Raw genomic sequence first — 111,803 nt, forward strand, 5'->3', positions numbered from 1 at the left:
CGCCGACGCGCTCGAAGAGGTTTCACCGGCCGCCGTCGACGAGCTTGCAGACGCCGACGTGACACCCGACGACCTCGCGGAGAAGCGTGTCACCTACATGGACCTCGTGGAGGCCGGGGTCGACCAGGAGGTCGCCGGCGAGATCCGCCGGCACTACTCGCTGACGTGGGCGTCCCGCATGGGCGACGGGCTGGACGACCGCGCCGAGGAGATGGGCGGCCTTCAGGCGGGCGAGCGCGACTGGGTCGCCGCGAGCACCGCCGACTGGGAGGACCTCGGCGTCCCCGAGTACGACCCGGTCGAGCGCGAGGCGATAGACATCTGGGCCGAGCACGAGCGACCGACACCGGTCGAGCGCGTCGTGAACGACTGGGTTGCCGACAACCTCGCCGAGGCCGGCATCTCGTCTGTCAGCCAGCTCGCCGGCGTGGACGCACAGGCCCTCGCCGACGCCCTCGACGTGAACGTGATGCAGGCGCGGACGTGGCGATTCGCGGCGCGGGACGCACAGTAAGCCGGAAACCGATTTTCGCCCCGGCGCGCGAGGGACGCGTTCCGGCAGGACACCCGACACGAACAGCCTGCGGAACGTCCCGTGAGCCCGACGAGCACGCCCCACGGGCGGCGATAGATTTTTACTATATCTGTAGTGGTTTTCCCGCGTCTATTTAGACCACTCAAAACAGCTTAGAGACACTATAACGCAGATTTAGGGGATATCTTCTGAACGAAAACCGACCACCACTATTATATAGTCAGTTACGGGTACTTCCAACTGAATGCGCCCCATCGACGACTCTCCCATCGTGCGCGACGGAAAGGTACTGATTCTGGCGATGGACCACGGGCTGGAACACGGACCGGTCGACTTCGAGCCGGTCCCGGAGACGGTCAATCCCGAGACCGTCTTCGACGTAGCGACCCACGACGCAGTGACGGCGTTCGCCGTCCAGAAGGGCGTCGCCGAGACATACTACCCCTCCTACGAGGACGACGTGAACCTCCTGTTGAAGCTCAACGGGACGTCCAACATGTGGATGGGCGAGCCCGATTCTGCAGTGAATTGCTCGGTCGAGTACGCCGCCGAGCTCGGTGCCGACGCACTCGGGTTCACGCTGTACGGCGGCTCGAACCACGAGATAGAGATGGCCGAGGAGTTCCGCGACGCCCAGGAGGCCGGCCGCGAGCACGACCTCCCGATGGTCATGTGGTCGTACCCGCGCGGGCAGGGCCTGAAGAACGACCGCTCGTCCAGCACCATCGCCTACGCGGCCCGACAGGCGCTCGAACTGGGTGCCGACATCGCGAAGGTGAAGTATCCCGGCACGCCCGAGGCGATGCAGTGGGCGGTCGACTCTGCCGGTCGGGTCAAGGTCGTCATGTCCGGCGGCTCGAAGACGTCCGACTACGAGTTCCTCAAGCAGGTCGAGGAGTGCATGAACGCGGGCGGCAAGGGTCTCGCCGTCGGCCGCAACGTCTTCCAGCGTGAGGACCCGGTCGCGATACTCGACGCCCTCGAGAAGGTCATCTACGAGGAGGCATCCGCCGAGGAAGCGCTCGAATGATGCACGCGACCGACCTGCACGCCACGGTCGAGGAGATAATGGACACTGTGGCGACCGCTGCGCCCAAGATTCGTCACGGGCTGGTGGGCCGCCGGACCAAGGTCGACGAGGAGAACCCGAGCGGCGAGGTGCAGGTCGCGGCCGACGTCTGGGCAGACCAGTTGCTCCAGAACGCCATCACGGCCATCGATGGCGTCGGCCAGTACGCGAGCGAGGAGCGCGAGGATATCGTCGAGTGCGGCGAGGGTGTCGCCGTCGCGGTCGACCCGCTCGACGGCTCCTCGAACCTCAAACCCAACGCCGCGATGGGGACCATCGTCGGCGTGTACGAGCAGGACCTGCCCGCGAAGGGCGAGGACCTCCTCGGCGCGGCGTACGTGCTCTACGGACCCATCACCACGATGACCGTCGCGCTCGACGGGACCGTCACCGAGTACGAGATCAGCGACGGGGAGCGGTCGGTCGTCCGGGAGGACCTCACCCTGCCCGAGGACCCGGTCGTGTACGGCTTCGGCGGGCGCGTGCCGGACTGGCCCGCCCAGTTCGAAGCGTATGCGCGAGAGATCGAAGACGAGCTCAAGCTCCGCTACGGCGGTGCGATGATCTCCGACGTGAACCAGGTGATGACCTACGGCGGTGTCTTCGCCTACCCTGCCCTGGAGTCGGCCCCGAACGGGAAGCTTCGGCTCCAGTTCGAGGGGATTCCCATCGGGCACATCGTCGAGACCGCAGGCGGCGCGTCCTCGGACGGGACCCAGTCGCTCCTGTCCGTCGAACCCACCGAACTGCACCAGCGCGTCCCGGTCCACATCGGGAACGAGTCGCTCATCGAACGGCTCGAAGCCGCGCTGGCGTAGGGCCGGCCCACCGGTCGAGTCCACCCGTCTCAGAGCAAGCTCGCACCGGTGAATATCACGGTCAGGTTGTTCGCGAGCAAGAACAGGCCGAGCAGCAACAGCCCCGCGATCCACAGTTCGAACAGGAGCATGAACGACCCACGGAAGCGAGACGGCGTCACTCGAATCGTCTCCAGCAGCATGTGGAACAGCAACACGACGAGGACGACCGCGAGCACGTTCAGGAGGAGCACGACGTGGAGACCCTGTTCGAGCGCCCAGCGCACGAGCGGGTTCGCTTCGCCGTCCGTCCCGACCACTCGGGCCGCGACCAGGGTGGTGCCGAGGTCGAGCGCGACGAGGACGAACAGCACCGCGCCGAGCCAGTGCCAGTACCCGCGAAGGCGGGCGTCGATGTCGTCCCGTGGAGCCGGATACATCAGATTACAGGATAGAAGTGCAGCGGTGATAGCTAATCGCGAACTTAGAAGTAAGGCGGTATCGTAACGGCCGAATTCTGTGCTTACCGTCCCGTTACCTCGGCGGTATCGGAGCCGAACGGTCAGATACTGGTCTCTTCGCCGATGAGTTCATGACGGGACGGCGCGTCGATGGTGAACCCGCCATCGCGGAGCTCGAAGCAGACGCTGTCCAGTTTGGTCCCGAACACCTCGTAGTGGTTGGCGTCCTGGGCGGCGTCACCGGGCTCTTCGCGACCGGAGTGAGTCTGGCTCGTTCGGCCTTCCGGGCGGTCACAAAGCGTCGTGCCGTGGTCTGAGGTTCATAAACAGCCAGGGACGTGGGTCGGTAGCACAGCCCATTCGGTCGGGACCGTGCGGCGGTCGCCCGCGTGACGCTGGTGGCAACATTCGTGCCTACCAGAAAGGGAAACCTTTCTCACTGCACCCTTCGCATGGCGATGCATGAAGGTGCGTATCAACGAGGGGGCGTCCGAAGAGGAAGCCTCCGCCATCGCCGCGGCGCTCGCAGAGCACGTCGGCGACGAGGTCGAGGTGTACGTCGGGCAGGCCGACGACCCCACCGCAGTCGAGGCGGCTCCGGAACCACCCGCCGACGCCGACGCTGGCGGTGGCGGTGGCGATTCGACTCCGGCCGACGACGACCTCGGCCCGACCGAGCGCGAGGAGGACCTCATCGCGGAGATCGAGGAGATACTCAAGGGCGGCCCTGAGAAGTACAAAGAGCGGCTCCCGGACCAGGGCAAGCTGTTCGTCCGTGACCGCATCGACCTCTGGTTCGGCGACGATGGGCTGCTGTTCGAGGACGGCAAGTTCGCCGAGTTCGACAACGAGGACCAGATTCCGGCGGACGGGCTCATCACGGGGGCGGCCGAGTTCGAGGGCCGCGACGTGCACTTCATGGCGAACGACTTCACCGTCAAGGCGGGGTCGATGGCCGCGAAGGGCGTCGAGAAGTTCCTCCGGATGCAAGAGCGCGCCCTGAAGACGGCGAAACCGGTGCTGTACCTGATGGACTCCTCTGGCGGGCGCATCGACCAGCAGACCGGCTTCTTCGCCAACCGCGAGGGCATCGGGAAGTACTACTACAACCACTCGATGCTCTCCGGGCGCGTCCCGCAGATCTGTGTGCTGTACGGGCCGTGTATCGCCGGCGCGGCGTACACGCCCGTCTTCGCCGACTTCACCATCATGGTCGAGGAGATGTCCGCGATGGCCATCGCCTCCCCGCGCATGGTCCAGATGGTCACCGGCGAGGACATCTCCATGCAGGACCTCGGCGGCGCGCACGTCCACGCCGAGGAGTCCGGCAGCGCCGACCTCGTCGCCGAGGACGAGGAGCACGCCCGCGAACTCGTCGACCAGCTCATCACCTACCTGCCGAACAACTCCGACGAGAAGCCGCCGCGCGCCGACCCGGTCGCGCCCGCGAAGTCGCCGGAGGGCATCGACGGCATCATCCCGCAGGAGCCGAACCGCGGCTACGACATGACCGACGTCATCGACCGCATCGTGGACGAGGGCTCGTACTTCGAGCTCCGGCCGGACTACGGCAAGGAGATAATCACGGCGTACGCCCGCATCGACGGTCGCCCGGTCGGTATCGTCGCGAACCAGCCGGCCCACCGCGCCGGGGCCATCTTCCCCGACGCCGCCGAGAAGGCCGCGGAGTTCATCTGGAAGTCGGACGCGTTCAACATCCCGCTGCTGTACCTCGCCGACACCCCCGGCTTCATGGCCGGCTCGCAGGTCGAGAAGGACGCCATCCTGGAGAAGGGCAAGAAGATGATCTACGCCACCTCCAGCGCGACCGTCCCCAAGCAGTGCGTCGTCGTCCGCAAGGCGTACGGGGCCGGTATCTACGCGATGTCCGGGCCGGCGTACGACCCGGAGAGCACCATCGGGCTGCCCTCGGGCGAGATCGCCATCATGGGCCCCGAAGCCGCCATCAACGCGGTGTACGCGAACAAGCTCAACGCCATCGACGACCCCGACGAGCGCGCCGAACGCGAGGCCGAACTCCGCGAGGAGTACCGCGAGGACATCGACATCCACCGCATGGCCAGCGAGGTCGTCATCGACGAGATCGTCCCGCCGTCGTCGCTGCGCACGGAACTCGAGAACCGCTTCCGGTTCTACGAGACCGTCGAGAAGGAACTGCCGGACAAGAAGCACGGCACCGTCCTCTGAGACCGGTTCGTCCGGTCTCCTGTCAGTTTCGCCGGCTGGTATGGTGCCGATATTCTCCGACGCGTGCTGTCGCGAGGGGGGATACCGTCGTTCGTCGAAACCGAGAGACTGAGCGGGCACCTAAGCAGTTCTTCGGGATGGGTAGTCTGTCACTACTCTGCCCGAGCAGGTGGTTCAGTCCGTAGTCGCCATCGGTAACGTTGCCCTTCTTTCACCGAACGTATACTTCGTAACGTCGTAGTGAGGGCATACATTTGGTTGAAGACTGCCTCTCTACAGGTGCCCACGGCGACAGTGAGAATCGTCATGGCCGAGACAACTCGGTCAGGCATGGGGGAGACGACGATTCAATCGGCTCACACTGCCGACCCCGAGTCACTGCCAAGGGGGATTGGTGACTCGGGCACAGCACGATAGCTGCCGGCCGCCGGTTCCCGGCGGCTGGTTCAAGGGTTTCAAACACACTGTCGCACCGGGGGGAGCGCCAGTCTGTAATCACCGCTCGCCGTGGGATTTCGTGACTTCGTACCGTTCGACTGCATTCCTGAGCCGACGCACCTCGTCGCGCACGGCGCGCCACTGGTCGAGGCTGCCCGGGATGTCCGTCGTCGATTCGTACCGCTGTTTCTGTGAGAGCACGATCCGCTGGACGCTGGCGGGGTCCTCGACGTTCCAGAACGCCAGTTCCGTCCCGCCGCCACCGGCCGTGTCTATCTCGACGGTCCCGTAGCCGAACAGGTTCCCGACCGCGGACTGCTCGTACGAGGAGTTCTGGACGCTCTCGAAGTCCGCGCTCAGGACGGTCCGGGAGAGCCCGCCGGTCTTGCGGTAACACGCCTGGTTCGTCACGAGGTACTCCGTGTTGATGACCTGGAAGTACGCGGCGACGGGTGGGAGAAGGGCGATGACGAGCCCCACCACGACGATGAGGGTTTCGCCGGTGACCACTACGAGGGTCGCAGCACCGGCGAGGACGAACAGGCTCACCAGCAGCGACGGCAGGACCGACTGGATGCGTGGCTTCGCCGTCCACAGCACCTCTTCGCCCTCGTCGGCGGTGAACCACGACTCGGTCATCGGTCGGTGTTCTCCCAGTCGAAGTCGTCGGTACTGCCCGCCTGGTTCGAGTCGGGTGTCTCGCCCTCGATGCGCTCGAAGGACTCGCGGATGGCGCGGAGTTCGACCAGGATGTCGTTGAGCACCTGTTCTTTGTCCTCGTCGCCGTCTTTCTGCGTGCCACGGGCCTGCTTGATGCGCTTGTTGATGAGCTCCTGGACCTGCTTGGGGTCAGAGACGGCCATGAACTGCATCTCGACGCCGGAGCCGCCGGCGGTGGAGATGTCGACGTTCCCGAAACCGAACTGCTTGCCGAGGAAGCTCTCGCTGAAGGAGATGTTCTGGACCTTGTCGAAGTCGATCTTCTGGACGTCTCGCGAGAGGATACCGGTCTTCTTGTAGAGGCCGTCGGTCGTGACGACGTACTCGGTGTTCTCGCGCTGGAGGTACGCCCCCACGACGATGGGGATGCCGATGAGGACGAGACACAGCGGCAACCCGATGATGAGGGCGGGATAGATGCTCTTGGCGTCGGGGATGCCCGACCAGACGATCTCCTCGTCTTCGTCGAGCGTCAACCAATCGTAGGCGGACTCGGTGGAGGCCATACCGGGTGAGTGCGCCCCCGGTCAGCAAAGGTGTTGGGTCATCGACTCGACGAGCAGACGAGAGAACCGTGGCCCTGGTCAGTCCCCGTCAGGGGCCGAAACCCGGGCGAGCCGCATCGCGTTACCCGTGACGGCGGTCGTCATTCCGACGTCCCCGGCGAGCACGACGAGCCAGAGCGGGATTGCGAAGACGGGGATGAGGACCGCGAGGACGGCCTTCACCGCGAGACTGCCCCAGACGTTCTGGCGGATGACGCCGTTGGTCTTCCGGGCGAGGTCGACCAGGTAGGGCAGGCGCGAGAGGTCGTCGGTCAGCAGGGCGATGTCCGCCGTCTCGATGGCGGTGTCGCTGCCGGCCGCGCCCATCGCGATGCCCACGTCGGCGGTCGCGAGCGCGGGTGCGTCGTTGACGCCGTCGCCGACCATCGCGACCGTTCCCTGTTCCTTGAGGGCGGCGACCGCGTCGGTCTTGTCCTCGGGGAGCAGGTCGGCGCGGTACTCGTCGATACCGAGCTGGTCCGCGACGGCGCGAGCCGTGCCCTCGTTGTCGCCGGTGAGCATGACGACCGAGAGCCCCCGGTCCCGGAGCGCGGCGACCGTCTCCCTGGCCCCCTCGCGGACCGTGTCGCTGACCGCGATGACCCCTTCGAGGGCGTCTTCCGTCCCGACGAGGACGACCGTCTTCCCCTCGTTCTGGAGTCGGGGGATGGTGTCCTCGACGAGGTCGAGACAGCCTTCGCGCTCGCACTGCTGGCGCATCTCGGGGCGGGCGACCCCCCCGTCGGTGGTCAGGTGGACGTGGTCGAGGTCGAACCCGAGGTCGGTGAACAGGTCGGGTTTGCCCGCGTAGTGGGGCACGTCCCCGAGCGTGGCCTTCACGCCCTCACCGGTCAGGCTCTCGAAGCCCGACACCTCGTGGTGCTCGACCCCGTTCTGTGCTGCGTGGCTGACGATGGCGTCGCCGATGGGGTGTTCGGACCGGCTCTCCAGCCCGCGAGCGCACCGGAGCACGTCCTCCTCGCTGTTCCCGTTCAGGGGGACGACGTCGGTGACGGCGAGTTCGCCCGTAGTGAGGGTCCCGGTCTTGTCGACGGCGACGATGTCCACGTCGCCCATCGTCTCCAGTCGGTCACCGCCCTTCACGAGGACGGCGCGCTTGGCCGCGCTGGTCACCGCGGAGACGACGCTCACGGGCGTCGAGATGACGAACGCGCACGGGCAGGCGATGACGAGCAGGCCGATGCCGTTGACCGCCCAGTGGACCCAGTCCGCACCGAACAGGAGCGGTGGGACCGCGGCGACGAGAATCGCGACGCTCGTCACCAGCGGGGTGTAGTACTGGGCGAAGCGCTCGACGAACCGCTCGCGCTCGGTCTTGTTCGACTGCGCGTCGGTCACGAGGTCGACGATGCGCGCCAGCGTGGACTCGCTGGCGGGCGCGGTCGTCTCGACCTCGAGGTAGCCCTGCTCGTTGACCGTTCCTGCGAACACCTCGTCGCCGCGGGCCTTGTCGACCGGGACGGACTCGCCCGTGATGGGGGCCTGGTTCACCGCGGACTCGCCGTCACGGACGAGGCCGTCGACCGGAATCTTCTCGCCGGGCTGGACGAGGACGACCTCGCCGACGCGGACGTCCTCGGCGGGAATCTCGACCTGTTCGCCGTCGCGTCGCACCACGGCCGTCTCGGGCGCGAGGTCGAGCAACTCGTCGAGCGACCGGCGGGCACGCTGTACCGAGAACCGTTCGAGCAACTCGGCGACGTTGAAGAGGAACGCCAGCGAGGCGGCCTCGATGAGCAGGTTCTCGCCGGGCACGAAGACGGTGATGCCCGTCGCGGCGAGGATGGCCGCCGTCATCAGGAAGTCGATGTCGAGGCTCAGGTTCTTCGCGGAGTAGTAGCCGTTGCGGAGGATGACCTGCCCGCCCGCGACGACCGCCCCGAGCAACAGGGCGTCGGAGAGCGTGTAGGACTGCTCGAGGGCCGTCGCGAGGACGGGGTTCATCCCGACGACGATGACCGCGAGGGCCAGCGCGACGAAGCTGCCGGAGGCGATGGTCTTCAGCCCGCGCGGGCTGGTCCAGACCGTGTCGTCGCTCTCGTCGTCCTCGTCGCGTACCGCGTAGCCAGCGCCCTCCACCGCGGCCACGATGGCCCCGCGGCCGGTCCGGTCGGGGTCGTACCCGACGACTAGCGTCCCGGTGGTCGGACGCGTGTCGACCGCGAGCACGCCGTCGACGCCGGAGACGCTCCCGTCCACCTTGCTCGCACAGGACGGGCAATCCATGTCGGGCACGTCGAGTCGCGCCGTCGCGGGGGCGTCGGCTACCGAGGCAACGGACCCCGCTTCCTTCGACACCGAATCGGAACAGTCACACGACTCGGTCGTACAATCGTCACTCATTGCCTGACGGTAGTCGTCCGAACGTTATTAAGTCGGCTGCTACGAATCGGGGGTAGGATGGTATTTCTTAACAAAACGAACGAGATTAGTTAACAACGTCGGTGCAGCCTCCGGGCCGCTGGCGCCGCCGACCCGGCAGGGGCACGGCCCCACCGGGTCCCGAAATCCGTGTGTTGGACACTGAAAACTCATATACGATGAAACCCAACGGGACAAGCGATGGCTGTGGCCGACCGACAATCCTGTGACGGCTGCGACCGCCAGTTCTCCCTCGAGCGCCTGGCCACCGTCCGGATGCCCGGCGGCTCACGATCGGTCTGCTGTCCGGACTGTCGAGCGTTCGCCGAGTCCGTCAGCTCCAGGGCGGAGTTCGAACGAGACGAACACGAGTGTGACGGCTGTTCGCGAGCGTTCTCGCTGGCGGACCTGACCACCGTCGAGATGCCCGGCGGCTCACGCTCCGTCTGCTGTCCCGAGTGTCGAGCGTTCGCCGAGTCCGTCAGCACCAAGGCTGAACTCGGCGAGCGTCGCCGGGCCTGTGACGGGTGTTCACGGGAGTTCGCGCTCGACAACCTCGCCGTCGTCGACATGCCGGGTGGGAAGCAATCCATCTGCTGTCCGGAGTGTCGAACGTTCGCCGAGTCCGTCAGTAGCAAGGCAGAACTCGGGGACCGCCGCCGCGAATGTGACGGCTGTACCAGGGAGTTCCCCGTCTCGGACCTCGACGAGATACTGCTCCCGGACGGAACGAGCGTGCTCTGCTGTGCGACGTGCAGCGAACACGCGCCCCAGGAGGAGGAGACCGACGACGTCGACGAGGACCGTCGACAGGACGCCGAACGCGAGACGGCGACCGAACTCGCGAACAAGGAACCCTCGAAGGCGATACAGACCCGCAACCTCTGTTCGCAGTGCAAGGAGTGGTGCTCGGTCGAACTCTACCGTGTCGAGATCAACGACAGGCGGACCGAGAACTTCTGCCCGGACTGTCTGGAACTCGCCCGGAGCCGCGGCATCGTCACGAACGTCCGCATGCGACAGGCCGAAGCCTACGAGACGCTCGGCATCGACGGGGCGTCGGACGCGGAGGAACTGCGTGATGCGTACATCGAGCGCGTGAAGGAGGTCCATCCCGACCGGGCGGGCGGGAGCAGAGCCGCGTTCAAGGCCGTACAGCGGGCGTACGAACGACTCGACGCGGAGTTCTAGTCACTGGGTCGCCGGGCCGGCCGGGTCCTGCCGTTCGACGTAGCCCAGCGTGACCGGGTTGAACAGGTACCGCGAGTTGCACTCGTCACAGGTCGCAAGCAGCGGCTGGTTGTGCTTGTACTGCTGCCAGAGGCCTTTCTGCGTCGCGTCGATGTCCAGAATCACTGGATGGTTACAGCCCTCGAAGTTACACGGGAACCGGACGTACCAGTTCGGCGTCGAGAGCGTGCCGAGTGGCGCGAGTTCGGCACGCAGGCGACAGAGCAGGTTGAACACGGTCACCGGTATCTCGTCACGGTCGAGCTGGACGCCCTCGACGTTCGCGATGTAGCCCGGTCGGTCGACGCCCTCGTCGTACATCGGCAGCACCGGGACGCCCTTGGCGACGGCGAACCCGACCTCCTGGTTCACCCACGGCTCGGTCACGTGGTCGCGAGTGAACAGCGCGATGACGAGGTCGGAGTTCGCGAGCCGCCCCTTGAGGTCTGTGCGGGTTCGGCCCGACTCGATCTCCTCCATGGCGAGATAGAAATCCATAGGGAGGTTCCGCACCGTCCCGAAGAGCTCCTGGGCCAGTTCGAGGTCCTCGGCCGCGTGCGACACGAAGACCTGCGCGTCGGTCATAGGTGCAACTCACCCGAGACGTACAAAACCCTTACTCCGGGTGCACGGTCTCGTGACAGCTAGCGCATACGCTGTCGGGGGAATACGAAAGCGAGGACCACCGTGGTCTGCTCGGTCGGTCTGGATGGCCCGCTTCAGAGCGGGGAGACGAGGTCTTCGAGCGCGGCACGCGGGTCCTCGGCCTTCGCGACACCGGAGGCGAGGAGGACGCCGGTCGACCCGAGTTCGCCGGCGGCTTCGAGGTCGTCACCGGTCGAGATGCCGGCACCACAGAGGACGTCGACGCTCTCGTCGACCGACTCGGCGGCCTCGACCGCGCCGGTGACGATGTCCGGGTCGGCCTGGCTCACGGGCGTCCCGGTCCCGATGAGTTCCGGGGGCTCGACCGCGACCGAGTCCGGCCCCAGCGCGGCGGCCGCACCGATCTGGCGCGGGTTGTTCGCACAGACGATGGTCTCCAGGTCCGCGCGCTCGGCTGCTCGCAAGGAGCCGTCGATGTCGGCGAGCTTCAGCCGGTTCTCGGAGTGGTTCAGGAGCGTGCCGACCGCGCCAGCGTCAGCCGCGGCCTCGGCCAGCGTGCTGCCGGTGTGGCTGCCGTGCTCGACCGGGCTGACGTGCTGGGCCCACGTCTCGACGCCGGTCGCTGCCACGCGCTGCAGGTGCGCGGCCTGTGGTGCCACCGCGATACGGACGCCAGAGTCGTCGCTCACGTTCGCTGCCGCTGTCGCGACCTCGACCGGGTCACACGGGTATGCCTTCAGATTGACGAGTACGAACATGTCGTAACGGCCACGAGCGTCGGTAAAATAGCTACCTGTTCCGCCAGCGCTTGCCTGTTGCGCGCGACGGGGTCGGTGGCGGGACCGTCAGTCGTTACAGCAGCCACTCGCCTCGTCGGCGAAGTCGAGGCCGATGGTCTCCGAAAGCGTGTCGTTGACCGCTTCGAGGCGGGCATCGAGGCGGTTCTGGGCGTCGATGTACTCCGCCATCACGGGGATGTCGTGCAGCTCCTGCTGGGTCTCCTGGAGGTTCTGGAGGTCCTCCTGGGAGGCCTGTCCGGTCTGGCGAGCCAGCATGAACTCCTGGCGGACCTGCTCGAACTCGTCGATCTTCTCCTGGGCCTCCTCGGACTCCTCGACGGCCTGCTGGGCCTCGTGGAAGCGCTCGAACTCCGGCAGGTCGCGGATGGCCTCGCCGAGTTCCTGGGCGCGCTGGTCCACGACGGTCGTCTCTTCGGCCGCGTCGCCGCTCGTTTCGATGCTCATGGACGCGGCTACGGAGTGGACAGGTTTCAACGCTTTGGAAGCAGATTCGCGGCAATTCGCGCGACCCAGCTGGCCGGCTCACCGGATGTCGTTGAGCAGCTTGGCCTCGGCCTTCCGGAGGTGTTCGGTGAACGTCGTCTTCGAGATATCGAGCTCGTCGGCGAGTTCCTGCAGGGACACCTCGCGTGGCCACTGGTAGTAGTTCTCCCGTCGGGCGAGTTCGAACACCTCGCGCTGGCGCTGGGAGAGCAACTGGAGGTACTGGGTGGACCCACCGGAGAGCGACTGGACCGAGGAGATGTGCTGGACATCGATGGTTGCATCCTTCTCCTCGCGGACCGTCTCCAGTCGGTTCTCGAGTTCACCTCGCGGACACTGCGCGACGACCGGCCAGTACTCGTACCCGTCGTAGATGCGGACGGGTCCCTCGTGGATGAACCCGTTCGAGGTGAGCGCGGGCTCGATGCTATCCGCCTCGGAGTACTCGACGAAGATGTCCTGGGTCGCGTTGCCGGGGTCGAACCCATCGGCGTTCATCTTGAGACCGCCCGAGAGTTCGAGGACGGACTGCGTGAGCGGTGAGTCGCGCGTCGCGTCGACCAGCTCGGCCACCTCGTCCCTGGTGTCGCCGAACGCCGTGAACAGCCCCTTGATGTTGCCGTCCGAGAGGGGGAACGCCCCGTGGTTCATCAGCCCGGCGTCGTGCTGGTCGGTGACCTGGAGCGACCAGCAGTCCGGGTGTGCGACCTTGAGTGTGAGGCGGAGGACCTCGTCTTCCTCATCGTCCTGCTGGGTCATCACTGGGGGAAGTACGCCCGGTAGAATAAATCCATCTCACCTCCCGCGCAGCACCCGGGCTGGCGATGTGACGCGGTGGGTGTGCGCATCGTCCGGGTTCGGGTGCGAATCAGATAACCGGCGATTTCTGCAGCGTTAGACTTTTTTGAACGGTCTGAACGATTCATGAACGAGCTCACCACTTGATATACCTATGTTCCATTGTGTAATCTAAGATGGTCGAGCGCCCCCCGACGGTACTCGTCGTCGCCGACGACGAACTGACACGACAGCGTTGTTCGACGTGGCTGGAGAGTGGCACCTACGACATCATCGCGACAGGCATCCTCGACGAAGCGGTCGCGACCGCCAAACAGGCCGCGGTCGTCCTCGTCGCAGGCGGCGTCGGGCGAGCGAGCCACGACGATCTGGTGCGCACCATCAGCCGACACACCAGGGAGTGCGCCATCGTGTCTCTCGCGTCGTCTGCCAGCCACGACCTGCCGTGTGACGAGCGACTCTCCTCGCCCGTGCAACGACAGGAACTCCGCGAGAGCGTCGACCGGCTGGTCACGCGAGCGACCTACGTCGACCGACTCGACGCACTGCTCGCGGCAGCGCGCCGGGCGACCAGCAGCAATCGCGGCCGGCTGTCACGGCTCAGTTCCGAGACCAGGGACCTGCAAGACGCGTTCGAACCGGCTGACTACGAAGCCATGTTCCGGACCATCGACCCGTCGTAACTGACGAACGACAGGCTACGACGGGAGCGATTCGCTCGACGACCGTTCTCCCCGCCACCAGCCCACATAGGGCACAGGCGACCGGATTCGGAACCGCGGAAGTTAACCGTCCGCCCCAGTTAATCGAGGCTAATGAGCAACGAGTCGCTTTCTGACGGGGACCTCCGGAACACAGGGATGTCCCTCAAGCACGACCGCGAGTGGGACTACGAACTCGACCGCATCATCGAGGCGGTCGAGGAGCGCGACGCGACCAAGGTCGGCCTGCAGTTCCCCGAGGGACTGAAACGCCGCGGCCCGAAGGTCGCCGACGACCTCCGCGAACTCCTGCCCGACGAGGTCACCGTCCTCATCTCCGGCCAGCCGTGTTACGGTGCCTGCGACCTCGACACCTTCCTCATGCGCCGGACCGACGTGTTCGTCCACTTCGGCCACTCCCCGATGAAGGAGTCGGACAAGATCATCTACGTCCCGCTGTTCTCCAACGTCGAGGTCGGCCCTATCATGGAGCAGGCCGTCGAGGAGGAGCTCGAAACGGGCGACGTGGGTCTCGTCACGACCGCCCAGCACATGAACCGCTTCGAGGAGATGAAGGAGTGGCTCACGGAGCAGGGCTTCGACGTCCACACTCGCAAGGGCGACGACCGCCTCACCCACGAGGGGCAGGTCCTCGGCTGCAACTACGCCTCCGCGGACATCGACGCCGACCAGATACTCTACGTCGGCGGCGGCAAGTTCCACCCGCTCGGCCTCGCGATGGAACACCCCGACAAGAAGGTCGTCATCGCCGACCCCGTCAACAACGTCGTCACCGTGGCCGACACGGAGAAGTTCATGAAGCAGCGCTACGGCGCGGTCCACCGCGCCATGGACGCCGAGAAGTTCGGCGTCATCTTCTGCACGAAGATCGGGCAGGGGCGCTGGGAGATCGCCGAGGAGATCGTCGACAACAACGACAACGCCTACCTCATCACCATGGACGAGGTCACGCCGGACCGCCTGCGTAACTTCGACATGGACGCGTTCGTCAACACAGGCTGTCCGCGCATCACGACCGACGACGGCCCGCAGTTCCACAAGCCGATGCTCACCCCCCAGGAGTACAAGATAGCCATCGGCGAGGAACCGCTGGAGAACCTGGCGTTCGACACGTTCCACGGGACGTGGTGACCGCGTCCTCGTTCTAGTTTCTCGGATTTACGGTCTTCTGCTTCTCAGACTCGACGAACCGACTGGCGCGCGCTGGGAGCGTGCCGAACGTCAGTGAGGCCGCGAGCTGTAGTTGCGCGAGGGATGAGGACCGCAACGGAGTCGTTCGAAACGGCAGAGCCGTTTCGTGATGACGAGAGAACTCCGTTCTCTCGAACCACGAAGCGGAGTGAGGACCGCAATCGGCTGGGGAGGGTGTGGTTGCGGTGCTGTGCGGTGGTTGGGAGTGAAAGGGGCGACCGTCTCGGCGAACCCCGGCGACGTAAGCACCGCAGGCCTCTGGCCGAGGAGCGCAACGAGCCGCGGGAGTCGAGACGGTCGGGGCTTTCTGGGTGTTGACGTCTCCAAACGTTCCCGAAAACGAAGCGATTCACTGGTTGCTCACAGTCCAGTCCCCGATTCAATCGAGAATGAAGACGACTCATGAAACAGATTCGACGACGACCAGTTCCGAAACCTGTAAACGCCGCCACCGACCACGAAGACACATGGAACTCACCGTCACGGAGAACCTCGAGCAGGAACTCCACGTCGAGATCGCTGGCGAGGACCACACGTTCATGAACGTCCTCAAGGGTGCGCTCCTGGAGACGGAGGGCGTCAGTGCCGCGACGTACGACATGAACCCCGAGCAGTCCGGTGGGCAGACAGAGCCCATCCTCACCGTCAAGACGTACGAGGGGACCGCCCCGCTCGACGCGCTGGAGACGGCCGCAAAGCGCGTGCAGGAGAAGACCGAGGCGTTCCGCACCGCGTTCGAGAACGCGGCCTGATTCTTCGGAGCAGTCTACTCGTCTCGCTCGCTCCGACAGGCAGCGACGCGTCCCGCCAGTTCGCCGGAGTCCTCAGCAGAAGAGGTGCGCGACGTAGATGCGGCCGTCTGGCGCGACGTGCACGTCGACGGCGTAGGTCGTGTTCGCGTCGATGACGGTCTGTCTGGACTGGCCGTCCGAGAGGAGTGAATCCGCGACGCTGTCGGCGAGCGCGTCAGCGCTATCGTAGTCGGTGATGCGTGAACCAGTGGTTTCCTCGATAGACCCGAAGAAGTAGCCACTGGGCTGGCAGCTGGGCGAGAAGTCACCGAGTTGCCCGCGCACCTGGCCGCCGTCGTAGTCCTCTGCGACACGCGCCTGGTTGGCGAACGTCGCCATCGCGGTGACGGTCTCGTCCTGTTCGAGGGTCCCCTCTCCCTGTTCGGCCCGGAAGTCGTTCACCTGCATCTGTACGTCGGCCTCCACCGCGGCGAGGTCGATGCCGTTCGCGGTCGTCGCGTTCCCGGGGGCGTTCGACACGGTCGGTTGCTGGTCGCCCAGCGGAAACGGGATGACACCGGTCACGAACAGCGCGGCGACCAGGAGCATGACGGCGATGACGGGGGCGAACGGTTTCGCGACGGTCAGCCAGCCGACGCCGGCGGCCTCGGTCTCCACGTCCTGGTAGTCGGGTTTCCGCTTCTCCAGACCCATGTTGCCACACCGGACACACGGCGGGTTGTTCCGGGTCGACTGCTTGCCGCACTCGGTGCAGACCCAGACGAAGCCGGTGTACTCGCCGTGTTCGTGGCCGCACTCGTCGCAGGGTGGCGTCGTCGACACCGACCCGCAGTTGTCACACTCCCAGCCCATTCTCTAACCTACAGTACGGTGTCACGTGGAAATACCTGCCGCTCGGCAGGATGGAAAACGGGAGAGAACGCGTTCAGGGTTGCTGATTCGGCGTGGCTTCCGTCGCCTGCTCAGAGCCGGACCGGCACGTCGTGTTCGTCGAGGTACTCCTTCACTTCGCGGATGGTGTACTCGTCGAAGTGGAAGATGGAGGCGGCGAGGGCCGCATCCGCACCGGCGTCCTCGAACACTTCGCGGGCGTGCTCGGGGCCACCACAGCCGGAGGAGGCGATGACGGGCGTATCGACCGCATCACACACCGCCTTCGTGACCGGGATGTCGTAGCCGTCTTTGGTTCCGTCGGTGTCGATGGAGTTCACGAACAGCTCGCCAGCACCGCGTTCTTCGGCCGCTTGCGCCCACTCGACCACGTCGCGGCCGGTGCCCTCGCGGCCGCCCTTGACCGTGCACTCGAACCAGCAGGACTCGCCGTCGACCTCGGCGTAGTACTCGCCCTGCTCGTCGAAGCGACGGCGGGAGTCGACCGAGATGACGATGCACTGGTTCCCGAAGGCGCGAGCGCCCTCGTTGATGAGGTCCGGGTTCTTCAGTGCACCAGAGTTGATAGAGACCTTGTCCGCACCGGCACGAAGCGTCTCCTTGATGTCCTCCTTGGTCCGGATGCCACCCCCGACGGTGAGCGGGATGAACACCTCGTCGGCGACCGCGCTGACCGTGTCGAGCATCGTCTCGCGACCCTCCGCCGAGGCCGTGATGTCGAGGAAGACGAACTCGTCGGCACCGGATTCGTTGTACCGGCGAGCCATCTCGACCGGGTCACCGGTGTACTTCAGGTCCTCGAAGTTCACGCCGGTGTATACGGCGGCGTTGCCGTCCTCGTCCAGGTCCACGTCGATACAGGGGATGATACGCTTCGTGAGGGGCATCTACTACGTGGTGGTTCGGGCGTGTGGTGTTTGACCGTTTCGACCGTGGTCAGTTTCGATACTTTCAGGTAGCCACTGTCGCTACTCGCGAGTATGAGCGACGAGACCGAGGACGTCGAACACGCGGACCACGACCACGACGACCACCACGATCACGGCGACGAGGACGGGCGCGTGACCTCGCCGATGCAAGAGTTCGGCGCGAGCGCGGCGGGAATCGGCTTCGTCACGATGCTCGTCGGTATCCTCCTCACGATGGCCGTCCCGCTGCTGCTGGTCTGAAACCGTCTCTCCCGTTTTCAGCATCTCCATCTCCCCCGCCGAGCGTCCACCGTCTCCGGTGAACCCAAAAGGTTTCAACCTCGGGAGACGCTTCGGTGGCCAATGGATGCGGATTCGGTCCGGGGGGACGACCAGCCGGGAGCAATCGCCGAGTCAGGGCCGGCACTGGTCGAGAAGCCCGAGCAGGTGAGACCCACGGACCGGCGAGTGCTCGCTGGCGTGCTGGGCATGACGATGCTCGCCCTGGTCGCCAGGGTGCTCTGGCTCGGCGAGCGGTCGGCGCACTGGAGCGAGGCCCGGCTCGGGTATGCGGTGATGACCACCGTCGAGACGGGTGTCTGGACGTATCGGCCGGTGATGCACGGGCCGCTCCTCGCGCACGCGAACGAACTACTATTCTCGACCTTCGGGCCCTCGGACGCGATGGCCCGACTCACGGTCGCCGTGGTCGGCGGCCTCCTGCCCCTCGCGACGTGGCTGTTCCGCGAGCGCCTCCGCAACGTCGAGGTACTCGCGCTTGCGGGCTTCCTCGCGATGAATCCCGTGTTGCTGTACTACTCCCGGTTCGCCCGGAGCGACCTGCTCGTCGCCGCCCTCGCCCTGGTCACGCTGGGCTTCCTCGTGCGACTCGCCGACACAGGCTCCCCTCGGTACCTCTACGCCACGGCCCTTTCGGGCGCGCTCGCGGTCGCGGCGAAGGAGAACGCACTGCTATACTTCGCGATGTGGATCGGGGCCGGCGCACTCGTCCTGGACCATCGGGTCCTCGTGCGCCCGCTCGACTACGACCCGGTCGACGACGGCATCGAACTCGTCCCCGAGTGGCTGCTCGGCCGCATCGATGGGGCGGTCGTGCTGGTCGCACTCCTGAACCCGGTCGTGGTCACGCTCTTCGTGGAGTCCCGGTTCGTGACCATCGTGTCGGTGCTCGTCGCGCTCCGGGCGACCCGCTGGGTACTCCCCGAGGGCGGTGACGGGCATCGGCTCTCCACGCTCACCGGTGCGCTGGCGGTGGTCTGGCTGCTCACGGGTATCGGCCCGGTCGCACTGGTCTACACCGTGGCCTGGGCCGTGTTCGGAAGCTTCGTCCTCGGTGAGGTACTCCGTGGCTCGTCGGCAGGGCAGACGCTCACCCTGTGGCGTGCACCGCTGCTGCTCGCGGGGACGATGGTCGCGGTCGTGACTATCGGGTTCTACGCGCCCCGCGGGGAGGCTGGCCTGGGGGCCGCCCTGACGAACCCGGTGCTCCTGCCCGGTGTCGTCGAGGCTGCCCTCTTCGAGAGCTGGGACGACATGACGGCCCTCTACTTCGGGAACGTCCAGACCCTGAGCTTCCTCGACTCGTTCGCCTTCTTCGCGACCGCCCTCTGGGGTGGCGCGTTCGTCCTCCTCCTCTTCGCAGTCGTGGGATTCCTCGCCGACCGATACGGGGCGGGCGAACAGCGCGAGCTCGTCGCGTTCGCAAGCTACTGGGGCTTCGCCAGCGTCCTGGCGTACCCGGTGCTGGTCGCGGTGCAGGGCCAGTGGGCGCTCGTGCACATGGTCGTCCCGCTGGCCATCCCCGCGGCGGTGGGACTCGGGCTGGTCGGGCGCTGGGGCTGGGCTGCAGTCGGGGACCGCCGGACGGTCTCTGCGAGCCTCGCCGTCGCCGTCCTCCTGTTCGCGACCGGCCTCACCGGCGCGACGGCGGTGTCGACGGTGTACGGCAGCCCTGCTGGCGAGGAGAACCCCCTCGTGCAGGCCGGCCAGCCGGGGACCGACCTCGGGCCGGTCGCGACGGCCATCGAGACCGCGGCGAGCCAGAACACGGACGGCCCGGACGTGGTGTACTACGGCGCGTTCTTCGCCATGGACAACGAGAGCGCCGCGGACCGGTTGCCGGTCACCGACGGCGAGGGCTGGCGCAACGGTACCTGGACGGTGTACGCCGAGAACGAGAACTGGTACCACCGGCTCCCGTTGGCGTGGTACGTGGCCCAGGCAGACGCCGAGGCGGCCAGTGCACGCACCATCTCGGGGCTCCAGGTACACCTCGGCAGCCAGCCACCGGTCGTAATCACCCGGGCGACCCACGCCGACCACGTCGGCGAACTGCTCGGTGACGGCTACCAGCGCCACGCGGTGAACCTGACGGTGACCGGGACGGAGACCGTCGTGTTCGTGAACAACTCCGCCCGGTAGTTGGGGGAGACAGTGCACGTCGATGCATAGAGCAAGCGTTAAGCATCGGGCTGTGGAACCGCCGACCATAATGCCCGCGACCCTACCAGGGCCGACACTCGGCGTCGTCGGCGGCGGCCAGCTTGGGCGGATGCTGGCCGAAGCTGCCGCGCCCCTGGGCGTCGACGTGGTGGTCCTCGACCCCACGCCAGACTGCCCGGCCGCGCCGGTCGCCCGCGACCAGCTCGTCGCCGACTTCGACGACCAGTCGGCCATCCGTGACCTGGCCGAACGCGTCGACTACCTCACGTTCGAGATCGAACTCGCCGACCAGGACGCGCTGAACGAGGTCAGCGCCGAGACGGGCGTCCCGTGCCATCCGAAGCCGGCGACGCTCGAACTCATCCACGACAAGCTCCACCAGAAGCAGACGCTCGCCGACGCCGGGATTCCAGTTCCCGAGTTCCGGGCGGTGGAGACCGCCGACGAGCTTCGCGACGCCATCGACGAACTCGGTGCGCCGGCGATGCTCAAGGCCCGAACCGGCGGCTACGACGGCCGTGGGAACGTCCCTGTCGAGCACCGGGACGAGGCAGCGGAGGCCATCGAGGCCGTCGCCGGCCCCGCCATGCTCGAAGCGTTCGTGGACTACGAGCGCGAGGTGAGCGTCATCGCCGTCAAGGGCGACGGCGAGGTGGCGACGTTCCCCGTCGGGGAGAACGTCCACGAGGCGGAGATACTGCGCGAGACGGTCGTCCCCGCCGGCTCCGACGAGGCCGTGCTCGAGGAGGCCGAGGCCGTGGCCCGCGACGTGCTCGAGCTGATGGAGGGCCGTGGCGTCTACGGTATCGAGCTGTTCGAGACCCGCGACGGCGAGATTCTGGTCAACGAGATCGCGCCCCGTCCGCACAACTCCGGGCACTGGACCATCGAGGGTGCGGTCACCTCCCAGTTCGAACAGCACGCCCGCGCGGTGCTCGGCTGGCCCCTCGGCGCGACCAACCTGCGCGCGAACACGGTCTCGAAGAACATCCTCGGGACCGGCGACGAGTCCCGCGAGGCCGAACTCTCGGGCATCGATTCGGTCCTCGACGCACCCGGGGCGTCGCTGCACTGGTACGGCAAGCGCGACGTGCGCCCGCTCCGGAAGATGGGTCACGTCACGAGCGTCGCGACCGACGGCGAATCGACCGACGAACTCCTGACGGGCACTCGCATGCTCGTCGACGACCTCTCGTTCAGATGACCGACGACGTAGACTCCCTCATCGACGACCTGCACGCCGAAGCACAGCGCGACCGACCGGCCGAGGACACCCCCGACATCGGCATCGTCATGGGGTCGGACTCGGACCTCGACGTGATGATGGGCTCGGAGACGGGCCGCGGCGGGGCGTACGACGCTCTCGTCGACGAACTCGGCTTCGCCGAGGTCACGGACTACGACGACCCGCCGGAAGAGCGGTTCACGTTCGAGACGTACGTCACCTCCGCCCACCGCACCCCCGAACTGATGTACGCCTACGCAGAGACCGCTGAGGCCCGCGGCCTCGACGTCATCATCGCCGGGGCGGGCGGTAAGTCCGCCGACCTGCCGAACATGACCGCGTCCATCGCGTACCCGCTCCCCGTCATCGGCGTCCCCGTCCAGGAGAAGTCTGTCGACTCCGTCATCGGGATGCCACAGGGCGCGCCCCTGACCGCCGTGGATGCCGGCAAGTCGTTCAACGCCGCGCTCTCGGCCGCGATGATACTCTCTCGCGAGCACGACGAACTGCGTGAGCGCCTCGTCGACTACCACGAAGGGCTCAAGGGCGACGTGGCACGGACCTCCCGCGATCTCCACGAGCTCGGGACGCCCGGCTTCAAAGAACGCCGCGAGTGACGCCGGTCCCACACTGACGAGGCAGAAAATCTAGAATATCGTGCCAGTTCGGGACTCCGTTTTTCTAAGGGTTCTACACCGTAGAAAACCCGAAAATCGCAAGAATCAACCCTTATATGGGTGCGCTTCAAAGCCCCGGATGTTACGGAGTAAACGGCATGAATCCATGGATAGCCATCGGGGCGCTGGCTCTGGTCGGGCTGCTGATTCCGCTCGGTATGATGTCGGTTTCAGCACTCCTCAGACCCACAGTCCCAGAAGACAGTAAACGCGCCACCTACGAAAGTGGTGAGGTTCCGACCGGCGGGACGCGCATGCGGTTCAACATCCAGTACTACATGGTCGCGCTCCTGTTCGTCGTCTTCGACATCGAGACCGTCCTCATCTTCCCGTGGACGGTTATCTACCGCTCTGCTCTCGAAGGCGGCGTCGGGCTCGTGACGGTGCTGGTTCCGATGCTCGTGTTCATCGGCGTCCTCGTCGTCGGCCTCGCATGGGCATGGCGCAACGGCGCAGTCAAGTGGGCGCGTAGCCCGCGCGCCGAACAAAGAAAGGGAGCACAGGCAGAACGATGAGTAGCGACAACCCCACAGACCGCACGAGTACAGACGCGCTGACCAAGACGCGCGAAGCCCGCATGGGCGAAGGCCTCGACGACCGGTTCAACTCGCGACTCCGCGAGGCGTTCGGCTCCACGCCGTTCATCCTCACGAAGTTCGACAAGTTCATGAACTGGGTCCGTGGCTCTTCGATGTTCATGCTGCAGTTCGGTATCGCATGCTGCAGTATCGAGATGATCCACACCTACGCCATCAAGCACGACCTCGACCGCTTCGGTGCAGGTGTGCCCCGGGCGTCCCCGCGGCAGGCGGACGTCATCATCGTTCCAGGGACCATCGTCTCGAAGTTCGCCCCCCGGATGAAGCGGGTGTACGACCAGATGCCCGAGCCCAAGTTCGTCGTCGGGATGGGCTCGTGTACCATCTCTGGCGGCCCGTTCCAGGAGGGCTACAACGTCATCAAGGGCGCAGAAGAGGTCATCCCGGTCGACATCCACGTCCCGGGTTGCCCGCCGCGCCCCGAGGCGCTCATCTACGGCGTCGCGAAGCTCCAGGAACGCATCGCGAACGGCGAGTCCGCGCCGGTGACGGTGAAGCCGTACGAACTCGAACAGTTCGGCGACATGCCGCGCGACGAGGTCGTCGACAAGCTCGCAGAGCAGATCGACGAAGAGACGCTCGCCATGCGCTACAACTGGGCTGATTCGCCATGAGCCTGGAACGACCGAGTGAACGGATGGTCACCGCCGAGGGCGACGTCGACACCGACGCCATCCTCGACCTGCTCGGCGACAAGGTCCTCGACACCGAGGAACACCTGAACGCCGACCAGTCGGTCGTCGTCCGCCCGGACGAGGTCGAGGAGACGCTCCTCGCCCTGCGTGACGAGGCCGGCTTCGACCACTGTTCCTGCGTGACGGCCCAGGAGTACGAGGACCGCTACGAGTCCATCTACCACCTGAAGAAGTACGACGACCCGACCCAGGAGGTCAGCGTCGTCGTGCCCGCCTCGAAGGACAACCCCGTCAGCCAGTCCGGCAACGCGGCGTACCGCACCGCCGACTGGCACGAGCGCGAGGCGTACGACCTCGTCGGCATCGACTACGAGAACCACCCGGACCTGCGTCGCATCCTCCTGCCCCAGACGTGGCAGGGCCACCCGCTCGGGATGGACTACGACCAGGACCGGCCGCAGATAGTTACCCTCGGCCAGTGGGACAACCCGCTGCAGGAGGACCACATGCACGAGGAGTCGGACACGATGTTCCTCAACATCGGTCCGCACCACCCGGCGACCCACGGCGTCCTGCACGTGAAGACCGTCCTCGACGGCGAGCAGGTCGCCGACGTGGAGCCGGACATCGGCTACCTCCACCGCTGTGAGGAGCAGATGTGCCAGCAGGGGACGTACCGCCACCAGATCATGCCGTACCCGGACCGGTGGGACTACGTCTCCGCCGGCATCCTCAACGAGTGGGCCTACGCACGGGCCGCCGAGGACCTCGCAGACATCGAGGTGCCGGAGTACGCACAGGTCATCCGGACGATGTCCGCCGAGCTGTGCCGCATCGCGGCGCACATGCTCGCGCTCGGGACGTTCGCGCTGGACGTCTACGGCGACTTCACCGCCATCTTCCAGTACGCGTTCCGCGACCGCGAGGTCGTCCAGAACATCCTCGAAGACCTCACCGGCCAGCGGATGATGTTCAACTACTTCCGCCTGGGCGGTGTCGCGTGGGACCTCCCGGAACCGCGCGAGGAGTTCTTCGAGAAGACCCGGGACTTCCTCGAGGAGCTCCCGGGCAAGCTGGAGGAGTACCACGACATGATCACGTCGAACGAGATCTTCCAGCTCCGGTGTGTCGACACCGGCTACCTCGACCCCGAGACGGCCAAGTCCTACGGTGCGACGGGCCCGGTCGCCCGCGGGTCGGGCATCGACTACGACCTCCGTCGCGACGACCCCTACGGCTACTACGACGAGCTCGACTGGGACGTCATCACCGAGGACGGCTGCGACAACTACGCACGCGTCCTCGTTCGCATGCGCGAGGTCGAGGAGTCCGCGAAGATCATCGAACAGTGTGTCGACCTGCTCGAGGAGTGGCCCGAGGACGACCGGACCATCCAGTCCAACGTCCCGCGCACCCTCAAGCCGGACGACGACACCGAGACCTACCGCGCCGTCGAGGGCGCGAAGGGTGAACTCGGCATCTACATCCGCGCAGACGGCACGGACAAGCCGGCTCGCTTCAAGATCCGGAGCCCGTGCTTCTCGAACCTGCAGACGCTGCCCGAGATGACCCAGGGCGAGTACATCCCGGACCTCGTCGCGTCGCTCGGTAGCCTCGACATCGTTCTCGGGGAGGTGGACCGCTGATGGCAGATGCGGTCTTGTTCCCGGAGACCGTCGAGAACGCCCTGGGGCTCGCCCCCTACGGCGTGCTCGGCGACCTCATCGCGTCGTTCATCGCGGCGTTCATCGTCGGCAACGTGATGCTCGCCTACACCGGCGTCGCCGGCCCGTGGGCGAAGCGGAAGATCACCGCCGCGTTCACGGACCGTATCGCGGTGAACCGCATCGGGCCGTTCGGCCTGCTCATCATCGTGGCCGACGCGGTTCGGCTGCTGGCGAAGGAACTCATCATCCCCGAAGACGCGGACCGGCCCGCGTACGACCTCGCACCCATCATCATGGCCGGGTCGGCCATGCTCGGGTTCGCGGTCATCCCGATGGGCTCCATCTTCGGTATCAATCTCCAGCTCGCGGACCCCGATTCCGGTCTCGCCTACGTGTTCGCCGTCGCGTCTATCGCGACGCTCGGCATCGCGATGGGTGGGTACGCCTCCTCGAACAAGTACTCCCTGCTCGGTGGCCTGCGCGCAATCGCGCAGAACATCGCCTACGAGATTCCGCTCGTCATCACCGCGGCGTCGGTCGTGCTCTTCGCACAGACGCTTCGGATGGGCGGCATCGTCGAGGCACAGCAGGCGACGCTCGTGAGCATCGCGGGCATCAACATCCCGTCGTGGTTCGCCTTCGTGAACCCGTTCGCGTTCGTGCTGTTCATGGCCGCGAACCTCGCGGAGGTCGGGCGTAACCCGTTCGACATCCCCGAGGCACCGACCGAGATCGTTGCAGGGTACCAGACCGAGTACTCCTCGGTCTACTTCGTCCTCATGTACTTGGGCGAGTTCCTGCACATCTTCCTCGGTGGCGCAATCGCCGCGACGCTGTTCCTCGGTGGTCCGGCCGGGCCGATTCTGCCCGGCTTCGTCTGGTTCACCATCAAGATCTGGGCCGTGTTCCTGCTCACCCAGTGGTTCCGCTCCGCGATTCCGCGTGTGCGTATCGACCAGATGATCGAGATCGGCTGGAAGGGCATGCTCGTCCTTTCGTTCGCGAACCTGCTGCTGACGGCACTGCTCGTCGGGGTGATTGTATGATTGGACTGCTCAAATCGATGGCGACGACGATGAAACACGCACTGGACAACGAGACCTTCACGGTCGAGTACCCGGAAACCGCACCCGAGGTCTCCCCCCGGTTCCGCGGTGTCCACAAGTTCAGCCAGGAGCGTTGCATCTGGTGTCGCCAGTGCGAGAACGTGTGTCCGAACGACACGATTCACATCGTGACGGACGCACAGCGCCAAGGTGAACAGTACAACCTCCACATCGGGCAGTGCATCTACTGCCGGCTGTGCGAGGAGGTGTGTCCGGTCGACGCGATTCTGCTCACGCAGAACTTCGAGTTCACCGGCGACACGAAAGACGACCTGGTGTACAACAAGGACCAGCTCCGCGCGGTCCCGTGGTACAAGGACATCGACCCCCTCGAATCCCGTGAGCCAGACCGTGGCGCGTGGATCGGCGAGGGTGATGGCGAGGTCGATTACCAGTAATCGAGACGAACGTCTCGAAATGTTCAACAGACATCGAATGGAGAACTCACAACAATGGTAACCGCAGAACTCGTCGCCTTCGCGCTCTTCGCCATCGTCACGGTGGCAAGTAGCATGGGCGTCGTCCTCGTCGAGGACGTGTGGCACTCCGCACTCCTCCTGGGCGTCTCCCTGCTTAGCGTCGCGGTCTTCTACGTGATGGAGGGTGCAGAATTCGTCGCTGCGATGCAGATACTCGTCTACGTGGGCGGGGTCCTCATCCTCATCACGTTCGCCGTGATGCTCGTGCGAACCGAAGGCGAGACGGAGGTGGTAGAGACATGACAACACGACCGAAACTGAAACTGGGCAGCCATCTGGTTCCCGGACTGGTGGCGGTCGCGCTGTTCGTCGTGATGGTGGCCGTGTTCATCAACGCGCCCATCACCGGCGAAGAACAGGGCTTCAACGAAGCGACGGTTGCGCTCGGCCCGGCAGACGAGATCGCCACACAGCAGACGGACAGTGGCGCGTACGCACAGATCAAGGAGACCGGCGGCTCGACCTACGCGGTCGTCGTCGACGGTGACAGCGAGACGAAGAACGTCACGCTGTCGGATACGACGAACGCCTCGGCGTCGCTGTTCACGCGTGACGGGAACGTCTACGCCGCGACGAGCGACGTCGGCGAGGGCATCACGGACGACCTCGGCTATCACCTGTTCGGCCTCGGCAGCACCGCCGAGCCGACGGTGCCCGGGGAGTCGTTCCTCGTCGCCTTCGAGATCATCGACCTGGTGCTCGTCGCAGCCCTCGTCGGTGCCGTGATGCTCGCCCGCCGTGAGGTCGGCGGCGAGATCGTCTCGGCGCTCGGCCTGGGCCTCGGTGACGAGGACTCGGTCGGCAACAGCTCCGCAGCCGGCGTCGCCGCAGACGGCGGCGTCGAGGTTTCCGACGACGGAGGTGAGAACTGATGGCGGTCCCTGTCGAGTACTATCTCGTCCTGTCGGCGGCCATCTTCTGCACCGGCCTCTTCGGAATCCTCACGCGCCGGAACGCGCTGATGTTCCTGATGTCGGTCGAACTGATGCTGAACGCGGCGAACCTCAACCTCGTCGCCTTCAGCCAGTACTGGGGCAACCTCACCGGGCAGACGTTCGCCCTCTTCGGGATGGCGCTGGCCGCGGCGGAGGTCGCCATCGGTATCGGCATCATCCTCGTACTGTATCGTAACTTCGAAGACGTAGACGTGGCCGACGCCACGACGATGAGGTGGTAACGATGGCAGGAGAACTCGCATTCGAACTCGCGCCCGCGATCGCGGCGCTACCGTTCGCGTCGTTCCTGGTCGCACTCGCGCTCGGGAAGTACATGCCGAAGAAGGGAGGCGTCGGAGGCCTGGCGGCCACCGGCGGTTCGCTCGTGCTCTCGCTGTGGCTGGCGATCACCGTCTTCGGTGGCCACACGTACCACACCGAACTGCTGACGTGGGGGCCCACGGAGGCCATCAACCTCCACTTCGGCGTGCTCATCGACCCGCTGTCGTCGATGATGCTCGTCATCGTCTCGCTCATCGCGTTCCTCGTCCACATGTTCAGCCTCGGCTACATGAACGACGAGGGCGAGACGGGGCTTCCCCGGTACTACAGCGAACTCGGGCTGTTCACCTTCTCGATGCTCGCGTTCGTCATGGCGGACAACATCCTCATGGCGTTCATGTTCTTCGAGCTGGTCGGCCTGTGTTCGTACCTGCTCATCGGCTTCTGGTTCCGTCAGGACGGCCCGCCGTCGGCCGCGAAGAAGGCGTTCCTCGTCACCCGCTTCGGTGACTACTTCTTCCTCATCGGCGTGGTCGGTATCATCGCGACGTTCGGGACCGGCCTGTTCGTCAGCACGGAGTCCCAGGCGTCGTTCCCGGAACTCGCCGCGGCCGCCCTCGAGGGTGGCTCGGCCGGTGTGACCACGTACCTCGGGATGGGTCCCGAAGCGTGGTTCCCGGTTCTGGGTCTGCTCGTCCTCGGTGGCGTCATCGGTAAGTCCGCGCAGTTCCCGCTGCACACGTGGCTGCCGGACGCCATGGAGGGTCCGACGCCCGTCTCCGCACTCATCCACGCCGCAACGATGGTCGCCGCAGGTGTGTACCTCGTCGCCCGGATGTACGGCTTCTACGCGCTGCTCCCGACGGTGCTCGCGCTCGTCGCGCTCACCGGTGGGTTCACCGCGCTGTTCGCCGCCACGATGGGCGTCGTCAAGGACGAGATCAAGCAGGTGCTGGCGTACTCCACCATCTCGCAGTACGGGTACATGATGCTCGCGCTGGGTGGCGGTGGCTACGTCGCGGCGACCTTCCACCTCATGACCCACGCCTTCTTCAAGGCGCTGCTGTTCCTCGGTGCTGGTTCGGTCATCATCGCCATGCACCACAACGAGGACATGTGGGACATGGGCGGTCTGAAGGACAAGATGCCCGTGACCTACGCCACGTTCCTCGCCGGGTCGCTGGCGCTCGCGGGCATCGTCCCGTTCGCCGGCTTCTGGTCGAAGGACGAGGTGCTGTTCAAGACGCTCGTTCACGGCCTCGGCACGGACGGCATGCTCGGCACCCTGCTGCTCCTGGCCTACGGAATGGGCCTGCTCTCGGTGCTGTTCACCGGCTTCTACACGTTCCGCATGGTGTTCCTCACCTTCCACGGTGAGGCCCGGTCCGACACGGCGCGTGACCCCCACGGGGTCCGCTGGAACGTGAAGGTCCCGCTCGTCGTCCTCGGCGTGCTCGCGACGTTCGCCGGGTTCGTCAACGCGGTGCCGGTGCTCGGCATCCACGAACTCGAGCACTTCCTGAACATCGGCGCTCACCACGGTGGTGAGGCGTTCGCCAACCTGTCGGTCGAGCACTACCAGACGCTCATCAAGGACAGCGCTGGCATCGGTACCGCCGACTTCAGCATCCTGGCCAGCTCGGCCCTCTCGCTGGGCATCGCGCTGACCGGTGTCGGCCTCGCGTACTTCCTGTACGGTCGTGACGCGACGCCCACCGAACACACGGCCAAGCTCGGCCCCATCAAGACCCTCTGGTACAACAACTACTACCAGGACGAGTACCAGGTCTTCCTGGCCGAGAACGTGACCCTGCCCCTGTCGAAAGCGGCTGATACCTTCGACCAGGGCGTCATCGACGGCGTCGTCAACGGCGTCTCCAGTGTGAGCCTCACCGGCGGGTCGCGCATGAAGAAGATCCAGACGGGTGTGGTGACCAACTACGCTGCCCTGCTCTCGCTGGGGCTGGTCATCCTGCTCGTCATCGTCGGTATCACAGGGGGGTGGTTCGCATGATAAACGGCACGATAGAAGCGCTGATCGCGATTACGTTGGTCGGATCGTTCGTCGTCATGGCCAGCTCTGACCGCTACGCGGCCAAGCTGGCGACGGCCTGGAGCCTGCTGCCGGTCGGTGGCAGCCTGTTCATGTGGGCCAACTTCGACGGAGAGAAGAACGCGCTGCTGGACGACGGCGTGCTGGCGTTCCAGAGCCAGGAGACCTGGCTCTCGCTGGGGCCGCTCCCGGACATCCAGTGGTTCGTCGGTGTCGACGGTATCAGCCTCCCGCTGATCGTCCTCACCACGGTGCTCACGACGCTCGCACTCGTGAGCGCGTGGACGCCCATCGACGAACGGCAGTCCCAGTTCTTCGGACTGGTGCTGTTCCTCGAGGCGGGGCTGCTCGGCGTCTTCACGGCGCTGGACTTCTTCGTCTGGTTCGTCTTCTGGGAGGCCGTCCTCGTCCCGATGTACTTCCTCATCGGTATCTGGGGTGGCCCGCGCCGCAAGTACGCGGCCATCAAGATGTTCGTCTACACGAACGTCGCCTCGCTGGTGATGTTCATCGGCTTCGCCGCGCTCGTGTTCGGCCTGGGCGTCGACTCGTTCGGCCTGCCCGCCGTCACGGAGGCGAGCCTGAGCGCGAACCCCGCCGCCGAGACGTTCTTCGGCGTGAGCGTGGAGACACTCAAGGTCGCCGCGTTCTTCGCGATGTTCGCCGGCTTCGCAGTCAAGGTCCCGGTCGTTCCGGTCCACACCTGGCTGCCGGACGCCCACGTCGAGGCACCGACCCCGGTGTCGGTGCTCCTGGCGGGCGTCCTGCTGAAGATGGGTACGTACGCCCTGCTTCGGTTCAACTTCACGATGATGCCGGAGGTCGCGACCGTCAACGCGCCCATCATCGCGGCGTTCGCGGTCGTCTCCATCATCTACGGCGCGATGCTCGCGCTCGCACAGAGCGACCTCAAGCGCATCGTCGCCTACTCGTCCGTGTCCTCGATGGGCTACGTCATCCTGGGTCTCGTCGCCTACACGCTGTACGGCGTCGGTGGCGCGACCTTCCAGATGATCTCGCACGGCCTCATCTCGGGCCTGATGTTCATGGCCGTCGGTGTCATCTACAACACCACGCACACGCGCATGGTGACCGACATGTCCGGCATGGCCGACAAGATGCCGTACACGGTCGGTATCCTCATCGCCGGTGCGTTCGGCTACATGGGCCTCCCGCTCATGTCCGGCTTCGCCGCCGAGTTCTACGTCTTCCTGGGCTCGTTCCAGGCGACCTGGGGCTCCGGTCTGGTGAGCGCGCAGGTGTTCACCGGCCTGGCGATGTTCGGCATCGTCATCGTCGCTGGCTACCTGCTCTTTGCGATGCAGCGCACGCTGTTCGGGGAGTTCCGCCTCGAGACCGACTACGAGGTCGGCCCGGCACCGCTGCACGACATCGCACCGCTGGCTGCACTGCTCATCATGATCATCGCGCTGGGCGTCGCCCCTGACATCTTCTTCGAGATGATCAAGGACGCGACCGGCCCGGTCGCCGACCTCGTCAGTGGAGGTGGTGCCTGATGTCAGGACACATGGAACTGCAGTGGCTCGCCCCGGCGCTCGTGCTCGGGCTGACGTCGCTGCTGCTGCTCGTCGTCGACAGTATCGACCCGCGAACACAGAACCGCGGCCTGCTCGCCGGCATCTCGACCGCCGGTTCGCTGACCGCACTCGTCACCGCGGTCGCACTGCTCGGCACGTACGGTGACCTCGCGAACGCGCCTGCGATGCCGCTCGGTGAGGCACTCGTCGTCGACCAGATGGCGCTGCTGTTCGCCATCATCGTCGCGAGCGTCACCGCCATGGTGAGCCTCGCGAGCTACAACTACATCGAGGACCACAGCTACCAGGCCGAGTACTACGCGCTCGTCCTGCTGGCTGCGACCGGCATGACGCTCATGGCGTCGGCGAACTCGCTGGCGACCGTGTTCGTCAGCCTCGAACTCGCCTCGCTGCCCTCCTACGCGCTCGTCGCGTTCCTGAAGAAGAACAAGGGCAGCGTCGAAGCCGGTCTGAAGTACTTCCTCATCGGCGCGCTGTCGAGTGCCGTCTTCGCGTACGGTATCAGCCTGGTGTACGCCTCCACCGGTTCCCTGCTCCTCTCGGACGTGCAGGCAGCCATCGGTGGCGACTCCTCGGGCCTGCTCGGCATGGGTGTCGTGATGGTCGTCGGCGGCATCGCCTTCAAGACCGCCTCCGTCCCGTTCCACTTCTGGGCGCCGGAGGCGTACGAGGGCGCACCCGCCCCCATCAGTGGCTTCCTGTCGTCCGCTTCGAAGGCGGCCGGCTTCGTCATCGCCTTCCGTGTGTTCACGGAGGCGTTCCTGACGGTCTCGGAGTCCGCCGGCCAGTTCATCGTCCTCGGCGCGGACTGGGTGCTCGTCTTCCAGATTCTCGCCGTCGTCACGATGACGCTCGGTAACTTCGCCGCAGCGACCCAGACGAATGTCAAGCGCATGCTCGCGTACTCCTCCGTCGGCCACGCCGGCTACGTCCTCATCGGACTCGCCGCGCTGACCGGCGGTGGCCCGAGCGTCGCTGCCAAGATCGAGGCCGGACAGTTCGTCCTCGCCGGCAGCATGATGCACCTGTTCGTCTACGGGTTCATGAACACGGGCGCGTTCCTGTTCATCGCGCTCGCCGAGTACTGGGGCGTCGGTCGGACGTTCGAGGACTACACCGGACTCGGTCGGAAGGCCCCGCTGGCCTCCGTCGCGATGACGGTGTTCATGTTCTCGCTCGCCGGCCTGCCGCCGTTCGGTGGCTTCCTCAGCAAGTACCTGCTGTTCGGTGCGGCAGTCGACAGCGGGTTCTGGTGGCTCGCCGCGTTCGGTGCGGTCAACAGCGCCCTCTCCCTGTTCTACTACAGCAGGGTCGTCAAGGCGCTGTGGATCGACGACCGTCCGGAGAGCAAGAAGCCGCTCAGCATCGGCAGCCGCCCGGTCGGCATCTACACCGCCGTCATGTTCGCGGCCGTCATCACGGTCGTGATGTACGGCTTCTTCGGCCCGCTCTCTGACGTGGCCGTCGACGCCGCTGGCGCGCTGCTGTAGGCCGCATATCGCCTCTTTTGGTCGGTAGGTTTTACCGTTCGGAGTGGCAACGCCGGATATGGTCTCCCGGGTCGTGTTGGGGTGTGGTGCGGTCGGGCAGCGCCTCGCCGAGAAGCTGTCGGACTGGTACGGCATCCAGCGTGTCGTCTGCGAACGACAGAGCCGCGTCGAGGCGCTCCGCGAGGAGGGCGTCGACGCGCTCAACGCGGACCCGACCGACCCGGACGTGCTGGTCGACCTGGGCGACGTCGACGTCGTCGTGGTCGCCAGCGACGAGCCAGCACAGAATCGGGCTATCGCCCGTGCCGCCAGAACGCGATTCGCCGACGCGTTGCTCGTCGCCTACGCTGGTGTCGGCGCGACACCCGCAGAGGACGCCGAACTGGCGGGCATAGCCGACCGACTCATCGACCCGGAGACGGCGTTCGCGGCCGTCGTGGTCGACCGGGTCGCCGGGGAACGCGCCGAGGATTCACTCGAACTCCGGCGCGTCCTCGAAGACATCGACGGGACGCTCGCGGTCGTGATGCACGACAACCCGGACCCGGACGCCATCGCGAGTGCGGTCGCCCTGGCACGGCTCTCGAAGGCGGTCGGCACACCGGCGGAAGCCTGTTACTTCGGTGAGATATCCCACCAGCAGAACCGGGCGATGGTGAACCTGCTGGACCTCGACCTGCGGAACCTCGAGCGAGACGACGAACTCGGCGAGTTCGGGGGCTTCGCCCTGGTCGACCACTCCCGGCCGGGAGTGAACGACCAGTTGCCCGAGGAGCTCCACGTCGACATCGTCGTCGACCATCACCCGCCCCGCGGCCCGATACAGGGGACGTACCAGGACCTCCGGTACGACGTGGGGTCCACGAGCACGTTGCTCACCGACCACTTCCATCGGTTCGGGGTGTCACTCGACTCGACGGTCGCGACGGCACTGCTGTACGGCATCCAGATAGACACCCAGGAGTTCTCCCGGGAGGTGTCGACGCTCGACTTCGAGGCGGCGGCGACGCTCCTCCCGCACGTCGACGAGGTGGTGTTAGAGCGAATCGAGGCACCGAGCATCAGCGGGGATACGCTCGACACGATGGCGCGCGCCATCGAGAACCGGCAGGTCCGCGGCTCGGTCCTCGTGACCGGTGCAGGGCGAATCAACGACCGCGACGCGCTCCCGCAGGCGGCGGACAAGCTCCTGACGATGGACGGCATCACCACGACACTCGTCTACGGGTTCATGGAGGGGATGGTCTACATCTCCGCGCGCGCACAGGGCACCGACCTCGACCTCGGGGAGACGCTCCGCTCGGCGTTCGACCAGATCGGCAGTGCCGGCGGGCACGCCGATATGGCGGGCGCACAGATACCCATCACGGACGCGTTCGGGGAGTTCGAGAGCGACGACGACCGTGACGAGGCGATACAGGAGGTCATCGAAGAACGCTTCTTCGAGGCGACCGAGCAACTGCCGGCCTCGGTCCGCCGAACGCGCTACAAGGACGGCAGCGACCGGAGCGGGAAACTGGAGTTCACGTTCGACGGGGGCAGTGAACTCCCGCTGTTGCTCCCCTCGAGCGGGTCGGACAGTGACGAGGACCCGACGCTGGACGACGGCCTCACCGTCGCCGACGAGTGACGCAGAAGGGCTTTTCCCGCCCGCGCCAGTTCTGTGGTACATGGACGACGAGTCGAGCGACCACGGGAAGCCACGAGTGAAGGAGTACATGACACAGGACGTGGTGACCGTCTCGCCTGACGCGACGGTGCGCGAGGTCGCAACGCGCATCGCAGAGAGCGAAGAACACAGCGGCTTCCCGGTGTGCGACCGACGCCGTGTCGAGGGGTTCGTGAGCGCGCGAGACCTGTTGCTGTCGGCGGACGACGAGCCCATCTTCAAGGTGATGACGACGGACCTCATCGTGGCCCATCCGGACATGAAGGTGACCGATGCGGCGCGGGTCATCCTGCGCTCGGGTATCCAGAAGCTCCCGGTCGTCGACGATGCGGGCAACCTCGTCGGCATCATCTCGAACGCGGACGTCATCCGCAGCCAGATCGAGCGCGCGACCCCGGAGAAGGTCGGGAAGCTCCGGCGGACCCTGGAGAGCATCCACGGCATCAAGCTCGCACAGGAGCGTCGCGAGGTGGCGCTGCGCGACCTCATCCCGACGCAGAAGAAGGTGTACGCCGACGAGCTGGAGGGCCGGCGCTACGAGCTAGAGCGCGGGCTGGCCGAGCCGCTGGTCGTCATCGACAACGGCGGGACGCTGTTGCTGGCGGACGGTCACCACCGGGTCATGGCGGCCGACCGTATCGGCATCGAGGAGATGGACGCCTACGTCATCGTCATCGAGGAGCCCATCGAACTCGGGATGGCGAAGACGGCAGAACGCGAGGGGCTGCGCTCGCTCGAGGACGTGAACGTGGTCGATTACGCACGGCACCCGCTCGTAGAGACGACGAAACGACTGCAGTAGGGGCGAACAGGCAGTACACGGCCGAACACGGGTCGCTGTACTACACAATCGCGGGGCGACCCGTGGCGGACGGTCAGGACATGCGCGCTCTGGCCGCGGGTTCGCACAAAAATTCTCGGTCAGCGTTGGCTCACGCGGCTTTCTTCTTGTCCTTGGCGCTGACCTTCGGCGTCACCTCGAGGACCTTCCCGGCGGCGATGGTCTGCCCGGAGTCACGTAACGCGAAGCTCCCGATCTCGGGGAGTTCGGCCGCGCTCTCGATGACCAGCGGTTTCTGTGGCCGCAGGGTGACGATGGCGGCGTCACCGGCTTCGATGTAGTCGGGGTTCTCCTCGACGACCTCGCCCGTCTTGGCGTCTATCTTCTTGTCGATGGATTCGAAGGTGCACGCGACCTGTGCGGTGTGGGCGTGCAGGACCGGCGTGTACCCGGGCGTGATGACCGAGGGGTGTTGCATGACGATGACCTGTGCCTGGAAGGTCTCGGCGACGGTCGGCGGGTCGTCGGCGGGACCGCAGACGTCACCGCGCTTGATGTCGTCCTTCCCGACGCCGCGGACGTTGAAGCCGACGTTGTCGCCGGGGACTGCCTTCGAGACCTCCTCGTGGTGCATCTCGATGGAGGTCACCTCACCGGTCGACCCGGAGGGCATGAACGTGACGGACATCCCGGGTTCGAGGGTGCCGGTCTCGATGCGGCCGACGGGAACCGTTCCGATGCCGGAGATGGTGTAGACGTCCTGGATGGGGAGCCGGAGCGGGGCCTCGGTCGGCATCTCGGGCTCTGGCAGGTCGTCGATGGCCTCGAGGAGGGTCGGGCCGGAGTACCATGGGGTGTGCTCGGAGTGTTCGGCGACGTTGTCACCCTCGAACGCGGAGATCGGGATGAAGGTCGCGTCGTCCGAGCGGAAGTTGACCTGCTTGAGTAGCTTCATCACGTCGTCTTTGACCTCGGTGTAGCGCGCCTCGTCGTAGTCGACCATGTCCATCTTGTTGATGCCGATGATGAGCTCGCCGATGCCGAGCGTACGCGCGAGGAACACGTGCTCGCGGGTCTGCGGGGCCACGCCGTCGTCTGCGGCGACGACGAGCACCGCGTTGTCGGCCTGGGACGCGCCCGTAATCATGTTCTTGACGAAGTCGCGGTGACCGGGTGTGTCGACGATGGTGAAGAAGTACTTGTCCGTGTCGAAGCGCTTGTGGGCGATGTCGATGGTCAGCCCGCGGTCGCGTTCTTCCGCGAGGTTGTCCATCACGTACGCGAACTCCCAGCCGCCCTTGCCCCGGGATTCGGCCTCTTCGCGGTACTGCTCGATGATGTGCTCGGGGACGTTGCCTGTCTCGAACAGGAGCCGACCGACGAGCGTGCTCTTGCCGTGGTCGACGTGTCCGATGATAGCCAGGTTCTGGTGGAGTTTTTCTGCCATGAAGTCTCACCGGTCGCTACCGCACTGGTAACGTACCTTCTATAATATTCGTTCGTGAAGATAATCTGCCTTTCGCGGTGTGGTCATGGGCAGAAGGCCTTACCAGCTCCGTCTGTAGAGATGGACCATGGATGAGAGACGCGACGACAGACGGCTTCTCTCCGGGTTCCACGATTCCCTCGAGGACGCCATCTACGTGTTCGACGAGGATCGGGTGCTCGTCGACGCGAACGCACGGGTCGGAGAGGTGAGCGGACTGGGTCGCACAGAGTTGCTGGGCTGGACCTTCGACGACCTGGTCGAGACGTACGTCCGGCCTGACGACGCCGAGCCGATGACGGCTGCGTACGACCGGGTCGAAACGGGGTCCTCGAAGACGGAGCGGCTGGAGTTCGAGCTGGTCATCGAGGGTGAGGAGTCGGTCCCGGCCGACGGCCGGTTCAACAGGCACGAGACGTACGTCATCGTCGTCGTCCGGAACCTCGCAGAACTCAAAGAGCGCGAGCGTGTGGCAACGGAACTCACCGAGCAGCTGGAGGTGCTGAACCGGGTGTTGCGTCACGACATCCGGAACGACATGAACGTCGTGCTCGGGTGGGCCGGCGAACTCGAACACCACGTCGACGACGGACAGGCCCGCACCTACCTGTCGCACATCGAGGAGGCCGTCGAACACACGGTGGAACTCACGAAGGAGGTCAGGGACCTCGCGGAAGCACTCACAGCCGGGGAGTCGGTCCCGAGCAAGCCGCTCGACCTGGCGACCGTGGTCCAGAGTCAGGTCGTCAAGGGCCGGAAGAAGTTCCCACAGGCGACCATCTCGTACACCTCTGACGCGTCCTCCGCGCCCATCCGCGCGAACGAGATGGTGTCGTCGGTGTTCGGGAACCTGATCAGTAACGCGGTCATCCACAACGACGAGGACCACCCGACCGTCGAGGTTTCGCTCACCTGCGGTGACGATGTCGCGACGGTCCGGGTCGCGGACGACGGCCCGGGCATCCCGGACTCCCGGAAGGAACTCGTCTTCGGGCGCGGAGAGCACGGCGTGGACAGCCCCGGCACCGGTATCGGCCTCTACCTCGTGGACAAACTCGTCCACGGCTACGACGGGACGGTTCGCATCGAGGACAACGAGCCTCGTGGCACCGTGTTCGTGGTCGAGTTGCCCATCGCGGACCCGTAACCCGGGAACGTATCACCGTACTAACGGTCGACTTCTTGTCGGGGCGAACCGTCAGCCGTTCGTATGGATGCGGAGACACGAGCGACGGTATTGACGACGGTCGGCGTGACCACGGCACTGCTGGCGATGGGGCTGCTCGTCGTCGTCGTCGCGCCAACCGGTCAGTCGAGTACCCCGGTGGTGGTCTCTCTGCTCTCGGGGGTCGTGGCCGCGGGAATCGCAGCCATGCACCATCGTCGCACGACGCGGTAGCGGAATCGAACCGCACGCAACCGAACGCTTTTGCCCTGGCTGGCAAAAATTACGGCCATGTACGACGAGGACGAACTCGCGGACATTCGAGCGTCGCGCGAGGACTGGGAGGAGGAGACACTGGAACCGGTACTGGACCGGTTCGGGGAGCGAAAGGACCGGTTCGCGACCATCTCGAACATGGACGTCGACCGGGTCTACACGCCCAACGACGTCGATGACCTGGACTACGACGAGGACCTCGGGTTCCCCGGCGAGCCACCGTACACCCGCGGCCCGTACCCGACGATGTACCGCGGTCGTACCTGGACGATGCGCCAGTTCGCCGGCTTCGGCACCGCCGAGGAGACGAACGACCGCTTCCACTACCTCATCGACGAGGGCCAGACCGGGCTCTCGACGGCGTTCGACATGCCCAGCCTGATGGGCAAGGACTCCGACGACCCCCTCTCCGACGGGGAGGTCGGCAAGGAGGGCGTCGCGGTCGACACGCTCCGTGACATGGAGATCCTCTTCGACGGCATCGACCTCGGCGAGGTCTCGACTTCGTTTACCATCAACCCGTCCGCTCCCGTCATCTTCGCCATGTACGTCGCCCTCGCCGACCAGCGTGGCGTCCCCCGTGACCAGATCAGCGGGACCATGCAGAACGACATGCTGAAGGAGTTCATCGCACAGAAGGAGTGGGTCATTCCGCCCGAACCCAGCCTCGACGTGGTCACCGACACCGTCGAGTTCGCCACCGAGGAGACCCCGCGCATCCACCCCATCTCGGTGTCGGGGTACCACATCCGCGAGGCCGGCTCGACCGCGGTCCAGGAGCTCGCGTTCACCCTCGCCGACGGGTTCGCCTACGTGGAGGACGCCATGGACCGCGGCCTCGACGTCGACGACTTCGCACCCCGGCTCTCCTTCTTCTTCAACTCCCACAACTCCATCTTCGAGGAGGTCGCGAAGTTCCGCGCCGCACGGCGCATCTACGCCCGCGTTATGGACGAGTGGTACGACGCCGAGAAGCCCGAGTCCAAGCGCCTGAAGTTCCACACGCAGACCGCCGGCCAGTCGCTCACCGCCCAGCAGCCCCTGAACAACGTCGTCCGCGTCACCATCCAGGCGCTCGCGGGCGTCTTCGGCGGCACCCAGTCCCTGCACACCAACTCCTTCGACGAGGCGCTCGCGCTCCCCTCGGAACGAGCAGTGCGGGTCGCCCTGCGAACCCAGCAGATCATCGCCGAGGAGTCCGGGGCGGCCGACATCGTCGACCCGCTCGGCGGGAGCTTCGCCGTCGAGGCACTCACCGACCAGGTCGAACAGCAGGCGATGGAGTACATCGAGCATATCAGGGAGATGGGCGAGGGCTCGGTCCGCGACGGTGTCCTCGAGGGCATCGACCAGGGCTACTTCCTGCGGGAGATCCAGGAGGCCTCCTACGAGTACCAGGAGCGCGTCGAGAGCGACGAGGAGATCGTCGTCGGCGTGAACAAGTACACCATCTCGGAGGACACCGAACCGGAGATCCTCAAGGTCGACGAGGAGGTCCAGCAGAAGCAACTCGACCGGCTTGCCCGGGTCAAGGAGGAGCGTGATGACGACGCGGTCCAGGCCCGCCTCGACGATCTGCAAGCCGCTATCGAGAACGACGAGAACGTCATGCCGTACATCGTCGACGCGGTCAAGGAGTACGCGACGATGGGCGAGATAATGAAGGTGTTCGAGGCGGAGTACGGCGCGTACTCCGAGCAGATCGGGCTGGCCTGAACCGGTTTTCTTTTGTATTCGAGAGCGCCAACGGTGATGGTCAAAAGAACCCATACTTTATCTGGTTGTTTCTTTAGGTTATGGTATTCGGGTCCTCCAGTCCACAAATGCCCTTATTTCCGATAGTAGACCAGTAGTTCGAAAATAATAAATCACGTTCGGGACAATTCTCGCAGCAGAGATGACCGCGATAGAAACGCGAGGACTGACGAAAGAATACAACGGGGTGACAGCCGTCGACAGTCTCTCGTTGACGGTGGAGGAGGGCGAGATATTCGGCTTCCTCGGCCCGAACGGGTCCGGGAAATCGACGACCATCAACATGCTACTGGACTTCGTTCGACCGACGCGAGGGACGGTCTCTATCTTCGGTCTCGACCCACAGAGCGAGTCGCGCTCCGTCCGGCAACACATAGGCATCGTTCCGGAGGGATACGACCTCTACGACCGACTCACCGCGCGAAAGCACCTCGAGTTCACCGTCGAGATGAAGGATGCAGCGTGCGACCCCGCCGACATCCTCGAACGCGTGGGGTTGAGCGGGTCCGCCGACCGGGCCGTTGGCGGCTTCTCGAAGGGGATGCGGCAGCGTCTCGCGCTCGGCATGGCCCTCGTCGGTCGACCCGACCTGTTGATACTCGACGAACCGTCGTCCGGACTCGATCCGAACGGCGCACAGGAGATGCGCGAGATAGTGATGGAGGAGGTCGACCGCGGTGCGACCGTCTTCTTCTCCAGCCACGTGCTAGAGCAGGTCGAAGCCATCTGTGACCGGGTCGGCATCATGCGGAACGGGTCGCTCGTCACCGTCGACACGATAGCGGGACTCCGCGAGGCGACAGGTGGTGGGTCCACCGTCGTGTTGTCGGTCGACGAGAATCCGACGGACCACGGGCTGGACGAAATCGATGGTGTTTCGGCGGTGACCGTTGGCGACGGTGAGGTGCGGGTCACATGTACGGACCCCGGCGTGAAGTCGTCCGTCATCGCCACGGTCGAGGCTGCGGGCGTGTCGGTCACCGACATCTCCGTGGAGGAGGAGTCACTGGCGGACCTGTTCGCCGAGTACACCACCCAGGAGGTCGACGCATGAGTTCGTGGACCACCAGCACGGTTTCTATCTCGAAGAAGGACTTCGCGGATGCGGTTCGCTCGCGACTGCTCTGGGGCCTCGTCGCAGTACTGCTCGTCGTCTCGGCGTCGCAGACCCTGAGTCTCCTCTCTCTCTCCGATGCCGTCTCGGGCGAACGGGCGGTTCGAGTGCTCGCGCTCAACCTGAAGAACGTGGTTCCCATCGTCGGCCTCATCGCGGGCTACAAGGCCGTCGTGGGAGAGCGCGAATCCGGGAGTCTCCGCATCCTGCTCGGGATGCCGACGACGCGTCGAGACGTCGTCCTCGGGAAGTTCCTGGGGCGTGTCGCCGTCGTCGGTGTCGCACTCTTCGTCGCGATGGTCGGCCTCACCGTGGTCCTCCTCACACAGTTCGAGGGACTGGCTGGACCACAGTCCCTGGCGATCGTTGCGCTCGTGTTCCTCTACGGGTTCTCGTGGGCCGGGCTGGCGGTCGGTGTCTCTGCCGGTGCGTCCACCCGGTTCCGTGCGATGGCCATCGTCTTCGGCCTGTACACGTTGTTCGCGATATTCTGGCAGGCGCTGGTGCTCCCGCTCTTTGCGATGTTGTTCACCGGGAGCGCGGACACGAGCGGATTCGAGCCGATAGCGCTCGCCGAGGGGCCATCGTGGTACCTGTACGTTCAGCGGCTCAACCCGGTCGAGGCGTACGAGGGGGCCCGGATCTACGTCCCGTTCCTGTTCGACCCCGGTTTCACCGGGACGCTCCAGCACGCGCCGAACCTCTTCGGGGTGGCCATGCTGGTCTCGTGGGCGGTCGTCCCGCTCGTCGTCGGATACTGGCGGTTCGGTCGGTCCGATCTGGGATGACGATGGTCGGGTTAGATTCACTCTTCGAGACTCGCGACCGACGGCTCCTCGGTGCGGCAGCGGTGGCAGTAGGTATCCTCCTCGCCGTCGCCGTCGTCTCGTACATCGCGTTGGTCAGTCCACACCTCCAGATAGACGACATCGAACCGCCGACTGAACTCGACGGCGAAGCCACCTTCGCGGTGACAGTCACGAACGGAGGGATGCAGTCGTGCGACGCCCGATTCATCGTGAAGTTCTACTCCCAGCCGAATCACGAAGGCGAGCTCGTGACGCGCCGGGGGACCACGTCTACCGTCCTCTCCCCCGGTGAGCGAACGACGTTCAGGGCGGATGTGCAGGTGCCAGACCGGGCCCAGTCTGCCCTCACCGACGTCCGGTGTACGAACCGGTTCCCTTCGCTGTTCTGACCGGCTCCGGGCACGCTTTCGAACTGATTTCAGGGCAAACACTGTCTTCGGCCGAGAACTAATGATTTACAGATACTATCTAGATTGATATAGTGTAATTTAGATATTGTGTCTGGGACGTTCAAAAACCAATTTTCTGGAGGGGAACAAGGTGTTCTCGACGGTTGAATTCGAATAATCGAAAGACAGGGCAGGGAATATCGTAATGAATCTACTCTCCATCCCGATGGTGATTACCATAAATACACTCAAATGCCAAGATATTATAACATAATTAAAATTGTTATATCAATTTTTATCGAAACTATTTTTACAAACACATCAATAGAAATCATTGCATGTCAGATGGAAATAAGACGCGTGCAAAGCTGCTAGAGAGCATCGGTACGACCGCGGAATCCGCTTCGAAGGACCGCCGCGGGTTCATCTCTCAGGCGGTTGCAACGGTCGCTGGTGCTGGCGTTCTCGCCGGGCTCTCCGGCAGCGCGTCCGCAGAGCCGACGACGGAGAAACGAAACGGCCCCGGTCACGACCTGGGCAAGCGCCCCGTTGACCTCAAGAAGGCAAAGGCAGGCCTCGCCCAGGCCAAACCGCTTCTCCGACGTCTCGCCGACGAGGGGTATCTGCCCTCGGCGTCCGCCGACGCCTTCCCGACGCGACCGATGGCCGACAGCGGTAAGGGTGGGATCGGCCGGTACGAGGTCGACGACGGCAAGAGCGTCCAGACAGTGTACGTGACGTACACGGAGACCGCTCGCGTAACCGTGAACATCCCGCACCACGGGCACGCGTTCGCGATGGTCGCGCCCAAGGACAGCGACACGAAGGTCATGGTGGACATGCCCGGGAAGGGCCGGAGCGGTGGTGCAGTCGCCAACGCACCCACTGCAGAGGCCTATGAGACGATGGACACCGGTCTGTCCACGCAGAGCTGTGGCGGATGTGTGTGCACCAGCGCACCGTTCTGTGTCTTCAAGAACTTCAAGAAGACGGCCTGTGAGAACCTGGTCGACGGCGAGTGTGTGAGCACCTCGTCCTGCGGTTGCTGAAACGACGCTAACACGGCTCCCGGCCGAACCTCATTTTTCCAATACCACTCATCAAACATGAGCTACCATCACCCATGACCGGTGCAGCGAACGTATTGATCGAACGATTCGGGAACCCAGAGTACACCGGCGACAGGCGATGTATCCCGTGTACCCTGGTGAACACGGCAATCGCCGGTGGTCTGGCACTGACCGCGTGGTGGGCTGGTTCCACCGAGCTAGGTGGCACGGTCTTCGTCGCCTCGCTACTGGTAATCTACCTCAGGGGCTACCTCGTTCCCGGCACTCCGACCCTGACGAAACTGTACCTTCCAACCGCCGTCCTTCGACTGTTCGACAAACACGAACCGTCACTCACGGCCGGCACGGCGGGTGACGCGGTCGACACCAGCGCCTGGCTCCGCGAACACGGGCTGGTTTCTCCCTGTGACGACCGGGACGACCTCTGTGTCTCGCCGACGTTCGAGCGCGCGTGGACCGCAGAGATGGCGGCCATCGACGAGGGTGAGTACGACCGAGGGCTCCTGGTGAACGTCGTCGACGTCGGACAGGACGATGTCGAGTTCCGGTCGTACGACGACTCGTTCGTCGCCCGTGCGGCGGATACGCGCGTCGCCCAGTGGGAATCTGAGGCAGCCTTCGTCGCCGATGTCGCTGCCGCTCGCGTCCTCGCCGACCGGGTCGACGGGTGGACGACGCTCTCAGGAGCGGTCCGTGGAGAGTTACTCAACGGGCTTCGTCTCTTCGTCCCGTCCTGTCCGGCCTGCACAGGGTCGCTCGCGTTCTCCGAGGACACCTACGAGTCGTGTTGTCGAACGCGGGACGTCACGAGGCTCGAGTGTACCTCGTGTGGCGAACTGGTGCTCGAGCAGTCGGTTGGAGAGTAGAGACAGCTTCGAAGCAGCTGCGGAGACCGCTACTCGACGATTTCACCCACAGTCGCGTCCCCGTCGATGTCGTACCGGGCAGCCCGGAGGGTACCGATCCGTGCTCCCGGACCGACCGTCACCCTGTCACCCTCGACGGTCTCGACGTCGGCGTGTTCGATCTCGATGTGCTCGCCGACCACGCGGTCCGAGACGAGGAAGCCGTCTTGCTCCCCGCGCCTGATGGTGACGTGGTCTGCCTCGATTGCCTCGACAGCTGACTCGCTGCCGAGCGACAGCGAGACCTCGTCGGCCGTGAGCCGGTCGCACTCGATGCCGCCCCGGACCTCGACGGAACCGGCGTGGATACGTCGGCAATCGATAGCTCCGTGGACCTCGACGGTGTCGGCCGAAATCTCGCCACCCTCCAGCGCGCCGTGGACCGACAACTCGTCGGTAGCCAGGTCGGCGAACTGCCCTGCGCCCTCTATGGAGACGCCGGCAGCCGAGGTCGGCCCGTCGACGCCGATGCTGCCGGTCACGGTGAGCGTGTCCGTGTGCAGGGGACCGGTGACGCCAAGCGTCCCGGAACAGGAGATGGTGTCGGCGTTGACGGGACCGTCGACGCTGACCGGACCGGCGATGTCGGCCTCGGCCGCGTCGAGCGCTGCGGCGATGGAGACCGGTGCGCAGGCCTCGAACCGGGTGCAGGTGACGGCGTCGTAGTGGGCAGGCTTCGTGACGACGACGGTGTCGCGGTCGATGCTGGTGGGTGTCTTCGTGGACATGCGTCTAGCCGATTCGCGCCTGTCCTCTTCAATCTATCCTAGAATGTGAGTCAGTTGTGAGTCTCATGTGAGTTAGAGCAGACAAACTTATGTCTGCAGGGGGAGTAGCTGGAAGCGATGAGCCGAGAGATTCGCATCACGATAGACGACGACGAGGTGTTCGAGCGCATGAAGCGTCGGAAAGAGGCGCTCGACCTGTCGTGGGAGGAGACGCTGCGTCGCGGCCTGGACCAGGATGGACGAGGCGCAGATGACTCACATAGGACTCACACATCTCCCCGTCGGCCCCCAACCCCACCGGCACCTCACGATCCCCGCCGGCACCACCGGCGACGAGGCAGGGGACGGGGAGGCCGCGAGGGCGACGACCAGGCACACGACGAGTTCGGTCCAGGTCACGACGACTTCGGTGACGTGAACCCGTTCGACCCCGAGTTCCAGGACCGACTCCGGGCACAGATAGAGTCCTCGGTCCAGGAGTCGCTCTCCGGCGTCGAGACCGCGATGCGCCACGTCGAACAGGTCACGGGCGGGCTGGGCGACGAGATAGACCGTCTCTCGGACGCGGAGGACGCGGTCCTCACCTTCGCCGACCTCCCGGACGACCCCGAACATCAGGTGCCACTGCGCGTGAACCTCGCGACGAGCGCCGACGGCCTCGATGTCGAGGTCGTCACCATCCGGCAGGGCAAGGGAACTGACGGAATGAACCGCTTCGCGCAGGGCGACCGGAAAACCATCACTGAAACCATCGCGACCGGCGGGACGGGGCTGCTCCGACTGCAAGACGGCGCGGAGGAGTACGCGGTCGTCCCGCGGCTCACCTGGGGGCGCACCGGCGACGGCGAGCCCACGGTGACCGGTGTGGAGATCGTCGACGTGGTGTTCGGCGAGTAGCGGGCAAACCCGCCGCCAGCGGCGGGGGCCGGGGGGAATTTTTATCCCCGCGATGCGTGAATGAGTACCATGGCCGACGACAGCGATGCACCCGAGGTCGAACTGGAAGCGAGACTGGCCGAACAGGACTCGTTCGAACCACCGGCCGCGTTCGTCGAGCAGGCGAACGTCTCGGACCCGGGCATCTACGAGGAGTTCGAGGAGAACTGGCCCGAGTGCTGGGAGCGTGCGGCCGACCTGCTCGACTGGGAGCAGGAGTACTCCGAGATACTCGACGACTCGGAGGCTCCTTTCTACGAGTGGTTCGGGGACGGCACACTCAACGCCTCGTACAACTGCATCGACCGGCACATCGAGAACGGCCGGAAGAACCAGGCCGCCATCCGCTGGGAGGGCGAGCCCGGCGAGACGCGCACCTACACCTACCAGGATCTCTACCGCGAGGTGAACGCGTTCGCGGCCGCCTTGCGCGAACTGGGCGTGGGCGAGGACGATGTCGTCACGCTGTATATGCCGATGGTTCCGGAGCTGCCCATCGCCATGCTGGCGTGTGCCCGCATCGGCGCGCCGCACTCGGTCGTGTTCGCAGGCTTCTCGGCGGACGCGCTCGCGACTCGCATGAACGCGGCGGATTCGGAGTACCTCGTCACCTGTGACGGGTACTACCGCCGCGGCGACGCCCTCAACCACAAGGAGAAGGCGGACCGCGGGCTGCGAGGGGTCGACCACGACGTCGAGACCGTCGTCGTGGACCGACTCGGCGACGAGCTCAAACACTTCCTCGGCCAGCATCACCACGACTACGCTGACCTCGTCGCCGCCCACGAGGGCGAGGAGGTCGAGCCGGTTGAGCGCAGCGCCGAGGACATGCTGTTCCTGATGTACACCTCCGGGACCACGGGCCAGCCCAAGGGCGTCAAGCACACCACGGGTGGCTACCTCGCCTACGCGGCCTGGACCAGTCACGCCGTCCTCGACGTGAAGCCCGAGGACACCTACTGGTGTGCCGCGGACATCGGCTGGATCACTGGACACTCGTACATCGTCTACGGGCCGCTTGCGCTCGGGACCACCACGATGATGTACGAGGGCACCCCGGACTACCCCGACCGCGACCGCATGTGGGACCTCGTGGACAAGTACAAGGTCGACGTGTTCTACACCGCACCGACCGCCATTCGCGCCTTCATGAAGTGGGGCACGAAGTACCCCGAGCGCCACGACCTCTCCAGCCTGCGCCTCCTGGGAACGGTCGGCGAGCCCATCAACCCGCGGGCGTGGAAGTGGTACTACAAGCACATCGGCGACGAGTCCTGCCCGGTCGTCGACACCTGGTGGCAGACCGAGACCGGTGGCATGATGATAACGACCCTGCCCGGTATCGGCGACATGAAACCCGGGTCGGCCGGCCCACCGCTCCCCGGCATCTCTGCGGACGTGGTCGACGCGACGGGTGACCCGGTGGAAGCCGGACAGGCCGGCTACCTCGTCGTGAACAAACCCTGGCCGGGGATGCTCCGGACGCTGTACCGCAACGACGACCGGTTCATCAGCGAGTACTGGCAGGAGTACTCCGACCCCGACGCCGACGAGTGGGTGTACTTCCCGGAGGACGGCGCGAAGATAGACGAGGACGGCTACATCACCGTGCTCGGCCGGGTCGACGACGTCATCAACGTCTCCGGGCACCGCCTCGGCACGATGGAGATCGAGTCCGCCATCGTGGGCGTCCCCGGCGTCGCTGAAGCCGCCGTCGTCGGTGGCCATCACGAGGTCAAGGGTGAGGCAGTGTACGCCTACGTCATCACCGAGGACGGCTACGAGGGCGACGAGTCGCTCCGCGAGAAGATCATCGACGGCGTCGACGAGGCCATCGGCCCCATCGCGAAACCGGAGCAGGTCATCTTCACGCCCGAGCTCCCGAAGACCCGCTCGGGCAAGATAATGCGCCGGCTGCTCGAAGACATCGCGAACGACGAAGAACTCGGTGACACCTCGACGCTCCGGAACCCGGAGGTCGTCGAGGACATCGCCGAGAAGGTCCGCGGCGAGTCCGAGGAGTAGGTCCCCGGCTCGTTGCTCGAACTCCTAGAAAACGGCCCCTATTCCGCGACCGCGTCGTCGTCGTACCGGGAGACGAACCTGACCAGCAACAGCAAGAGACCGAGGCTGATGCCGACCATCGCCATCCCGTAGAGTGCGAAATTGAGCGGCGTCACGGCGAACTCGATACCGGCGATGCTCGCCACGTCCACGTCGCGGCCGACGTCGACCGGGAGCAGCACGCCCACAGCTGCCCCGAACACGCCAGACAGCGCGACGACGACGACGTAGACCGTGAGGACGACCCGGTTACCCTGGAATCGACCACTGATGGAGTTGCTCACACCAGAGGCTTGGCCCTGGTAACGATTAGCCTTTCCTTCTCGGACCCTAAGCCGGCGACATGACCGAAAAGGAGCTCATCGGCCTCGTCCTCGGTGCCATCGTCGTCCTGATGTTCGTGACCGGTTTCGTCCTCGTCCTGAGCTAGCGGCGGCACCACTCCGTCCTGCAGTACTCGAAACCGACCAGTCACGACGCCCGACCACGTCGCTCAGCGAGTGAACCGCCCGAAAAGAGGTGTCGACTGATTACTCGTCGTCGACGACTTCGCCGCCGTCCGTCGCGACCTCTTTCTCTTCGCCGCCGTCGGCGAGTGCTGTCTCCTGCTGGTCCGCGAACCAGTCCCACTCGTGGGAGGGGAGGCCGTCCTCTTCGAGGTTCCACGGGTCCGGACCGACGCGCGGGCCCTCGAGGTAGGATTCGACCATGTTCCACAGCCAGATGACCGTCGCGACGAGGAGGATGAACGCCCCGACCGTCGCGAGCTGGTGCATCAGCGTGATGAGGTTGATGGGACCGACCGTGATGCCCGCGTAGCCGGCATACCGGCGCGGCATCCCGGCGTAGCCCATCAGGATCATCGCGAAGAACGTCAGGTTCGTCCCGATCATCGTGAGCCAGAAGTGTGCCTTGCCCAGCTTGACCTGGTACATCCGGCCGGTGACGAGCGGGAACCAGTAGTAGACGCCCGCGAACACCGCGAACGCGATAGCGCCCATGATGACGTAGTGGAAGTGCCCGACGACGTAGTACGTGTCGTGGAGCAGGAAGTCGACGGGGACCGCGGCGAGGAAGACGCCGGTCACACCGCCGATGATGAAGTTCGAGATGAACCCGACACAGAACAGCATCGGGGTGGTGAGCCGGACCTTCCCGTTCCACATCGTCGTGATCCAGTTGAACGTCTTCACCGCACTCGGAATCGCGATGGCCAGCGAGACGGCCATGAACGAGGCGCGGATGCGCGGGTCGATACCGGACGCGAACATGTGGTGCGCCCAGACGCCGAAGCTCAGCACGCCGATGGCCAGCGTGGAGTAGACGACGAACTTGAACCCGAACAGCTTCCGGCCCGAGAACCGTGGCAGCACGTAGCTGATGATGCCCATCGGGGGCAGCACCAGGATGTACACTTCGGGGTGACCGAAGAACCAGAACAGGTGCTGGTAGAGGATGGTGCCGCCGCCCTCCGCCGTGAAGAACGTCGTCGCGAAGTTCCGGTCGAGCAGCAGCATGACGAGCGCGCTGCCCAGCAGCGGGAACGAGAACAGGATGAGCGCGGACTGGGTCAGGATGGTCCACGAGAAGATGTCCAGCTTGTCCCAGCCGACGTCCTCACCGCGTTCCGCGAAGATGGTCGCGATGAAGTTGATGGCACCCATGGTGGCCGAGACACCGGTCAGGTGCAGGCCGAGCAGCATGAGGTCCGTCCCGGCGTTGAGCTGGGCGATGGTCTGTGCGGCGCCACCGGTCGCGGTCTGTGCCGTCGACTGCGGCGGGTACATCGTCCAGCTGATCATCGAGGGTGCGATGCTGTCCATGAACGGCGCGAGGAAGAACCCGCCCCAGATGAGGACCGCGCCCGGCGGCAGCAGCCAGAACGCGATGGCGTTGATGCGCGGGAACGCCATGTCGTCCGCGCCGATGAGCAGCGGGATGAGGTAGTTCGAGAACGCCGCGAGGATGGGCGTCCCGAAGAGGAACAGCATCGTGATGCCGTGGCTCGTGAGCAGGGAGTTGTACAGGAGCTGTCCCTGGCCCATGCCGGCGGCCTCGGCGAGCGCCGAGGTCACGTCGACCTGGGCGGTCGCGAGTTCGGCACGCATGACGACGACGGCGAGGCCGCCCCACGCGAACGCGACGATGGCGTAGATGCCGTACAGGATGCCGATGTCTTTGTGGTCGACGGTGGTGAACCACCGAATCAGACCGCCTGGTTTCTCTTCGTGGCCGTATCCGGTCTCACGACTGACGATACCCGTGCCACCGCCGGCCAGCGGTGTGTATGAGCGCCAGTCCTCGAGGCGTGTCACGAAGAAGGCCACGCCGAAGAGGACCACCGCCATCAGGGCAGTCAGCAGTATCTGTCCGCTAAGGTCCATGTGGAGGGCTGAGGGTTACACCCTAAAGAAAGATTCGGGACGCCCGCGGTGTGTCGATTCGGAGAGAAAAACCGTGAGCGTTATTCGGCCGTCGCAGCCTCGGAGGCGGGTTCGCTCTCGTTCTCGGCGACATCGGCTTCCGCGTCGTCGTTCGTGCCGTACGCCCGGTCCTGGTGTTCCTGGGTCATGTGTCCTTCACCCTCACTCTCGTGTGCGTCACCTTCGATCGCGAGCGCCGAGAAGTACGTCAGAATCGCCAGCAGGACGAACGGCGTCACGATGAGGGCGAACATCAGGATGGAGTACGTCGAGTCCCACGAGAACGGGCCGTACACCATCGGCACGAACAGGACGAGGAAGAACAGCATGATTCCCAGCGGAATGATGTTGACCGTGAGGTCAAGCAACGTATCCTTGTCGAATATCTTCCGTTGTTGCGCCATCGTTGTCGGTGGCTTCGGCGCGGCGACCAAATAGGTTGTTGATTCGGTGCGGTCAGGGTGCGGTCGACCCGTCGAGTGAGGTCTGGAACAGTCCGACCACGGCAGCGACCAGCGTCACGACGCCTGCCATGGCGATGGCGACGCCGCGGTACGCGATTCTGTTGTCGACCCCGACGAGTTCTGCGCCACCGAGGGTGCCACCGAAGTCGACGAACAGGTAGCCGCCGATGAGCACGAGGACGGCCGCGAACGCGGCCATGATGGTCCACGGCTGGTCGACGTACCCGGTCTCTGCGAAGATGCCGGCGATGCTCCCACAGAACATGAGCAGTCCGAACACCGAGATGGGAAGGCTGCCGAACAGCACGCCGACCTCGGAGACGGCGAGCCCGACGGCGATGAGCATGGGCCAGGCGCTCGCCTTCGGTCGCTTCGGCGCGCGTGTGGATGACTGCGATTCCTCTGCCATGGGAGCGATTTGGGAACGGAGGTATAAACACGTCACGAACACCCGCGTGTGCCACGCGAGCCCCACCGGTGTCAAGAAATTGTTTCAGAACCGAGTTAACAATTCTTCGGATTCAGCGCTTCTCTGGGCCGTCCACGCGTTAACCACGACATATTAAACGCCTGCCGGAGTAGTCGAGGACGATGACAGAGGTACGAATCGCAGGTGTCGGACTCACGAAGTTCGGTGCCTCCCCGGAACGCACGGGCCGGGACCTGTTCGCGGAGGCTGGACTCGACGCCCTCGAGGACGCTGGGGTTGGGAGAGAGCACGTCGAAGCCCTCTTCTACGGCAACTTCATGGGCGAGCTCGCGGAACACCAGGGCCACCAGGGGCCGCTGATGGCGGAAGCCGTCGGCGTCGACGCCCCGTCGACCCGATACGAGGCGGCGTGTGCCTCCTCCGGTGTCGCGGTCCGCGAGGCGGTAAAGAACGTCCGGAACGGTGAGAAGGACGTCATACTGGTCGGCGGTGCGGAACGGATGACGAACCTCGGGACGGCGGGCGCGACGGAGGCGCTCGCCATCGCGGCCGACGACCTGTGGGAGGTCAAGGCCGGGATGACGTTCCCGGGCGCGTACGCCCTGATGGCGAACGCCTACTTCAGCGAGTACGGCGGCACGCGCGAGGACCTGGCCGCCATCGCCGTGAAGAACCACGAGAACGCGGTCCCGAACGAGAAGGCCCAGTACCAGCGCGAGATATCGCCGGAGACCGTCCTCGACGCGCCGATGGTCGCCGAACCGCTGGGGCTGTACGACTCGTGTCCTATCTCGGACGGCGCGAGCGCGCTCGTGCTCGTCTCGGACGAGTTCGCCGAGGAGCACGACCTCGACGCACCGGTCGCCATCTCGGGCTCGGGCCAGGGCGGGGACCTGATGGCGCTGCACGACCGGGACTACCTCGCGCGCTCGCCCGCGGCCGACGAGGCCGCCGAGGAAGCGTACGCGGACGCCGGTATCTCGGCGAGCGACGTGGACGTCGCGGAGGTCCACGACTGCTTCACCATCGCGGAGGTGCTGGCGATGGAGTCCCTCGGTCTCTTCGAGGTCGGTGAAGGCATCTCGGCCGCCCGCGAGGACAAGACCACGCGCGAGGGTGACCTCCCGGTCAACCTCTCGGGCGGGCTCAAGGCCAAGGGCCACCCGGTCGGCGCGACCGGCGCGTCCCAGGTCGCCGAGCTGACCCAGCTCCTGCGCGGGGACCACCCGAACAGCGAGTACGTCGAGGGTGCGACGACCGGCGTCACCCACAACGCGGGTGGGACCGTTGCCAGTGCTGTTGTCCACGTCCTGGAGGTGGTCGCATGAGCGAACGCACTGAGCTCCTGCGACTACGCCGGACCGCAGGTCCGGAGGTGATAGCATGAGCGACGGAACCGCGGTCAATGCCGGCTACGACGACTGGCTCGACGCCATCGAGGAGGGCGCACCGTACTACCTCGAGGGTCCCGAGGGCGACGGCTGGCTGCCGCCCCGGCGTGTCGACCCCGCAACGGGCTCGACCGACCTCACGGAAGAGGCACTGCCGGAGACGGGCGAGATAGAGACGTTCACCATCGTCCACGTCCCGACGCCGAACTTCAGCGAAGACGCGCCGTTCGCGACCGCAATCGCCCGGTTCGGGCCGGTCCGCGTGACCGGCATGGTCGTCGGCGTGGAGATGAGCGATGTCGAGGTCGGCATGACGGTGACGCTCGGTGTCGAGGAGACGAAGACGACCGGCGACCGCGTCATCGTCTTCCGCGCGGAGTAGGAAACCTCTCCGTACGATTTTTCTGAGGAGCCCGTTCTGAATCGCCGGTTTCAATCGATTCTCTGCGGCGATGCCATCGGCGACGGACGCGGTGTCGAGATTCAATCCCACCAGAAATCCGTCTATCGCAGTCAACAACGTGGGCTGCGTTCACGCACGACACGGTGAAACAGGCGGTTGGGAAGGTGTTGCACGTATCGTTGAGTAACTCCCCCAGAACCATTCGGCTCATTTCCACCTTGTCTGCTCGTCGATATCTGGCCGTCCAGAGCCGTCCGGGCTCTCAAGTTCGAGCGCACGCAAGGCAGCTATCACGAGTACGAAAAATATGCGAAATCTGTCCGGTCCGGTCGAAGTGTCACGTCACATGAGCCAGGTGTACTTGTCTTCCTGTGGGTCGCCGCAATCATCCTCCGACCCAGCAGGCCAATCTTGGCCGTCACATTGCATGGCTTCGTGCCCGACCATCATGTCTATCGTCTTCCCGGCGGGATTGCCTATCGGTTGGACCTCTCCGATGGCGTGCGCGCGGACCTCGCCTGCGAGCTCTCGCTTCTCTCGACCTTCGAGGTTGCACTTTTCGAGTGCTGCTTCAGCCCATTCGTCGGCGTCGTACCACAGGCTGATCTCCGAGACTTCTGAATAGCGGATTACCGCTACTGTGTCCTCCCCGTAGTCGTCTTCGCAGGTGATCTTGTCCTTGTAGTCGATGGACGTGGTTTCGGCGGTTCCGCTCGCTGCTACGGGAGTGGCCAGCATCAGCACCGTAGCAAGCGCGAGTGCGCCCAGCACAGTCGCAGTAGGTTTTGCAGGCATTGGATTGGTGTTTCGTGCTCGATTTGCGTACGATACGGTTCTGACAAGTTGGCATAGATATTAATTCCTTCTGTGGGTTTGGGCAGTGTCACCATCTGACATACTGGTGGCCAACCTTCGTGCTTTCGACCCAGGAAGGGACCAGCTGGAACCATGGCTACCGTGGCCACTCCACCGGTCTGAACCAGGAACCCACATCGGGTGGTCCGTTATCGTTCGATAGCTACCCGGGCCCCCGGGACGACGAAAAAACGCGGACGGAGACGCAAAAACAGGTACGCTACTGCTCGCCCGTCTCTTCGACGTCTATCTCGACCGCGTCGGTCGAGCTGTCGCCGGCAGCGCGCTCGTTCTCGACCGTCACGCCGACGTCTCCGGGCCGGTCGTCACTCTCGCGGTCGCGCTGACGACGCTTCTCGAGACTCTGCTTGCGCTCCTCCTGGAAGGTCTCGGCCGAGATCTCCGGAAGGTCCTCGTCGATGGCCTCGACGAACTTGTCGGGGTGTTCGTCGTGGGGGACGAGCATCGCGTAGTCGATGACGACGAGCTTCGCGCCGGTCGCGTCGGCGAGGCGACGACCCTCCGCGAGCGGCGTGGTGTCGGCCTCACGGCCCCAGACCAGCGTCACGGGGGCGTCGACCTCGCCGAGCGCGGTCACGAGGTCCATATCGGCGTCGAGGTAGCCCGAGAGGAACGACGCGGGCGCGTATCGCGCGCCGGGCTGGTGGGTGGTCTGCCACTGGTACTCCTGCTTACTGTGGCTGTACCCGGCCATGTCGTAGTAGCCGTGGTCGGCACTGAAGTACTCCAGCGACGGGTTCGAGGCCATCGCATTGAACAGGGCGGTGCCGACGAGCGGGGCGCGCATGGCCGTGCGGACGAGGGGCTTGCGGCCGCCTGGCATGCTGGTCGTGGTGGGACAGACGAGGATGAGGCGTTCGACCTCGGTCTGCTTCGCTGCGCCCGTCGCGTAGGCACCCGAGAGCGAGGACGCGATGACCGTCGGGTTCTCGGTCACGTCACGGACGAAATCCGCCACGAAGTCGGTGTAGAGGTCGCTCGTGTACACCAGCGGGGGACGGTCCGACAGGCCGTAGCCCGGGAGATCGGGCGCGATGACGTGGTACGCCTTCGAGAGCGGCTCGAATATCTCGCGCCACTCGTGGCTCGTCCCGGCCGCGTTGATGCCGTGGAGGAACAGGAGGTCCGGGGCGTCGGGGTCGCCCGCCTCTGTGTAGGAGACGTCCATCCCACGCCAGCGGTAGGTGTGTTGCTCGCCCGGGAGGGGTGGTGCGAGCGGTTCCGCCCTGCGCGAGAGCACCGCGTTCGCCGCGGCGATGGCCCCGACGCCGACGCCTGCTGTTGCTACCGCCTTCTTGAGGTTCATACCAAGACTTCGTCGGCCTGTAACTTAATCTTGCCGACAGTTGTGGTGGACCCATCGCTGTCGGGTAGCTGCGCCGAAAGAGAGTTGTGGGTCGTCGATTCCGTCCGAACGAGTCCCGCTGGACCAGGCGTGCCGAATGGGGGTCGTATCCGACCACGCCGGTTCGGCCGAAAGGACGTTCGCGAGCAGGATGGTCCCGCCTGCGATACCAACGTTCTGGGGGGTGGGGTCGAACGGTGGAGCCTCACTACGACGACGTCGTCTGCCCGAATCACAGTCCTCGTCGAGCCGAGGTCAGTGAGGTACTACTCATTTGGTGGAGTGATAGCTTAACGCAGAAGCGGTAGTACTCCCGGCATTTATATATCAGGGTCAGCGGGGACTCCCGACTGCCTGTCCGGTACCGTACCCGAAATAAAGCACTTTCAAGAACAGGGAAACGGTTCATTGGCCACTGTCGACGACGAAGCGACATCAGGAAGATGCTAGTGCTGGAATTCAGTGTCCAGCTGCCGATGTTGCAACCCACGCGCGAGAGGGTCCCGGAGATGCAACTGCGGGTGGAACGGTTCGATGCGACAGACGAGCAGTGCGTCAGGGTGCTGTTCTGGGCGAGTGGTGGGGATTTCGATGCGTTCGAAGCCGCGCTGGCCGAGGACAAGACCGTCGCGACCCCGTCGCGCAGCACCGAGTTCGAGGACGGCCGGCTGTACCAGACCGAACTGCTCGGCGAGGGGCTGCGGACGAGCATCTATCCGACCATCGTCGACGTCGGCGGGGTCGTCTACGAGGTGTCGATAGAGCAGGAGACGTGGCGCTTCAGCGTCGGTTTCCCCGACCACCGCGCGTTCGAGCAGTTCTACGAGGTCTGTAATCGCAACGGGCTCACCCTCGACCTCCACCGCCGGTACGAACAGCGGGACATCGACGACAGCAGCAGGTTCGGCCTGACCGTCGCCCAGCGCGAAGTGCTGGAGGCGGCGCTCGCCACCGGGTATCTGGAGATTCCCCGGCAGAGCTCGCTTTCGGAGCTGGCGGACCACCTGGGTATCTCGGAGAACGCCGCTTCGGAACGGTTCCGGCGGGCGTCGAAACGGCTCATGGAGTCGACCATCAGGCCGCCAGTCAAGAACTGAAGCGGGCGGTCCTGCTCGCTATTCCTCGGAGAGGCAGGCCGCGATTGGCTCGATGACCTCGTCGGCCACGCTGTACGGGTCGGTCTCGCCCGCCATCACTCGGTCGACGATGTCCTCGACACCCCCGAGACCGTCGAGCTCCTGCTGGACCAGCCCCGCCGCGTCGTCACGGAGGAGTGTCCGTATCTCCTCGGCGATGCGCTGGCGTCGCTTTCGTTCCAGCTGGCCGGACTCGACCAGCCAGTCGTGGTGCTCGTCGAACGTCTCGATGAGTTCCTCGACGCCGGTCCCATCGGTGGCGACCGTCTCCAGAACGGGTGGGTCCCACGGCTCTACGTCGAGGCCCTCCTCGTCGTCGGTGCCCGGCATGTCGAGGTCGACCTCGGCGTCGTCGAAGTCGTGATGGCCGGCGTCGACCCGCATCGACCCCGAGCCCATGTGGACCATCTCGAGGAGCTCCTGGACGGTCCGGTTCGCGCCGTCCATGTCGGCCTTGTTCACGACGAACAGGTCGCCGATCTCGAGGATACCCGCCTTGAGCATCTGGACGTTATCGCCGGCACCCGGTGGGACGAGCACGCAGACGGTGTCTGCGGCCTGGACGATGTCTATCTCGTTCTGGCCGGCCCCGACGGTCTCGATGATGACCTTGTCCTTCCCGAAGGCGTCCATCGCCTTCACCGCGTCCGCGGTCGCGGTCGAGAGCCCGCCCAGGTTCCCGCGGGCACTCATCGACCGGAAGAACACGTCCATGTCGCCGACGTTCGACGCCATCCGGATGCGGTCGCCGAGGACGGCCCCGCCGGTGTAGGGCGAGGACGGGTCGATGGCGACGATTCCCACCGTATAGCCCTGCTCGCGGTAGCGACTCGCGAGTTTGTCCACGAGCGTGGACTTGCCCGCGCCCGGGCTGCCGGTGATGCCGATGACCTCGGCGTCGCCGGTGTGCTCGTACAGCGCGGAGACGAGGTCGCGGTAGCTCGGCTCGCGGTTCTCTATCTTCGTGATGGCCCGCGCGAGGGCGCGGTGCTTGCCCGCGAGGAGGTCGTCGAGCAGGTCGTCCGTGCTCGCGCTCATCGTTCCGGCGCGTTGTCCCGGACGAACTGGACCGTCTGCTCCATCTTGGTGCCCGGACCGAACACCTCGGCGACGCCCAGTTCCTTGAGGTGCGCCTTGTCGTCGTCGGGGATGACGCCGCCGACGAGGATGAGCGTGTCCTCGAAGGCGTCGTACTCTTTCAGCCCGTCGATGATCTTCGGGACGAGCGTGTTGTGTGCGCCAGAGAGGATGGAGATGCCGACGACGTCGACGTCCTCCTGGACGGCGGCCTGGACGATCTCGTCGGGTGCCTTGTGCAGCCCGGAGTAGATGACTTCGAACCCTGCGTCGCGGAAGGCCCGTGCGATGACGTGTGCGCCGCGGTCGTGGCCGTCCAATCCGACCTTGGCCACGAGGCAACGAATCGACCGCTGGGACTGGTCGGTGCTCATGCCTTCCCTTTCCCTTGCGGCAGGTTTTACTCTAACGGAAGGTCCGGGCCGCGAAGGCGTTCGTTTCTACAACCTGGGCTGAATTAGGGAAACGAAAGTGGGATTCTCGTCGGGGTTGGTACACGTCTCCGTCGGTGCCCGCAAGCGAAAGCGGTATTCCATCATCGTCCTAAGGCCTCGCCAATGAGTACCGCAGACGTCAGGGCGACGGTCCGTGAGAACGTCAGGGCGACGACCGTCGTGCTCACGGTCGTCGGCTACGCGCTCGTGCTCGGCACCTTCGCCGGGCTCGTCCCAATCTACCCCGACATCTCCCGTGAGATGACGAACCAGCTCTCACACGCCATCGCCGTCGTGAACACCTTCGCGACCGTCAGCCTCGCGCTCGGCTGGTACTGGATTCGCAACGACGAGGTCGACAAACATCGCAAGGCGATGCTGACCTCGTTCTCGCTCATCATCGTCTTCCTCGCGCTGTACCTCGTGAAGGTCGGCGGGGGCGGCGAGAAGGAGATCGTCGGCGCGACCGGTGTCGTCTACTGGGCCTACATCGCGATGCTCGCCATCCACATCCTGCTTTCCGTGGTGTCGGTCCCGGTCGTCCTCTACGCCCTCGTCCTCGGGCTGACCCACACCCCGAGCGAGTTGAAGCGCACCGCGCACGCGAAGGTCGGGCGCATCGCCGCCGGTGCGTGGATTCTCTCGCTCACGCTCGGCGTCGTCACCTACGTCATGCTGAACCACATCTACGACTACCGCTTCATGTTCGTCGGGCCGCTGTTCTGAGGTCGGCTCGCCTTCTCGGTTCCCCCATCGCTCGTGCGCGAGCCGCGCACACCCCGGTGGCGCTTTATTATCTCACCGGCCCTCCATGTCCGACATGGACTCGCTCTCCCGCAGGGATGCCCTCCGACTGGCAGGCCTCGGCACCGTTGGCCTCGCCGGCTGCCTCTCCGGCGGCGGTACAGACGACACTGGAACAGATGGCGGCGGCGGTAGCGACACCGCCTGGGAAGACACCGAACTCACGAACGTCCTCACCGGCGAGACCTTCACCGTCTCCCAGTTCGACAAGCCCGTCCTCGTCGAGACGTTCGCCGTCTGGTGCTCGAACTGCAAGCGCCAGCAGGACGAGCTGATAGAATTTCACGAGGCGGTCGGCGACGACGTGGTGAGCGTCGCGCTCAACATCGACCAGAACGAGGACGCCGAGAAGGTACGCAACCACGCAGAATCGCATGGTTACGACTGGTACTACGCCGTCTCCCCACCTGCGGTCACCCGGCAGATCGTCGACGAGTTCGGGACGTCGATGACCTCGCCACCCATCGTCCCGATGCTGTTGCGCTGCAGTGACGGCACGACGACCCGGCTGAAGGACGGCCACAAGGAGACCAGCTTCCTCCGCGAGAAAGCGAACGGATGCTAGCGCGGTTCGTCGAGGTGTTCGTCATCGGGTTCGCGACCCCGCTGACGGCGGCCTGTGCGCTGCCGCTCTACCCCGGATTCCTCGCGTATCTCTCCTCGCAGGGCGAGGAGACCGCGCTGCCCTCGGGCGTGCTCGCGGGCCTGGTCACCCTCGGCGTCATCGCGTTCATGGGCACCGTCGGCCTGCTGTTCTCGTTCCTGCTCGGGGAGTCGCTGACGACCGTGGTCGAACTCGTCTCCCCGGTCGCCTTCGGCGTGCTCGCCGTGTTGAGCGTCGCCCTGTTGTTCGACCTCGACCTCGCACACCGCTTGCCTACGAAGGAGCCGCCACAGACGAGCCACCCCGCCTCGACCGCCTTCGGGTACGGGTTCTTCTTCGGAGCCATCGTCTTGCCCTGTAATCCCGGCCTGCTGGCGCTCTTCTTTGCCCGCGCTCCGGTCCTGTTCGACACGCCGGTCGAGGGCTTCCTGGGCTTCCTGCTGTTCGGCATCGGGATGGGAACCCCGCTCCTGCTGTTCGGGCTGATCTCGCAGTCCGCCGGTCAGCGCGTCACCCGAACCCTCGCGAAACACAGTTCGGGCATCAACCGCGTCACGGGCGCGGTGATGCTGCTGGTCGCGAGCTACTACCTGCTCGTCGTGTTCGACGTGGCGGGCGTCTCCGGTATCGTGACCCCGTACTTCGACGCGGTGTTCGGGGCGTTCTCCGCGTAGGAGACGGAACAAGACATTTGCCGGTTCCCGGACAGGTCGACGTATGCGTCGACAGCCCTCCCTCCCCTACCTCGTCGCCACCGCCCTGGCCGGGGTGCTCGCCGTCGCCAGCGCCTGGCTCCCGTGGGTACGGAAGCTCCCGGTCGGCTACACCGACGGCCAGCCGTACTACACCAGCGAGTTCGTCGCCGGCATGGAGACCGGCTTCCGGGGAACCGACATGGTAATCCTCGGGCCGGTCATCGTCGCCCTCGTCGTGGTCGCCATCTCGACGGTCCGACGCTGGCGGCCCGACGTGGTGGTCGTCCTCGCCGGTGCGTTCGTCACCTTTGCCGGCTGGACCCGACTCCAGGAGTTCACCAGGGTCGACCGCTACGCCCCAGCGCCGGGCGTCTACCTCGCACTCGCCGCCGGGTTGGTCCTGCTAGCGACCGGCGGCAGCGCGTTCCTCCGCGGCTACGTCCAGCGACGACGAGACGGACGGACCACCTGATTGCTCGCCCGCGCCTCACCACTCTGGCACCGCCAGTCGCCACCCGACCAGCCCCAGCAACGCGAACCCGAACGCGTTCAGCGAGCCGTGGATCCGGACCATCGTCAGGATGCGCAGGCCAAGTACGTCGGCCCCGGCGTACACCGAGACGGCGTAGCCCAACGCGAGCGCCATCGACACCGGTAATGCAAGTGAAGACAGCGCGAGCAGGGCTCCTTGCGGCCGCTGACGGGTGGGGGCGACCTGCACGGTCACGAACCCGGCGAGGAGCGTCACCGCGAGGGTGAACGCCCCGACGGCGAGCACCTCGATCACGGGAGAGAACGAGATACCGAGCGCGATGAGGCCCGGGCCGACGAGCACGACCACCGCGGCCGTGTCGTACAGCGACGACTCAGTCTCCAGTGACCGGCCCACCAGTCCCGTCACGAGCGGGAGCGCGAACCCGGCGTAGTGGAAGTGGACCGCGGTGAGCCGGACGATGGTCGGGTCGAACCAGAACGTCAGCCCGAGGTGGAACAGGACGAGTGCGACCGCGCCGACCACCGAGTACGCCAGGCCGGCATCGACGAGGTTCTCCGGCACCGACGTGGCTCCCCGTTTCCGGACTCGGACGAGCGCGAGGGCCCCGAGCAGGCCGGTGACGAGCACCCAGGGCGACGCCAGCAGGGCTGCAGTCGGCCCGTTCACCGGCGCGACCAGTGAGGCGACGAACAGGGCCGCGCCGACCGGCTGGGCCGTGACCGCCAGCCCGTGGAGCCGTCCGGCGAAGCCGGGGAACGGCGGGGTCGCTGCCATGCCGATACCAAGTGGAACGAGTACCAGTGGGGCCAGCGCCAGCGCCCGGTCGATGGCGTCGAGGTCGCCGGCGAGGACGAGGGCCAGCCAGAGCACACCCCCGAGCAGGGCGCTCGCGTCGGACGGCGCGATGTTCAGTCTCCCGTTGCGCGTCCTAGCGGGACTCATACCGGTGGGAGCGTCGACAGACCACGGGACGGCCGGAGGTCGGCGGGGACCGTCTCCATCGGCTCCAGTGCCTGCGTGAATGCCCCGCGGTAGCTCAGGATGTGTCCCGCGAGCGTGTTCTCGACCGTCGCGGTCACGTGGAACTGTTCGTCGGTCTCGTCGTACCGGTCGCGAACCTCGACACTCGCCGCCATCGGGCCCGGCAGGGAGACGAACCGCGACCCGACGTTCAGCCACTGCTTCCCACCCTCGACCACCAGCGCCCCGTTCTCGACCCGGGGGTGGAGTTCCGAGGCGATGAGCCCGTCCGTGCCGAGGAAGTCGAGCAGGCGCTCGTTCTCGTGGTCCCAGACGGTGAGCGAGTCGAACCGGCGGCGCGTCCGGTCGAACTCGAACTCGCGGGCCGTGGTGAGCACCTCGTAGCCGGCGTCGTGCTCCCAGCCGACGGTCGTCACGGTGAACGGCACGTCCGACCCGGCCTCAGGAAAGAGGAGGTTCTGGGTCGTCATGGCGTACAGCACCGGCAGGGTGTGCGTGCCGCGGCTGATGTGCATCCGGCCCCGGCCCACGCAGGCAGTTCCCTCGTCCGGACCGATACCGTAGCGGTCGCGGACCATCGGATGGAGGTCGTCGGCCTCGTCGCCGAGGGCGTACTCGTAGACGCCGGTCATATGCGGGGCTTCTCGGCCCCGGGATATGATTGTTCGTCTGGACGAGTGGTTGATGAGAACCTGCTGTGTGGGACGAATGCCTGACGGGAACGTGCTGTCCACGGTCCCTGATTCGTGCTAACGCCTAGCTTATATCTGGTGGGGACTTACCACAGGTTAGTGCATCGGTCCTGCACGCCTCATGACAGCCCCTGATTCACCCTACGCAGGCCTGTACCGTCGGACCATCCCTGCGGTGGTCTCCATCTATCCGTCCTCGGGGGACGGGCTCACCGGGGCCGGTTCCGGGTTCGTCTACGACGAAGCCGGCCACATCGTCACGAACCACCACGTCGTCACCAGCAGCCGCGGCCGGAGCGCGAGCGAGCGCTGGGGCCGCGACGACGATGCCGACCGCCTCGAGGTCCGCTTCTCGCGCGGTGAGTGGCGAACCGCCTCGCTGGTCGGGTCGGACCCGGCGACCGACCTCGCAGTCCTGCGGGTCGAGAGCCTCCCGGCGTACGTCACGCCGCTGCGAGTCGCGGACGAGAACCCCGAACCGGGTATCCCGGTCGCGGCGCTCGGGAACCCGATGGGGCTCGATGGGACCATCTCGGCCGGCATCGTCTCCGGCGTCACCCGGTCGATGCCGACCCACGAGGGCTTCACCATCCCCGATACCGTCCAGACCGATGCGCCGATCAACCCCGGCAACTCGGGTGGTCCTCTCGTCACGCTCTCCGGTGAGGTCGTCGGCGTCAACCGCGCGAGACAGGGCGACAACATCGGGTTCGCCATCTCGCCGAAGCTCGTCCACCGCGTCGTCCCGGAACTCGTTTCGACCGGCGAGGTCGAACACGCGACCCTCCACGTCCGCACGATGGACGTCTCGCCCAGCGTCGCGGAGGCGAACGGGCTCGACGAACCGCGGGGTGTCCTCGTCGTCGAGGTCCGAGAGGGGCCGGCCAGTGGCGTCCTCGGTGGCTGCACCGATACGATGCTCATCAGGGGTCGAGAGGTCCCGGTCGGCGGTGACGTCATCACCGGTATCGACGGGCAGGAACTTCACGCGCACGAAGAACTCGTCCGCTACCTCATGACGGACGTCCGACCCGGCGACACCGTCGAGCTGACGGTCAGACGCCCTGCCGGGGAGACGACGGAGCGCCTCGTCGTGACGAACCGGACGAACTCACACGCGCCCGATGGCACCGACGACTGGGCGGACGAGGGCGACTCGGACGGTGGGACGCGGATACCGCTCGACTGAAAATCGCGGCCGGCGAGACGGATTCTCGCGCCGCCTGCGGCGTACAGCCCGTGATTCCACAGCGAACCGAAGTTCAGGATTTCAATAAAATTCTTGGACTGGGACCAAGACTTCATTTCCTAAGTAGACAATCTTAACATGGGACAGCAATAATTGCTGGACAATGACTGGGTCCAACCAGGACTGGTGGCCGAATCAGCTGAACCTGAACATACTCGACCAGAACGCGCAGTCGGTCGATCCGATGGGTGAAGAGTTCGACTACGGCGAGGCGTTCGAAGCGCTCGACCTCGATGCCGTGAAGTCGGATATCGAAGACGTGATGACGACATCGCAGGACTGGTGGCCGGCCGACTACGGCCACTACGGGCCGCTGTTCATCCGGATGGCGTGGCACAGCGCCGGGACGTACCGGACCAGCGACGGCCGCGGGGGCGCAGCCTCCGGCCAACAGCGCCTCGCACCGCTCAACAGCTGGCCGGACAACGCGAACCTCGACAAGGCACGCCGACTGCTCTGGCCGGTCAAGCAGAAGTACGGCCGTAACCTCTCGTGGGCCGACCTGATGATTCTCGCCGGGAACGTCGCCATCGAGTCGATGGGCGGCAAGACGTTCGGCTTCGCCGGCGGCCGCGAGGACGCCTACCAGCCCGACGAGTCCGTCGACTGGGGTCCCGAGAGCGAGTTCGAGGCGTCCGAGCGCTTCGACGAAGACGGCGAACTCCAGGAGGGTCTCGGCGCGACCGTCATGGGCCTCATCTACGTGAACCCGGAGGGCCCGGACGGGAATCCGGACCCGGAAGCATCCGCGAAGAACATCCGCGAGTCGTTCAGCCGCATGGCGATGAACGACAAGGAGACCGCCGCACTCATCGCCGGAGGGCACACGTTCGGGAAGGTCCACGGTGCTGACTCCGGGGACAACCTCGGTCCCGAGCCGGAAGCGGCCCCCATCGAGAAGCAGGGCCTCGGCTGGGAGAACGAGTACGGCTCCGGCAAGGGCGGCGACACCATCACCAGCGGTATCGAGGGCCCGTGGACGCAGGCACCCATCGACTGGGACCTCGGCTACATCGACAACCTCCTCGACTACGAGTGGGAGCCCGAGAAGGGCCCCGGCGGTGCGTGGCAGTGGACGCCGAAGGACGAGGAACTGAAAGACAGCGTGCCGGACGCACACGACGAGTCCGAGACGGTGACGCCGATGATGCTCACCACGGACATCGCGCTGAAGCGCGACCCCGACTACCGGGAGATCATCGAGGGCTTCCAGGAGAACCCGATGGACTTCGGTATCTCCTTCGCGAAGGCCTGGTACAAGCTCACCCACCGTGACATGGGCCCGCCGACCCGGTTCCGCGGCCCGGAGGTTCCGGACGAGGAGATGCTGTGGCAGGACCCGCTTCCCGAAGCGGACTACGACCTCGTCGGCGACGCGGAGGTCGCCGAGCTCAAGGCGGAGATCCTCGACTCGGACCTGTCCGTCTCCCAGCTGGCCCGGACCGCCTGGGCGGCAGCCTCGACGTACCGCGACAGCGACAAGCGCGGGGGCGTCAACGGGGCCCGCATCCGGCTGAACCCCCAGAAGGACTGGGAGGTCAACCAGCCCGAGGCGCTGGAGACCGTGCTGGCCACCCTCGAAGGTATCCAGGAGGACTTCAACAGCTCGCGCTCCGACGACGTGCAGGTCTCGCTCGCCGACCTCATCGTGCTGGGCGGGAACGCGGCTGTCGAGGAGGCAGCGGCGGACGCCGGCTACGACGTGGAGGTTCCGTTCGAGCCGGGCCGCGTCGACGCCTCGCAGGACCAGACCGACGTCGAGTCGTTCGAGGCGCTCAAGCCGAAGGCCGACGGCTTCCGGAACTACCTCGCGGACGACGCCGAGCGCCCGGCCGAGGAACTGCTGGTCGACAAGGCGGAGCTGCTGAACCTGACCGCGCCCGAGATGACGGTTCTCGTCGGTGGCATGCGCGCCCTCGACGCGAACTACGACGACTCCGACCGCGGCGTGTTCACGGAGCAGCCGGAGACGCTGACCAACGACTTCTTCGTGAACCTGCTCAGCATGGACTACGAGTGGGAGCCGGTCTCCGACGACGAGTACGTGTTCGAGGTCCGCGACCGCGACACCAGCGAAGTCGAGTGGGAGGGCACCCGCTTCGACCTCGTCTTCGGGTCGAACTCCCGCCTGCGCGCCATCGCGGACGTCTACGGCGCGGACGACGCCGAGGAGAAGTTCGTCGAGGACTTCGTCGACGCGTGGTCGAAGGTCATGCGTAACGACCGCTTCGACCTCGAGTAAGCTGCACTGTCGCTCGGCCGCGTGCCGACCGCGAACCGACCACCTTTTTCGTGCTCAGGCGGGAACCCGAGAGCCATGACGACGGAACGACACCACGCGCCCGACGCCGAGACCGTCGAGCGCGTCGTCCGCGAGGGCCTCCGAGACGGGGCGATGATCTCTGTGCTGGCCGAGTGCGAGGTCGAGTACGACGGTCGCAGTGGCGGCTACCTCGGGCCCGGCGACCGCATGGTGGTCTGTAAACCCGACGGCACCCTGCTCGTGCACCGGCCCTCCGGGCACAAGCCGGTGAACTGGATGCCGGGTGGCGCGACCATCAAGGTCGAGTTCGACGAGAGCGACGACGCGGACGATGATGCGGCAGGCGCACCCCTGCTGTACGCCCGCCGGTCGAACCCGAACGAGTACCTTCGGGTGTACCTCCACGACCCGTACCTGCTCACCAGATTCGACGCCGACGACCCCGTCGAGTACCAGGAGCGCGGGACCGAGGCCGAGATGCACGAGTACATCGAGCGCAACCCGGAGACCGCACTGGAGCCGGGTATCAGAATCGTCGAACACGAACGCGAGACCAAGTACGGCTTCATCGACTTCTTCGCGAAGGACCAGGAGGGAGTTCCGGTCGTCGTCGAGGTCAAGCGTCGGCAGGCGACGCTCAACAACTTCGACCAGCTCAAGCGCTACATCGAGCTGTACCGCGAGTCGAACCCCGAGGTCAGGGGCATGCTCGTCGCGCCCTCGGCCAGCGACCGGGTGAAGCGCGCGCTCCGGGACAACGGCATGGAGTTCGTACGCCTCGCGGAGTTCGACGTGGAGACGCGAGAGGCGAGCGAGAAGACGCTCTCTGACTTCTTCTGAGCCGTCAATCCGTCTGCGGAATCATGGTCGCTCCCAGCGCGAAGAAGACGACCGCGAGCACCGCGAGCACCGCCAGCGACTGGGTGGCGTCGAGGCCGAGCACGACCGTGCCCGACTCCGCGCCCGACCAGATGGCCTGGCGAAGGCCGTGGGCGAAGTACGTCAGCGGTGAGAGCGCGACGAGAGGGTGGAACCACTCGGGTAGCATGCTCGGCGGGACGAACGTCTCAGAGAGAAAGAGGAGTGGAAGCCCGATGGCGTTCGCCGCCGTGATGGCACCGTCCTGCGAGTCCGCGAAGCTCCCGAGCAAGGAGCCGACGCCACAGAAGCAGATCACGCCCAGCGGGACGAACGCGAAGATGAGCGGCGAGAACGTGACCGACGCGCCCGTCAGCAGCACGGTCAGGACGAGCAGGACGAAGCCGGCGATGGCGATGATGACCGTGTTCACGAGGGTGTGCGCGGCCAGCCACTCCGCCCGCGAGAGCGGGGTCGTCGCGAGCTTCTCGAACCGGCTCCCCTCGCGGTGGCGGGCCACCTCCGAGCCCATCCGCGAGAGTGGTGTCTGGAGGACGACCACCGCGAGGTAGCCCGGCACGTAGTACGCCGGGTCCTCGGCGAACAGCCCCCCGCCGGTCGGGTTCGTCTGGACCAGCGCACCGAAGATGCCGATGAGCAGGACCGGGAAGAAGAACGTGAAGAACACTGCCACGCGGCGGCGCAGGAACGAGTGCCACGCCGCGACGAACTCCGAGCGGACGCGTCTCACCGTCGTCATGTGTCCCGCTCGGGCGTGGACCTGCTAAGGCGCGTCGGTTTCGTCGCGGCGAGTGAGCGACTGGACCCCGGTCAGGTCACTCGGCGGCTTCGAGGCGAACGGACCGGGCCTCGAAGTCCTCGATGAACGCACCGGGACCACCGATGGAGACCTCGGTGACCTCGCCCTCCTCGTCCTCGACTTCGAGGACCAGGGAGTTCTCGACCGCGATGGAGCTCTTGACGACGGGCTTGACGAGGGTCTGGTGGACCTCGACGACGCGCCCCCGGATGGTCTCGACCTCGCCGTCGCCCGGGACCGGCACCGCTTCGACCGTGGCGACGAGGTCGATTCCCTCGTTGCGGTAGCGCGTGGCCGCGAAGACGGCGTGGCGGAAGCCCTGGTAGGTGACCGGCAGGGGTTCGGGGTCGGCGACCGCGGCCTCCTCGGCGACCGGCCAGTAGTTGCCGAAGAACGAGCCGACGAGGATGGGGACGAGCTGTTCCTGGGCGATGGCGACGGCCTGCTCGCCGGTGTTCGACCGGGCGAGGAGGTCGTACGGGGCGAACACGCCGAGGCGGGTGTCGACGGTGAAGAGGACCGGGGCGCGCTCCTCCCAGACGCGGACGACGCTCGCGACCGGCTCGTCGCCCTCGGTGAACTCGGTCGCACCGGATTCGGAGCCGGTGAGGATGAGGAAGACGAGGACGTCACGCGAGACGGTCTCGCGGAGTTCGTCCTCGATCTCGGGCAGGACGCTCGCCGGGATGGAGAGCGTCACCTCGTCGGTGGCCGTCGAGAGGAACTCACGGATGCGCTTCAGCACGGTCGCGCGGGCCTTGATGACCTCGAACTCGCGTTGCTCCTCGGTGACGCGGTTCCAGCGCTCTGCGAGGTCGGGGCCGAGCGAGCGCAACTCGGTGGTGAGGCGCTCGATGACCTCCTCCGGGGGATTGGCCCGGATGAGCGTCGGGACGGCGTGGTCGTTCACCTCGACGAAGCCACGGCCTTCCAGTTTCTCACTCACGCTGTAGACGTAGCGCTTCGAGACGCCGGCGTCCTGGGCGATGGTGCTCGCCTTCGCCTCGCCGTGGTCGAGGATGGTGAGGTACGTGTCGATCTCTTTCTCGGAGAGGCCGAGTCGTTCCAACCGGTCGGTCAGGGTCCTGTCGTCCATTGTATCGTGCTCACGTGGTTCGTACGCGAAAACATGACCGTACCTGCCTTACCCCTTTCGTGACGTGCCGACAGGTGTCACCCTGCGCCGGCGACTCAATCGGCGGTCGATTCCACCGGAACCGCCTCGCGGCCCTCGAAGGCTTCGCCCGTCAGCGAGAGGTAGACGTCTTCGAGGTCGGGTTCCGCCCAGGCGAGTTCGGTGTAGGAGGTGCCCGCCTCGTCCAGTGCCGCGACCACGTCGCCGATGGCCTGCGGGTCGACCCCGTCGAGGATGACCCGGTTGCCGGTCGTCCGGGTGGCCCAGTCCGCGAGCGCGTCGGCTGCGGCCTCGACGTCGCCATCGACCGTGACGGTGACCCCGCGGTCCCCGCCGTGGGCCCGGACCAGTTCCTGCGGCGTCCCGACGGCGGCGAGTTCCCCGCCCGAGAGGAGTCCGACCCGGTCGGCGAGGCGCTCGGCCTCGGCCATGTCGTGGGTCGTCAGGAAGACGGTCGTCCCGCCCGCGGCGAGCGTCTCGATGCGGTCCCAGAGGGTCCGTCGGCCCGCCGGGTCGATACCGGTCGTCGGCTCGTCCAGGAAGAGCACGTCCGGGTCGTTCACGAGCGTCGCACCGAGACAGACCCGGCGCTGCTGGCCGCCCGAGAGGTTCTCGTACCAGGTGTCGGCCGACTCTTCGACGCCGACCTCGGCCAGTATCTCGTCGACGTCCCGTGGGTCGTCGTACAGGCCGGCGTAGTAGGAGACGACCTCGCGCGCCGAGAGCCGGGCCGGCGGCGAGAACGACTGCGGGAGCACCCCGAGGCGTTCTTTCGAGACCGCGGCCGGCGAGGACCCGAGCAGCTGGGCGGTCCCGGTGTCGGGTTCGACCGTCCCGGTGAGCGCGCGAACCAGCGTCGTCTTGCCAGCGCCGTTGGGGCCGATGAGCGCGAACACGTCGGCTTCGTCGACGGCGAACGAGACCCCGTCGAGTGCCACCGTCTCGTCGTACGCCTTCCGGAGGCCGTCGGCGACGATTGCGTCGGTCATGGGGGTGCGTTGGCCGCCCGGCGATAAGAAAGCTCGATTTCTCCCGGTACCCGCCAGCCGACCAACTAAGCAGACGGAACCCGTAGACGCGGGCATGAAGGTCGCCGTACTCGGTGCCGGCTACGCCGGTGTCACCCTCACGAAGCGCCTGGAGAAGTCGTTGCCGGACGACGTCGAGCTCGTCCTCGTCGACGACACCGGGGTCCACCTCATCCAGCACGAGCTGCACCGGGTGGTCCGCCGGCCCGCCGTCACCGACGCCATCACCGTCCCGCTCTCGGACGTCATCGACCGGGCCACACTGCGCGTCGGCCGCGTCACAGAGGTCGACACCGACGCCCGAACCGTCTTCTTCGCGGACGACACGCGACTGGAGTACGACGTGGCCGCGGTCTGTCTCGGCGCGGAGACCGCGTTCTACGACCTGCCCGGGGTCGAGGCACACGCCACGCCACTCAAGCGACTCGAAGACGCGAACGAGATCCGGGCGGACTTCTTCGACGTGCTGGAGTCGGAGGGTGACGGCCAGGTGGTCGTCGGCGGGGCGGGCCTCTCCGGCATCCAGGTTGCCGGCGAACTCGCAGAACTCGCCGACGAGGAGGACGGCGACGTGACGGTGACACTGCTCGAACAGCTCGACAGCGTCGCCCCGTCGTTCCCGGAGAACTTCCAGAACGCGGTCCACGACGCGCTGGTCGCCCGCGGCGTCCACGTCCGGACCGGTGCGACGGTGACCGAGGCAACCGACGACGAGGTGCGACTGGCCGGGGCTGACCCCATCGCGTACGACCAGCTAATCTGGACCGGTGGCATCCGCGGCCCGGACGCGCTCCACGGCGAGCGTCCGGTCGTCCGGAGCAACCTGCAACTCGACGGCACGACGTTCGTGGTCGGCGACGCCGCGAAGGTGGTCGACGACGCCGGGGCTGCCGTCCCGGCCAGCGCGCAGTCGGCCATCCGGGAGGCGAAGGTCACCGGGAAGAACGTCGAACGCCTCGTCTCGCACCTGCGCGACGGCGACTCGAGCGACTTCCAGCCGCGATTCGAGCGGTACACGTTCGAGTCGCCGGGCTGGCTCGTCACGGTCGGGAACGGCGCGGTCGCACAGGTCGGGCCGAGCGTCTTCACGGGGCGCGCGGCGCTGACGCTGAAGACGACCGTCGGGGCGGGCTATCTCTCCTCGGTCGGTGCCATCGAGGAGGCTGTCGACCTCGTGAACGAGGAACTCGGCATCTCGCCCCACGAGGAGCCGTAGCCGAACTCGCCGTTCGACGGTTCACGGGACCGGTGAGGGCGGGGCTCGGACAGCGCTGACCCCTCAGTGGGATGGGTGGTCCTAACGGGTCGTTCGGGGTTCTAAGGGGTCGTTTACCAGCACCGAACCGTGGTCTCGCCATGCGAAGTGACCCACCCGGGAGCGAGTACGTAGCACATAACTTTTACCAGATGTGCCCTCTGTTATCACGTCGCAATCCATCGGTCCCGGCGATTGCGTAACTGGGGGGAGTATGAAGCAGCAACAGAGCAAATGCAAACTGGTGTACTGTACGAACGGGTGGGTGGAGATCAAGGAACTGGGTCGCAAGGACGCGTGGATCGCAACCGACACACCCGTCCCCATCCTCGAGTAGCGACCCGCTTGGGAGCGTTCCGACGCGGTCCCACGGGGAGTCTCGGCCGACCGTGACGCGACGGACCGCACGAAAAGTGACCGGGCGAAGACTGCTTTTCTAGCTGTACGACAGGCCTCGCTCCGCCGCGCCGATCAGGAACAGCGCGAACAGAGCGACGACGAGCCACTGACCGGTCTGCGTCGAGAGCGCGTCTGCGAACGCACCGAGCAGGTCTGCACCGAACGCCTGGCCGAGCGAGAACAACAGCAGGACGACCCCGATCATGGCGAGGCCGAAGCGGACCGCCGTGGTCGCCAGGTAGTTCCGCAGTCCCGAGCCCTGGCGTCGACCGCCCTGGGCCTGGGCGTGCTGGCTCTGGCGCTGCTGGTTCTGCTGGGCCGGCTGCTGTGCGGACTGTTCGTTCTGCGGCTGACCGCCGTTGCCACGCGCGGACCCGTCGCCCGTCGCGTGGTCGTCTCCGCGTTGGTCTCGGGGCATAGGGTATCGACCCCAGCAGTGGATACGGCGGGTGGGTGCCTAACTGGCCACCCAAGGTAGCAAGGCGAGATTCGGATTTTAACGGTATCGAGACTGTCGATATCGGCAGAATAGTCCGAACTTGAATCGTCCTCAGTCCGCGCCCAGTCCGGAGCGAAGCGCCCGGTAGAGGCCGCCGAAGACGACCGAGAGCGCGTACGAACCAACGACGAAGGGGCCCCAGTAGACCCAGAGTTCGAACTGCGGTGCGATGCGGTTCCCGATGGCGCTCCCGATGGTCAAGACGAGGTAGCCCGGCAGCGCCAGCGGGTTGTGGTAGCCGTACTTCAGCAGGACGACGGGGAACACGAGCAGCGAGAACACCGCGGTGACGGCCCTGCCGGCGAACCAGCGCTGGAGGGCTGACGACTCAGACATCGTTCTCACCCCCGGTCGCTGCGGCGACACGCCCGGCGCTCGTCGAGGGTTGGCGCTCGATGCCGTGCTTCGCGAGCAGGTGTTCGGCCGCCGCGGTCGTCCAGTCGACCCGCGTCTGCAGGTCGGTGATGAACGTGGTGGTCTCGACGATGTACGCCGGCGTCCCGAGGTCGTCACCGACCTTGTGCCCGAGGAGCGGGGCGGACCCGTCCATGTCACCGCCGGTGGTGAACCTGTGCAGTGGCATCGACCACGGTATCTCCGCGTCGTTGAGGAAGGAGCAGGTCGCCTCGGCGTGCGCTGTCGCGTCCCCGGCGGCGGTTGGGAAGATAGCCTGGCCGACGTTGCGCGGGTGTATCCGGTAGATGCCGCGGGACCGGTGGAGGTCGAGGACCACGTCTGGCTCGGTCTCCTCGACCAGGGACCAGATGGCCCTCGCGAGCCGCGTCTCGGGCTCGCCCGTCGGTGTGAACTTCCGGTTGAGGTCGCCGTTGTCGTTCTCTCGTGTCCCCCGGCGAATCGCCGGCACGTTGGCCCGGGGGAGGACGACGACCGTCCCGGCGTCGAACGACCACTCGGCGACCGCCTCGGCGGCCCGGTACCCGCTGCGTTCGTCGCCGTGGAGGCCACCGACGACGAGTGCGGTCGGCCCGGCCTGGTCGGCGTCGATGGTCACGACCGGCGTCTGGTACGTCGTTCCGGGGAGGAGGGACTCGCGGGTCCGGTCGTCGGGTGGTGTCCCGGCGGTGACTGTCGACTCGTCATTGTCCGTGAACAGTCCGACCCCGACCGTGGTGGCGGCGAGGCCGGCGAGGGACCGTCGCAGGAACGTCCGTCGTTTCATCGGTCGAGACCAGCGGGTCCACGGTGAAGATTATGTTCTGGATAACGAGCGGGATGGTCCTCGAGACGGACGGCGACTGTCGCTACTCGGCGTCGGTCGGGGTGCCGCCGTCGGTCTCGAGTTTCTCCGGTGCGGTCTCCTCTACGTCGTCGGTGTCCGTCGTCGTGATCCACTCGTCGGCCCACTCGCCGATGGCGTCGAACACCGGGCAGAGGGACTCGCCCTTCTCCGTCAGCGAGTAGAACGTCGCGACCGGGGCGTCCTCCTCCAGGCGGCGGTCGACGAACCCCATCTCCTGCAGGTCGTCGAGCACCCGCGAGAGCGTGCGCGAACTCGCGTCGGTGGAGCGCTTGAGCTCGTTGAATCGCTTCTCGCCGTCTTGCAGGTCGTGGAGGACGACGAGTCGCCACTGCGAGCCGATCTGTTCGAGGGAGTCGATGACGGGGCAGGCCGCCGCGTTGGGATTGTCGTTCGAGGACGTTGCCATTACACCGTGGAAGGCCCCCGTCCCACTTAGAGGTTCGTATCCGAACCAGCTAACATTGCAGAACTGGTTTGACAGGTTCCACTCGATGGCTGGCGGTCACCTCCGGACCCCGACCCAGTGCACCGTCGACAGTCACCGCCGGAGCCCAATTCAGTGCATCGCTGACAGTCGGTCGAGAATCCGGTCCGTCGTCCCGGCGTCGTACGTCCAGAAGCCGTAGAACTCGTTGTCACCCGTCTCCTGGGCAAGGAGGGCCGCCTTCCGGTCGTCACGACCGGCCCCGTCGTAGACGACCCACCAGTGCTTGACTATCTCCTTCGCGTCGCTGGCGTGGACGTGAACGTCGATGTCGCCCGGACGGTCCCAGTCGTCCTCGCCGTAGACGTGGACGTCGAGGTCAACGGTCGAGAGGTTGTGGTAGACGTTGCGCTGGAGGTCGACCTTCGAGAGCTGCTGGAACCCCGAGTGGAGCGTCCCCTCGCGCTGGTTCCACGCCCGGAACTCGACGATGCGCGAGGCCATGATCATCCGGCGCTTGTCGTAGGACCGGAACCGCGTCCCGTCGAGGTGCTTGATGACGGCGGGAATCTCGGTCTTGTGCGACGGCTGCCCGCTCTGTGCCGCGAATCTGGCGACCCGTTCGAGGGAGTTCGCGGCGACGAACCGGCCGTCCGACTCCAGAACGAGCGTGTTCTTTGGCGTCCCGGAGGCGGTCTTGTCCTTGACCTTCTTCACCTCGTGCTTCGAGAGGAAGCGACCGACCGTCTTCAGTGCCTTCTGGTTCGTGACGTTGCAGGCGTGCAGCGTCTTCGAGCCTAGCTCTGTCTCGCCGACGATGCTGCCCAGTGATTTCGTGCTCATACGGGTGATTTCTCGGGCGGTACCGTACGCTCCCTGCCCATCCTGTTAGGTACGCAACCGTTGCCGTCCGCCGACCACACCGACGTCGCCCGATGACCACACCGACGTCGCCCGATGACCACACCCACGTCGGCCGGTTCCCCGTGACCGGGGCACCTGACATCGATGTCCCCTGGTTACACGAATGTCAGATTAAGTATATGATTGTGGCGTCCCTAGGACCGTCCATGCAAACAGACGGTATCCACCACGTCACCGCGGTCGCGAGCGACCCCCAGCGGAACGTGGACTTCTACACCGAAGTCCTCGGACTCCGACTGGTGAAGCGGACCGTGAACTTCGACGACACCTCGACGTACCACCTCTACTACGGCGACGAGGTCGGTACACCGGGTACCATCCTGACGTTCTTCCCCTTCGACGGGGCTGGAACCGGCCAGCCGGGCAAGGGACAGGCGACGGCCACCGCGTTCACCATCCCCGAAGGGGCGGTCGACTACTGGCTCGACCGGTTCGACGACCTCGACGTCGACCACGACGAGCCCCAGTCGCGCTTCGGTGAGACGGTCGTCCCCTTCCGCGACCACGACGGGCAACCGATGGAACTCGTCGCGACCGAGGCCGGGAGCGACATCGAACCCTGGGCCGGCGGACCCGTCCCCGAGGAGTACGCAATCCGTGGGTTCCACGGCGTCACGCTGCACTCGATGGACCCCGACGTGACCGGGTCGGTTCTCGAGACGCTCGGGTACGAACGCGCCGAGGAGACCGAGGACCGAATCCGGTACCGGGCCGGTGGCGACCGCGCGAGCGTGGTCGACCTGTACCGTGGCGTCGGCGGCCGTGGCGTCCCCGGTGCGGGCACGGTCCACCACGTCGCCTTCCGCGTCCCCGACGACGAGGTACAGGAGTCCCTCGAGGCCGACCTCGACGAGATTGGCCTGCACGTCACCGACCAGAAGGACCGCCAGTACTTCCGGTCCATCTACTTCAGGGAACCCGGCGGAGTGCTGTTCGAGGTCGCGACCGACGTGCCGGGCTTCGCGGTCGACGAACCGGTCGAGAGCCTGGGTTCGGAGCTCAAGCTGCCCCCGTGGCTGGCGGACGACCGCGAGCAACTCGAGGCGGCCCTGCCGTCGCTCGACGCCCCGGAGGTGACGAGCCGATGAGCACCGCCGGCGTCCACCAGGACCAACCACTCGCCAGTGCTGGCGCACCGCTCGACGTTGCCGAGGGTGCGGTCGTCATGTGCCACGGCCGCGGCGCGAGCGCCCGCAGCATGCTCGCCATGGCCGACGAGTTCCACGAACATGGCGTGGCGTTCCTCGCCCCGCAGGCCCAACGCGGCACCTGGTACCCGAACTCGTTCATGGCTCCCATCTCGTCGAACGAACCTCATCTCACCTCGGCGCTGCAGGCCGTCGAGGACGCCATCCAGACCGCACTCGACGCGGGCATCCCCCACGAGCGCATCGCCCTCATGGGCTTCTCGCAGGGAGCCTGCCTCGCCAGCGAGTACGTCGCCCGGAACGCCCGGCGCTACGGCGGCCTCATGGCACTGTCCGGCGGCGTCATCGGCCCCGAGGGGACCCCGCGGGACTACGACGGTTCCCTCGATGGGACGCCGGTCTTCCTCGGCTGCAGCGACGTGGACCCGCACATCCCGCTCGAACGCGTCCAGGAGACCACGCAGGTGTTCGAGGACCTCGACGCCGACGTGACCGAGCAGATCTACCAGGGCATGGGTCACACCGTCAACGAGGACGAGATAGAACACGTCCGGGACATCGTGGCGAGCCTGGTCGACGGAGCGGGTGAGGACTGAGTGACGACACACCACAACGACGAATCCGCGACCTCCTCCAACCCTTCGGAGACGCCTCCCACCGTCTCCGGGCTCCACCACGTCTCCGCCCTGTCTGGCGACCCGCAGGAGGCAGTGGACTTCGTGAGCGACGTGCTCGGCATGCGACTGGTCAAGCGCACCGTGAACTACGAGGACCAGTTCGCCCACCACATCTACTTCGGCGACGGCTCGGGCAGCATCGGCTCCGTGCTCACGCTGTTCCCGTCGAACGCCGGGCCGGATGGCAGGGTCGGCCCGCCACAACCCGGTGCGACCGCGCTGGCGATTCCCGAAGGGTCGCTCGATTACTGGGCTGGCCGTCTCTCGGCGCACGGGGTCGCATACACCGAGTTCACACGCTTCGGGGAGTCTGGACTCGCGTTCACGGCACCAGACGGGCTGCCACTGGAACTCGTTGCGACCTCCCAAGATTCCGGGTCCGGATTCGAGCCGTGGGCAGACGGTCCAGTCCCGGTCGAGCACGCCATCCAGGGGCTCGCGGGGACGACACTGCTCTCACCAGCGCCCTACCAGACGGCCCGCGTGCTCGAGCACTTCGGCTACGAACTCGTCGCCGAGACCGACGACCGGGTTCGCTACCAGGTTCCCGGCGACCGCGCGAGGGTTGTCGACCTGTCGCTGTCCGGCCCTCGAGACAGCGCCAGCACCATGGGCGGGTTCGGCCGCGACGGGAAGGGGACGGTCCACCACGTCGCGTTCGGTGTTCCCGACCGTGACGCCCTGCTGTCGTGGCACCACTACCTCCGCGACATCGGGCTCGAGCCGACCCGCATCAAGGACCGCACGTACTTCCAGTCGGTGTACCTTCGGGAACCCGGTGGCATCCGGTTCGAGTTGGCGACCGAGGGGCCGGGGCTGACGGTGGACGAACCGGTCGACGAACTCGGCGGGTCGCTTCAGCTGCCCAGATGGGTCGAGGACGACCGTGAAGAGATCGAGAAGCGACTGCCGCCAGTCGAGTGGCCGACCGCGTAGCGAGGGGTGGCCGGCAGAACCGGGCCGCCTTGCGTGTCAGACGCTCTCAGTACGGCTTTATCCCCTCAGCGGTCGTAGGTGTGTTGTTATGCTGAAGATACTCGTCTCGGGAGCGACAGGCACACAGGGCGGCGCAGTCATCGACCACCTCAGCTCCGGTGCGTACGGTGATTTCGATCTCTACGGGCTGACCCGTGACGCGACCAGCGAGCGCGCCCAGGGGCTCGCGACCCGGGGCGTCACCGTCGTCGAAGGTGACATGTGCGACGCCGACCGCATGACCGACCTCTGTACCGGGATGGATGGCGTGTTCTGCGTCACCACGTTCTTCGAGGACGGCACCGACATCGAGACCGAGCAGGGAACCACCCTCGCCACGTGTGCGGCCGACGCCGGCGTCTCGCACTTCGTCTACTCCTCGGTCGGCGGTGCCGACCGCGAGACCGGTCTCGCCCACTTCGACTCCAAGTACGCCGTCGAGCAGGCGCTCGCCGACCTCGACCTCACCACGACCATCGTCCGCCCCGTGTTCTTCATGCAGAACCTCACGGCGAACCTCCACGACGAGATCACCGAGGGCCGCCTTCCACTCCCCCTCGACAAAGGTGTCGCCCTCCAGCTCGTCGATGCGACCGACATCGGTCGGGCCGCCGCCATGGCCTTCGCCGACCCGGACACCTTCGCGGGTGAGACCATCGAACTCGCCGGCGACGAATGCACCCTCACCGCGATGGCGAGCGAGTTCGCGGACTACCTCGGCATCGAGGTCGACCCCGTCTACCTCCCCATCGACGACTACCGCGCACAGGCCGGCGACGAACTCGCCGACATGTTCCAGTGGTTCAACGACGTCGGCTACGACTCCGACATCGACGAGCTGTCGCGGCGGTACGGCATCCACTGTAACAGCCTCTCCACGTACCTCGAGAAGAGCGAGGCCTGGCAGCCCGCACCCGCGGCGACGCGCTGAACCCACCGACTCGTACACTCCCGTCTTGCATTCCCGTCTTGGAGTCCTGCGAGACGGGGGTTTATACTGACCCGCATCGTCTACAGGTGAATGAGTTCTCCCACGCATCGGACGCTGTGGCTTCTCCTCGTCGTCGCCCTCGTCGCCTCCGCCGGCTGCCTCGGCGGAACCACGCCTGACGACACCGCCACCGACCCGACCGTCACCGACGCCGCGACCCCGGCGACCACCGACCCCGCAACCGACGAAACGACCGACGAAACGTTGACTGCGACGACAACGCAGACGGCTACCGGCTCGTCTGGAACCCAGGCACACCCGCTCTCGTCCAAGCGCCTCGCGACCTCACACGCGACCTCGCTCCAGAACGCCGAGAACTTCACCCTCGACTACGCCATCGATATGACTCAGGTGACCTCGACCGAGACCCAGACGTTCACCTTCGACTGGACCGTCCAGGCCAACCTCGCGACGGGCGCACAGGCCATCGACGGCACCCTCGCCGGTGACGGGTTCACCACCGGCGACGACAACTCGACGATGCAGTTCGACCTCTACGTCTCCCCCGATGGAACCGCGACCCAGCGCTCCACCTTCGGTGATACCGTCCAGTACCAGCAAGCGGACGCCGCCCAGTACGACGTCTCGACGTACCTCACGGCCATGAACGCGACCAGCGCACTCGACCCAGAAGCTGCGAATTTCACCTACGACGGCCCGACGACGGTCGACGGTGAAACCCTCTACGTCTACACCGTCTCCGACCTCGACCAGCTGTACCTGCCCACCGACCAGGCGGACGACTCCGCGTTCGACGACAGCTCCGTCTCGAAGTTCGACCTCCGCCTCGTCGTCGACGACGCAGGCACCCTCCGAGAGATGCAGTACGACCTCGAAGTGACGGAAGACGGTTCCAAGCTGAACCTGCACTTCGAACTCTCCTACAGCGAACTCGGCACGACGACGGTCGAAGAACCCGACTGGCTCGATGAGGCGTCGACGTAGCTGTCAGTATGTACCCACGGGTAGGAGTTCGTCGGGTCGGTCGCGGGAAAAGTTGGCGCTGTAGGATTGTGAACCTCGGCCGTTCGCTGCGCTCGCTCCCTTGTTCAAATCCTTCGCGGAGATAACTCTCCGCTCACGTTGTTCGTGGAAGAATGATGGGCGCTGCAGGATTTGAACCCGCGACAACTTGGTCCGAAGCCAAGCACTCTGTCCAGACTGAGCTAAGCGCCCGGTACAACACGACCTACTCGTCTGCCCTTTTTAACTCCCGCGATTTCAACCGAAACGAGGGGTCACTGGAACTCGACCTCGACGAAGGTGACGCGGACGATGACGTTGTCGGCGTCGCAGGTGAAGTCGCCGTCATTGTCGGGGTCTTCCCAGCCGTCAGTATCCTCGAAGTACCGGGTCCACGCCTGGTCGAAGTTGCTGGTCGGCACGTCGACGGTGACGTTGTCGGCAGAGACCGAGCTGCTGCGGGAGAGGTTGGGGTAGAGGACGTCGGTGTCGTTCTGTCGGCTGATTATCTCGGCATTGATCTCGCCACCGATGGCGTTACTGTCGCTGTTCAGGACGACGATGGAGACGACGGCCTGGTCCGAGGATTCGCTGCAGAGGAACGACGGCTCTTCTATCATGACGCTCGCGGAGCCGTCCTTGCGGAACACGGCCCCGTTCTCGTAGGCGACGTCCGTGTTCTCGAAGCTGTACTGGAGTGACCCCGTGGTCTCGGAGGCGACGGTCCAGGTCGTCCCGTTCGAGAGGGCGACCTCGACGGTCATCTGTGACTGTTCTTCGACCTGGAGGGTCCCCTCGTTGAGCTGAATCGCGCCGGATCGACCGGGGGCTGCGCCCTCCTGGATGTCGTCCAGGCTGACGGAGAGCGCCTGGAACGCCCGGGCTGCGTTCGTCTTCTGTTCGCCCTCCTGGAACTCGCCAAGACTGCTGAATCCGATACCGTACGTGACGCCGACGGAGGTGATGATGATGGAGAAGACGATGACGAACGCGAGCACGTCGCTGACTGCTCGACTGTCACCCCCGGCTCTCATCGGCGCACCTCCATGGCCGGCTGGAGACTCGGGTAGCCACCGACAGCTGGGTGGCCGCGGGCAGGGGTTATCGGGTCGTCCTCGAGACGGATGGTGGACCCGTCGTAGACGACGTAGAAGTCGCCACCGCTGACTCGACTCTCGGTGACCGTGGTCGAGCTACTGAACGGGACGTAGACGGTCATATCCACCGAGGTCGCGTTCAACACCAGGCATGGTTTCGAATACACCGCACAGGAAGATCCTGGTTTGAGATGGACTGTGTATCCGGACCCGGAGACCGCCGATGGGTGGCTGGACTGCACGCTCATCGTCGAACTGGTGCCGCCGGCGGCACGGTCGACGCTCGCGAGGTCGGAGGCGATGCGGTTGCCGATGGTCCGCATCTCGTCGCGGGCCGCATCGGACCGTTCGTCACGCAGGAGGCCACTCGTTCCGACGAGGAGGCCCGCGATGAGGATGGTCGTGATGCCGATCGTCAGCACGTGTGTGACGGCTATCGAGACGCCACGGTCGTCGGAGAGGGGGATAGAGCGGGTCATCGTGAAGTGTTGTAAACCGGGTCCGAGCGGTAGGTTTCGCGATACGACAGCGTCGGGCTCTCGTACTCAACGTCGATGCCAGCGCGCCAGACGATGGCACTGTAATCGGGCTCGTCGTCGAACACGCTCCCGAGTTCGTCGAGGGTGCCTTGAACCGAGCTGATGTTGCTCAGGTACAGCGAATAGTTCCCTGTCACGTTCTCGGCGTCGCGCATCCAGAGTTCGTAGCCACCACCGCTGAGCTGGTCGATGTCGTCGGTGAACTCGAACGAGCAATCGTCACCCTGGACGCTCCCGTTGGTGACGTTGATGGTGAACGCGTCCGTGGAACTCACGTCGCAGGTCACCTTGTTGTGATTGCGTACCTCGTCCTGCCAGTCGGAGGGGGCTGTCGGGTCCGTCACGGTCGAGGTGTTTACGATGAGGTCGCCACTGCTCTCGTAGAACCGGATGACGCGCCACTTCATGTCGGTCCCATCCTGACCCTTTACCGCGATGTGAAACGAATCCTCCCAGTCATCGGAGTTGAGGCTGTCCAGCGTGGTGTTCATCTCGAACCGGGCAACATCAGACGGGTCGGAGTTATCTGCGAGCGCCCAGTTATCGTCGGTGCCGTCCTGGAAGTCGTCGATTCCTCTCCGGTACACGCGAGCCCCGACCTGTGTCTCTGAGTGATTGTAGCTGACGTTGACCAGCCGTGGACCCTGTTCGGAGTACGTCTCCCGCAACAGCGTGTTGTAGTCACTGACGTTGGTCGCCATGTTCGACCGCAGGTCGGTGACAGTCTGGTTGTTCTCGTTGAGTGTGCGTGAGATGACGACCGCCGTTTCCGCTGATGCATGCCGGAGTTCCTCGCTGTCGTCGACCGCACTCACGCTCCCCGTGCTGTCGACGTTCTCGGTGAACAACACGGTGTTGAACACGACGACGATGCCGAGAATCATGAACGCGATGGCGACAGCGCCGACGAGGACCAGCTGTGCACGGGACCGGCCCTCCGAGGCTTCGAACCCTACCATATGACGATGCGCACCTCCACGACGTTATACACTGGACTGTTCGGTGCAGCATCCCGGATGGGGAACTCGGAGCTGTTGGTCTCCCACAGCTCGGGGCAGTCCGGTTGACAGCCCTGCCCGGTCAGCGTCTGGTTGTCGTACAGGGTGACGGTGTACGTCGCGGCGATGGCCGACTCGGTCGGCACGCCACGGTAGACCATCCGTTCGGACGGCGAGAGCGTCGGGTCCGAGGGGTGGCGGTACGACACGATGATGTTGTACTCGCGGCCCTGTTCGCCGAACGTCTGGTTCAGCATCTCGCCGAAGGCTGTCCCGTCCGCATCGCACGTGGTTATGTTCGGCGGCGGTTCCGGCCCGTAGCCGATACGCTCGTCGAACCCACCGGCGAACGTGTTCTCGTTCGTGGAGCCGTTCCAGTGTCGAATCTGGCACGACAGCGACTCCTCTTGCGAGCTGATGATGAGGATGTCGTCGGCCTCGACCCGGAGCTGTTCCTGTACGTCGCGACTCACCTTCCCGGAGGTCGTCGGCATGATGACGACCGACTGCAGGGCGAAGAGGACGGCCGCGAGGACGAGGACCGACCCGATGAAACCCTCCAGCGTGTACGCCTGTGCTCGTTGGTCCTGTCTCATGATTACCACACCTTCACGACCACGAAACACTGCACGTCACACCGACCACCGGTGACGACTATCACCCGGGTCGTCGACGCGGCCGGGGTCTGGCCCTCGTACGTCGTCCCAGCGGTCAGGTTGGTGCCTGACGCCCGCTGGAGGGGCGTGCGCGTCCCGGTGTCAGTGACGTTCACGATCGTGATGTTGATGTCCGCAGTACTTCGCAGCCCGAAGTGGTCCTGGAGCGCCGACTCGCTGTTCGTGCTCGCCAGGAAGCTCTCGAGCTGGCTGTAGTTCAACGTCCGGGGCTCGCCATCGACGTTGTTCTCCGCGATGAGGGTCGCCGCGACCCGGTCGGTCTTCGCGGTGATGTCGTCGCCCAGCGGCGAGCCGAACGGCGTCAGCAGGCTCGGGAGGAAGCCGAAGGTGAACCCGACCGTCAGCAGGAAGATGCTGATACCGATGGCAAAGTCCTGCGTCGTCTGTGCGCGCTCGTCCTGCCCACAGTCGATGGTTTTGCCTACTGATTTCATCGTTCTCACGCGACCGCCGCCCACACCACCAGTGCGATCGTCATCAGGATGAGCACGAACTTGAGGCCACTCAGGATGTCCGCGTCCCTGATGTAGCCCGCGATGAGCCCGGAGAGCAGCGCCTGCAGCGTCACTGCGTGGAAGAACAGCAGCGACAGCAGGTTGGTGTTGACGTTCCCACCGAAGCTGGGTCCGCCGGCACCGCTTGCGCCGCCACCACCCGAGCTGGTCTCGGTCAGGCCGGTCAGCACGTCGAGGAACTGCGTCTTCAGGATGGCCATCACCGCGAGCAGGGTGAGGTAGGTCATGATGATGATGACGACCTGCATCCGGGTGCGGGACTTGCGTTCGCGCTCGATGTCGTCCTGGTTCTCCGATGCCTGTGCCGCCGTGGTCAACACGTCCGTGATCTGGCTCGACGCCTCCTGTGCTTTCGAGATGAGCTTGACCGTGCGCGCCAGTCGCGGGATGTGGTACTTGTTGTTGAACTCGACCAGCGCGTGCTTGAGGCTCATCCCGTAGTTGACCTTCGTGTGCATGGTCTCGAACTCGGTCGCCAGCTTCCCGCTGGTCGTGTCAGAGACCGTCCGCAGGGATTCGAGCAGGGTCTGCCCGGTGTCGTTCGCGCTCGAGAGTTTGCGGAGGTTGTCCGAGATGTTCGAGATGACGCCTTTCCGGGAGCGGACGTTCCACTCGCGGAAGATGGTCAGTGGGAGGAAGACGATGTAGACGGGCAGGTAGACGTACATGAACGTCCCCCAGACCGGACTGTCGACCAGTTCGCCCCAGGAGGTCGGCACGGCACCCGAGGCCATCGCGACGACCATCAACACGAGGACCGTCGGAACCGTGAGCGCCAGCGTGTACAGCGGGTTGTCCCGGAAGAACAGGTGCGGGGCCTTGAGGACCTGGATGGTCTCGTAGGTCCCCTCCCGGTTCTTGATGCGGTCGAAGACACTGTACTCGCCGGTGAACTGCTCGATGAGACCGAGGTCGAGCAGGCCAGCACCCTGCTGGACGCTCAGTCGCTCGTCCGCGTCCGACGGCAGGAGGAACCCGTCGCCCGGGTCGTCCTCTTTCACCGTCGAGACCAGCACGAGGAACCCGGCACCGGTCAACGGGATGAGGCCGTAGACGGTCCCGAACAGCATATTGACGTTCGCCTCCCCCAGCATCTGCATGATGACCAGGATGATGATGAGCAACAGCGGGAACAGCGAGAGCGTCATGTACATCTCGCCGAACAGCTCCAGGGTCTCCAGGGTCAGCTCCTGTTGCTGCTTGGCGGTCCGCATGTGCTTCTCTTTCTTGTCGTAGAGGAAGCTCTCCATGTCACCCCCGGAGTTCACGATAGAGAGCATGTCGGTGAGGAACTGCGACAGTTCGTCGCTCGGGGTCTCCATCGCCTGGTTTCGGATGGCGGTGCGGTAGTCGGTGTCGAAGTACTCCGTCTCCTGGACGATGGACTGGAACTCCTTGGCCACCTCGCCGTAGGTGTCCTCCGCCCGCGCCATCGCCTCGAGGATCTCGAGCTGGTTCAGCCCACCGACCGAAAGCGCGTACATGAACGAGACGGCGTCGGTCAGTAGCATGTCTATCTCGCGCTTCCGGGTGGAGGCCCGCGAGTACGGCACTGCGACCAGTGCGCCAAAACCCATCGCGAACCCGATGGAACCGAGGAACAGCCCCGTTACGAGGATGAGTGCGGGGACCTTGACGGCCTGGATGATCGCGACCAGCGTCGCGTTCGGAATCGTCGCCCCGAGCAGGCTCTCGGTCTCGATGAGCCCGGTCGCGAAGATGAAGTAACCGACGAGCGTCCCGAGCACCCACAGCATCCCGCCCGTGAGGACGCCGATGGCGAGCGAGCGCGACAGGTACATCTCGACCGTGTCAGCCATCCGTGACTGGGCCAGTTTCGACTCCACGTCCGCGACGAAGTCCGAGTCCTCGCTGAACAGTCGCTCGTAGAGCGGGTAGAACATGTCGCCGAGCGAGTCAGACGACGTGCTGAACCCTGAGCCGCCGGTATCACCACGCGTCTGGAGGCTCATTCGGCATCACCGTCGAACACGCCACCGGTCGAATCGTCGGAATCGTCGTCGGAATCGTCTCCGGTGGCAGCGTCGTCCTCGCCGAAGACGGAGTCACCGTCGTTGTCGCCGAAGATGCTGTCGCCGTCGTCAGAGTCGCCGTCGTCGTCTCCGTCCCCGAAGACGGACCCGCCGTCGTCCGGCTCGTCGTCGGCCCCGAATATCGAGCCCTCCTCGTCTTCGGCGGCGGCCTCGTCGGTCGGGGTGGGCTCGTCTTCACCGTCGTCGGCTGCGCCTCCGAACATCCCACCGTCGTCCGGGACCTCCTCGTCGTCTTCATCCTCGGTGAAGAGACCGCTGCCGCCCTCGTCACCGAAGATCGAGCCGACGTCGTCCTCCTCGGCGAAGAACGGTTCGTCGTCGGTTCCGAAGAACGCGGTGTCGTCGTCCGGGCGGCCGCTGTCGGTGTCGAACATGGATTCGGTCCCCGTGTCCTCGACCTCGCCGAAGATGGGACCGGGGTCCGATTCGTCGTCGCCCATGGAGAACCCACCGTCGTCGCCCGCATCCACAGTACCGCCTGCGCCGCCATCGTCGGGGACTGCGTCGTCGATGTCCGAATCGTTCGCCGTCGTCGCATCGTCGACGGCGTCGGTCGCCCCGTCTGCCGACGCGGCCGTGGTGTCGTCATCGTCGGTCGCGTCCTCGTTCTCTATCTCGGCAGCGGCGGCCTCCAGGTCGAGCGTTATCTCCTGTTCCGGTTCCGAGTCGGCCGATTCCGTCGTCTCCGGAAGCGTCTCGCCATCGCCATCGTCACCCGTCGTATCGAGTGCCGTCTCCTCGGTGGCACCCGCGTCTGCCGATGCCTCGGCGGTCTCCCCCGATTCGAGCTGTGGGGCGTCCCCGGCCGCGGGCTCGGTGTCTGCGCTGGCGCTCGCGTCGGCCGTCTCGCCGGAATCGTCACCGAACCCTCCGAATCCGTCGTCGTCACCGAAGTCGAAGCCGCCCTCGTCGTTGAGCCAGGAGGGACCGTCTTCGACCTCGTCGCCGTCGCTGGAGAACGTGAAGTCGTCCTCGTCTTCGTCACCACCGAGCATGAACGAGCTGTCGTCGTCGTCGAAGTCGAACTCGTCGTCGGTGTCGGCCTCGATGGTCGGTTCCGCCTCGTCGTCCATCCCGGACCCTGAGAGGGCGGTGTCGACGCCGAGACCGCTCAGTTCCTTCCCGCGGTACTCGTCGAACAGCGACTCCTCGGCGCGTTCGAGGATGTCCTGCGAGAGGTTGTACGTCTCGTCGTTCGCGTCCGGGCGGGGGACCTGCTCTTCGTCCTCCGGGTCGATGTCGATCTCGACGGACTCCATCTCGCGCAGGTCTTCGAGGCTCTCCTCGAGGCGGCCGTTCGCGATGAGCGTCAGGATGGTGTCCGGGTCGTTGATGTACGCCTGGACCGTCGCGGCCACCTGTACGTACTGGTTCAGCCCGTTCTTGATGAGGTACGCGATGATGACGCGTCGTTTGAACAGCTCGTCCTGGAGCTTCTCGTAGCTCCACCCGCGGTCGAACTGGATCTCGTCAAGCGTGTTCGAGTCCCCCATCTTGAGGTACTCGTCCGTCTCCGCCTGCCACTGGTAGACGTCCTGAACGTTGATCTCGTCGTTCTCCGCGTCGTAGTGGTTGATCTCGGTGAGGTTCTTGTTCCGGCGGACCTTGTTGCCCTGGACCCGGGTCTGGGTCTGGATGGAGACGAGGTCCAGCGCGGTGAACATCGTCTTCGAGACGTTGATGGGGTCGGTCGTGAACCGCTTCAGGACCTCACCCACGGAGTCCGCGTGGAACGTGGTGTAGGTGGTGTGACCCGTGGACATGACCTGGAACAGCGTCCGGCCTTCCTCACCACGGATCTCACCCATCACGATGTAGTCCGGGCGTTGACGCAGTGCGGCCTCCAGCAGGTCGAACTCGTCGACGTCACCCTGTGCGTCCTCGCTGAACGAGGGACGGGTGACGCTCGCGATCCAGTTCCGCTGGGGCAGTTCGACCTCGCGCGTGTCCTCGATGGAGACGATCTTCGTGTTCGAGGGGATGAACAGCGAGACCGCGTTCAGGCTCGTCGTCTTCCCTGACGCGGTACCGCCGGCGAAGATGAGCGATTTGTGGTTCTCGATACAGAGCCAGAGGAACGCCATCTCGTCAAGCGAGAACGTGTTCCAGTTGATGAGGTCGATGGGCGTGAACGGGACCTCCTTGAACTGACGGATGGTGTAGTTGGTCCCGTGGTCGGACACCTCACGACCGAGGGTCAACTGGGCACGAGAGCCGTCCGGGAGGGTCGCGTCGACCTGTGGCCGGCGCTTCGAGATACCCTTGCCGGACCGCTGGGCGAGTTTGACGACGAAGTCGTCGAGCTCGCGTTCGGCGTGGAAGATGTTCGAGATGATCTGCTCGTAGCCGGAGTGGTAGACGAACACCGGGGAGTGGTACCCGTCGACCGAGATGTCCTCCACGTTGATGTCGTGCTTGATGGGGTCGATGCGCTCGTACCCGATGAAATTGCGTTTCAGGTAGTACAGCAGCTTCTCGACCTGGTACTCGTTGAGCTGGTCCGCGTCGTCGGCGATGACCGCGGGTTCCGGCCGGGCCTTGATACCGTCGAGCTGGACCTCTTCGGGCTCGTCGCTCTCATCTGCCGGCTCGCCGTCGGTGTCGAACAGCGCTCGAATCTGCTCGACGATTCCTTTGTCGCTGCCGCTGGAGCGGTCGACCTTCTTGAACAGGTCGTATCGGCGCAACAGCCGTTTCGTCTCGCGGTCGATGACGCCGCGCCGCGCCTCCTCGTCGCCCTCGACGGTGATCTCTTCCTCGGAGTACTTGATCGCGGTCCGGAGCTTCCCGGACATGAACTCCTGCAGGTCGTCTTCGATCTGGTTGCGGTACGGCTCGATGGCGTAGTACTTCTTCTCGTTCTCCTTCTCGGAGTGGAAGATGATGACGAAGGCGTAGGGTTTGTTGACCCAGTAGCGCTCGACCTCGCGGAAGTGGAGCTTCTTGTCCAGCGGGACCGCCTTCTCGAGGTCGTAGCGGTTGACGACCGTCGTGTTCCCTGCATCGGTCGAGAAGAACTCGTCTTCCTCCTCGTGCGTGATGTTGACGGTCCGGTCGTCGACGACGCTCTGGAGCTCCTGTGCGAAGTCGTCGGCCTGACTCAGCACCCCTTCTATCTCGTCGGATTCGAAGCCCAGGTACTCGGACTCGTCGAGTTCGACCTTCTTCCCGTCGCTGTCGTGGGGAATCGAGCCGTCGTCCTCGTAGTGGTACTGCCATTTGAAGTGCTCCCACGTCCACTCGTCCTTGACCACGGGGGTCGTCTCGGGGTCACAGTACGTCGCGAACTGTTCCCAGAGCCACTTCCCGTTCGCGGCAGCCTGGTCCGTGACTATGTCGGGGAGTTCGTCCGGATGGAAGCCGAGATACACTTCGGGGTCGAAGTCCACACGGTCCCACGCGTCGCCGTGGGGTGCTGTCTGGACCTCTCCCTCGCTGTTGCCGAGGCCCAGTCGCTGTGAATCGTCCGTCGTCTGTCGGTTGACACCAGAATAGAGCGTGGAGACATCGTCGTCGTACCCGAATTCCGCCATGAATTCCCGCCAGGTATAGTCGCCCACTCTGGTGTCGGAGCCCGTCGTCGGCCCGTCGGGCGGGCTCTCTTCCGACAGGGAGGCCGAATCGTCAGTCCCCTCGAACTGGTTCGACTCGGTTCCGTCGGCATCGTTAACAGCCATTGACTACCCCTTTTCGTCGGCAGTCAAAAAACCTTCCACAGATTATCACCTATGAGAACTAGCTCTAATCACGTAATCATTCTGAATAATTCTCCGTTAGGGCCCGTGCCGTCCGGGGGTTTTCTGACGATACGCTGCGGTCACAGGCAACTTTAATACGCTAGCATATTTATAAAATTATCTCTTTTTGGATGGAAAGTCGATTTGTTTAGATAGAATTAAACAGGGGTACAGGGGGCCGAGATTGGCCAAAAACGCTTTACTGCTCGACTTTCACCTCGCTACGCTGAAACCCGCGTCGAGGCGACCCGGATGCCATCGCCATCGGGCGACGGACCAGCTCGTTCAGCGACCCGCGACCCCGCCGTACTGTTGGCCGTCGTGAATGTTCGGCTCGCTTCAATCCGCTCGCGTGCGGGACCGTGCGAGTGAAACATACTCTAGCGCAGACGCGGCACTGGCAGTGGATCCAGGTCGTGCGCCAGTTCCGTGGGCCGGGGCTGGCGAACTCTTGTGCGCACCAGCTTCGGTCCATCCAGCTCAAGCGTGCGCGTGACGAGATTTCGAACCCCAGTCGCAACGCTCCGGGGTGCTCCCTGCTTCGAATCCCCGTGCCCGTACCGGCGGCTCACTGTCGTTCACCGCACGGGACGGGCGTGACGGGGTTCGAACCCGCGATCAGGGGGTTAGGAACCTCCTGCCCTATCCACTAGGCCACACGCCCGCAGCGCCGAAAAACGAGTCGCGGAGTCGCCAGCCCGCTTACTTCTTGTCGGAGTCCGTCTCGGTTTCCGAGGCCGTTTCCGTTTCGGTCTCAGAGGCCGTTTCCGTCTCGGTGACGGTCTCGGTGTCGACGGAGGTGTCGAGGGACGTGTCGACTTCGCCCGTCGCGCCGTCGCGCATCTCCTGCAGTTCTTGTTCGACTTCTTCGCGCCCTTTCTGGAATTCGCCCATCGCCTCACCGGTCGAGCGTGCGATCTTCGGAATCTTGTTCGCGCCGAAGAGCAGCACGACGATGAGGAAGATGACGATCATCTCGGGGCCGCCGAGGCCGCCGCCGATGAACAGTGGTGTGAGTTCGAGTGCCATCTCTATGCGTGGCTTACCCGCTGGCAATTATAACCTTTTTGCTCCCCCGTGTCACACCACCCCGTACACCCCTCAATCCCGTGATGGATACCACCCTCGCCGTCCTGTAGCGCAACCCACTTGTCACTGGTTTCCCAACGCGAACCTGTTATGGTCGACGTAGGCGACGAAGCCCCCGACTTCACTGCACCGCTTGCAAACGGCGACGTGGAATCGTTCACGCTCTCGGAGCGTCTCGACGAGGCTCCCATCGTGCTGGCGTTCTTCCCCGGCGCGTTCACCGGCGTCTGCACGACGGAGATGTGCACGTTCCAGGACCAGCTCGCCGGCTTCGATGACATCGGCGCGACGGTCTACGGCATCTCCGTGGACTCTCCGTTCTCGCTGAACGAGTTCCGCGAGAAGAACGGGCTCGAGTTCGGTCTCGTCAGCGACTTCAACAAGGAGATCATCGACGACTACGGCATCACCATGGACTTCGCCGACCTCGGTGTCTACGGTGTCGCAAAGCGCTCCGTGTTCGTCGTCGACGCCGACGGCGAGGTCACGTGGTCGTGGGTCAGCGACGACCCCGGCGTCGAACCCGACTACGATGCCGTCCGCGAAGCCGCCGAAGCCGCCGAGTAAACCGACACACGCGAAGGGCTTTTTTAGCCAGCCGGTGACGGTGAGTGTATGAGCGACACTGACGAGTCCGGCGTCGAAGGCCGTGTCTACTCCCCCGCAGACGAGCACGCCTTCGACGACGAGAAGCTGAACAAGGTTCTCGAATTCGTCGAGAACGACCCCGAGATACAGGCGTATCTCGACGCCCAGAACGTCAATGCGGTCACGCGCAAGGGGTACAACGACCACGGCGCGAAACATATCTCCATCGTCTGCCACCGCGCGCTCTGTCTGTACGACCTGCTGAAACGCGCCGGTATCGATTTCAACGGTGCCCGCGACCACGGCCTCGACGAGGAGGACGAAGCTGTCATCATCGCCCTCGCGGCCACCCTCCACGACATCGGGCACATCGTCCACCGCGACGACCACTCGTACTACTCGATTCCCCTCGCCTCCGACGAACTCGACCGTATCCTCCCCGAGTTCTACAACAAACCCGACTGCGTGCGCATGAAGGGTGAGGTCCTCCACGCCATCCTCTGTCACCACACGGCCGAACAGCCGCTCACCCGTGAGGCCGGCGTCGTGCGTGTCGCCGACGCGCTCGACATGGAGTCCGGGCGCTCGCGCATCCCGTACGAGAAGGGTGGTCGTGGCATCAACACGCTCTCTAGCCAGGCCATCAAGAACGTCTCGCTCCAGGAAGGTGACGAGTACCCGGTTCTCGTCGAGATCGAGATGACCAGTGCGGCCGGCGTCTACCAGGTCGACAACCTGCTCAAAGCGAAGCTTCGGGACTCGATGCTCGAGGACCTCGTCCGCATCGTCGCCATCAAATCCGGCAGCGAGACCGACGACCTCGTCGAGCGAATCGAACTCTAGAGAGCTACCCTCCGTTCGGCCGCCCGTCCTCACTCGTGACGTGCCCTACTTGAGCCTCCGGCCCATAGCACGCCCATGCCAGATACCGACCGTGAGTGGCCGGACCCGCCCACGACCCGCCAAACCGACATCCACCGCGTCGGTGTCCGTATCGGCTGCTCGGTGGTCGTGGCGGCAATCCTCGTCGCCGTATTCTGGGACTTCCTCCTCACCACCCTCCCGCTGTTCTGGCCACCGCAGGAACCGTTCTCGCGCTGGGTGACGTTCCTGATGCTGCAGGCGCTCGGCTTCGTCTTCATTCCGCTCAGCATCGGCTCGTTCGTCGGTGACTGGCTCTACGACAGGTACTACTGACCGTCGGCGAGCGTGACCTGACCGGTGTCGTCCCGGTCGACGAGGCCGCGCTCTTCGAGCGTCGAGAGGACAGAAAAGAGCGTGAGTTTGCTGAGACCCAGTGCATCCTGGAGCTGTGCAGTCGTCGACTCGCCAGCCGTGTTCAGGTAGAGACAGACCAGTTTCCCCGTCGGTGACCCGACCGATTGCACCGCTGTCGTCTCGAGTCGTTCCGCGCGTCGTGTCGCACTCATGCTATCCAATCAACGTCATTCGACGATAATAAAACTCGGGTTCGACGATAGTCGATATTTCTCAGAGGCGGATTCGCTCGTCGCGGAGGACCGAACAGCGGACAACGAGAGACGCACTCGCAGGAGGGTGAGACTGCAGAAAACAGGGAGACGCAAGAATTGACATCGGTTCGACTACCGACGAGGGACCGCTTCCCCGGGTTTCAGCCGAGGATGTAGTCGAGTCTGGGGTACTTCTCGATGAGTTTCTCGCCACCGATCTCGTAGTTCTCGATGAGGGTGTCCAGGCCGAGGATGCGCCCTGCACCGAAGGCGGCGACGGCCAGGAACACGAGCATGTACGCGAAGTCGCCGTTGATGATGCCGTGTTCGATGCTCCAGTTCCCGAAGTAGAACATCGCCATCATGAGCGCTCCGAAGAACGCTGCGAGGCGGACCATCGCGCCGACGAGCAGTCCAAGACCGATGAACAGCTCACCCCACGGCACGGCGATGTTCGCGAACTCGACGAACCAGGCAGTCTGGCCCATCCACAGGAACATCCCCTGCAGCGGGTTCCCGTTCGCCCCAGCAGCGTGCACGAGGTAGCCGCTCGAGTTGAACCCTTCAGCGGCGAAGACTTTATCCCAGCCAGCGTGCAGGAACGCATACCCCATCATGAGGCGCAGCGAGAGCACGAACCACGCGCTCAGGCTGTGCGCCTTCCCCGTGACGGTGATGCCGCCCAGTTTGCTCTCGAAGGTGTTGCTTCCGGTCGTGTAATCGTTGGTTGCCATCGTAATCGTCCTCTTACATCTCAAGAGACGACCGATGACAACATATAAAGAGAGCGTAATTCTCGGTTCTACAGAACTGAGAAACGGAGCCCAAATTTGGCAATAATCGGTAGACAGCGTCGACCTACTGAGACAGAGGCCATGCTACCAACCCGCGTGATTCGATGTGTCATTCTCCGTAGCTGGGAACCGTGCCGGACGGTTCTGGAGGCACGGTCTCGCTGCCGCTCGACCGAGAAGCGGAAGGGGCGGGACATGAACTCACTCGCTCCCGACGGTCGCTCGTTGCTCGAATCCCGCAGTCACCGCTCGTGTCCTCACTACCGTTCGGACAACGAGCGGAAGGGGCGGGATTCGAACCACGCGAAGCCTTGCACTGACCGTCGTGGACGACGCCACGACGCGCTCTACCCCTGAGCTACCCTTCCTCACCCGGGCATACACTCCTCGAACCAAAGTAGACACTGGTGCGGGAGTCGAATGGAACAGTTTTTACCGGAACCCCTCCGAGTGAAATGACGTTATGGATGTGACACAGGTTCTCTTCGCGACTCTCACTGGCTTCGCGGTCGGTGCGCTGTTCAAGTTCGTCGAGGTCCCGATTCCAGCGCCGCCGAACCTCGCGGGCGTGATGGGTATCGTCGGCATCTTCCTCGGTTTCAAGGCGATGTCTGAAGCCGGCATCACCGTCACCGACGTGATGCAGGCGCTCGGGCTGGCCTGAGTTCGGAAAAACGAGAGTCAGTCGAATCGCGGGTCGGGTTTCAGTACGAGCGGACCTTGGGCTCGTACGTCTTGTTCTCGCCTTCGAGGATGACCGGCCGGTAGAAGATGGTCGGCTCCCCGTCGTGCCACGCGATGAGCGTGTGCTTCAGCCACTCGTCGTCCTTGCGCTCCTGGTGCTCCGCGCGCCAGTGGGCGCCGCGGAACTCCGTGCGGACGAGTGCACCGAGCGTGATGGCCTCGGCGATGTCGATGAGGTTGCGCGTCTCGATGGTGTGCTGGAGGTCCGTGTTGAACGTGCGCGACGGGTCGTCGACGTACACGTCCTGATAGGCCTCGCGAATCTCCCGGATGTCCTTGAGGGCCTGCTTGAGGCCCTCCTCCTCGCGGAAGACGTTGACGTTCTCGGTCATCGTCTTCTGGAGCTTGGCCCGGATCTGGGAGTGCTGGATGCCCTCGTCCTTCTCCAGCAGGTGGTCGACGCGGTCGCGCTCGGTCTGGACCGCGGCGTCGACGACGCTGTCGGCGTCGGCCGCGACCGCGCCACCGTCGGCAACGGCGTCGGTCTGCGGGCCGGTCATGCCGACCTCGCCGGGCTGGTACGGCAGCTCGGTCTCGTCGTACTCGATGTCGCCGCGCTCGCCCGTCTCGATCTCGGCCTCGCCGAGGTCGGCACCGGCGGCGTGGCGGCCGGCGCGTGCGCCGAAGACGATGAGTTCCGGCAGGGCGTTGCCGCCGAGGCGGTTGGCACCGTGGACGGAGACACACGCGGTCTCACCGGCGGCGTAGAGCCCGTCGATGCAGGTGTGGCCGTTCTCGTCGGTCTCGATGCCACCCATCTCGTAGTGCTGGCCGGGCTTGACCGGCATCGGCTCCTTGAGCCCGTCGACGCCTTCGAAGTCCTCCGCGAGGTGGAGGATGTTCTCCAGGCGGTCGACGATGCGCTCTTCGCCGAGGTGGCGCATGTCGAGCATGACGTACTCGTCCTCGAAGCCGCGCCCGTTGTTGACCTCGGTCAACTCGGCACGCGAGACCACGTCACGAGAGGCGAGTTCGCCGGCGTTGTTGGCGTAGCCGTACTCGAACATGAAGCGCTCGCCGTTGGCGTTGTAGAGGATACCGCCCTCACCACGGACACCCTCGGAGATGAGCACACCAGTGCTCGGCAGGGTCGTCGGGTGGAACTGGACGAACTCCATGTCCTCCATCGGGACGCCGGCGCGGTAGGCCATCGCGTAGCCGTCACCGGTACAGGCGACCGCGTTGGTCGTGTGGTCGAACGCCTGGCCGGGGCCACCGGTCGCGAGGATGACCCCCTTGTTCGCCTTGAAGCCGGCGATCTCGCCGGACTTGACGTCGTAGCCCACGAGGCCGTGACAGCTCCGGTCCTCGGGCGTCTCCTCGTCCGTGACGGCGAGGTTCATCACGTACCACTCGTCGTACACCTCGATGCCTCGTTTGACGACCTGCTCGTACATCGTGTGGAGCAGGTGGTGTCCGGTCTCGGCACCGGCGTAGGTGGTGCGCGGGAACGAGAGGCCACCGAACGGGCGCTGGGAGACGCGGCCGTCGTCTTCGCGGGAGAACGGCATCCCCCAGTGCTCGATCTGGAAGACCTCGTCGGGGGCGTCCTGCGCCAGCGTCTCGATGGCGGGCGCGTCGCCGAGGTAGTCCGAGCCCTTCATCGTGTCGTAGGCATGCAGTTCCCAGTCGTCGCCCTCGCGAAGGGCCGCGTTGATGCCACCCTCTGCTGCACCGGTGTGCGAGCGGACCGGGTGGAGTTTCGTGACGATCGCCACGTCTGCACCTTCTTCGTGGGCGGCGATGGCGGCGCGGAGACCCGCTCCACCGCCACCGACCACGAGCACGTCGTGTTCGTACATTGTTATCGTATCACCAGAATTTCAGGTTCTGCTTGACTGCTTCGCGCTTGAGCTCCTGGATGTGCTCGGTCAGCGGGATGTCCTTGGGACACACCTCGGTACAGGAGAACTGGGTCTGGCAGCGCCAGACACCGTGTTCCTGCTCGAGGATGCGCAGTCGGTGTTCTTTCAGCTCTTCCTCGTTCTCGCGCTCGTCCATGTAGAACCGGTAGGCCTTGTTGATGGCCGCCGGCCCGAGGTACTCGTTGTCCCCTGCGGCGATGTTACACGAGGACATACAGGCACCACACCAGATACAGCGCGTGGACATCTTGACCTTCTCGCGGTTCTCACGCGTCTGATGCTGCTCCTCACCCGAGGGGACGTCCTCGGACTGGAAGTACGGCTCGACCGCGTGCATCTGGTCGTAGAAGTGCTCCATGTCGACGACCAGGTCCTTGACGACCTCCTGGTGGGGCAGGGGCTCGATGCGGACCGGCTCGGCCATCTCCGAGAGCTGCGTCTTGCAGCACAGGCGCTGTCGCCCGTTGACGAACATCGCGTCGGAGCCACACACCGCCTGTCGGCAGGAGTGGCGGAACGTCAGCGACGAATCGTAGTGGTCTCGCGCGTACATCAGCGCGTCGAGGACGGTCATGCCCTTCTTGTACGGGACGTAGAAGTCGTCGAAGCGGGGCTCCTGTTTGTCCTCGACCTCGGGGTCGTAGCGGAAGACCTTGAGGTGGACCGCGTTCTCGGCGGCCTCGAGGTCCTCTTTCGCCTGCTTCTCGGCGTCGCGGAACGCCTTCTTGCGCTTCTTCTCGGCCATCCGCTCGTCCTGGTGCGGCTTGCCGCTCGGTTCGACGTCGGTCTCTTCCGTCTCGGTGTCGGGTAGTTGCGTACTCATGTTAGAGGAACCCGTTCATGACGAGTGCGACTCTGGTGCCCTGTGCGACGAGCAGGAGACCAGCGATGCCCAGCACGCCCTTGACGGCCGTCTTGGCGGAGCCGCTGATACCCTGATTGACGAGTGCGTTGTAGACCCCGTTGACACCGTGGAACGTCGCCGTCACGAGGAACAGCCACATCGTCGCGAAGTAGCCGATGTCCTCCATGCGGGCCGACGTGCCGGCGAAGGTGATCTCGAACGCGTGGTGGTAGAAGTGAAGCAGGAAGAAGTGGAACGCGAGCACCACCACGAGGAACGCAGCCGTGATGCGCTGGAACAGCCAGCCCCAGCCGCCACGCTCGAAGGAGGTCGGTGCGCCCGCCATCTCAGGCACCCCCCAGTCCCGCCATGAAGGTCGGGACCGACGCGATGATGATGACGCCCGTCAGCACCAGTGACGCGTAGAAGGTCTTGTCCTGCGATTCCAGCCCGATGCCGAGGTCGACCAGCAGCAGGCGGATGCCGTTGAGGATGTGGAACACGGCGACCGCCAGCAGGCCGACTTCGAGCAGGCGCACGATGAAGATGCCCTCCAGCGTGCTCAGTGTCGTCGAGTACACGTCGGTGCCCCCGCTGATTGCGCTCGCCGACGCCGTCGACGCTTCGATGGCAGTACTCAGCACGGCGATGTGGGTGAACAGGTATCCGATGAGAACCCATCCCGTGAACTTGTGGAATATCCACGCCCACATCCCGGCCGAGAACTCCTTCCAGCGACTGAAGTCCTCGATTAGACCGCGATTGTAAGACTGACTCATACTCTCAGTCGGAGGGTTGGATTGTGCAGTTATAGTAGTTACGTAAGCGGGGCCAGACGGCGGCCCGGTTCAGGCCATCTCCGCCGGGGTGTCCGGCGGCGCTGACTGCTCGCTCTCGACGGCGCGGAGCGTCGACTGGTCGAGTTCGACCAGGTGACAGAGCGGGTTGCCCGGATAGACGACTGGGTTCTCGAGGACCCCGACCATGACGCCCGTGAACGGGGCGTATATCGGGTTGTTGTCGGTCTTGAACGGGCTCGTGATGGTACAGATGCGGTCGCCCTCGTGGACGAGCGCCCCACATTCGAAGTGCATGTCGACGATGCCGCCGGCGTCCGCGCGGAGCCAGGTCTTCTCGTTGTGCCCCTCGATGATGGTCCGCCAGCCGGGCCAGCGCACCGACTCTGCTTTCAACAGGCCGTACTCCGCGAGGACGCTGCGAACGCCGTCGAGCGCGCGGTCGATGAGGTGACGCTGGAAGCGGTGCGCTTCGCCCATCTCGATGGTGATGGTGGGCGTGCCGACGTCCGAGGCTTCGCGGCGAAGCGTCCCGTCGGGGCCGTCGCTGGAGATGATGACGTTGGACGCGAACGCCCGGGCCAGCCGGGAGACGTCGGGGTCATTCATGTCAGCCCGGACGTGGAGCATGTTGGTCCGGCCGCGGGTCGACGTGTGGAGGTCGATACCGAGGTCGCAGGGCTCGATGAAGTTCGTGAAGATGCGGTGGGCCATCCGCTTCGCGCTGGTCGAGTCGTCCCGGCCGGGGAACGACCGGTTCAGGTCGCGGTCGTAGATGGGGAGATAGCGCTGCTGGGCGAGAAAGCCGGGGACGTTCAGCACGGGAAGACAGACCAGACAGCCGTGGAGTTCGTCGAGTGGCCACTCGTGGGCGACCTCGCGGACGACCTCGATGCCGTTGAGTTCGTCGCCGTGGGCGGCCGCCGAGAGGAACACCGTCGGACCGGGGTGTTCGCCGTTGATGATGGTGACCGGAATCCGGACCGGGTCGCCGAGATACGTCTCGCTGATACCGTAGCGGATGTTGGCCGACTCACCAGGATCCACCTTCCCACCGATGTAGGTGAACGCCTCGTTCGAGTCGGTCGCATCCTCCTCGCTGCTCATACTGGCTCTCGGAGGCCACGCTATAAAGGCATGTGCGTGTTAGTGTGGGTTTCGAGACGCTGGAAGCGACCGGCGAACTCGGGCGGCAGTCCCTGCGTCTATGGGTTGGCAATTATAAGCATGCCAGTCGTAGGCGGTGGCATGGAGGTACGTGAAGCGAAAGCGACAGACGCCGAGACGATTCGTGACATCGCCAGTCGGTCGATGCATGCGTCGTACGAGAGCTTCCTGGACACGTCGGTCATCGACGAGGCCATCTCGGAGTGGTACGACAAGGAAGAGCTCCGCGACCAGATCGACGACGAGGAGGTGTTGCTGCTCGTCGTGGAGGACGAGGGTGACATCGTCGGGTTCTCGCAGAGCGAACTCCTCGCGAACGACCCGCTCGAAGGCCGACTCACCTGGCTGCACGTCGAGCCGGACGCCCGCGGCCGCGGTATCGGGTCCCGGCTGCTCGTCCGGACCCAGGAGGAACTGCTCGACCTCGGGGTGGAGCGCATCAGCAGCGCAGTCCTCGAGGGCAACGAGTTCGGGAACGAGTTCTACGACGGGCACGGCTACGAGAAGGCCGGCGACCGGACGGTCGAGATCGGTGAGACGGAGTTCGTCGAGAACATCTGGCGGAAGGTCGACGGGGAGGAGGTCCCCGAGTGGGACACGCTCGACCCGTTCGAGACCGAAGACGGGACGGTCTACGTCAGCTACAGCGAAGCAGCCCGCGGCTCACAGGGCCCGTTCTACCAGGCGTACAGTGACAGCGACCGCGACCGCAAGTACGGCTGGTTCTGTGGTGCGTGTCAGTCGTTCGAGAACGCGATGAGTACGATGGGTGAGGTGGTGTGCAACGAGTGTGGGAACCGCCGGAAGCCGACCCGGTGGGACGCTGCCTACCTCTGAGGCCGGGACGCCGCTGTAGGGCCGCCAGAGCCCTGTTGGCGACTCACATCCGTAACCGTGACTGACAACGTTTTTGGAGGGGGCCTGAGTTGACCGTGATATGGATACTTCTGAGAGTGTACGTGTAGGGGTTCTCAGCCTTCACAACAGCAAGGAATCGAAGGCCATCTGTAACGCGGTCGAGGAGCTGGGCCACCAGCCGGAGTGGCTTCGCGAGCAGAACACGACAGTCCGAATCCGAGAGGAAGGGGTCACACTCGAACCGGACGTCGACGTCATCGCGAACCGGATGCTGCTCTCGAACACCGAGCAGCCGTGTGAGGAACTCGGTCTCGCCAACTCACTGAACAGTCTGCGGCCGATGCTCAACGAGCCGCAGGCGACACTCCGTGCTACGCACAAGATCGCGACGGCCGCGGCCCTCTCGGATAACGGCATCCGCGTGCCCGAGGCGTTCCTCGCGCTCAACGGCGACAACCTGAACGCGGTCCGTGACGAGTTCGGCGAGGAGGCAGTGTACAAGACGGCTATCGGGACCCACGGCGGTGGGACGTGGAAGGTCGGCCCCGACGAGCGCGTGAACGCGAAGGTCGGGAACCGCTACGCCTTCCTCCAGAAGCTCATCGACCGCGACGGCGAGCGCCACCGCGACATCCGCGTCTACGTCGTCGGCGACAAGGTCGTCGGCGCGATGTACCGCTACGCGCCGGACAACGACTGGCGGACCAACGTCGCGCTGGGCGGCGAGGTCCAGGACGCGACGCAGGATCTGCCGGAGAAGGTCCGCAAGATAGCGAAGCGCTCTGCCGACATCGTTGGCCTCGACTACGCTGGCGTCGACATCGTCGAAGGCGACAACGGCTGGTACGTCCTCGAGGTCAACCCGACCGCCGGGTTCAAGGGGCTCTACCAGGCGACCAACCGCTCGCCGGCACCCTACATCGCGAAGCTGGCCATCGAGCGGGCCGGTGGAGAGGTCGACGACGAGCGCGTCCGCGAACTCTCCGCGACGCTCGACGACTCGTGGCCGTCCTGCGCCCCGCGCGAGGTCACCGACAAGCCCGAGAAGCCCGTCATCGTCGGCTACACCGAGCAGGTCGTCGTCTCGGGGACCTCCGACAACAAGACCGTCATCGCGAAGTCCGACACGGGCGCGACCCGGACCTCCATCGACACCGGCCTCGCGGCCGACATCGGTGCCGGTCCCATCAAGTCCGTCATGCGCGTCAAGTCCGGCAGCCTGAAGCAGGGCAAGTCCCGCCCCGTCGTCGACCTCGTCGTCGGTGTCGGTGGCCAGCAGCACACCGTCACCGCGAGCGTCGAGGACCGGAGTCACATGGACTACCCCATCCTCCTCGGCCGTGACATCCTGCAGAACTACCAGGTCGACGTCTCCAAGCGCGCCGACAAGGCCGACGACGACGAGCGCGAAGAGGAAGAAGAAGCGCTCGAATAGTCGGTCTCACCGCACTCTCTTTCGCGTTCTCTCCCTACTTCTCCCCCGGCCCCGGCGGCGCGCCCGCACCGCCGAGGCGGTTCTTCTGGTCACGAAGGTAGTGCAGCGCCCCGGTCAGCGTCATGACGACCGCAAAGAGCCCTGCCAACGCGATTGCTGGCACACCGGCGAAGGGGACGATTCCCAGTCCGGCGAGCGCGGTGATGGCGAGGAAGACGCCCCCGAGACCCACGTAGAACTGGCTCCACGAGAGCTCGTTCTCCGGGACCACGTCGAAGTACACATCGAGCTCGTGGCAGGCGTCGGTGAGCGTGATGATGCCCTGTGCGGGTTCGTAGTCGATGAGGCCCGCGTCGTCGAGTTTCGGCAGGTGCGTCTGGTGTAACGCGATGTAGACGCGTTTCCGTTCGCTCGAGGAGACCATGTCGACGGGCTCGTCGTTCTCCCAGGCCGCGAGCTGGCGAGATATCTCTCGCTTGGTCGCGGTCTCGTCCTCCTTCTGCAGGAGATAGTGCAGCGTCTGTCTGCGTCGGCGGTTCGAGAGGACCTCGAACACCTCCTCCTTGCTCGGTCCTGTCCTGTCGGTCGATTCGTCTGGCAGTGGTGCTATCGCTTGCTTCGATCCCATTATCCCCATTCCCCCCTGGTAACCGTGTGGGTGTATGTGACACAACGCGGCCACAACTCTTAATCAACCGGGTTTACATTTCCGGGTGGCTGACTATTCTTCGGTGATTCCCGGTGGAAGTAAGCAAGCCGGAACCACCGGTAAGGAGCCGTTAACCGCGTGTTCCGGGGTGTCGAGAAGGCTCGTTCAGCCGAGGATACCGAGGGTCGCGCCGATCCAGTCGACGAGCCAGAGCGTGGCCATTCCGACCGCGATGGTCGCCAGTACGTCCTCGGTCCGCCAGGCGACGCCGGCCGCGACCGTCGCGGCGACGACCTTGGCGGGGTCGTAGGCGAGGCCGAACCCACCCGGGCCGGCTTCGAGCGAGACGATAGCAGGGACGACCAGCCCCGCGAGCACCGCAGCCGGGACGAGTCGCAGCACGGACTCGACCCGGTCGGGGACGTCCCGGATGCGCCCGAGCAACATGATGAACGAGAGCCGGATGGCGAACGTGCCGAGCCCGGCGACGAGGATGACGGCCCACACCGTCGCAGAATCGTAGCTCGTCACGGTTCGGCCCCCTCCGGCTGCGTCTCGGTGTCGGTCTCGCCGCCGGGGTCAGCGTCACGGAGATGGTCTCGAAGTGCACCGACCGTCAGCGCCAGCACGGCCGCGACGACGAGCCCAAGGTCGAACGGGAGCGCGGCGGCCGGGATGGCGATGGCCCCGGCGACGAGGGCGACGATTTCGGTGGTGCGGTCCGACAGCGCCGGGAACAGCAGCGCCATGAACGTCAGGGGGATGGCGAACTCCAGGGACAGGCCGGCCGGGACGTTCGCCCCGAGTGCGACGCCGGCGATAGTACAGACCTGCCAGACCCCCCACAGCGTGAACGCGGCACCGAGGTAGTACCACTTGCGACTGCGCTCCTCCGGGTCGGTCTGGCGGTACTCGGTTATCGAGAGCGCGTACGCCTGGTCGGTGAGCACGTAGGCGCACAGGGCCTTCCAGCGCGTGCTGAACCGGCTGAAGTACGGCGCGATGGAGGCGCTATACATCGTCATCCGGAGGTTGATGACGAGGACGGTGACGACGATGATGGCGAGCGGCGCGTCACGACCGAACAGCTCGATGGCCGCGAGCTGGGACGCGCCGGCGAAGACGATGGTGGACAGCCCGACCGCGTGGAGCGGGTCGAGACCGTTGTTGACTGCGCTCACGCCGGCGATGAGCCCGAACGGGATGATACCCAGGAGCATCGGCGCGGCCGCCCGTGCGCCGGCCAGGAGGTCGTCGCGGCTGCTCACTGGTGGGCCACCTCGCGATGGCTGGGCGTCGAACCCCGGTTCGTCCCACCCCGGGCCGGCACCCCCGGCGGTGCGTGCTGCTGCGCTGGTCGTGGCTGTGGCATCTACAACGGTGGCATTCGCCGGACCACAATAGTTCGTGCGTTACCGGCGCCCCGGGCCGGTACGGGTCGTGCTAGCCCGGGACTCCCCGTCGCCGGTTCAGTCGACGACTCGCCAGAGGTACCGGCTCGCATAGCTCCGGTAGGGCTGCCACCGCTCGGCGGTCTCGACCATCTCGGCCCGCGTCGCCTCGCCGTACAGTTCCTCCATCCCGCGGCGGATGCCGAGGTCCTCGACCGGGAACACGTCCTCGCGGCCGAGACAGAAGATGAGGAACATCTTGGCCGTCCAGTCGCCGATGCCCGTTATCTCGGTGAGTTCCGCGACGACCGCGTCGTCGTCCAGGTCGTGCAGTCGCTCGACCGAGAGCCCGTCCTCGAACCGTTCGGCGACGTTCCGGACGTAGCGAATCTTCTGGCCGGAGAGCCCCACGTCGCCCAGCGCCTCGTCGTCGGCTGCGAGCAACCCGGCCGGTGTCACCTCGAACCGGTCGAACAGCCGCTCCCGGATGGCCGCGGCGGACTGCACCGAGAGCTGCTGGTTCACGATAGAGACCACCAGCCGCTCGAACGGCTCGGGGTGTGGTTCGACCGTCAGCTCACCGTGTTCGTCCACCAGCGGGCCGAGGTCGGGGTCGGTGCGGAGGAACTCGTGTGGGTCGGTTTCGGACACGTCGGACGACAGGCTCTCCGACGGATTAAACCACCCGCTCTCGGCGATGCACTCGAAGAAGGAACCGGTCGACTACAGCCCGCGCCCGTCGATGACGCCGACGAGAACCGCCTTGCCGGTGTCGGTGCTCTCGTCGAACTCCTCGACGCGGACCTGCACCCGCTCGTCGACGAGCGACGCGGGGTCGTCGACGCCGGGCAGGAGCAGTTCAGAGTCACCGACGCGGAGGACGGCCGTCCCGTCCCGCGTCCCAGTGACGAACGCGGTCACCTCATCGCCCTGTCCGAACGAGGGCGTCCGGGTGCGGAAGCCGATGCCAGCGAACACCGAGGTGAACAGGCTCATACGCGCTCCACCTCCGCGGACTGGCGGTCGTGAACGTATTCACGGCCGTAGCCGGTCCACGCGGCGAAGACGAACACCGCCACGAGGAACCAGCCGTGGAAGACGTACGGCCAGACGGCGACCGGGTTGACGACCATGTCCTGCGTGAACCACGGGATGGACTGGGTCAGACTCGTCATCGCCCCGTAGCCCGCGAGCAGCCCGCCGCCCCACGGGAAGATGTACCCGAGAGCGGAGGTGTTCGCGTCGAGGATGTTCGCGCGCCGGTAGCCGTTCAGGTTGAACCGGCCACCGAGCTTGGCGATGTACGGCGCGATGGCGATCTCGGCCGCGGTGTTGATGGTGATCATCCCGTTGACCAGCGCGGTGCCGAGGACCATCGTGACCTCCGCACGGCGGACCGTCGTCGCGACGGACTCGATGAGGAAGTCGAGGATGGCCTCGAAGCCACCGCCGCGGATCATGATCTCTGCGGCCGCGACGATGAGCAGCGTCAGGACGATGAGCGGGAAGAACCCGATCGCCCCGTTGTACAGCGCGCCACCGACCGACACCGGCTCCCCGGCGTTCTCGGCCAGCTGGACGAACGGGAGCCAGGTGAACGAGGTCGCGAGGCTGGTCTCCGACGGCGTGTAGAACACGATGATGTCCGAGACCGACGAGAGGCCGAGGAGCAGGTTCGCTCCGATGGCGGTGAACAGACCCCACGAGACCGCCTCGACGATGTGGCGGCCCTTGATGGCCGTCACGATGACGACGCCCATCGAGACGAGGTGGACGAGGCCGACGGCGTTAGCCTGTTCGGACAGGTTCACGCCCGCACCGGAGACGTCGATACCGGCCATCGACATCCCGGCGAAGATGTACGCGATGAACGCGAACAGCGCCGCGACGAGCGCGTACTTCAGCCGCGAGGAGACGACGCCACCGATATCGGCGTCCTGGGTCACTGCACTCACGATGGTCGTGTCGGAGACCGGCGCGAGGTTGTCGCCGAACACCGCCCCCGAGAGGATGGCGGCGAACAGCAGCGTCGGGTTCGCGCCGAGCAGGATGCCCGCCGGGAACACGACGGTCGTGAACGTGATGGCCGTCCCGTACCCGGTCCCGATACCGGTCGCGAGCAGGGCGGCGAGCACGAACGTCACCGCGGGAAACAGGTCACCCGCGACGCCGGCCACGTCGGCGGCCCAGACCAGGCCGTTCACGAACTGTCCTGCCTGCAGGACGTTCGCGAACATCCCCGCCCAGAGCCACGCGACGACGGCGGTCGCGGCGACCCGCTGTGTCATCCCGTCGAAGATGGTGTCCGCATAGTCTTTCCACGAGCCCTTGACGAGGAGCATCCCGGCGATGAGTCCGACGAGCATCCCGAGGACGAGTCCCTGCGTGTCACCGACGCCGAGGACGCCGCTCTGGAAGATCGCCCAGGCGACGAACACGGCGAGTGGCACGGCACTCGCGGCACGCCCACCGTAGAACTGGAGAGCCGGTGGGCTCGATTCGTCACTGTCGTCTAACGATTCCATCTCTGCCATCGCACGTGGGAAGATTATGGTCGATTATAAAACTCCACGAATTAAATCAAAACTTTCCGAATGGTTTTGTTATTGCGCCGATAGATGCGGTAATCGGGCTGAAGGATACGTTTCTGGACGAATCCAGCGAAAATCGATTGCTAGAGTCATCCGAGTAGAATCGAACCCCTAGTTCCTCTTTTCAGGTTCGTGTGCTAATTTTACGTCGCGGGTGCGAACGCGCTTTTCGATTCGAAACGCCGCAAAACGGCAGGTAGCGCCAGAAGAATCCTGTCGGAGAATACCGAGAGAGATCGGGGAGGCTGGTCGGTCGGGAAGTGGTCAGAAGCCCTTGCCCATCAGCTCGCGGGCGATGATGTTCTTCTGGATCTCGGTGGTGCCCTCGTAGATCTGCGTGATCTTCGCGTCGCGGTAGAAGCGCTCGACCGGGAAGTCGTTCACGTAGCCCGCGCCACCGTGGATCTGGACGGCCTCGTCGGCCACGGAGACGGCGACGTTGGAGGCGAACTCCTTCGCCATGGAGGCGAGCATCGTGATGTCCTCGCCCTGGTCGACGTTCCAGGCGGCCTTGTAGGTGAGGTTGCGTGCGGCCTCGGTCTTCGTGTGCATCTCGGCGAGCTTGTGCTGGATGGCCTGGAAGTCGCCGATGGGACGGCCGAACTGCTCGCGCTCCTTGGCGTACGAGAGGGCGGCCTCGGAGGCACCCTTCGCGATACCGACGCCCTGTGCGGCGACGGCGGTCCGGGTCTCGTCGAAGAACTGCATCTGCTGGAGGAAGCCCATGCCGCGGGTCCCGATGAGGTTCTCCTCGGGGACGCGCACGTCGTCGAGGATGAGTTCGGCGGTGTCGGAGGCGCGGATGCCGAGTTTGCCGGTGATCTTCTCGGACTTGAAGCCGTCGCGGTCGGACTCGACGACGATCTGGCTGAAGCCGTTGTAGCGGCCCTCGGCGTCGGGGTCGGTCTGGCAGAGGACGACGTAGTAGTCCCCGATGGACCCGTTCGTGATCCACATCTTGTTGCCGTTGATGACCCACTCGTCACCGTCCTTCTCGGCCTGCGTGCTCACGGAGGAGACGTCGGAGCCGGTGTCGGGCTCGGAGATGGCCGCGCCCATGATGGCCTCGCCGGTCGGGATGGGCTCGAGGAAGCGCTCTTTCTGCTCTTCGGTCCCGAACTCCATGATGGCGTCCGCGCCGAAGGAGGCGGAGGTCAGACACAGGCCGATACCCGCGTCGACCGCGAACAGCTCCTCGGTGATGAGGGCCGACTCGAGGTTGCCGTAGTCGGCGCCGCCGTACTCGAACGGGATGTGCGCGCCGAGCAGGCCGGCGTCGGCGGCCTTCTCCATGACCTCCCACGGGAACTTCTCTTCGACGTCGTACTCCTGCGCGACGGGCTCGATCTCGTTCTCCGCGAACCGTCGAACCTCCTCTTTGATCTGTTTCTGCTCGTCTGTAAGGGCGAAGTCCATAGGCAACTATTAACGAATTCAGGGTTAAAAATCTATGTAACCCGAAATAAACTGGAAAAGAGTTTCTCGTTTCAGCAGGGGAAACCTTGAAACGGTTGCCAGTTGTCGGTCCGAACATGGAGTTGGACCAAATCAACACTATCACAGTTCTTGGTGCAGGGAACATGGGCCACGGCATCGCCGAGGTCGCAGCCCTCGCAGGATACGACGTCAACCTGCGCGACATCAACGACGAGCTCGTCCAGGACGGCTACGACCAGATCGAGTGGAGCCTGAACAAGCTCGCGGAGAAGGAAGCCATCACGCAGGACGACGCGGACGCCGCAATCGACCGCGTGACACCCATCGTCGACCTCGAGGAAGCGGTTCAGGACACGGACTTCGTCATCGAGGCCATCGTCGAGCGGATGGACATCAAGAAGGACGTCTGGGGCGAGGTCGACGAGTACGCGCCCGACCACGCCGTCTTCGCGACAAACACGTCCAGCCTCTCCATCTCGGAGATCGCGACCGCGACCGACCGCGCCGACCAGTTCTGCGGGATGCACTTCTTCAACCCGCCGGTGCGCATGGACCTCGTCGAGGTCATCTCCGGCGCGGAGACGAGCGACGAGACGATGGACGTCACCGAGGACCTCGCGGAAGCGATGGGCAAGACGCCCGTTCGCGTGCGCAAGGACGTCCCCGGGTTCATCGTCAACCGCATCCTCGTCCCCCTGATGAACGAGGCCGCGTGGCTCGTCCACGACGGCGAAGCGACCATCGAGGAGGTCGACTCCACGACGAAGTTCGACATCGGCCTCCCGATGGGCAGCTTCGAACTCGCGGACTACGTCGGCATCGACGTCGGCCATCACGTGCTCGACTACATGCACGACGAGCTCGGCGGCAAGTACGAGCCGTGCCCGCTCCTCGTCGAGAAGGTCGAAGAGGAGAACCTCGGCCAGAAGACCGGCAAGGGCTTCTACGACTACGAGGACGGCGACGGTGCCGACATCCCGATGGACGAGCACAGCGCGCTCGTCAAGGAGCGCCTGCTCGCCTCGATGGCGAACGAGGTCTCCTACCTCATCGGTGACGACGTGGCCTCCGCGGACGAGATCGACCAGGCCGTCAAACTCGGCGGGCGCTTCCCGAAGGGCCCGGCCAAGATGGCCGACGAGTACGGCCTCAACAAGCTCCTCTCGGCGCTGAAGTCCGCCTACGAGGAGACCGAGCACACCCGCTACGAGCCCGACGAGCACTTCGAGAGCTTCGTCGGCGAGGGCTTCCACGGTGGCGCGGGTGCCGAAGAGGACGACAGCGTCGACTTCGACACGCTGGAACTCCACTACCCCGGCGACATGGTCGGCCACATCGAGCTCAACCGGCCCCAGCAGATGAACTCCATCTCCCTGGAGCTCATCGAGGAACTCGACGCTGCCATCGACATCATGGAGGAGGACGACGAGGTTCGCGCCATCCTCATGACCGGTGCGGGCGGCAAGGCGTTCTCCGCCGGTGCCGACTTCATGAGCATCGCGGGCGGCGGTGCGGACCCGCTCGGTGCCGTCGAGCTCTCGAAGTTCGGCCAGGAGACGTTCGGTCGCCTCGAGGAGATCGAGATGCCGGTCGTGGCCGCCATCGACGGCTACTGTCTCGGCGGCGGCATGGAGCTGGCGACCTGCGCCGACATGCGCCTCGCGACGACGCGCTCGAACTTCGGCCAGCCCGAGTTCGATCTCGGCCTGCTCCCCGGCTGGGGCGGCACGCAGCGTCTCCAGCGCATCGTCGGCATGGGCCGCGCGAAGGAGATCATCTTCACGACGGACCACTTCGACGCCGAGACGATGCACGACTTCGGCTTCGTGAACGAGGTCGTCGAGCCCGGTGAGTTCGAGGAGAAGGCCCACGAACTCGCCGCCAAGCTCGCCGGTGGCCCGCCGATCGCCATGCGCTACACGAAGCGCGCCATGGCGAAGGGCTGGGACGACACCGACGCCGGCCTCGAGATCGAGAGCATGGGCTTCGGCCACGTCGTCGGCACCGAGGACGTGCACGCGGGCATCAACGCGTTCTTCGGCGACGACGACCCCGAGTTCGAAGGCAAGTAACCCGGTTCGACCACCACCGTTTTTTCGCGCCCGAGTGCCGCCAGAGACAGGACTTTACCATCGTGGTCCCCAGCCACCGGTATGTTCACCGGGAAGACGGAGCAGCCGTGTTGTCTCTGCGACGACCCGGAGACGGCCACCCGCATCGACCTCCCACCGCGGGCGGTCCCGGAGATGAAACACGCCGACGCCATCGCGTGGCAGGACATCGTCGGCGAGGTCTCCATCCACTTCTGTGCGAACGACTGGGAGCTCGTCAGGGACCTCGTGCTCGACATGGGCATGAACCCACTCGGGCGCTGTAACGTCGCTCGCGCGTCGTTCGACCTCCGCGAGGACTTCGAGGCGCTGTTGAGCCAGACGCGGGACGAGCCGGACCACGGCCCGGTCGAGCAGCGGATGCTGGAGAAGAGCGAGGCCGTCCTCGACGACGAGGAAGCGACAGACCGGGCGCGGGTCGAGGCGCTCCTCGTCCGGTGGACCCTGTCGGAACGCCTACCCAGTTAGGGAGAACCGGCATCCTGTCTGGGGTGGTCCGGGAGGATATGACACTCCTCGATATCGTCGACCGCGTCCGCCGGCGTGAGAAGACGTTGACGTTGTTCAACCTGCCCCCCGGCTCGTCGCTCGACACCCGACTCGCCTCGTTCTTCCGGGACCAGAACCTCCGTGTCGAGGTCGACGATACCTCCGCGGCGGCACCGTGTTTCGCCACACTGACCGACGGCGAGACACTGTATACGGCGGTCGACGCGAGCGACCTGTTCGACCTGCTCGACGGGCCCGACGCCGGCCCCGACGACCTCGGTGTGGACGACTCCGCGCACGCGGCCCTGCTCGCCCCGCTGAAGGAGACCACGTTCACCAGCTACGACCGGGACGACATGATGGCCGTCACGCGCGAGATCGAAGACCGGGCCTTCCGTACGGGCAGTGGAACGCTCTCGGCCGGCTTCCAGCGACTCTCGAACTTCGACGACCAGACCGACGTGTACCGACGCCTCGCGACGACCGACCTCGACCTGCACGTGTTCGGCCAACCCGACGGCCACACCGCCGTCGATGGGGTGACCGTCCACGGGCTCGACACAGAGGAGATACGACGGACCTGGTTCGTCGTGTTCGACGGCGGTGGCCGTCCCGAGCTGAAGAGCGCCCTGCTGGCGGTCGAACGCGGTGCGGGCGCGTTCTACGGCACGTGGTCCTACGACCCGACGGTCGTGGACGAGGTGACGGAGCACCTGTTGACCCACACCGACCACGTGGCCCCCTAACGTCTCGGTTCGACAGGACGACAGGACCCGGCCAGAACCGGGAGACGGGAGGGAATACCATCGCCAGACGTACCAGAAATTAAATATGTGGGCGCGGCATTTATCAACCATAGCCTCCATGGGTCGTGTGTGGCAGAAAACGACGGTCAAGGGGCTGGTAGCTCATCGGACGGCCTCGAGGTGCTCGTCGTCGACGACGAGTCACGACTGGCAGACCTCTTCGCGGCGTGGCTCACGACGGAGTACAACGTCGAAGCGGCCTACGACGGGGAATCGGCGCTCGAGCTGATGGAAGAGTCGGTGGAGATCGTCCTGCTGGACCGACGGATGCCTGGACTCTCGGGTGACGAGGTGCTCGAACGTATCCGGGCGGACGGCTACGACTGTCGAGTGGTGATGGTCACGGCTGTCGACCCGGACTTCGACATCATCGAGATGGGCTTCGACGACTACCTCGTCAAGCCGGTCTCGAAGGACGAACTTCTCGATGTCGTCAAGAACGTCACCTCACGGTCGGACTACGAGAGCGACATCCAGGAGTACTACTCGCTGGTCTCGAAGAAGTCGCTCCTCGAGTCCGAGAAATCCGAGCGCGAACTCGACGACAACGAAGAGTACGCCGAACTGTGTGCGCGTGTCGACGAACTTCGCAACAAGGTCGACGACGCCGTCTCCGGAATGAAAGACCACGACGATTTCGTCGGGGCGTTCCAGGACCTTCCCGGCGGCAGCTAGGCCGGTTTCACGTCCGAGAACTCGAACCGAGCACCACCTTCAGCGCTTTCGACGACGCGGGTCGTCCAGCCGTGAGCACTTGCTACTTCTCGCACGACCCAGAGCCCGATGCCCAGGCCGTCCTCCGACGTCGTGAACTCCGAATCGAACGCGTTCTCCCGAACCGTTTTCGGCATCCCCTCGCCGTCGTCGGCGACGTAGAAGCCCGCGGGTCGGGTCAGTTCGGGTTCCTCGGGTGCAGCGTTGTCCTCGCCGGGGAACTCGAAGCCGCCCGTCGAGACCTCGGTCTCCCCGTCGTCGACTGTGGGGGGTTCGAGCAATCCGACGTCGATGGCGACGTCCTCGCCACCGTGTTCGACCGCGTTCCGGAACAGGTTCTCCAGCGCCCGCAGGAGCCGGGAGCGGTCGGCCGCGAGACGCATCGACTCACCCACCGTCAGGGTCGCCGACTTGGTATCGACGTTGGACCACGCCTCGCGGACGATGTCCTCGAGGTCGGTCGGCTCCGTCTCCGTGACGGTCTGGCCCTGCCGGGCGATGGCGAGCACGTCCGCGACGATGTCCTCCATGCGGTCGAGGCCGTCCTCGACGTGCTGGATGTACGTCGCGACCGAATCGTCGGTCTGCTCTTTGACCAGGTCGAGGTAGCCCTGTGAGACCCCGAGCGGGTTGCGAAGGTCGTGGCTCACGATGCTGGCGAACGCGTCGAGACGTTCGTTCTGTCGCTGGAGCTCCTGTTCGCGCTTCTTCCGTTCGGTGACGTCACGGACGACGCCGACGGTCCCGCGGAACTGCTCGTCCTCGAACGGGAGGAGCGCGATCTGGACCTCGCCCGGGAACGTCCTGCCGTCCTTGGTCTCGACGACGACCTCCTGGGTCTCGCCTTCCATGCGTCGGTCACGGACCATCCGTCGGATGATGTCACGGCCCGCCGAGATCGACTCGTCGTCGAGGATGATGGAGATGTGTTCCCCGAGCAGGCCCTCGCGGGAGTAGCCCGTCATCGACATCATCGCGTTGTTGACGGTCATGAAGTGGCCGTCGGAGTCGAGGACGTACATGCCGTCGCCGACCGTCTCGACGAGGCGCTCGTAGCGACGCAGGACGCGCTCTTGCTGGTCGATGCGCCCGCGGATGGCGATGGTGTCGAGGACGTGCGAGACGCTGCTGGCGATCTCCCTGACCGCGCTCGTCTCCATCTCGTCGAACCCCTCGTCGTCGTTCGAGTAGACCCCGAGGATGCCGTACAGCTCGTCCTCGTATGCGAGGGGGGCGATGGCGACCGCGTTGCAGTCGCGCTCGGTCGCGGTCGCCCGCCACGGGACGGCCGCCTCGTGGGCCTCGATGTCGTTGATTATCTGGACCTCGCGACTGCGCAGCGCCCGGTCGATGACCGACTGGCGACCCGACC

General features: G+C 65.3%; 114 protein-coding genes, 3 tRNA genes and 3 pseudogenes (2 of these 120 running past the window's edge). 64 read left to right on the plus strand and 56 right to left on the minus strand.

The window, feature by feature from the left end; translation table 11 throughout:
• The 3 genes from N6C22_RS09185 to N6C22_RS09195 all read left to right on the plus strand — a co-directional run.
• Window positions 1–514 carry the 3' portion of a hypothetical protein gene (locus N6C22_RS09185; protein WP_261650800.1) on the plus strand. The gene continues 50 nt to the left of window position 1, outside the view, so 514 of the gene's 564 nt are visible here — the last part of the coding sequence; its start codon lies beyond the left edge, outside the window; its stop codon occupies window positions 512–514.
• Window positions 515–779: 265 nt separating this feature from the next.
• Complete coding sequence (locus tag N6C22_RS09190) at window positions 780–1,565, plus strand: class I fructose-bisphosphate aldolase (RefSeq protein WP_261650801.1); 786 nt, start codon at window positions 780–782, stop codon at window positions 1,563–1,565.
• Window positions 1,562–2,422, plus strand: a complete 861-nt coding sequence (locus N6C22_RS09195; protein ID WP_261650802.1) for a class 1 fructose-bisphosphatase — start codon at window positions 1,562–1,564, stop codon at window positions 2,420–2,422. Before N6C22_RS09190 ends, N6C22_RS09195 begins: the two co-directional genes overlap by 4 nt.
• 29 nt (window positions 2,423–2,451) lie before the next feature.
• Here the strand turns inward: N6C22_RS09195 and N6C22_RS09200 are convergent, their stop codons facing one another.
• Window positions 2,452–2,841: a hypothetical protein gene (locus N6C22_RS09200; protein WP_261650803.1), complete on the minus strand. Its 390-nt coding sequence runs from the start codon at window positions 2,839–2,841 to the stop codon at window positions 2,452–2,454.
• A 152-nt stretch (window positions 2,842–2,993) separates the two neighbouring features.
• Between N6C22_RS09200 and N6C22_RS09205 the strand changes: the two genes are divergently transcribed.
• On the plus strand, window positions 2,994–3,179 hold the full coding sequence (locus tag N6C22_RS09205; protein WP_261650804.1) for a hypothetical protein: 186 nt from the start codon (window positions 2,994–2,996) through the stop codon (window positions 3,177–3,179).
• 145 nt (window positions 3,180–3,324) lie between these two features.
• Window positions 3,325–5,070: an acyl-CoA carboxylase subunit beta gene (locus N6C22_RS09210; RefSeq protein ID WP_261650805.1), complete on the plus strand. Its 1,746-nt coding sequence runs from the start codon at window positions 3,325–3,327 to the stop codon at window positions 5,068–5,070.
• 495 nt (window positions 5,071–5,565) lie between these two features.
• Here the strand turns inward: N6C22_RS09210 and N6C22_RS09215 are convergent, their stop codons facing one another.
• The 3 genes from N6C22_RS09215 to N6C22_RS09225 form a co-directional block, all read right to left on the minus strand.
• Window positions 5,566–6,147, minus strand: coding sequence for a PH domain-containing protein (locus tag N6C22_RS09215; protein WP_261650806.1), 582 nt, complete (start codon window positions 6,145–6,147; stop codon window positions 5,566–5,568).
• Window positions 6,144–6,734 carry a PH domain-containing protein gene (locus N6C22_RS09220; protein ID WP_261650807.1) on the minus strand — a complete coding sequence of 197 codons (591 nt, stop codon included), beginning with the start codon at window positions 6,732–6,734 and terminating at the stop codon, window positions 6,144–6,146. Before N6C22_RS09220 ends, N6C22_RS09215 begins: the two co-directional genes overlap by 4 nt.
• A gap of 78 nt (window positions 6,735–6,812) precedes the next feature.
• Window positions 6,813–9,137 (minus strand): cation-translocating P-type ATPase, encoded by a 2,325-nt coding sequence (locus tag N6C22_RS09225; protein ID WP_261650808.1) that lies wholly within the window; start codon window positions 9,135–9,137, stop codon window positions 6,813–6,815.
• Between the two features lie 219 nt (window positions 9,138–9,356).
• On the opposite strand from N6C22_RS09225, the gene N6C22_RS09230 reads away from it, so the two are divergent.
• Window positions 9,357–10,346, plus strand: a complete 990-nt coding sequence (locus N6C22_RS09230; protein ID WP_261650809.1) for a J domain-containing protein — start codon at window positions 9,357–9,359, stop codon at window positions 10,344–10,346.
• Here the strand turns inward: N6C22_RS09230 and N6C22_RS09235 are convergent, their stop codons facing one another.
• The 4 genes from N6C22_RS09235 to N6C22_RS09250 form a co-directional block, all read right to left on the minus strand.
• Complete coding sequence (locus tag N6C22_RS09235) at window positions 10,347–10,970, minus strand: toll/interleukin-1 receptor domain-containing protein (RefSeq protein ID WP_261650810.1); 624 nt, start codon at window positions 10,968–10,970, stop codon at window positions 10,347–10,349.
• A gap of 134 nt (window positions 10,971–11,104) precedes the next feature.
• A complete protein-coding gene (gene tpiA / locus N6C22_RS09240) occupies window positions 11,105–11,749 on the minus strand; it encodes a triose-phosphate isomerase (protein ID WP_261650811.1) in 645 nt (214 codons plus the stop codon).
• An 87-nt stretch (window positions 11,750–11,836) separates the two neighbouring features.
• Window positions 11,837–12,235, minus strand: coding sequence for a YlbF family regulator (locus N6C22_RS09245; RefSeq protein ID WP_261650812.1), 399 nt, complete (start codon window positions 12,233–12,235; stop codon window positions 11,837–11,839).
• A gap of 78 nt (window positions 12,236–12,313) precedes the next feature.
• Entirely contained in the window at window positions 12,314–13,033 is a 720-nt protein-coding gene (locus N6C22_RS09250) for a helix-turn-helix domain-containing protein (RefSeq protein WP_261650813.1), read from the minus strand.
• A gap of 215 nt (window positions 13,034–13,248) precedes the next feature.
• Here N6C22_RS09250 and N6C22_RS09255 point away from each other — a divergent pair, with 215 nt between their 5' ends.
• The 3 genes from N6C22_RS09255 to N6C22_RS09265 all read left to right on the plus strand — a co-directional run bounded on the left by N6C22_RS09255 (window position 13,249) and on the right by N6C22_RS09265 (window position 15,737).
• Complete coding sequence (locus N6C22_RS09255; protein ID WP_261650814.1) at window positions 13,249–13,755, plus strand: response regulator; 507 nt, start codon at window positions 13,249–13,251, stop codon at window positions 13,753–13,755.
• 132 nt (window positions 13,756–13,887) lie between these two features.
• Window positions 13,888–14,925, plus strand: a complete 1,038-nt coding sequence (gene dph2, locus N6C22_RS09260) for a diphthamide biosynthesis enzyme Dph2 (protein WP_261650815.1) — start codon at window positions 13,888–13,890, stop codon at window positions 14,923–14,925.
• 527 nt (window positions 14,926–15,452) lie between these two features.
• A complete protein-coding gene (locus N6C22_RS09265) occupies window positions 15,453–15,737 on the plus strand; it encodes a DNA-directed RNA polymerase subunit L (protein WP_261650817.1) in 285 nt (94 codons plus the stop codon).
• 72 nt (window positions 15,738–15,809) lie between these two features.
• Here N6C22_RS09265 and N6C22_RS09270 read toward each other — a convergent pair whose 3' ends face one another.
• Together N6C22_RS09270 and hisF are read right to left on the minus strand one after the other, a co-directional pair.
• Window positions 15,810–16,589, minus strand: a complete 780-nt coding sequence (locus N6C22_RS09270) for a hypothetical protein (protein ID WP_261650818.1) — start codon at window positions 16,587–16,589, stop codon at window positions 15,810–15,812.
• 110 nt (window positions 16,590–16,699) lie between these two features.
• On the minus strand, window positions 16,700–17,515 hold the full coding sequence (gene hisF, locus N6C22_RS09275; RefSeq protein WP_261650819.1) for an imidazole glycerol phosphate synthase subunit HisF: 816 nt from the start codon (window positions 17,513–17,515) through the stop codon (window positions 16,700–16,702).
• 93 nt (window positions 17,516–17,608) lie between these two features.
• Here hisF and N6C22_RS09280 point away from each other — a divergent pair, with 93 nt between their 5' ends.
• The 18 genes and pseudogenes from N6C22_RS09280 (at window position 17,609) to N6C22_RS09360 (ending at window position 35,177) form a co-directional block, all read left to right on the plus strand.
• A complete protein-coding gene (locus N6C22_RS09280) occupies window positions 17,609–17,797 on the plus strand; it encodes a hypothetical protein (protein WP_261650820.1) in 189 nt (62 codons plus the stop codon).
• 102 nt (window positions 17,798–17,899) lie between these two features.
• Window positions 17,900–19,978 (plus strand): flippase activity-associated protein Agl23, encoded by a 2,079-nt coding sequence (locus N6C22_RS09285; protein ID WP_261650821.1) that lies wholly within the window; start codon window positions 17,900–17,902, stop codon window positions 19,976–19,978.
• A 22-nt stretch (window positions 19,979–20,000) separates the two neighbouring features.
• Window positions 20,001–21,203: a 5-(carboxyamino)imidazole ribonucleotide synthase gene (locus N6C22_RS09290; RefSeq protein WP_369684402.1), complete on the plus strand. Its 1,203-nt coding sequence runs from the start codon at window positions 20,001–20,003 to the stop codon at window positions 21,201–21,203.
• Complete coding sequence (locus N6C22_RS09295; RefSeq protein WP_261650822.1) at window positions 21,200–21,841, plus strand: AIR carboxylase family protein; 642 nt, start codon at window positions 21,200–21,202, stop codon at window positions 21,839–21,841. Before N6C22_RS09290 ends, N6C22_RS09295 begins: the two co-directional genes overlap by 4 nt.
• Window positions 21,842–21,999: 158 nt before the next feature.
• Entirely contained in the window at window positions 22,000–22,416 is a 417-nt protein-coding gene (locus N6C22_RS09300; RefSeq protein WP_261650823.1) for an NADH-quinone oxidoreductase subunit A, read from the plus strand.
• Complete coding sequence (locus tag N6C22_RS09305) at window positions 22,413–23,114, plus strand: NADH-quinone oxidoreductase subunit B (RefSeq protein WP_261650824.1); 702 nt, start codon at window positions 22,413–22,415, stop codon at window positions 23,112–23,114. The genes N6C22_RS09300 and N6C22_RS09305 overlap by 4 nt, the downstream gene beginning before the upstream one ends.
• The gene (locus tag N6C22_RS09310) at window positions 23,111–24,781 is read left to right on the plus strand and encodes an NADH-quinone oxidoreductase subunit D (protein WP_261650825.1); all 1,671 of its coding nucleotides are present in this window, start codon (window positions 23,111–23,113) and stop codon (window positions 24,779–24,781) included. Before N6C22_RS09305 ends, N6C22_RS09310 begins: the two co-directional genes overlap by 4 nt.
• Entirely contained in the window at window positions 24,781–25,848 is a 1,068-nt protein-coding gene (locus tag N6C22_RS09315; protein WP_261650826.1) for a complex I subunit 1 family protein, read from the plus strand. The genes N6C22_RS09310 and N6C22_RS09315 overlap by 1 nt, the downstream gene beginning before the upstream one ends.
• On the plus strand, window positions 25,845–26,306 hold the full coding sequence (locus tag N6C22_RS09320) for an NADH-quinone oxidoreductase subunit I (protein WP_261650827.1): 462 nt from the start codon (window positions 25,845–25,847) through the stop codon (window positions 26,304–26,306). Before N6C22_RS09315 ends, N6C22_RS09320 begins: the two co-directional genes overlap by 4 nt.
• Before the next feature lie 54 nt (window positions 26,307–26,360).
• Window positions 26,361–26,630, plus strand: a complete 270-nt coding sequence (locus tag N6C22_RS09325) for an NADH-quinone oxidoreductase subunit J (protein WP_261650828.1) — start codon at window positions 26,361–26,363, stop codon at window positions 26,628–26,630.
• Window positions 26,627–26,725 (plus strand): annotated as a pseudogene (locus N6C22_RS21155) (proton-conducting membrane transporter); the annotation flags it as partial. The gene N6C22_RS09325 and the pseudogene N6C22_RS21155, both read left to right, overlap by 4 nt.
• 255 nt (window positions 26,726–26,980) lie before the next feature.
• Window positions 26,981–27,259: pseudogene (locus N6C22_RS21160) on the plus strand (NADH-quinone oxidoreductase subunit J); the annotation flags it as partial.
• A complete protein-coding gene (gene nuoK, locus N6C22_RS09335) occupies window positions 27,259–27,564 on the plus strand; it encodes an NADH-quinone oxidoreductase subunit NuoK (RefSeq protein WP_261650830.1) in 306 nt (101 codons plus the stop codon). The pseudogene N6C22_RS21160 and the gene nuoK, both read left to right, overlap by 1 nt.
• 2 nt (window positions 27,565–27,566) lie before the next feature.
• Window positions 27,567–29,618 (plus strand): NADH-quinone oxidoreductase subunit L, encoded by a 2,052-nt coding sequence (nuoL, locus tag N6C22_RS09340; protein WP_261650831.1) that lies wholly within the window; start codon window positions 27,567–27,569, stop codon window positions 29,616–29,618.
• Window positions 29,615–31,174 carry a NuoM family protein gene (locus N6C22_RS09345; RefSeq protein WP_261650832.1) on the plus strand — a complete coding sequence of 520 codons (1,560 nt, stop codon included), beginning with the start codon at window positions 29,615–29,617 and terminating at the stop codon, window positions 31,172–31,174. Before nuoL ends, N6C22_RS09345 begins: the two co-directional genes overlap by 4 nt.
• On the plus strand, window positions 31,174–32,706 hold the full coding sequence (locus N6C22_RS09350; protein WP_261650833.1) for an NADH-quinone oxidoreductase subunit N: 1,533 nt from the start codon (window positions 31,174–31,176) through the stop codon (window positions 32,704–32,706). The genes N6C22_RS09345 and N6C22_RS09350 overlap by 1 nt, the downstream gene beginning before the upstream one ends.
• Before the next feature lie 58 nt (window positions 32,707–32,764).
• Window positions 32,765–34,336 carry a DHH family phosphoesterase gene (locus N6C22_RS09355; RefSeq protein WP_261650834.1) on the plus strand — a complete coding sequence of 524 codons (1,572 nt, stop codon included), beginning with the start codon at window positions 32,765–32,767 and terminating at the stop codon, window positions 34,334–34,336.
• 40 nt (window positions 34,337–34,376) lie between these two features.
• The gene (locus tag N6C22_RS09360; protein WP_261650835.1) at window positions 34,377–35,177 is read left to right on the plus strand and encodes a CBS domain-containing protein; all 801 of its coding nucleotides are present in this window, start codon (window positions 34,377–34,379) and stop codon (window positions 35,175–35,177) included.
• 130 nt (window positions 35,178–35,307) lie between these two features.
• Here the strand turns inward: N6C22_RS09360 and tuf are convergent, their stop codons facing one another.
• Window positions 35,308–36,603 carry a translation elongation factor EF-1 subunit alpha gene (gene tuf / locus N6C22_RS09365; protein ID WP_261650836.1) on the minus strand — a complete coding sequence of 432 codons (1,296 nt, stop codon included), beginning with the start codon at window positions 36,601–36,603 and terminating at the stop codon, window positions 35,308–35,310.
• 127 nt (window positions 36,604–36,730) lie between these two features.
• Here tuf and N6C22_RS09370 point away from each other — a divergent pair, with 127 nt between their 5' ends.
• From N6C22_RS09370 to N6C22_RS09405, 8 genes are all read left to right on the plus strand, one after another.
• Window positions 36,731–37,789 carry a PAS domain-containing sensor histidine kinase gene (locus N6C22_RS09370; protein ID WP_261650837.1) on the plus strand — a complete coding sequence of 353 codons (1,059 nt, stop codon included), beginning with the start codon at window positions 36,731–36,733 and terminating at the stop codon, window positions 37,787–37,789.
• Between the two features lie 63 nt (window positions 37,790–37,852).
• Window positions 37,853–38,041: a hypothetical protein gene (locus N6C22_RS09375; RefSeq protein WP_261650838.1), complete on the plus strand. Its 189-nt coding sequence runs from the start codon at window positions 37,853–37,855 to the stop codon at window positions 38,039–38,041.
• A 57-nt stretch (window positions 38,042–38,098) separates the two neighbouring features.
• Entirely contained in the window at window positions 38,099–39,799 is a 1,701-nt protein-coding gene (locus tag N6C22_RS09380) for a methylmalonyl-CoA mutase family protein (protein ID WP_261650839.1), read from the plus strand.
• Between the two features lie 181 nt (window positions 39,800–39,980).
• Window positions 39,981–40,892: an ABC transporter ATP-binding protein gene (locus tag N6C22_RS09385; RefSeq protein WP_261650840.1), complete on the plus strand. Its 912-nt coding sequence runs from the start codon at window positions 39,981–39,983 to the stop codon at window positions 40,890–40,892.
• On the plus strand, window positions 40,889–41,740 hold the full coding sequence (locus N6C22_RS09390; protein WP_261650841.1) for an ABC transporter permease: 852 nt from the start codon (window positions 40,889–40,891) through the stop codon (window positions 41,738–41,740). The genes N6C22_RS09385 and N6C22_RS09390 overlap by 4 nt, the downstream gene beginning before the upstream one ends.
• A gap of 62 nt (window positions 41,741–41,802) precedes the next feature.
• On the plus strand, window positions 41,803–42,150 hold the full coding sequence (locus tag N6C22_RS09395; RefSeq protein WP_261650842.1) for a hypothetical protein: 348 nt from the start codon (window positions 41,803–41,805) through the stop codon (window positions 42,148–42,150).
• Window positions 42,151–42,488: 338 nt separating this feature from the next.
• The gene (locus N6C22_RS09400) at window positions 42,489–43,199 is read left to right on the plus strand and encodes a hypothetical protein (RefSeq protein ID WP_261650843.1); all 711 of its coding nucleotides are present in this window, start codon (window positions 42,489–42,491) and stop codon (window positions 43,197–43,199) included.
• Window positions 43,200–43,357: 158 nt separating this feature from the next.
• Window positions 43,358–44,086, plus strand: coding sequence for a hypothetical protein (locus N6C22_RS09405; RefSeq protein ID WP_261650844.1), 729 nt, complete (start codon window positions 43,358–43,360; stop codon window positions 44,084–44,086).
• Between the two features lie 29 nt (window positions 44,087–44,115).
• Here the strand turns inward: N6C22_RS09405 and N6C22_RS09410 are convergent, their stop codons facing one another.
• On the minus strand, window positions 44,116–44,853 hold the full coding sequence (locus N6C22_RS09410; RefSeq protein ID WP_261650845.1) for a hypothetical protein: 738 nt from the start codon (window positions 44,851–44,853) through the stop codon (window positions 44,116–44,118).
• 117 nt (window positions 44,854–44,970) lie between these two features.
• On the opposite strand from N6C22_RS09410, the gene N6C22_RS09415 reads away from it, so the two are divergent.
• Window positions 44,971–45,750 carry a hypothetical protein gene (locus tag N6C22_RS09415; RefSeq protein WP_261650846.1) on the plus strand — a complete coding sequence of 260 codons (780 nt, stop codon included), beginning with the start codon at window positions 44,971–44,973 and terminating at the stop codon, window positions 45,748–45,750.
• Window positions 45,751–45,819: 69 nt separating this feature from the next.
• Window positions 45,820–47,814: an acetate--CoA ligase gene (gene acs, locus N6C22_RS09420; protein ID WP_261650847.1), complete on the plus strand. Its 1,995-nt coding sequence runs from the start codon at window positions 45,820–45,822 to the stop codon at window positions 47,812–47,814.
• Between the two features lie 38 nt (window positions 47,815–47,852).
• Here the strand turns inward: acs and N6C22_RS09425 are convergent, their stop codons facing one another.
• The 4 genes from N6C22_RS09425 to N6C22_RS09440 all read right to left on the minus strand — a co-directional run bounded on the left by N6C22_RS09425 (window position 47,853) and on the right by N6C22_RS09440 (window position 51,149).
• A complete protein-coding gene (locus N6C22_RS09425; RefSeq protein WP_261650848.1) occupies window positions 47,853–48,137 on the minus strand; it encodes a cox cluster protein in 285 nt (94 codons plus the stop codon).
• Window positions 48,138–48,383: 246 nt separating this feature from the next.
• On the minus strand, window positions 48,384–50,237 hold the full coding sequence (locus N6C22_RS09430) for a cbb3-type cytochrome c oxidase subunit I (protein WP_369684403.1): 1,854 nt from the start codon (window positions 50,235–50,237) through the stop codon (window positions 48,384–48,386).
• Window positions 50,238–50,317: 80 nt separating this feature from the next.
• Window positions 50,318–50,680 (minus strand): DUF6684 family protein, encoded by a 363-nt coding sequence (locus tag N6C22_RS09435; protein WP_261650849.1) that lies wholly within the window; start codon window positions 50,678–50,680, stop codon window positions 50,318–50,320.
• 52 nt (window positions 50,681–50,732) lie between these two features.
• Entirely contained in the window at window positions 50,733–51,149 is a 417-nt protein-coding gene (locus tag N6C22_RS09440) for a cox cluster protein (protein WP_261650850.1), read from the minus strand.
• Between the two features lie 182 nt (window positions 51,150–51,331).
• Between N6C22_RS09440 and N6C22_RS09445 the strand changes: the two genes are divergently transcribed.
• Window positions 51,332–52,498, plus strand: a complete 1,167-nt coding sequence (locus N6C22_RS09445; protein ID WP_261650851.1) for a thiolase domain-containing protein — start codon at window positions 51,332–51,334, stop codon at window positions 52,496–52,498.
• A gap of 55 nt (window positions 52,499–52,553) precedes the next feature.
• Window positions 52,554–52,943 carry a Zn-ribbon domain-containing OB-fold protein gene (locus N6C22_RS09450; protein WP_261650852.1) on the plus strand — a complete coding sequence of 130 codons (390 nt, stop codon included), beginning with the start codon at window positions 52,554–52,556 and terminating at the stop codon, window positions 52,941–52,943.
• Window positions 52,944–53,306: 363 nt separating this feature from the next.
• On the opposite strand, the gene N6C22_RS09455 is transcribed toward N6C22_RS09450, so the two are convergent.
• Window positions 53,307–53,735 carry a hypothetical protein gene (locus N6C22_RS09455; RefSeq protein ID WP_261650853.1) on the minus strand — a complete coding sequence of 143 codons (429 nt, stop codon included), beginning with the start codon at window positions 53,733–53,735 and terminating at the stop codon, window positions 53,307–53,309.
• Window positions 53,736–54,225: 490 nt separating this feature from the next.
• Window positions 54,226–55,146 (minus strand): annotated as a pseudogene (locus N6C22_RS09460) (alpha/beta fold hydrolase); the annotation flags it as partial.
• Window positions 55,147–55,694: 548 nt separating this feature from the next.
• On the opposite strand from N6C22_RS09460, the gene N6C22_RS09465 reads away from it, so the two are divergent.
• A complete protein-coding gene (locus tag N6C22_RS09465; RefSeq protein WP_261650855.1) occupies window positions 55,695–56,282 on the plus strand; it encodes a helix-turn-helix domain-containing protein in 588 nt (195 codons plus the stop codon).
• Window positions 56,283–56,300: 18 nt separating this feature from the next.
• Here the strand turns inward: N6C22_RS09465 and meaB are convergent, their stop codons facing one another.
• Together meaB and N6C22_RS09475 are read right to left on the minus strand one after the other, a co-directional pair.
• Complete coding sequence (gene meaB / locus N6C22_RS09470) at window positions 56,301–57,359, minus strand: methylmalonyl Co-A mutase-associated GTPase MeaB (RefSeq protein WP_261650856.1); 1,059 nt, start codon at window positions 57,357–57,359, stop codon at window positions 56,301–56,303.
• Window positions 57,356–57,772, minus strand: coding sequence for a cobalamin B12-binding domain-containing protein (locus N6C22_RS09475; RefSeq protein ID WP_261650857.1), 417 nt, complete (start codon window positions 57,770–57,772; stop codon window positions 57,356–57,358). The genes meaB and N6C22_RS09475 overlap by 4 nt, the downstream gene beginning before the upstream one ends.
• 183 nt (window positions 57,773–57,955) lie before the next feature.
• Between N6C22_RS09475 and N6C22_RS09480 the strand changes: the two genes are divergently transcribed.
• The 4 genes from N6C22_RS09480 (at window position 57,956) to N6C22_RS09495 (ending at window position 60,407) form a co-directional block, all read left to right on the plus strand.
• A complete protein-coding gene (locus tag N6C22_RS09480; protein WP_261650858.1) occupies window positions 57,956–58,558 on the plus strand; it encodes a DUF420 domain-containing protein in 603 nt (200 codons plus the stop codon).
• A 94-nt stretch (window positions 58,559–58,652) separates the two neighbouring features.
• Window positions 58,653–59,201, plus strand: a complete 549-nt coding sequence (locus N6C22_RS09485) for a TlpA disulfide reductase family protein (RefSeq protein WP_261650859.1) — start codon at window positions 58,653–58,655, stop codon at window positions 59,199–59,201.
• Window positions 59,195–59,914, plus strand: a complete 720-nt coding sequence (locus N6C22_RS09490) for a cytochrome c biogenesis CcdA family protein (protein WP_261650860.1) — start codon at window positions 59,195–59,197, stop codon at window positions 59,912–59,914. Before N6C22_RS09485 ends, N6C22_RS09490 begins: the two co-directional genes overlap by 7 nt.
• Window positions 59,915–59,957: 43 nt before the next feature.
• Window positions 59,958–60,407, plus strand: a complete 450-nt coding sequence (locus N6C22_RS09495) for a hypothetical protein (RefSeq protein ID WP_261650861.1) — start codon at window positions 59,958–59,960, stop codon at window positions 60,405–60,407.
• 15 nt (window positions 60,408–60,422) lie between these two features.
• On the opposite strand, the gene N6C22_RS09500 is transcribed toward N6C22_RS09495, so the two are convergent.
• Together N6C22_RS09500 and N6C22_RS09505 are read right to left on the minus strand one after the other, a co-directional pair.
• Window positions 60,423–61,373, minus strand: a complete 951-nt coding sequence (locus tag N6C22_RS09500) for a YndJ family protein (RefSeq protein ID WP_261650862.1) — start codon at window positions 61,371–61,373, stop codon at window positions 60,423–60,425.
• Complete coding sequence (locus N6C22_RS09505) at window positions 61,370–62,044, minus strand: DUF4166 domain-containing protein (RefSeq protein WP_261650863.1); 675 nt, start codon at window positions 62,042–62,044, stop codon at window positions 61,370–61,372. The genes N6C22_RS09500 and N6C22_RS09505 overlap by 4 nt, the downstream gene beginning before the upstream one ends.
• Before the next feature lie 181 nt (window positions 62,045–62,225).
• Here N6C22_RS09505 and N6C22_RS09510 point away from each other — a divergent pair, with 181 nt between their 5' ends.
• The 3 genes from N6C22_RS09510 (at window position 62,226) to nucS (ending at window position 66,456) form a co-directional block, all read left to right on the plus strand.
• Window positions 62,226–63,293 (plus strand): S1C family serine protease, encoded by a 1,068-nt coding sequence (locus N6C22_RS09510; RefSeq protein WP_261650864.1) that lies wholly within the window; start codon window positions 62,226–62,228, stop codon window positions 63,291–63,293.
• Between the two features lie 163 nt (window positions 63,294–63,456).
• Window positions 63,457–65,595, plus strand: coding sequence for a catalase/peroxidase HPI (gene katG, locus N6C22_RS09515; protein ID WP_261650865.1), 2,139 nt, complete (start codon window positions 63,457–63,459; stop codon window positions 65,593–65,595).
• 75 nt (window positions 65,596–65,670) lie between these two features.
• Window positions 65,671–66,456, plus strand: coding sequence for an endonuclease NucS (nucS, locus tag N6C22_RS09520; protein WP_261650866.1), 786 nt, complete (start codon window positions 65,671–65,673; stop codon window positions 66,454–66,456).
• Window positions 66,457–66,460: 4 nt separating this feature from the next.
• On the opposite strand, the gene N6C22_RS09525 is transcribed toward nucS, so the two are convergent.
• From N6C22_RS09525 to N6C22_RS09535, 3 genes are all read right to left on the minus strand, one after another.
• Window positions 66,461–67,234, minus strand: coding sequence for an ABC transporter permease (locus tag N6C22_RS09525; RefSeq protein ID WP_261650867.1), 774 nt, complete (start codon window positions 67,232–67,234; stop codon window positions 66,461–66,463).
• Between the two features lie 76 nt (window positions 67,235–67,310).
• Window positions 67,311–68,390 carry a TrmB family transcriptional regulator sugar-binding domain-containing protein gene (locus N6C22_RS09530; protein WP_261650868.1) on the minus strand — a complete coding sequence of 360 codons (1,080 nt, stop codon included), beginning with the start codon at window positions 68,388–68,390 and terminating at the stop codon, window positions 67,311–67,313.
• A 95-nt stretch (window positions 68,391–68,485) separates the two neighbouring features.
• On the minus strand, window positions 68,486–69,418 hold the full coding sequence (locus tag N6C22_RS09535) for an ABC transporter ATP-binding protein (protein ID WP_261650869.1): 933 nt from the start codon (window positions 69,416–69,418) through the stop codon (window positions 68,486–68,488).
• 94 nt (window positions 69,419–69,512) lie between these two features.
• On the opposite strand from N6C22_RS09535, the gene N6C22_RS09540 reads away from it, so the two are divergent.
• Window positions 69,513–70,673, plus strand: a complete 1,161-nt coding sequence (locus tag N6C22_RS09540; RefSeq protein ID WP_261650870.1) for an NAD(P)/FAD-dependent oxidoreductase — start codon at window positions 69,513–69,515, stop codon at window positions 70,671–70,673.
• Window positions 70,674–70,926: 253 nt separating this feature from the next.
• Complete coding sequence (locus N6C22_RS09545; protein ID WP_261650871.1) at window positions 70,927–71,049, plus strand: hypothetical protein; 123 nt, start codon at window positions 70,927–70,929, stop codon at window positions 71,047–71,049.
• A 99-nt stretch (window positions 71,050–71,148) separates the two neighbouring features.
• Here the strand turns inward: N6C22_RS09545 and N6C22_RS09550 are convergent, their stop codons facing one another.
• The 5 genes from N6C22_RS09550 to N6C22_RS09570 form a co-directional block, all read right to left on the minus strand.
• Window positions 71,149–71,529, minus strand: a complete 381-nt coding sequence (locus tag N6C22_RS09550; protein ID WP_261650872.1) for a hypothetical protein — start codon at window positions 71,527–71,529, stop codon at window positions 71,149–71,151.
• 132 nt (window positions 71,530–71,661) lie between these two features.
• Entirely contained in the window at window positions 71,662–71,946 is a 285-nt protein-coding gene (locus N6C22_RS09555; RefSeq protein ID WP_261650873.1) for a hypothetical protein, read from the minus strand.
• A complete protein-coding gene (locus N6C22_RS09560) occupies window positions 71,939–72,790 on the minus strand; it encodes a succinylglutamate desuccinylase/aspartoacylase family protein (protein ID WP_261650874.1) in 852 nt (283 codons plus the stop codon). The genes N6C22_RS09555 and N6C22_RS09560 overlap by 8 nt, the downstream gene beginning before the upstream one ends.
• An 82-nt stretch (window positions 72,791–72,872) precedes the next feature.
• Entirely contained in the window at window positions 72,873–73,277 is a 405-nt protein-coding gene (locus tag N6C22_RS09565) for a helix-turn-helix domain-containing protein (RefSeq protein WP_261650875.1), read from the minus strand.
• A 150-nt stretch (window positions 73,278–73,427) separates the two neighbouring features.
• A complete protein-coding gene (locus N6C22_RS09570; RefSeq protein ID WP_261650876.1) occupies window positions 73,428–74,138 on the minus strand; it encodes a DICT sensory domain-containing protein in 711 nt (236 codons plus the stop codon).
• Between the two features lie 227 nt (window positions 74,139–74,365).
• On the opposite strand from N6C22_RS09570, the gene N6C22_RS09575 reads away from it, so the two are divergent.
• The 5 genes from N6C22_RS09575 (at window position 74,366) to N6C22_RS09595 (ending at window position 78,955) form a co-directional block, all read left to right on the plus strand.
• Window positions 74,366–75,307, plus strand: a complete 942-nt coding sequence (locus N6C22_RS09575) for a ring-cleaving dioxygenase (RefSeq protein ID WP_261650877.1) — start codon at window positions 74,366–74,368, stop codon at window positions 75,305–75,307.
• Window positions 75,304–75,963: an alpha/beta hydrolase gene (locus N6C22_RS09580; RefSeq protein WP_261650878.1), complete on the plus strand. Its 660-nt coding sequence runs from the start codon at window positions 75,304–75,306 to the stop codon at window positions 75,961–75,963. The genes N6C22_RS09575 and N6C22_RS09580 overlap by 4 nt, the downstream gene beginning before the upstream one ends.
• A complete protein-coding gene (locus tag N6C22_RS21165) occupies window positions 75,964–76,980 on the plus strand; it encodes a VOC family protein (RefSeq protein WP_261650879.1) in 1,017 nt (338 codons plus the stop codon).
• Between the two features lie 88 nt (window positions 76,981–77,068).
• A complete protein-coding gene (locus tag N6C22_RS09590; protein WP_261650880.1) occupies window positions 77,069–77,950 on the plus strand; it encodes an NmrA/HSCARG family protein in 882 nt (293 codons plus the stop codon).
• A 90-nt stretch (window positions 77,951–78,040) separates the two neighbouring features.
• Entirely contained in the window at window positions 78,041–78,955 is a 915-nt protein-coding gene (locus tag N6C22_RS09595) for a hypothetical protein (RefSeq protein WP_261650881.1), read from the plus strand.
• 156 nt (window positions 78,956–79,111) lie between these two features.
• Here the strand turns inward: N6C22_RS09595 and N6C22_RS09600 are convergent.
• From N6C22_RS09600 to N6C22_RS09645, 10 genes are all read right to left on the minus strand, one after another.
• Window positions 79,112–79,186 (minus strand) — tRNA-Arg (locus N6C22_RS09600).
• A 62-nt stretch (window positions 79,187–79,248) separates the two neighbouring features.
• Window positions 79,249–80,007, minus strand: a complete 759-nt coding sequence (locus N6C22_RS09605) for a hypothetical protein (RefSeq protein ID WP_261650882.1) — start codon at window positions 80,005–80,007, stop codon at window positions 79,249–79,251.
• A complete protein-coding gene (locus N6C22_RS09610; protein ID WP_261650883.1) occupies window positions 80,004–80,549 on the minus strand; it encodes a hypothetical protein in 546 nt (181 codons plus the stop codon). Before N6C22_RS09610 ends, N6C22_RS09605 begins: the two co-directional genes overlap by 4 nt.
• Window positions 80,546–81,568, minus strand: a complete 1,023-nt coding sequence (locus N6C22_RS09615; RefSeq protein WP_261650884.1) for a hypothetical protein — start codon at window positions 81,566–81,568, stop codon at window positions 80,546–80,548. Before N6C22_RS09615 ends, N6C22_RS09610 begins: the two co-directional genes overlap by 4 nt.
• Entirely contained in the window at window positions 81,562–82,203 is a 642-nt protein-coding gene (locus N6C22_RS09620; RefSeq protein WP_261650885.1) for a hypothetical protein, read from the minus strand. Before N6C22_RS09620 ends, N6C22_RS09615 begins: the two co-directional genes overlap by 7 nt.
• Before the next feature lie 2 nt (window positions 82,204–82,205).
• On the minus strand, window positions 82,206–82,718 hold the full coding sequence (locus N6C22_RS09625) for a hypothetical protein (RefSeq protein ID WP_261650886.1): 513 nt from the start codon (window positions 82,716–82,718) through the stop codon (window positions 82,206–82,208).
• A gap of 5 nt (window positions 82,719–82,723) precedes the next feature.
• Complete coding sequence (locus N6C22_RS09630; RefSeq protein ID WP_261650887.1) at window positions 82,724–84,772, minus strand: type II secretion system F family protein; 2,049 nt, start codon at window positions 84,770–84,772, stop codon at window positions 82,724–82,726.
• On the minus strand, window positions 84,769–88,530 hold the full coding sequence (locus N6C22_RS21170; RefSeq protein ID WP_369684404.1) for an ATPase, T2SS/T4P/T4SS family: 3,762 nt from the start codon (window positions 88,528–88,530) through the stop codon (window positions 84,769–84,771). The genes N6C22_RS09630 and N6C22_RS21170 overlap by 4 nt, the downstream gene beginning before the upstream one ends.
• A 651-nt stretch (window positions 88,531–89,181) precedes the next feature.
• Window positions 89,182–89,254 (minus strand) — tRNA-Arg (locus N6C22_RS09640).
• Window positions 89,255–89,292: 38 nt separating this feature from the next.
• Window positions 89,293–89,619: a twin-arginine translocase TatA/TatE family subunit gene (locus N6C22_RS09645; RefSeq protein WP_261650888.1), complete on the minus strand. Its 327-nt coding sequence runs from the start codon at window positions 89,617–89,619 to the stop codon at window positions 89,293–89,295.
• Window positions 89,620–89,769: 150 nt separating this feature from the next.
• On the opposite strand from N6C22_RS09645, the gene N6C22_RS09650 reads away from it, so the two are divergent.
• The 3 genes from N6C22_RS09650 (at window position 89,770) to N6C22_RS09660 (ending at window position 91,464) form a co-directional block, all read left to right on the plus strand.
• Entirely contained in the window at window positions 89,770–90,246 is a 477-nt protein-coding gene (locus tag N6C22_RS09650) for a redoxin domain-containing protein (RefSeq protein ID WP_261650889.1), read from the plus strand.
• A gap of 48 nt (window positions 90,247–90,294) precedes the next feature.
• Complete coding sequence (locus N6C22_RS09655) at window positions 90,295–91,110, plus strand: HD domain-containing protein (protein WP_261650890.1); 816 nt, start codon at window positions 90,295–90,297, stop codon at window positions 91,108–91,110.
• A gap of 75 nt (window positions 91,111–91,185) precedes the next feature.
• The gene (locus N6C22_RS09660; protein ID WP_261650891.1) at window positions 91,186–91,464 is read left to right on the plus strand and encodes a hypothetical protein; all 279 of its coding nucleotides are present in this window, start codon (window positions 91,186–91,188) and stop codon (window positions 91,462–91,464) included.
• On the opposite strand, the gene N6C22_RS09665 is transcribed toward N6C22_RS09660, so the two are convergent.
• From N6C22_RS09665 to N6C22_RS09675, 3 genes are all read right to left on the minus strand, one after another.
• Window positions 91,458–91,697: a helix-turn-helix domain-containing protein gene (locus tag N6C22_RS09665; RefSeq protein ID WP_261650892.1), complete on the minus strand. Its 240-nt coding sequence runs from the start codon at window positions 91,695–91,697 to the stop codon at window positions 91,458–91,460. The two genes, N6C22_RS09660 and N6C22_RS09665, sit on opposite strands and share 7 nt — an antisense overlap.
• Window positions 91,698–91,900: 203 nt before the next feature.
• On the minus strand, window positions 91,901–92,473 hold the full coding sequence (locus tag N6C22_RS09670; RefSeq protein WP_261650893.1) for a DoxX family protein: 573 nt from the start codon (window positions 92,471–92,473) through the stop codon (window positions 91,901–91,903).
• Between the two features lie 339 nt (window positions 92,474–92,812).
• A tRNA-OTHER gene (locus tag N6C22_RS09675) sits at window positions 92,813–92,901 on the minus strand.
• A gap of 95 nt (window positions 92,902–92,996) precedes the next feature.
• Here N6C22_RS09675 and N6C22_RS09680 point away from each other — a divergent pair.
• On the plus strand, window positions 92,997–93,197 hold the full coding sequence (locus N6C22_RS09680) for a XapX domain-containing protein (RefSeq protein WP_261650894.1): 201 nt from the start codon (window positions 92,997–92,999) through the stop codon (window positions 93,195–93,197).
• A 40-nt stretch (window positions 93,198–93,237) separates the two neighbouring features.
• Here N6C22_RS09680 and N6C22_RS09685 read toward each other — a convergent pair whose 3' ends face one another.
• The 5 genes from N6C22_RS09685 to N6C22_RS09705 form a co-directional block, all read right to left on the minus strand.
• The gene (locus N6C22_RS09685) at window positions 93,238–95,079 is read right to left on the minus strand and encodes an FAD-binding protein (protein WP_261650895.1); all 1,842 of its coding nucleotides are present in this window, start codon (window positions 95,077–95,079) and stop codon (window positions 93,238–93,240) included.
• Between the two features lie 10 nt (window positions 95,080–95,089).
• Window positions 95,090–95,965: a succinate dehydrogenase/fumarate reductase iron-sulfur subunit gene (locus N6C22_RS09690; RefSeq protein WP_261650897.1), complete on the minus strand. Its 876-nt coding sequence runs from the start codon at window positions 95,963–95,965 to the stop codon at window positions 95,090–95,092.
• A gap of 1 nt (window position 95,966) precedes the next feature.
• Window positions 95,967–96,332, minus strand: a complete 366-nt coding sequence (locus N6C22_RS09695) for a succinate dehydrogenase hydrophobic membrane anchor subunit (protein WP_261650898.1) — start codon at window positions 96,330–96,332, stop codon at window positions 95,967–95,969.
• A 1-nt stretch (window position 96,333) separates the two neighbouring features.
• Window positions 96,334–96,765, minus strand: a complete 432-nt coding sequence (gene sdhC / locus N6C22_RS09700) for a succinate dehydrogenase, cytochrome b556 subunit (RefSeq protein WP_261650899.1) — start codon at window positions 96,763–96,765, stop codon at window positions 96,334–96,336.
• Between the two features lie 69 nt (window positions 96,766–96,834).
• Window positions 96,835–97,890, minus strand: coding sequence for a succinylglutamate desuccinylase/aspartoacylase family protein (locus N6C22_RS09705; protein WP_261650900.1), 1,056 nt, complete (start codon window positions 97,888–97,890; stop codon window positions 96,835–96,837).
• Between the two features lie 141 nt (window positions 97,891–98,031).
• Between N6C22_RS09705 and N6C22_RS09710 the strand changes: the two genes are divergently transcribed.
• Both N6C22_RS09710 and N6C22_RS09715 read left to right on the plus strand, forming a co-directional pair.
• Entirely contained in the window at window positions 98,032–98,787 is a 756-nt protein-coding gene (locus tag N6C22_RS09710) for a GNAT family N-acetyltransferase (RefSeq protein ID WP_261650901.1), read from the plus strand.
• Between the two features lie 100 nt (window positions 98,788–98,887).
• Window positions 98,888–100,243, plus strand: coding sequence for a RimK family alpha-L-glutamate ligase (locus N6C22_RS09715; protein ID WP_261650902.1), 1,356 nt, complete (start codon window positions 98,888–98,890; stop codon window positions 100,241–100,243).
• Between the two features lie 34 nt (window positions 100,244–100,277).
• On the opposite strand, the gene N6C22_RS09720 is transcribed toward N6C22_RS09715, so the two are convergent.
• The 7 genes from N6C22_RS09720 to N6C22_RS09750 form a co-directional block, all read right to left on the minus strand.
• A complete protein-coding gene (locus tag N6C22_RS09720; RefSeq protein ID WP_261650903.1) occupies window positions 100,278–100,871 on the minus strand; it encodes a hypothetical protein in 594 nt (197 codons plus the stop codon).
• 186 nt (window positions 100,872–101,057) lie between these two features.
• Window positions 101,058–101,423: an AzlD domain-containing protein gene (locus N6C22_RS09725; RefSeq protein WP_261650904.1), complete on the minus strand. Its 366-nt coding sequence runs from the start codon at window positions 101,421–101,423 to the stop codon at window positions 101,058–101,060.
• Window positions 101,420–102,112 (minus strand): AzlC family ABC transporter permease, encoded by a 693-nt coding sequence (locus tag N6C22_RS09730; protein WP_303647706.1) that lies wholly within the window; start codon window positions 102,110–102,112, stop codon window positions 101,420–101,422. The genes N6C22_RS09725 and N6C22_RS09730 overlap by 4 nt, the downstream gene beginning before the upstream one ends.
• 249 nt (window positions 102,113–102,361) lie before the next feature.
• Window positions 102,362–102,934, minus strand: a complete 573-nt coding sequence (locus N6C22_RS09735) for a DNA-3-methyladenine glycosylase (RefSeq protein ID WP_261650906.1) — start codon at window positions 102,932–102,934, stop codon at window positions 102,362–102,364.
• 72 nt (window positions 102,935–103,006) lie between these two features.
• Window positions 103,007–103,279: a hypothetical protein gene (locus tag N6C22_RS09740; protein ID WP_261650907.1), complete on the minus strand. Its 273-nt coding sequence runs from the start codon at window positions 103,277–103,279 to the stop codon at window positions 103,007–103,009.
• The gene (locus tag N6C22_RS09745; RefSeq protein WP_261650908.1) at window positions 103,276–104,817 is read right to left on the minus strand and encodes a Na+/H+ antiporter NhaC family protein; all 1,542 of its coding nucleotides are present in this window, start codon (window positions 104,815–104,817) and stop codon (window positions 103,276–103,278) included. Before N6C22_RS09745 ends, N6C22_RS09740 begins: the two co-directional genes overlap by 4 nt.
• A 321-nt stretch (window positions 104,818–105,138) precedes the next feature.
• Entirely contained in the window at window positions 105,139–106,290 is a 1,152-nt protein-coding gene (locus N6C22_RS09750) for an acyl-CoA dehydrogenase family protein (protein ID WP_261650909.1), read from the minus strand.
• Between the two features lie 116 nt (window positions 106,291–106,406).
• Here N6C22_RS09750 and N6C22_RS09755 point away from each other — a divergent pair, with 116 nt between their 5' ends.
• The 4 genes from N6C22_RS09755 to N6C22_RS09770 all read left to right on the plus strand — a co-directional run bounded on the left by N6C22_RS09755 (window position 106,407) and on the right by N6C22_RS09770 (window position 110,392).
• A complete protein-coding gene (locus N6C22_RS09755; protein WP_261650910.1) occupies window positions 106,407–108,383 on the plus strand; it encodes a 3-hydroxyacyl-CoA dehydrogenase/enoyl-CoA hydratase family protein in 1,977 nt (658 codons plus the stop codon).
• Window positions 108,384–108,464: 81 nt separating this feature from the next.
• The gene (locus N6C22_RS09760) at window positions 108,465–108,890 is read left to right on the plus strand and encodes a hypothetical protein (protein ID WP_261650911.1); all 426 of its coding nucleotides are present in this window, start codon (window positions 108,465–108,467) and stop codon (window positions 108,888–108,890) included.
• A 38-nt stretch (window positions 108,891–108,928) separates the two neighbouring features.
• Window positions 108,929–109,657 carry a DICT sensory domain-containing protein gene (locus tag N6C22_RS09765; RefSeq protein ID WP_261650912.1) on the plus strand — a complete coding sequence of 243 codons (729 nt, stop codon included), beginning with the start codon at window positions 108,929–108,931 and terminating at the stop codon, window positions 109,655–109,657.
• Between the two features lie 129 nt (window positions 109,658–109,786).
• Window positions 109,787–110,392: a HalX domain-containing protein gene (locus N6C22_RS09770; protein ID WP_261650913.1), complete on the plus strand. Its 606-nt coding sequence runs from the start codon at window positions 109,787–109,789 to the stop codon at window positions 110,390–110,392.
• Here N6C22_RS09770 and N6C22_RS09775 read toward each other — a convergent pair.
• Window positions 110,389–111,803, minus strand: partial view of a PAS domain S-box protein gene (locus N6C22_RS09775; RefSeq protein WP_261650914.1) — the 3' portion only. Its footprint extends 625 nt past the window's final position; the window shows 1,415 of its 2,040 coding nt (coding positions 626–2,040); its start codon lies off the right edge, out of view — the gene reads right to left on this strand; it ends in the stop codon at window positions 110,389–110,391. The two genes, N6C22_RS09770 and N6C22_RS09775, sit on opposite strands and share 4 nt — an antisense overlap.

This window comes from Haloarchaeobius sp. HME9146 (assembly GCF_025399835.1).
Lineage (GTDB): Archaea > Halobacteriota > Halobacteria > Halobacteriales > Natrialbaceae > Haloarchaeobius.

Coding starts and splice junctions, on each gene's coding strand:
- N6C22_RS09565 (WP_261650875.1), bottom strand. CDS start 73,277: ATGGCAACGTCCTCGAACGACAATCCCAACGCGGCGGCCTGCCCCGTC.
- N6C22_RS09280 (WP_261650820.1), top strand. CDS start 17,609: ATGAGCGACGAGACCGAGGACGTCGAACACGCGGACCACGACCACGAC.
- tpiA (WP_261650811.1), bottom strand. CDS start 11,749: ATGTTCGTACTCGTCAATCTGAAGGCATACCCGTGTGACCCGGTCGAG.
- N6C22_RS09415 (WP_261650846.1), top strand. CDS start 44,971: ATGAGCCGAGAGATTCGCATCACGATAGACGACGACGAGGTGTTCGAG.
- N6C22_RS09570 (WP_261650876.1), bottom strand. CDS start 74,138: ATGAGCACGAAATCACTGGGCAGCATCGTCGGCGAGACAGAGCTAGGC.
- N6C22_RS09485 (WP_261650859.1), top strand. CDS start 58,653: ATGGACTCGCTCTCCCGCAGGGATGCCCTCCGACTGGCAGGCCTCGGC.
- N6C22_RS09200 (WP_261650803.1), bottom strand. CDS start 2,841: ATGTATCCGGCTCCACGGGACGACATCGACGCCCGCCTTCGCGGGTAC.
- dph2 (WP_261650815.1), top strand. CDS start 13,888: ATGAGCAACGAGTCGCTTTCTGACGGGGACCTCCGGAACACAGGGATG.
- N6C22_RS09190 (WP_261650801.1), top strand. CDS start 780: ATGCGCCCCATCGACGACTCTCCCATCGTGCGCGACGGAAAGGTACTG.
- nuoL (WP_261650831.1), top strand. CDS start 27,567: ATGGCAGGAGAACTCGCATTCGAACTCGCGCCCGCGATCGCGGCGCTA.
- N6C22_RS09440 (WP_261650850.1), bottom strand. CDS start 51,149: ATGGCAGAGGAATCGCAGTCATCCACACGCGCGCCGAAGCGACCGAAG.
- N6C22_RS09475 (WP_261650857.1), bottom strand. CDS start 57,772: ATGAGCACCGACCAGTCCCAGCGGTCGATTCGTTGCCTCGTGGCCAAG.
- N6C22_RS09525 (WP_261650867.1), bottom strand. CDS start 67,234: ATGACGACGGTGAGACGCGTCCGCTCGGAGTTCGTCGCGGCGTGGCAC.
- N6C22_RS09660 (WP_261650891.1), top strand. CDS start 91,186: ATGCCAGATACCGACCGTGAGTGGCCGGACCCGCCCACGACCCGCCAA.
- N6C22_RS09540 (WP_261650870.1), top strand. CDS start 69,513: ATGAAGGTCGCCGTACTCGGTGCCGGCTACGCCGGTGTCACCCTCACG.
- N6C22_RS09225 (WP_261650808.1), bottom strand. CDS start 9,137: ATGAGTGACGATTGTACGACCGAGTCGTGTGACTGTTCCGATTCGGTG.
- N6C22_RS09375 (WP_261650838.1), top strand. CDS start 37,853: ATGGATGCGGAGACACGAGCGACGGTATTGACGACGGTCGGCGTGACC.
- N6C22_RS09510 (WP_261650864.1), top strand. CDS start 62,226: ATGACAGCCCCTGATTCACCCTACGCAGGCCTGTACCGTCGGACCATC.
- N6C22_RS09380 (WP_261650839.1), top strand. CDS start 38,099: ATGTACGACGAGGACGAACTCGCGGACATTCGAGCGTCGCGCGAGGAC.
- N6C22_RS09430 (WP_369684403.1), bottom strand. CDS start 50,237: ATGGACCTTAGCGGACAGATACTGCTGACTGCCCTGATGGCGGTGGTC.
- N6C22_RS09750 (WP_261650909.1), bottom strand. CDS start 106,290: ATGGACTTCGCCCTTACAGACGAGCAGAAACAGATCAAAGAGGAGGTT.
- N6C22_RS09690 (WP_261650897.1), bottom strand. CDS start 95,965: ATGAGTACGCAACTACCCGACACCGAGACGGAAGAGACCGACGTCGAA.
- N6C22_RS09500 (WP_261650862.1), bottom strand. CDS start 61,373: ATGAGTCCCGCTAGGACGCGCAACGGGAGACTGAACATCGCGCCGTCC.
- N6C22_RS09435 (WP_261650849.1), bottom strand. CDS start 50,680: ATGGCGCAACAACGGAAGATATTCGACAAGGATACGTTGCTTGACCTC.
- N6C22_RS09545 (WP_261650871.1), top strand. CDS start 70,927: ATGAAGCAGCAACAGAGCAAATGCAAACTGGTGTACTGTACGAACGGG.
- N6C22_RS09695 (WP_261650898.1), bottom strand. CDS start 96,332: ATGGCGGGCGCACCGACCTCCTTCGAGCGTGGCGGCTGGGGCTGGCTG.
- N6C22_RS09295 (WP_261650822.1), top strand. CDS start 21,200: ATGACCGACGACGTAGACTCCCTCATCGACGACCTGCACGCCGAAGCA.
- meaB (WP_261650856.1), bottom strand. CDS start 57,359: ATGAGCGCGAGCACGGACGACCTGCTCGACGACCTCCTCGCGGGCAAG.
- N6C22_RS09745 (WP_261650908.1), bottom strand. CDS start 104,817: ATGGCAGAGATGGAATCGTTAGACGACAGTGACGAATCGAGCCCACCG.
- N6C22_RS09670 (WP_261650893.1), bottom strand. CDS start 92,473: ATGGCAACCAACGATTACACGACCGGAAGCAACACCTTCGAGAGCAAA.
- N6C22_RS09445 (WP_261650851.1), top strand. CDS start 51,332: ATGACAGAGGTACGAATCGCAGGTGTCGGACTCACGAAGTTCGGTGCC.
- N6C22_RS09575 (WP_261650877.1), top strand. CDS start 74,366: ATGCAAACAGACGGTATCCACCACGTCACCGCGGTCGCGAGCGACCCC.
- N6C22_RS09580 (WP_261650878.1), top strand. CDS start 75,304: ATGAGCACCGCCGGCGTCCACCAGGACCAACCACTCGCCAGTGCTGGC.
- N6C22_RS09410 (WP_261650845.1), bottom strand. CDS start 44,853: ATGTCCACGAAGACACCCACCAGCATCGACCGCGACACCGTCGTCGTC.
- N6C22_RS09220 (WP_261650807.1), bottom strand. CDS start 6,734: ATGGCCTCCACCGAGTCCGCCTACGATTGGTTGACGCTCGACGAAGAC.
- N6C22_RS09610 (WP_261650883.1), bottom strand. CDS start 80,549: ATGACCCGCTCTATCCCCCTCTCCGACGACCGTGGCGTCTCGATAGCC.
- nucS (WP_261650866.1), top strand. CDS start 65,671: ATGACGACGGAACGACACCACGCGCCCGACGCCGAGACCGTCGAGCGC.
- N6C22_RS09740 (WP_261650907.1), bottom strand. CDS start 103,279: ATGAGCCTGTTCACCTCGGTGTTCGCTGGCATCGGCTTCCGCACCCGG.
- N6C22_RS09535 (WP_261650869.1), bottom strand. CDS start 69,418: ATGACCGACGCAATCGTCGCCGACGGCCTCCGGAAGGCGTACGACGAG.
- katG (WP_261650865.1), top strand. CDS start 63,457: ATGACTGGGTCCAACCAGGACTGGTGGCCGAATCAGCTGAACCTGAAC.
- N6C22_RS09195 (WP_261650802.1), top strand. CDS start 1,562: ATGATGCACGCGACCGACCTGCACGCCACGGTCGAGGAGATAATGGAC.
- N6C22_RS09360 (WP_261650835.1), top strand. CDS start 34,377: ATGGACGACGAGTCGAGCGACCACGGGAAGCCACGAGTGAAGGAGTAC.
- acs (WP_261650847.1), top strand. CDS start 45,820: ATGGCCGACGACAGCGATGCACCCGAGGTCGAACTGGAAGCGAGACTG.
- N6C22_RS09355 (WP_261650834.1), top strand. CDS start 32,765: ATGGTCTCCCGGGTCGTGTTGGGGTGTGGTGCGGTCGGGCAGCGCCTC.
- N6C22_RS09310 (WP_261650825.1), top strand. CDS start 23,111: ATGAGCCTGGAACGACCGAGTGAACGGATGGTCACCGCCGAGGGCGAC.
- N6C22_RS09625 (WP_261650886.1), bottom strand. CDS start 82,718: ATGAAATCAGTAGGCAAAACCATCGACTGTGGGCAGGACGAGCGCGCA.
- N6C22_RS09245 (WP_261650812.1), bottom strand. CDS start 12,235: ATGAGCATCGAAACGAGCGGCGACGCGGCCGAAGAGACGACCGTCGTG.
- N6C22_RS09300 (WP_261650823.1), top strand. CDS start 22,000: ATGAATCCATGGATAGCCATCGGGGCGCTGGCTCTGGTCGGGCTGCTG.
- N6C22_RS09230 (WP_261650809.1), top strand. CDS start 9,357: ATGGCTGTGGCCGACCGACAATCCTGTGACGGCTGCGACCGCCAGTTC.
- N6C22_RS09685 (WP_261650895.1), bottom strand. CDS start 95,079: ATGTACGAACACGACGTGCTCGTGGTCGGTGGCGGTGGAGCGGGTCTC.
- N6C22_RS09250 (WP_261650813.1), bottom strand. CDS start 13,033: ATGACCCAGCAGGACGATGAGGAAGACGAGGTCCTCCGCCTCACACTC.
- N6C22_RS09290 (WP_369684402.1), top strand. CDS start 20,001: ATGCATAGAGCAAGCGTTAAGCATCGGGCTGTGGAACCGCCGACCATA.
- tuf (WP_261650836.1), bottom strand. CDS start 36,603: ATGGCAGAAAAACTCCACCAGAACCTGGCTATCATCGGACACGTCGAC.
- N6C22_RS09595 (WP_261650881.1), top strand. CDS start 78,041: ATGAGTTCTCCCACGCATCGGACGCTGTGGCTTCTCCTCGTCGTCGCC.
- sdhC (WP_261650899.1), bottom strand. CDS start 96,765: ATGAGTCAGTCTTACAATCGCGGTCTAATCGAGGACTTCAGTCGCTGG.
- N6C22_RS09385 (WP_261650840.1), top strand. CDS start 39,981: ATGACCGCGATAGAAACGCGAGGACTGACGAAAGAATACAACGGGGTG.
- N6C22_RS09305 (WP_261650824.1), top strand. CDS start 22,413: ATGAGTAGCGACAACCCCACAGACCGCACGAGTACAGACGCGCTGACC.
- N6C22_RS09760 (WP_261650911.1), top strand. CDS start 108,465: ATGTTCACCGGGAAGACGGAGCAGCCGTGTTGTCTCTGCGACGACCCG.
- N6C22_RS09630 (WP_261650887.1), bottom strand. CDS start 84,772: ATGAGCCTCCAGACGCGTGGTGATACCGGCGGCTCAGGGTTCAGCACG.
- N6C22_RS09710 (WP_261650901.1), top strand. CDS start 98,032: ATGGAGGTACGTGAAGCGAAAGCGACAGACGCCGAGACGATTCGTGAC.
- N6C22_RS09210 (WP_261650805.1), top strand. CDS start 3,325: ATGAAGGTGCGTATCAACGAGGGGGCGTCCGAAGAGGAAGCCTCCGCC.
- nuoK (WP_261650830.1), top strand. CDS start 27,259: ATGGCGGTCCCTGTCGAGTACTATCTCGTCCTGTCGGCGGCCATCTTC.
- N6C22_RS09215 (WP_261650806.1), bottom strand. CDS start 6,147: ATGACCGAGTCGTGGTTCACCGCCGACGAGGGCGAAGAGGTGCTGTGG.
- N6C22_RS09495 (WP_261650861.1), top strand. CDS start 59,958: ATGCGTCGACAGCCCTCCCTCCCCTACCTCGTCGCCACCGCCCTGGCC.
- N6C22_RS09620 (WP_261650885.1), bottom strand. CDS start 82,203: ATGAGACAGGACCAACGAGCACAGGCGTACACGCTGGAGGGTTTCATC.
- N6C22_RS09320 (WP_261650827.1), top strand. CDS start 25,845: ATGATTGGACTGCTCAAATCGATGGCGACGACGATGAAACACGCACTG.
- N6C22_RS09325 (WP_261650828.1), top strand. CDS start 26,361: ATGGTAACCGCAGAACTCGTCGCCTTCGCGCTCTTCGCCATCGTCACG.
- N6C22_RS09490 (WP_261650860.1), top strand. CDS start 59,195: ATGCTAGCGCGGTTCGTCGAGGTGTTCGTCATCGGGTTCGCGACCCCG.
- N6C22_RS09560 (WP_261650874.1), bottom strand. CDS start 72,790: ATGAAACGACGGACGTTCCTGCGACGGTCCCTCGCCGGCCTCGCCGCC.
- N6C22_RS09730 (WP_303647706.1), bottom strand. CDS start 102,112: ATGCTCCTGGGTATCATCCCGTTCGGGCTCATCGCCGGCGTGAGCGCA.
- N6C22_RS09285 (WP_261650821.1), top strand. CDS start 17,900: ATGGATGCGGATTCGGTCCGGGGGGACGACCAGCCGGGAGCAATCGCC.
- N6C22_RS09590 (WP_261650880.1), top strand. CDS start 77,069: ATGCTGAAGATACTCGTCTCGGGAGCGACAGGCACACAGGGCGGCGCA.
- N6C22_RS09450 (WP_261650852.1), top strand. CDS start 52,554: ATGAGCGACGGAACCGCGGTCAATGCCGGCTACGACGACTGGCTCGAC.
- N6C22_RS09720 (WP_261650903.1), bottom strand. CDS start 100,871: ATGGGATCGAAGCAAGCGATAGCACCACTGCCAGACGAATCGACCGAC.
- N6C22_RS09205 (WP_261650804.1), top strand. CDS start 2,994: ATGACGGGACGGCGCGTCGATGGTGAACCCGCCATCGCGGAGCTCGAA.
- N6C22_RS09270 (WP_261650818.1), bottom strand. CDS start 16,589: ATGGGCTGGGAGTGTGACAACTGCGGGTCGGTGTCGACGACGCCACCC.
- N6C22_RS09480 (WP_261650858.1), top strand. CDS start 57,956: ATGAGTACCGCAGACGTCAGGGCGACGGTCCGTGAGAACGTCAGGGCG.
- N6C22_RS09235 (WP_261650810.1), bottom strand. CDS start 10,970: ATGACCGACGCGCAGGTCTTCGTGTCGCACGCGGCCGAGGACCTCGAA.
- N6C22_RS09665 (WP_261650892.1), bottom strand. CDS start 91,697: ATGAGTGCGACACGACGCGCGGAACGACTCGAGACGACAGCGGTGCAA.
- N6C22_RS09400 (WP_261650843.1), top strand. CDS start 42,489: ATGTCAGATGGAAATAAGACGCGTGCAAAGCTGCTAGAGAGCATCGGT.
- N6C22_RS21170 (WP_369684404.1), bottom strand. CDS start 88,530: ATGGCTGTTAACGATGCCGACGGAACCGAGTCGAACCAGTTCGAGGGG.
- N6C22_RS09265 (WP_261650817.1), top strand. CDS start 15,453: ATGGAACTCACCGTCACGGAGAACCTCGAGCAGGAACTCCACGTCGAG.
- hisF (WP_261650819.1), bottom strand. CDS start 17,515: ATGCCCCTCACGAAGCGTATCATCCCCTGTATCGACGTGGACCTGGAC.
- N6C22_RS09255 (WP_261650814.1), top strand. CDS start 13,249: ATGGTCGAGCGCCCCCCGACGGTACTCGTCGTCGCCGACGACGAACTG.
- N6C22_RS09715 (WP_261650902.1), top strand. CDS start 98,888: ATGGATACTTCTGAGAGTGTACGTGTAGGGGTTCTCAGCCTTCACAAC.
- N6C22_RS09315 (WP_261650826.1), top strand. CDS start 24,781: ATGGCAGATGCGGTCTTGTTCCCGGAGACCGTCGAGAACGCCCTGGGG.
- N6C22_RS09390 (WP_261650841.1), top strand. CDS start 40,889: ATGAGTTCGTGGACCACCAGCACGGTTTCTATCTCGAAGAAGGACTTC.
- N6C22_RS09755 (WP_261650910.1), top strand. CDS start 106,407: ATGGAGTTGGACCAAATCAACACTATCACAGTTCTTGGTGCAGGGAAC.
- N6C22_RS09370 (WP_261650837.1), top strand. CDS start 36,731: ATGGATGAGAGACGCGACGACAGACGGCTTCTCTCCGGGTTCCACGAT.
- N6C22_RS09655 (WP_261650890.1), top strand. CDS start 90,295: ATGAGCGACACTGACGAGTCCGGCGTCGAAGGCCGTGTCTACTCCCCC.
- N6C22_RS09550 (WP_261650872.1), bottom strand. CDS start 71,529: ATGCCCCGAGACCAACGCGGAGACGACCACGCGACGGGCGACGGGTCC.
- N6C22_RS09650 (WP_261650889.1), top strand. CDS start 89,770: ATGGTCGACGTAGGCGACGAAGCCCCCGACTTCACTGCACCGCTTGCA.
- N6C22_RS09645 (WP_261650888.1), bottom strand. CDS start 89,619: ATGGCACTCGAACTCACACCACTGTTCATCGGCGGCGGCCTCGGCGGC.
- N6C22_RS09345 (WP_261650832.1), top strand. CDS start 29,615: ATGATAAACGGCACGATAGAAGCGCTGATCGCGATTACGTTGGTCGGA.
- N6C22_RS09680 (WP_261650894.1), top strand. CDS start 92,997: ATGGATGTGACACAGGTTCTCTTCGCGACTCTCACTGGCTTCGCGGTC.
- N6C22_RS09615 (WP_261650884.1), bottom strand. CDS start 81,568: ATGGTAGGGTTCGAAGCCTCGGAGGGCCGGTCCCGTGCACAGCTGGTC.
- N6C22_RS09555 (WP_261650873.1), bottom strand. CDS start 71,946: ATGTCTGAGTCGTCAGCCCTCCAGCGCTGGTTCGCCGGCAGGGCCGTC.
- N6C22_RS09530 (WP_261650868.1), bottom strand. CDS start 68,390: ATGGACGACAGGACCCTGACCGACCGGTTGGAACGACTCGGCCTCTCC.
- N6C22_RS09765 (WP_261650912.1), top strand. CDS start 108,929: ATGACACTCCTCGATATCGTCGACCGCGTCCGCCGGCGTGAGAAGACG.
- N6C22_RS09350 (WP_261650833.1), top strand. CDS start 31,174: ATGTCAGGACACATGGAACTGCAGTGGCTCGCCCCGGCGCTCGTGCTC.
- N6C22_RS09705 (WP_261650900.1), bottom strand. CDS start 97,890: ATGAGCAGCGAGGAGGATGCGACCGACTCGAACGAGGCGTTCACCTAC.
- N6C22_RS09505 (WP_261650863.1), bottom strand. CDS start 62,044: ATGACCGGCGTCTACGAGTACGCCCTCGGCGACGAGGCCGACGACCTC.
- N6C22_RS09465 (WP_261650855.1), top strand. CDS start 55,695: ATGCAACTGCGGGTGGAACGGTTCGATGCGACAGACGAGCAGTGCGTC.
- N6C22_RS09605 (WP_261650882.1), bottom strand. CDS start 80,007: ATGAGAGCCGGGGGTGACAGTCGAGCAGTCAGCGACGTGCTCGCGTTC.